Annotated in this window: 108 protein-coding genes and 10 tRNA genes (1 of these 118 cut by a window edge); 47 read left to right on the plus strand and 71 right to left on the minus strand. The window is 69.0% G+C overall.

Annotated elements, in window-relative coordinates:
• Positions 1-54: 54 nt before the first annotated feature.
• The 22 genes from LXT21_RS29505 to LXT21_RS29610 form a co-directional block, all read right to left on the minus strand.
• On the minus strand, positions 55-597 hold the full coding sequence (locus LXT21_RS29505) for a hypothetical protein (RefSeq protein WP_254041543.1): 543 nt from the start codon (positions 595-597) through the stop codon (positions 55-57).
• Positions 594-899, minus strand: a complete 306-nt coding sequence (locus LXT21_RS29510) for a hypothetical protein (RefSeq protein ID WP_254041544.1) — start codon at positions 897-899, stop codon at positions 594-596. Before LXT21_RS29510 ends, LXT21_RS29505 begins: the two co-directional genes overlap by 4 nt.
• Positions 883-1,731: a hypothetical protein gene (locus LXT21_RS29515; RefSeq protein ID WP_254041545.1), complete on the minus strand. Its 849-nt coding sequence runs from the start codon at positions 1,729-1,731 to the stop codon at positions 883-885. Before LXT21_RS29515 ends, LXT21_RS29510 begins: the two co-directional genes overlap by 17 nt.
• Positions 1,715-2,047: a hypothetical protein gene (locus LXT21_RS29520; protein WP_254041546.1), complete on the minus strand. Its 333-nt coding sequence runs from the start codon at positions 2,045-2,047 to the stop codon at positions 1,715-1,717. Before LXT21_RS29520 ends, LXT21_RS29515 begins: the two co-directional genes overlap by 17 nt.
• Complete coding sequence (locus LXT21_RS29525; protein ID WP_254041547.1) at positions 2,044-2,523, minus strand: hypothetical protein; 480 nt, start codon at positions 2,521-2,523, stop codon at positions 2,044-2,046. The genes LXT21_RS29520 and LXT21_RS29525 overlap by 4 nt, the downstream gene beginning before the upstream one ends.
• A complete protein-coding gene (locus LXT21_RS29530) occupies positions 2,520-2,711 on the minus strand; it encodes a hypothetical protein (RefSeq protein ID WP_254041548.1) in 192 nt (63 codons plus the stop codon). The genes LXT21_RS29525 and LXT21_RS29530 overlap by 4 nt, the downstream gene beginning before the upstream one ends.
• Positions 2,708-3,520: a hypothetical protein gene (locus tag LXT21_RS29535; RefSeq protein ID WP_254041549.1), complete on the minus strand. Its 813-nt coding sequence runs from the start codon at positions 3,518-3,520 to the stop codon at positions 2,708-2,710. The genes LXT21_RS29530 and LXT21_RS29535 overlap by 4 nt, the downstream gene beginning before the upstream one ends.
• A complete protein-coding gene (locus tag LXT21_RS29540; protein WP_254041550.1) occupies positions 3,517-5,247 on the minus strand; it encodes a hypothetical protein in 1,731 nt (576 codons plus the stop codon). Before LXT21_RS29540 ends, LXT21_RS29535 begins: the two co-directional genes overlap by 4 nt.
• A 2-nt stretch (positions 5,248-5,249) precedes the next feature.
• On the minus strand, positions 5,250-5,510 hold the full coding sequence (locus LXT21_RS29545) for a hypothetical protein (protein WP_254041551.1): 261 nt from the start codon (positions 5,508-5,510) through the stop codon (positions 5,250-5,252).
• Complete coding sequence (locus LXT21_RS29550; protein WP_254041552.1) at positions 5,507-6,403, minus strand: phosphoadenosine phosphosulfate reductase family protein; 897 nt, start codon at positions 6,401-6,403, stop codon at positions 5,507-5,509. The genes LXT21_RS29545 and LXT21_RS29550 overlap by 4 nt, the downstream gene beginning before the upstream one ends.
• 160 nt (positions 6,404-6,563) lie before the next feature.
• Entirely contained in the window at positions 6,564-8,288 is a 1,725-nt protein-coding gene (locus tag LXT21_RS29555) for a DEAD/DEAH box helicase (RefSeq protein ID WP_254041553.1), read from the minus strand.
• Positions 8,285-8,656, minus strand: a complete 372-nt coding sequence (locus LXT21_RS29560; RefSeq protein ID WP_254041554.1) for a hypothetical protein — start codon at positions 8,654-8,656, stop codon at positions 8,285-8,287. The genes LXT21_RS29555 and LXT21_RS29560 overlap by 4 nt, the downstream gene beginning before the upstream one ends.
• A complete protein-coding gene (locus LXT21_RS29565; RefSeq protein ID WP_254041555.1) occupies positions 8,653-10,191 on the minus strand; it encodes a DNA cytosine methyltransferase in 1,539 nt (512 codons plus the stop codon). The genes LXT21_RS29560 and LXT21_RS29565 overlap by 4 nt, the downstream gene beginning before the upstream one ends.
• Before the next feature lie 178 nt (positions 10,192-10,369).
• Positions 10,370-11,122: an ASCH domain-containing protein gene (locus LXT21_RS29570; protein ID WP_254041556.1), complete on the minus strand. Its 753-nt coding sequence runs from the start codon at positions 11,120-11,122 to the stop codon at positions 10,370-10,372.
• Positions 11,115-11,477 (minus strand): helix-turn-helix domain-containing protein, encoded by a 363-nt coding sequence (locus LXT21_RS29575; protein ID WP_254041557.1) that lies wholly within the window; start codon positions 11,475-11,477, stop codon positions 11,115-11,117. The genes LXT21_RS29570 and LXT21_RS29575 overlap by 8 nt, the downstream gene beginning before the upstream one ends.
• The gene (locus LXT21_RS29580; RefSeq protein ID WP_254041558.1) at positions 11,474-11,728 is read right to left on the minus strand and encodes a hypothetical protein; all 255 of its coding nucleotides are present in this window, start codon (positions 11,726-11,728) and stop codon (positions 11,474-11,476) included. The genes LXT21_RS29575 and LXT21_RS29580 overlap by 4 nt, the downstream gene beginning before the upstream one ends.
• On the minus strand, positions 11,725-12,066 hold the full coding sequence (locus tag LXT21_RS29585; protein WP_254041559.1) for a LexA family protein: 342 nt from the start codon (positions 12,064-12,066) through the stop codon (positions 11,725-11,727). The genes LXT21_RS29580 and LXT21_RS29585 overlap by 4 nt, the downstream gene beginning before the upstream one ends.
• On the minus strand, positions 12,063-12,692 hold the full coding sequence (locus LXT21_RS29590) for a hypothetical protein (protein ID WP_254041560.1): 630 nt from the start codon (positions 12,690-12,692) through the stop codon (positions 12,063-12,065). Before LXT21_RS29590 ends, LXT21_RS29585 begins: the two co-directional genes overlap by 4 nt.
• Positions 12,689-12,904, minus strand: coding sequence for a hypothetical protein (locus tag LXT21_RS29595; RefSeq protein ID WP_254041561.1), 216 nt, complete (start codon positions 12,902-12,904; stop codon positions 12,689-12,691). Before LXT21_RS29595 ends, LXT21_RS29590 begins: the two co-directional genes overlap by 4 nt.
• Positions 12,901-13,224, minus strand: coding sequence for a DsbA family protein (locus LXT21_RS29600; RefSeq protein WP_254041562.1), 324 nt, complete (start codon positions 13,222-13,224; stop codon positions 12,901-12,903). The genes LXT21_RS29595 and LXT21_RS29600 overlap by 4 nt, the downstream gene beginning before the upstream one ends.
• Positions 13,221-13,904: a PP2C family protein-serine/threonine phosphatase gene (locus LXT21_RS29605; protein WP_254041563.1), complete on the minus strand. Its 684-nt coding sequence runs from the start codon at positions 13,902-13,904 to the stop codon at positions 13,221-13,223. Before LXT21_RS29605 ends, LXT21_RS29600 begins: the two co-directional genes overlap by 4 nt.
• Entirely contained in the window at positions 13,897-14,295 is a 399-nt protein-coding gene (locus tag LXT21_RS29610) for a hypothetical protein (RefSeq protein ID WP_254041564.1), read from the minus strand. The genes LXT21_RS29605 and LXT21_RS29610 overlap by 8 nt, the downstream gene beginning before the upstream one ends.
• 674 nt (positions 14,296-14,969) lie before the next feature.
• On the opposite strand from LXT21_RS29610, the gene LXT21_RS29615 reads away from it, so the two are divergent.
• From LXT21_RS29615 to LXT21_RS29625, 3 genes are all read left to right on the plus strand, one after another.
• Complete coding sequence (locus LXT21_RS29615) at positions 14,970-16,094, plus strand: slipin family protein (protein WP_254041565.1); 1,125 nt, start codon at positions 14,970-14,972, stop codon at positions 16,092-16,094.
• Between the two features lie 177 nt (positions 16,095-16,271).
• On the plus strand, positions 16,272-18,089 hold the full coding sequence (locus tag LXT21_RS29620) for an acyl-CoA dehydrogenase (protein WP_254041566.1): 1,818 nt from the start codon (positions 16,272-16,274) through the stop codon (positions 18,087-18,089).
• A 139-nt stretch (positions 18,090-18,228) separates the two neighbouring features.
• Positions 18,229-19,419 (plus strand): Dickkopf N-terminal cysteine-rich domain-containing protein, encoded by a 1,191-nt coding sequence (locus LXT21_RS29625; protein ID WP_254041567.1) that lies wholly within the window; start codon positions 18,229-18,231, stop codon positions 19,417-19,419.
• Positions 19,420-19,467: 48 nt separating this feature from the next.
• Here LXT21_RS29625 and LXT21_RS29630 read toward each other — a convergent pair whose 3' ends face one another.
• Positions 19,468-20,559, minus strand: a complete 1,092-nt coding sequence (locus LXT21_RS29630; protein WP_254041568.1) for a putative NPN-dependent ornithine cyclodeaminase — start codon at positions 20,557-20,559, stop codon at positions 19,468-19,470.
• 291 nt (positions 20,560-20,850) lie between these two features.
• Here LXT21_RS29630 and LXT21_RS29635 point away from each other — a divergent pair, with 291 nt between their 5' ends.
• Positions 20,851-21,537: a LysM peptidoglycan-binding domain-containing protein gene (locus LXT21_RS29635; RefSeq protein WP_254041569.1), complete on the plus strand. Its 687-nt coding sequence runs from the start codon at positions 20,851-20,853 to the stop codon at positions 21,535-21,537.
• A 94-nt stretch (positions 21,538-21,631) separates the two neighbouring features.
• On the opposite strand, the gene LXT21_RS29640 is transcribed toward LXT21_RS29635, so the two are convergent.
• Positions 21,632-22,507, minus strand: a complete 876-nt coding sequence (locus LXT21_RS29640; protein ID WP_254041570.1) for a LysR family transcriptional regulator — start codon at positions 22,505-22,507, stop codon at positions 21,632-21,634.
• A gap of 107 nt (positions 22,508-22,614) precedes the next feature.
• Here LXT21_RS29640 and LXT21_RS29645 point away from each other — a divergent pair, with 107 nt between their 5' ends.
• Together LXT21_RS29645 and LXT21_RS29650 are read left to right on the plus strand one after the other, a co-directional pair.
• On the plus strand, positions 22,615-22,914 hold the full coding sequence (locus LXT21_RS29645) for a YiaA/YiaB family inner membrane protein (RefSeq protein WP_254041571.1): 300 nt from the start codon (positions 22,615-22,617) through the stop codon (positions 22,912-22,914).
• 51 nt (positions 22,915-22,965) lie between these two features.
• The gene (locus tag LXT21_RS29650) at positions 22,966-23,670 is read left to right on the plus strand and encodes an ATP-grasp domain-containing protein (protein ID WP_254041572.1); all 705 of its coding nucleotides are present in this window, start codon (positions 22,966-22,968) and stop codon (positions 23,668-23,670) included.
• 177 nt (positions 23,671-23,847) lie between these two features.
• On the opposite strand, the gene LXT21_RS29655 is transcribed toward LXT21_RS29650, so the two are convergent.
• The 5 genes from LXT21_RS29655 to LXT21_RS29675 form a co-directional block, all read right to left on the minus strand.
• Positions 23,848-24,624, minus strand: a complete 777-nt coding sequence (locus tag LXT21_RS29655; protein ID WP_254041573.1) for an eCIS core domain-containing protein — start codon at positions 24,622-24,624, stop codon at positions 23,848-23,850.
• 10 nt (positions 24,625-24,634) lie between these two features.
• Positions 24,635-25,147 (minus strand): hypothetical protein, encoded by a 513-nt coding sequence (locus LXT21_RS29660; protein WP_254041881.1) that lies wholly within the window; start codon positions 25,145-25,147, stop codon positions 24,635-24,637.
• Between the two features lie 172 nt (positions 25,148-25,319).
• Complete coding sequence (locus tag LXT21_RS29665; protein WP_254041574.1) at positions 25,320-26,930, minus strand: DUF4419 domain-containing protein; 1,611 nt, start codon at positions 26,928-26,930, stop codon at positions 25,320-25,322.
• 156 nt (positions 26,931-27,086) lie between these two features.
• On the minus strand, positions 27,087-27,899 hold the full coding sequence (locus tag LXT21_RS29670; protein ID WP_254041575.1) for an SIR2 family NAD-dependent protein deacylase: 813 nt from the start codon (positions 27,897-27,899) through the stop codon (positions 27,087-27,089).
• A 67-nt stretch (positions 27,900-27,966) separates the two neighbouring features.
• On the minus strand, positions 27,967-29,184 hold the full coding sequence (locus LXT21_RS29675) for a metallophosphoesterase (RefSeq protein WP_254041576.1): 1,218 nt from the start codon (positions 29,182-29,184) through the stop codon (positions 27,967-27,969).
• Positions 29,185-29,287: 103 nt separating this feature from the next.
• On the opposite strand from LXT21_RS29675, the gene LXT21_RS29680 reads away from it, so the two are divergent.
• The 5 genes from LXT21_RS29680 (at position 29,288) to LXT21_RS29700 (ending at position 32,792) form a co-directional block, all read left to right on the plus strand.
• On the plus strand, positions 29,288-29,734 hold the full coding sequence (locus LXT21_RS29680; protein ID WP_254041577.1) for a cytochrome c oxidase assembly factor Coa1 family protein: 447 nt from the start codon (positions 29,288-29,290) through the stop codon (positions 29,732-29,734).
• Positions 29,735-29,770: 36 nt separating this feature from the next.
• Positions 29,771-30,304, plus strand: a complete 534-nt coding sequence (locus tag LXT21_RS29685; RefSeq protein WP_254041578.1) for a hypothetical protein — start codon at positions 29,771-29,773, stop codon at positions 30,302-30,304.
• Positions 30,305-30,368: 64 nt separating this feature from the next.
• The gene (locus LXT21_RS29690) at positions 30,369-31,163 is read left to right on the plus strand and encodes a TIGR00266 family protein (protein ID WP_254041579.1); all 795 of its coding nucleotides are present in this window, start codon (positions 30,369-30,371) and stop codon (positions 31,161-31,163) included.
• 102 nt (positions 31,164-31,265) lie between these two features.
• Entirely contained in the window at positions 31,266-32,687 is a 1,422-nt protein-coding gene (locus LXT21_RS29695) for a hypothetical protein (protein ID WP_254041580.1), read from the plus strand.
• Between the two features lie 33 nt (positions 32,688-32,720).
• Positions 32,721-32,792 (plus strand) — tRNA-Gln (locus LXT21_RS29700).
• 35 nt (positions 32,793-32,827) lie between these two features.
• Here LXT21_RS29700 and agmC read toward each other — a convergent pair.
• From agmC to LXT21_RS29720, 4 genes are all read right to left on the minus strand, one after another.
• A complete protein-coding gene (gene agmC / locus LXT21_RS29705; protein WP_254041581.1) occupies positions 32,828-35,245 on the minus strand; it encodes an adventurous gliding motility protein AgmC in 2,418 nt (805 codons plus the stop codon).
• 62 nt (positions 35,246-35,307) lie between these two features.
• Positions 35,308-35,805: a hypothetical protein gene (locus LXT21_RS29710; protein ID WP_254041582.1), complete on the minus strand. Its 498-nt coding sequence runs from the start codon at positions 35,803-35,805 to the stop codon at positions 35,308-35,310.
• Positions 35,806-35,818: 13 nt separating this feature from the next.
• Entirely contained in the window at positions 35,819-36,322 is a 504-nt protein-coding gene (locus tag LXT21_RS29715; RefSeq protein ID WP_254041583.1) for a cupin domain-containing protein, read from the minus strand.
• Positions 36,323-36,365: 43 nt separating this feature from the next.
• Positions 36,366-37,148 carry a class I SAM-dependent methyltransferase gene (locus LXT21_RS29720; protein WP_254041584.1) on the minus strand — a complete coding sequence of 261 codons (783 nt, stop codon included), beginning with the start codon at positions 37,146-37,148 and terminating at the stop codon, positions 36,366-36,368.
• A gap of 108 nt (positions 37,149-37,256) precedes the next feature.
• On the opposite strand from LXT21_RS29720, the gene LXT21_RS29725 reads away from it, so the two are divergent.
• The 3 genes from LXT21_RS29725 to LXT21_RS29735 all read left to right on the plus strand — a co-directional run bounded on the left by LXT21_RS29725 (position 37,257) and on the right by LXT21_RS29735 (position 46,448).
• Complete coding sequence (locus LXT21_RS29725) at positions 37,257-38,567, plus strand: citrate/2-methylcitrate synthase (protein ID WP_254041585.1); 1,311 nt, start codon at positions 37,257-37,259, stop codon at positions 38,565-38,567.
• Between the two features lie 754 nt (positions 38,568-39,321).
• Positions 39,322-45,468, plus strand: a complete 6,147-nt coding sequence (locus LXT21_RS29730; RefSeq protein ID WP_254041586.1) for an RHS repeat-associated core domain-containing protein — start codon at positions 39,322-39,324, stop codon at positions 45,466-45,468.
• A 683-nt stretch (positions 45,469-46,151) separates the two neighbouring features.
• Positions 46,152-46,448, plus strand: a complete 297-nt coding sequence (locus LXT21_RS29735) for a hypothetical protein (RefSeq protein ID WP_254041587.1) — start codon at positions 46,152-46,154, stop codon at positions 46,446-46,448.
• 100 nt (positions 46,449-46,548) lie between these two features.
• On the opposite strand, the gene ychF is transcribed toward LXT21_RS29735, so the two are convergent.
• From ychF to LXT21_RS29765, 6 genes are all read right to left on the minus strand, one after another.
• A complete protein-coding gene (ychF, locus tag LXT21_RS29740; protein ID WP_254041588.1) occupies positions 46,549-47,658 on the minus strand; it encodes a redox-regulated ATPase YchF in 1,110 nt (369 codons plus the stop codon).
• A 45-nt stretch (positions 47,659-47,703) separates the two neighbouring features.
• Positions 47,704-48,255, minus strand: a complete 552-nt coding sequence (gene atpF / locus LXT21_RS29745) for a F0F1 ATP synthase subunit B (RefSeq protein WP_254041589.1) — start codon at positions 48,253-48,255, stop codon at positions 47,704-47,706.
• Positions 48,256-48,379: 124 nt separating this feature from the next.
• Entirely contained in the window at positions 48,380-48,610 is a 231-nt protein-coding gene (locus LXT21_RS29750; RefSeq protein WP_141324688.1) for an ATP synthase F0 subunit C, read from the minus strand.
• Between the two features lie 136 nt (positions 48,611-48,746).
• Entirely contained in the window at positions 48,747-49,793 is a 1,047-nt protein-coding gene (gene atpB / locus LXT21_RS29755; protein WP_254041590.1) for a F0F1 ATP synthase subunit A, read from the minus strand.
• On the minus strand, positions 49,793-50,200 hold the full coding sequence (locus LXT21_RS29760; RefSeq protein ID WP_254041591.1) for a hypothetical protein: 408 nt from the start codon (positions 50,198-50,200) through the stop codon (positions 49,793-49,795). Before LXT21_RS29760 ends, atpB begins: the two co-directional genes overlap by 1 nt.
• Entirely contained in the window at positions 50,197-50,457 is a 261-nt protein-coding gene (locus tag LXT21_RS29765) for an AtpZ/AtpI family protein (protein ID WP_223749732.1), read from the minus strand. The genes LXT21_RS29760 and LXT21_RS29765 overlap by 4 nt, the downstream gene beginning before the upstream one ends.
• A 325-nt stretch (positions 50,458-50,782) precedes the next feature.
• Between LXT21_RS29765 and LXT21_RS29770 the strand changes: the two genes are divergently transcribed.
• The 3 genes from LXT21_RS29770 (at position 50,783) to LXT21_RS29780 (ending at position 55,048) form a co-directional block, all read left to right on the plus strand.
• On the plus strand, positions 50,783-51,301 hold the full coding sequence (locus tag LXT21_RS29770) for a YbhB/YbcL family Raf kinase inhibitor-like protein (protein WP_254041592.1): 519 nt from the start codon (positions 50,783-50,785) through the stop codon (positions 51,299-51,301).
• A gap of 253 nt (positions 51,302-51,554) precedes the next feature.
• The gene (locus LXT21_RS29775) at positions 51,555-54,191 is read left to right on the plus strand and encodes an ATP-binding protein (RefSeq protein ID WP_323395130.1); all 2,637 of its coding nucleotides are present in this window, start codon (positions 51,555-51,557) and stop codon (positions 54,189-54,191) included.
• Positions 54,192-54,211: 20 nt separating this feature from the next.
• Entirely contained in the window at positions 54,212-55,048 is an 837-nt protein-coding gene (locus tag LXT21_RS29780; RefSeq protein ID WP_254041593.1) for a hypothetical protein, read from the plus strand.
• 7 nt (positions 55,049-55,055) lie between these two features.
• On the opposite strand, the gene LXT21_RS29785 is transcribed toward LXT21_RS29780, so the two are convergent.
• Together LXT21_RS29785 and hemL are read right to left on the minus strand one after the other, a co-directional pair.
• On the minus strand, positions 55,056-57,680 hold the full coding sequence (locus LXT21_RS29785) for a serine/threonine protein kinase (RefSeq protein ID WP_254041594.1): 2,625 nt from the start codon (positions 57,678-57,680) through the stop codon (positions 55,056-55,058).
• The gene (gene hemL / locus LXT21_RS29790; protein ID WP_254041595.1) at positions 57,664-58,959 is read right to left on the minus strand and encodes a glutamate-1-semialdehyde 2,1-aminomutase; all 1,296 of its coding nucleotides are present in this window, start codon (positions 58,957-58,959) and stop codon (positions 57,664-57,666) included. The genes LXT21_RS29785 and hemL overlap by 17 nt, the downstream gene beginning before the upstream one ends.
• A 251-nt stretch (positions 58,960-59,210) precedes the next feature.
• Between hemL and rraA the strand changes: the two genes are divergently transcribed.
• From rraA to LXT21_RS29835, 9 genes are all read left to right on the plus strand, one after another.
• Positions 59,211-59,711, plus strand: a complete 501-nt coding sequence (rraA, locus tag LXT21_RS29795; protein ID WP_254041596.1) for a ribonuclease E activity regulator RraA — start codon at positions 59,211-59,213, stop codon at positions 59,709-59,711.
• Between the two features lie 372 nt (positions 59,712-60,083).
• Positions 60,084-61,331, plus strand: coding sequence for an ABC transporter substrate-binding protein (locus LXT21_RS29800; RefSeq protein ID WP_254041597.1), 1,248 nt, complete (start codon positions 60,084-60,086; stop codon positions 61,329-61,331).
• Complete coding sequence (locus LXT21_RS29805; protein ID WP_074948513.1) at positions 61,318-62,124, plus strand: ABC transporter ATP-binding protein; 807 nt, start codon at positions 61,318-61,320, stop codon at positions 62,122-62,124. The genes LXT21_RS29800 and LXT21_RS29805 overlap by 14 nt, the downstream gene beginning before the upstream one ends.
• Positions 62,125-62,142: 18 nt before the next feature.
• Positions 62,143-62,913 carry an ABC transporter ATP-binding protein gene (locus tag LXT21_RS29810; protein WP_254041598.1) on the plus strand — a complete coding sequence of 257 codons (771 nt, stop codon included), beginning with the start codon at positions 62,143-62,145 and terminating at the stop codon, positions 62,911-62,913.
• Entirely contained in the window at positions 62,910-64,730 is a 1,821-nt protein-coding gene (locus LXT21_RS29815; RefSeq protein WP_254041599.1) for an AMP-dependent synthetase/ligase, read from the plus strand. The genes LXT21_RS29810 and LXT21_RS29815 overlap by 4 nt, the downstream gene beginning before the upstream one ends.
• Positions 64,727-65,620 (plus strand): branched-chain amino acid ABC transporter permease, encoded by an 894-nt coding sequence (locus tag LXT21_RS29820; protein WP_254041600.1) that lies wholly within the window; start codon positions 64,727-64,729, stop codon positions 65,618-65,620. Before LXT21_RS29815 ends, LXT21_RS29820 begins: the two co-directional genes overlap by 4 nt.
• Positions 65,621-65,641: 21 nt before the next feature.
• On the plus strand, positions 65,642-66,730 hold the full coding sequence (locus tag LXT21_RS29825; RefSeq protein ID WP_254041601.1) for a branched-chain amino acid ABC transporter permease: 1,089 nt from the start codon (positions 65,642-65,644) through the stop codon (positions 66,728-66,730).
• Positions 66,731-66,772: 42 nt separating this feature from the next.
• Positions 66,773-67,690 (plus strand): transporter, encoded by a 918-nt coding sequence (locus LXT21_RS29830; RefSeq protein WP_254041602.1) that lies wholly within the window; start codon positions 66,773-66,775, stop codon positions 67,688-67,690.
• 92 nt (positions 67,691-67,782) lie between these two features.
• Positions 67,783-68,145, plus strand: a complete 363-nt coding sequence (locus tag LXT21_RS29835) for a hypothetical protein (protein WP_254041603.1) — start codon at positions 67,783-67,785, stop codon at positions 68,143-68,145.
• A gap of 8 nt (positions 68,146-68,153) precedes the next feature.
• Here the strand turns inward: LXT21_RS29835 and LXT21_RS29840 are convergent, their stop codons facing one another.
• From LXT21_RS29840 to LXT21_RS29860, 5 genes are read right to left on the minus strand one after another with little or no spacing between them, the layout of a single operon-like run.
• Complete coding sequence (locus LXT21_RS29840; protein ID WP_254041604.1) at positions 68,154-69,248, minus strand: Zn-dependent alcohol dehydrogenase; 1,095 nt, start codon at positions 69,246-69,248, stop codon at positions 68,154-68,156.
• A gap of 33 nt (positions 69,249-69,281) precedes the next feature.
• A complete protein-coding gene (locus LXT21_RS29845; RefSeq protein WP_254041605.1) occupies positions 69,282-70,700 on the minus strand; it encodes an aldehyde dehydrogenase family protein in 1,419 nt (472 codons plus the stop codon).
• Positions 70,701-70,732: 32 nt separating this feature from the next.
• The gene (locus LXT21_RS29850; RefSeq protein ID WP_254041606.1) at positions 70,733-71,929 is read right to left on the minus strand and encodes a 3-oxoadipyl-CoA thiolase; all 1,197 of its coding nucleotides are present in this window, start codon (positions 71,927-71,929) and stop codon (positions 70,733-70,735) included.
• A gap of 5 nt (positions 71,930-71,934) precedes the next feature.
• Positions 71,935-73,458 (minus strand): 3-hydroxyacyl-CoA dehydrogenase, encoded by a 1,524-nt coding sequence (locus LXT21_RS29855; RefSeq protein ID WP_254041607.1) that lies wholly within the window; start codon positions 73,456-73,458, stop codon positions 71,935-71,937.
• Position 73,459: 1 nt separating this feature from the next.
• On the minus strand, positions 73,460-74,230 hold the full coding sequence (locus tag LXT21_RS29860; protein WP_254041608.1) for an enoyl-CoA hydratase: 771 nt from the start codon (positions 74,228-74,230) through the stop codon (positions 73,460-73,462).
• 178 nt (positions 74,231-74,408) lie between these two features.
• On the opposite strand from LXT21_RS29860, the gene LXT21_RS29865 reads away from it, so the two are divergent.
• From LXT21_RS29865 to LXT21_RS29875, 3 genes are read left to right on the plus strand one after another with little or no spacing between them, the layout of a single operon-like run.
• On the plus strand, positions 74,409-75,188 hold the full coding sequence (locus LXT21_RS29865) for an IclR family transcriptional regulator (RefSeq protein WP_254041609.1): 780 nt from the start codon (positions 74,409-74,411) through the stop codon (positions 75,186-75,188).
• Positions 75,189-75,199: 11 nt separating this feature from the next.
• Positions 75,200-76,357, plus strand: a complete 1,158-nt coding sequence (locus tag LXT21_RS29870) for an acyl-CoA dehydrogenase family protein (protein WP_254041610.1) — start codon at positions 75,200-75,202, stop codon at positions 76,355-76,357.
• A gap of 36 nt (positions 76,358-76,393) precedes the next feature.
• The gene (locus tag LXT21_RS29875; protein WP_254041611.1) at positions 76,394-77,353 is read left to right on the plus strand and encodes an alpha/beta hydrolase; all 960 of its coding nucleotides are present in this window, start codon (positions 76,394-76,396) and stop codon (positions 77,351-77,353) included.
• A 102-nt stretch (positions 77,354-77,455) separates the two neighbouring features.
• On the opposite strand, the gene LXT21_RS29880 is transcribed toward LXT21_RS29875, so the two are convergent.
• From LXT21_RS29880 to LXT21_RS29890, 3 genes are all read right to left on the minus strand, one after another.
• Positions 77,456-77,530 (minus strand) — tRNA-Arg (locus tag LXT21_RS29880).
• An 18-nt stretch (positions 77,531-77,548) separates the two neighbouring features.
• A tRNA-Glu gene (locus LXT21_RS29885) sits at positions 77,549-77,621 on the minus strand.
• A 55-nt stretch (positions 77,622-77,676) separates the two neighbouring features.
• Positions 77,677-77,820, minus strand: a complete 144-nt coding sequence (locus LXT21_RS29890) for a hypothetical protein (protein WP_254041612.1) — start codon at positions 77,818-77,820, stop codon at positions 77,677-77,679.
• A 207-nt stretch (positions 77,821-78,027) separates the two neighbouring features.
• On the opposite strand from LXT21_RS29890, the gene LXT21_RS29895 reads away from it, so the two are divergent.
• Complete coding sequence (locus LXT21_RS29895; RefSeq protein ID WP_254041613.1) at positions 78,028-78,795, plus strand: helix-turn-helix domain-containing protein; 768 nt, start codon at positions 78,028-78,030, stop codon at positions 78,793-78,795.
• Between the two features lie 87 nt (positions 78,796-78,882).
• Positions 78,883-79,272 carry a VOC family protein gene (locus LXT21_RS29900; RefSeq protein WP_254041614.1) on the plus strand — a complete coding sequence of 130 codons (390 nt, stop codon included), beginning with the start codon at positions 78,883-78,885 and terminating at the stop codon, positions 79,270-79,272.
• 6 nt (positions 79,273-79,278) lie between these two features.
• Here the strand turns inward: LXT21_RS29900 and LXT21_RS29905 are convergent.
• From LXT21_RS29905 to LXT21_RS29940, 8 genes are all read right to left on the minus strand, one after another.
• Positions 79,279-79,349 (minus strand) — tRNA-Ala (locus tag LXT21_RS29905).
• Between the two features lie 103 nt (positions 79,350-79,452).
• Positions 79,453-79,527, minus strand: a tRNA-Pro gene (locus LXT21_RS29910).
• A gap of 24 nt (positions 79,528-79,551) precedes the next feature.
• Positions 79,552-79,627: transfer RNA gene (locus tag LXT21_RS29915), tRNA-Pro, on the minus strand.
• Positions 79,628-79,637: 10 nt separating this feature from the next.
• Positions 79,638-79,711: transfer RNA gene (locus LXT21_RS29920), tRNA-Leu, on the minus strand.
• A 32-nt stretch (positions 79,712-79,743) separates the two neighbouring features.
• A tRNA-Ala gene (locus LXT21_RS29925) sits at positions 79,744-79,815 on the minus strand.
• Between the two features lie 14 nt (positions 79,816-79,829).
• Positions 79,830-79,901, minus strand: a tRNA-Gly gene (locus LXT21_RS29930).
• Between the two features lie 25 nt (positions 79,902-79,926).
• Positions 79,927-79,998: transfer RNA gene (locus tag LXT21_RS29935), tRNA-Gly, on the minus strand.
• Positions 79,999-80,106: 108 nt separating this feature from the next.
• On the minus strand, positions 80,107-80,259 hold the full coding sequence (locus tag LXT21_RS29940) for a hypothetical protein (RefSeq protein ID WP_170300441.1): 153 nt from the start codon (positions 80,257-80,259) through the stop codon (positions 80,107-80,109).
• Positions 80,260-80,484: 225 nt separating this feature from the next.
• Between LXT21_RS29940 and LXT21_RS29945 the strand changes: the two genes are divergently transcribed.
• From LXT21_RS29945 to LXT21_RS29955, 3 genes are all read left to right on the plus strand, one after another.
• Positions 80,485-81,855 carry a hypothetical protein gene (locus LXT21_RS29945; protein ID WP_254041615.1) on the plus strand — a complete coding sequence of 457 codons (1,371 nt, stop codon included), beginning with the start codon at positions 80,485-80,487 and terminating at the stop codon, positions 81,853-81,855.
• Between the two features lie 179 nt (positions 81,856-82,034).
• Positions 82,035-83,366 (plus strand): magnesium transporter, encoded by a 1,332-nt coding sequence (mgtE, locus tag LXT21_RS29950; protein ID WP_254041616.1) that lies wholly within the window; start codon positions 82,035-82,037, stop codon positions 83,364-83,366.
• Positions 83,367-83,394: 28 nt separating this feature from the next.
• Complete coding sequence (locus tag LXT21_RS29955) at positions 83,395-84,318, plus strand: DUF6929 family protein (RefSeq protein WP_254041617.1); 924 nt, start codon at positions 83,395-83,397, stop codon at positions 84,316-84,318.
• Positions 84,319-84,327: 9 nt separating this feature from the next.
• On the opposite strand, the gene LXT21_RS29960 is transcribed toward LXT21_RS29955, so the two are convergent.
• Both LXT21_RS29960 and LXT21_RS29965 read right to left on the minus strand, forming a co-directional pair.
• The gene (locus LXT21_RS29960; RefSeq protein ID WP_254041618.1) at positions 84,328-85,236 is read right to left on the minus strand and encodes a tetratricopeptide repeat protein; all 909 of its coding nucleotides are present in this window, start codon (positions 85,234-85,236) and stop codon (positions 84,328-84,330) included.
• A complete protein-coding gene (locus LXT21_RS29965; RefSeq protein ID WP_254041619.1) occupies positions 85,236-85,487 on the minus strand; it encodes a hypothetical protein in 252 nt (83 codons plus the stop codon). Before LXT21_RS29965 ends, LXT21_RS29960 begins: the two co-directional genes overlap by 1 nt.
• Positions 85,488-85,693: 206 nt before the next feature.
• On the opposite strand from LXT21_RS29965, the gene LXT21_RS29970 reads away from it, so the two are divergent.
• The 5 genes from LXT21_RS29970 to LXT21_RS29990 all read left to right on the plus strand — a co-directional run bounded on the left by LXT21_RS29970 (position 85,694) and on the right by LXT21_RS29990 (position 89,684).
• A complete protein-coding gene (locus LXT21_RS29970) occupies positions 85,694-86,311 on the plus strand; it encodes a PP2C family protein-serine/threonine phosphatase (protein ID WP_323395139.1) in 618 nt (205 codons plus the stop codon).
• Positions 86,312-86,335: 24 nt separating this feature from the next.
• Positions 86,336-86,779, plus strand: coding sequence for an NADAR family protein (locus LXT21_RS29975; RefSeq protein ID WP_254041621.1), 444 nt, complete (start codon positions 86,336-86,338; stop codon positions 86,777-86,779).
• 136 nt (positions 86,780-86,915) lie between these two features.
• A complete protein-coding gene (locus tag LXT21_RS29980) occupies positions 86,916-87,830 on the plus strand; it encodes an alpha/beta fold hydrolase (RefSeq protein WP_254041622.1) in 915 nt (304 codons plus the stop codon).
• Between the two features lie 64 nt (positions 87,831-87,894).
• Positions 87,895-88,965 (plus strand): sensor histidine kinase, encoded by a 1,071-nt coding sequence (locus tag LXT21_RS29985; RefSeq protein ID WP_254041623.1) that lies wholly within the window; start codon positions 87,895-87,897, stop codon positions 88,963-88,965.
• Positions 88,962-89,684 carry a LytR/AlgR family response regulator transcription factor gene (locus tag LXT21_RS29990; protein ID WP_254041624.1) on the plus strand — a complete coding sequence of 241 codons (723 nt, stop codon included), beginning with the start codon at positions 88,962-88,964 and terminating at the stop codon, positions 89,682-89,684. Before LXT21_RS29985 ends, LXT21_RS29990 begins: the two co-directional genes overlap by 4 nt.
• Before the next feature lie 7 nt (positions 89,685-89,691).
• On the opposite strand, the gene LXT21_RS29995 is transcribed toward LXT21_RS29990, so the two are convergent.
• From LXT21_RS29995 to lspA (LXT21_RS30020), 6 genes are all read right to left on the minus strand, one after another.
• Positions 89,692-90,072, minus strand: coding sequence for a hypothetical protein (locus LXT21_RS29995; RefSeq protein WP_256572110.1), 381 nt, complete (start codon positions 90,070-90,072; stop codon positions 89,692-89,694).
• Between the two features lie 178 nt (positions 90,073-90,250).
• Entirely contained in the window at positions 90,251-90,754 is a 504-nt protein-coding gene (locus LXT21_RS30000; RefSeq protein ID WP_141324151.1) for a KdsC family phosphatase, read from the minus strand.
• A gap of 10 nt (positions 90,755-90,764) precedes the next feature.
• Positions 90,765-91,949, minus strand: coding sequence for an MXAN_5187 C-terminal domain-containing protein (locus LXT21_RS30005; protein WP_254041626.1), 1,185 nt, complete (start codon positions 91,947-91,949; stop codon positions 90,765-90,767).
• 41 nt (positions 91,950-91,990) lie between these two features.
• Entirely contained in the window at positions 91,991-93,298 is a 1,308-nt protein-coding gene (locus tag LXT21_RS30010) for a prolipoprotein diacylglyceryl transferase (RefSeq protein WP_254041627.1), read from the minus strand.
• Between the two features lie 116 nt (positions 93,299-93,414).
• A complete protein-coding gene (lspA, locus tag LXT21_RS30015; protein ID WP_254041628.1) occupies positions 93,415-94,026 on the minus strand; it encodes a signal peptidase II in 612 nt (203 codons plus the stop codon).
• 33 nt (positions 94,027-94,059) lie between these two features.
• A complete protein-coding gene (lspA, locus tag LXT21_RS30020) occupies positions 94,060-94,686 on the minus strand; it encodes a signal peptidase II (RefSeq protein ID WP_254041629.1) in 627 nt (208 codons plus the stop codon).
• A gap of 213 nt (positions 94,687-94,899) precedes the next feature.
• On the opposite strand from lspA (LXT21_RS30020), the gene LXT21_RS30025 reads away from it, so the two are divergent.
• Positions 94,900-95,184: a hypothetical protein gene (locus LXT21_RS30025; RefSeq protein ID WP_223751423.1), complete on the plus strand. Its 285-nt coding sequence runs from the start codon at positions 94,900-94,902 to the stop codon at positions 95,182-95,184.
• A gap of 52 nt (positions 95,185-95,236) precedes the next feature.
• On the opposite strand, the gene LXT21_RS30030 is transcribed toward LXT21_RS30025, so the two are convergent.
• The gene (locus LXT21_RS30030) at positions 95,237-96,835 is read right to left on the minus strand and encodes an endonuclease/exonuclease/phosphatase family protein (RefSeq protein WP_254041630.1); all 1,599 of its coding nucleotides are present in this window, start codon (positions 96,833-96,835) and stop codon (positions 95,237-95,239) included.
• 211 nt (positions 96,836-97,046) lie between these two features.
• On the opposite strand from LXT21_RS30030, the gene LXT21_RS30035 reads away from it, so the two are divergent.
• From LXT21_RS30035 to LXT21_RS30065, 7 genes are all read left to right on the plus strand, one after another.
• Positions 97,047-97,757 carry a Mut7-C ubiquitin/RNAse domain-containing protein gene (locus tag LXT21_RS30035; RefSeq protein WP_254041631.1) on the plus strand — a complete coding sequence of 237 codons (711 nt, stop codon included), beginning with the start codon at positions 97,047-97,049 and terminating at the stop codon, positions 97,755-97,757.
• Between the two features lie 191 nt (positions 97,758-97,948).
• A complete protein-coding gene (locus LXT21_RS30040) occupies positions 97,949-98,692 on the plus strand; it encodes a hypothetical protein (RefSeq protein WP_254041632.1) in 744 nt (247 codons plus the stop codon).
• Positions 98,693-98,721: 29 nt separating this feature from the next.
• A complete protein-coding gene (locus LXT21_RS30045; protein ID WP_254041633.1) occupies positions 98,722-99,198 on the plus strand; it encodes a c-type cytochrome in 477 nt (158 codons plus the stop codon).
• Positions 99,195-103,445, plus strand: a complete 4,251-nt coding sequence (locus LXT21_RS30050) for a DUF4114 domain-containing protein (RefSeq protein ID WP_254041634.1) — start codon at positions 99,195-99,197, stop codon at positions 103,443-103,445. Before LXT21_RS30045 ends, LXT21_RS30050 begins: the two co-directional genes overlap by 4 nt.
• On the plus strand, positions 103,442-103,969 hold the full coding sequence (locus tag LXT21_RS30055) for a type IV pilus modification PilV family protein (RefSeq protein WP_254041635.1): 528 nt from the start codon (positions 103,442-103,444) through the stop codon (positions 103,967-103,969). Before LXT21_RS30050 ends, LXT21_RS30055 begins: the two co-directional genes overlap by 4 nt.
• On the plus strand, positions 103,966-105,177 hold the full coding sequence (locus LXT21_RS30060; RefSeq protein ID WP_254041636.1) for a PilW family protein: 1,212 nt from the start codon (positions 103,966-103,968) through the stop codon (positions 105,175-105,177). Before LXT21_RS30055 ends, LXT21_RS30060 begins: the two co-directional genes overlap by 4 nt.
• A gap of 2 nt (positions 105,178-105,179) precedes the next feature.
• Positions 105,180-105,842, plus strand: coding sequence for a pilus assembly FimT family protein (locus LXT21_RS30065; RefSeq protein ID WP_254041637.1), 663 nt, complete (start codon positions 105,180-105,182; stop codon positions 105,840-105,842).
• 124 nt (positions 105,843-105,966) lie between these two features.
• Here LXT21_RS30065 and ileS read toward each other — a convergent pair whose 3' ends face one another.
• The 5 genes in view from ileS to LXT21_RS30090 are tightly spaced (at most 35 nt apart) and all read right to left on the minus strand, a layout consistent with a single transcriptional unit that may run on beyond the window.
• Positions 105,967-108,867, minus strand: coding sequence for an isoleucine--tRNA ligase (gene ileS / locus LXT21_RS30070; protein ID WP_254041638.1), 2,901 nt, complete (start codon positions 108,865-108,867; stop codon positions 105,967-105,969).
• Between the two features lie 35 nt (positions 108,868-108,902).
• Positions 108,903-109,598 (minus strand): hypothetical protein, encoded by a 696-nt coding sequence (locus tag LXT21_RS30075; RefSeq protein ID WP_254041639.1) that lies wholly within the window; start codon positions 109,596-109,598, stop codon positions 108,903-108,905.
• 17 nt (positions 109,599-109,615) lie between these two features.
• A complete protein-coding gene (locus LXT21_RS30080; protein WP_254041640.1) occupies positions 109,616-109,927 on the minus strand; it encodes a hypothetical protein in 312 nt (103 codons plus the stop codon).
• A 1-nt stretch (position 109,928) separates the two neighbouring features.
• Entirely contained in the window at positions 109,929-110,960 is a 1,032-nt protein-coding gene (locus tag LXT21_RS30085) for a pilus assembly protein (protein ID WP_254041641.1), read from the minus strand.
• Positions 110,957-110,965 carry the 3' end of a Tad domain-containing protein gene (locus tag LXT21_RS30090; RefSeq protein WP_254041642.1) on the minus strand. The gene runs 1,647 nt beyond the window's last position, so only the last 9 of its 1,656 coding nucleotides appear in the window; its start codon lies off the right edge, out of view; the stop codon is at positions 110,957-110,959. The genes LXT21_RS30085 and LXT21_RS30090 overlap by 4 nt, the downstream gene beginning before the upstream one ends.

Raw genomic sequence — 110,965 nt, forward strand, 5'->3', positions numbered from 1 at the left:
TGGCACAGCGCTCGTCAGCGCAGACTCGCGGGCGCGGCACCTCCGCACACGGCGTCACGGCGCGCCTCCCCTCCGGTACGCGGGCGTCACGAGGTCCGCCCAGGAGCGGGCCTTCCCCTCTGCCTTCATCGTCTTCACGGTAGACGCCCTCTCCTTCCTGGGCGCGCGCGTGGGACGCGCCCGAGGCGCCAGTGCCACAGGTGGCGGCGGGGGCGCCACAGCCTCCTGTGCGCGGACGGCGGCGATGAGCTCGTCCTCGCCCCAGGACAGCTCCACCAGCACGGACGGCTCTCCAATCGCTTGTGCGTACAACCACCGCACCAGGGGTGAGGCATCGTCCAGCCGGAGCTGCCGGGCCACCTCGTCGCGCACGCTCTTCATCGCGGCGGGGAGGTTGTCTCCCCCGTCCAGGAGCTGCGACGCGACACGCGTGAGGCGCACCACCAGCAGCACAGGCCCTGTCCACCCGGGCCACAGCAGCTCGAGCGCCTGGCGCTGCCCCTTCGCCCGCCGCGCGCGGGCCATGTGGTGCTCCCGGGTGTTGGTGGGGTTCTTCGTGCCCACCGGCAGCGTGAAGACGATGCGCGAGCAGCTCACGCGTCCCCACCCTTCGGCGCCCACTGGCGCTCCACCGCGGCGAACGTCTCGCCCACGCGCGCGTAGACGTCGTCCCACACCTCCTGGGTGATGACGGTGCCCTCCGGGAGGGCGCCGGACGACGCCTCGAGCCCGGCCACGGCCTTCGACATGGCCTGCGCGTTGGGATTGCCCAGGCGCTGCTGCTCGGTGACGTAGGCACGGGCGACGTGGGCGACGACGGCGCCGTTGCCCGCGTTGTACGGCCCGGCGGCAAGTCGCGGCGGGTGCCGCTGCGTCCTGGCTCTACTGCATCTGTCCATGGGTGCCTGCCTTCCCCGCGCACCGCGGCACGACTCCGGACTCGAATGCCCGCCAGTGCTCTCCGAGCTTCTTCTCGCCCGGCACCAGGGCGTGGCCGCGCCGGTACAAGTACAGACTCTTCGTGAGCGAGTCGCGCACGCGCTCCGTCTCGCAGTGCTCGCAGCGCTGCACCGGCAGACCGCCCCACATGGACTCGCTCGCCTTCCACCGGTGGCGTGTCTTCACCACGCGCCTCCCGTGTCCACCTGCTCCGTCAGCACCCGGCTCCTCTTCGTCACGACGTGCCTCCCCCCTTCGTTGGACTGCTTTCGCTCTGTGATGCGGACACACCAGCTCATTGTGAAAGGACCTCCAGCACGACGAGCACAGCCCACTTCCCGGATGCCCCGCGGTGCCGCGCCAGCAGCTCGGCCAGCACCTGGCCCTTCCACTCCTCCGCCGCAGCCACCCGCCCGCGGCCCCCGCGTTGCAGTCGTAGACGGACAGCGCCCCGCCGCCCCGGTGCAGGCCCACCCAGTGCGTGTGCCGGTACTGGGCGCGCTCCGGCGCGCTGTCCCATGAGCCCCGGAGCTGGAGGAAGGCCACCCCGTGGACGTCTCCGCGCGGCATGCCCTGCTGGACGCGGTGGTGCAGCCCCTGGGCGGCGAGCGCGGCAGCCATGCTGGTGGGCATCGTCCAGGGTTTCGCGGGGAAGCTGGGGAAGGCCGCGCGCACCTGGCGCAGGGGCACGCCCAGCACCGCGGCGAGGGCGGACGGCCCGCAGTTGGCATTCCACGCGCCGTTGGCCTCGAGGAGGTCCGGCGGCGTGTACAACTCACGGCAGGGCGTCATGCGGCGCCTCCTGGTGGAGCAACTCGACGGTGGGGATGCCCTGCGTGCGCAGCTTCGCGAGCGCGTCCTCCAGCCGGAGGAAGGTGTGGATGGCCCGGGTGGTGACGTCGTAGACGGCGACGGCGTCCTGGGCGCCCAGGCGGACGAGGTGCCAGCTCCTGGACTCGGACTGGCTCCACAAGCGCCGTGCGCGCCCGCCCTCGATGTCGTCCACCAGCCGGGCCAGGGCCCGCGAGGTGAGGGCTACCCGGAAGCGGATGGAGGCGTGCCGCTTCGCGCAGCGGGCCGCGCCCCGGGCATGCGCGTCTGTCGTCATGGGAAGCACTCCTCGGAGAGCAGCTTGCCGTCGGGAGAGAGGAGCAGCACGCGCCCCTGCCAGCCCTCGGCACGGCAGAGGCTAACCATGTGCCGCGTACCCCTTCCGAGTCCCGGGTCGGTGTGCGCGGCCACCCAACCCACGGTGAATCCGCGCCGCGCGTACCCGCGGAGGGCCTCCCGCATCAGCTCGTTCCGCGCGCGCCCCGCGCGCTTCTCCATGCCCTTCCAGTCCGCTCGAAAGCGGTCCACGCCCTCGCGGCGGAAGCGGGGCCACTCGACGGAAGCCGCCACCTCCCACAGCCAGTCCGCGCCGAAGGCGTCGGGCGCGTCGTCGCGGCGCGGCTCCCCTGCCCCGTGCACGAGCTGCACCTCCGACGCGCGGGCGAAGCGCCGGACGTACGCGCGCAGCGCCGGCAGGTGCGCCAGCGTCAGGCCCGAGGCACCGCAGGCGAGGAGTGCGCGGCGGCAAGTCATGCCCAGCCTCCCACGGGCCACAACGAGCACCACCACCCGAAGGACGCCGTGCGCGCCCGGAAGTAGGCCACGCCGTCACGCCGCTCAGCACGGTCGACGCTGTCGAGAGCCATCGCGCGGTTGCAGCGCGCCCAGCGGTAATCCCGGGCCTGCAGCCCCACCAGCACGAGGAACAGGGCCGGGCTCACGACTGCCCCCGGCGCAAGTCACGCGTGCCGCAGTCGTGCAGCAGGTAGGTGCCCTGGCGGCACATGCGCGAGACGACGCGGGCGCCCACGTGCGCGGAGAAGTCGCTGCCGCCGCGCTCGGCGTCGCGTCGGACGGAGAGGTTGGTGGTGTACGCCGTCACCATGCCCGGCCTGTCCCGCCGGTCCACGAGCTCTTCCAGCAGCTCGCGGTGGCGCGGCCCCACCACCTCCCCCGGCAGTCCGCCCAAGTCATCCAACACCAGCACGCGCGCGCGGTGGGCACGCTGGAGGAGGAGCCTGTCCTCGGACTCGTAGTCGCTGACGCGCTTGAGCTGCGCCCAGCGAAGGAAGAGCCCCGCGGACGCGTCCCACTCGTGCAGTCGCTGGCCCGTGCGCGTCTCGGCGCGGACGGCCGCGTGGAAGAGGTGACACGCACCCGTCGTCTTCCCCACGCCTGTGCCCCCGGACAGCAGAAGGGTGCGCAACCCCTGCTGGAGGAGCTGGCGCGCGGCGCGGACAGCGGGCGTCTCCAGCACCTTGCCCCCAGCGAGGGCCGCCACAGCTTCAGCCGGCGCGCCGCACAGCTTCAGGTGCAGGGGCCACGCGTCCACCTGGGCGGCCTGGTGTCGTGCCCTCTCCGCCGCCTCGAGCTGCTGGAGCTCCAGCTCCCGTTGTTTCCAGCCCGCCTCGAGCTGGCCCAGCCCAGGGGCGGAGTGCTGCCGGGCCTGCGCCATGCCCCGGCGCAGCAGGTCCGCCAGTCGATGGGGCCCCTGGCGCTGCACCGTGGGCGACTCGTTGTCTCGGCTCATAGGCTTTCCACCCGCCCTTCCTCGTAGTCGTTGTTGTTGAGCGGGCGCCCGGGCGCGCGCGCGGGTGAAGCCCTCTCCTCCGGCGCGGCGTTGTCGTTCCACTTCCGCGCCAAGTCAGTCAGGTGGTCGCAGCGCTGCTTGAAGCGCGCGCGCAGCCCGTTGCTCAGTCGGCGGAGAATCTCCGGGACGCCCCCGGCGCCGGCCAGGGAGAGCAGCGCCCGGGACGCGTCGTCGTCCGCGCGGCCGCGCCAGCGGTAGCCGCAGCCCTTCACCTCTCGGAAGACGCGCTCCACCCCGTCCGGCAGGGACTCCGCGGGCGGCTCCTGCTGGGGCGGCAGCTCGAATGGCAGGGTGTCTCCGGGCTCGGACACCAGGGCCGGGGGCGCGGACGGCACCTCCTCCGCGTCCTCTTCCCCCGGGACGACGAAGCGCAACCCGGCCAGCCCCTGCTCCACCAGGAGCGCCTGCAGCACGGCGCGGTAGTGCTCCTCTGCCCACCCGCGGGCGAACCTGTCCCGCACCTCGACGACGAGGTGCCCGTCCTCCACCGTCACCGGGCGCGCGGACTGGAGCTGCTTCAGCGCCTCCACCATCCTCCGGGCCTTCAGCACACCCAGGACGCGGCTCCACGCACGCACCGCCTCGGTGCCCTCGGGCACGTCCTTGAGGCACACGGAGACACCGGGCTCCTCCTCGGGCGCGGGCGCCGTCGGCAGCGGGTCCAGACTCCAGGCGCCGCTGAGGAGTTGCTCGGCCACCTCCGCGCCGGCGCGCGTCCGCCCCAGCACCCAGACGACGGTGGCGCGCATGCGGCTGTCCAGCTCGCCTCGGCACACCGGGGAGCGCGGGACGCGGGCGAACACGTCCTGCCACACCGCGAGGGGGTGGCGCGCGAGGGCAGACAGCGCGTCCTCCAGCATCTGCACGGAGGTGCGCTCGCCCCAGCCGTAGAAGCCATGTGGCGCCACCAGCGTGTTCCAGGACTCGCGCAGCGCGCGGACGTCCGGCGGGAGGCTCTCCGGCTTGCGGTGCTCGCGCAGCTCCAGCCCCATGTCACGCTGCGCCTGCGTGACACCGCGCCGCGCGCCCCTCCGCTTCCCGGCAGAGGGAGGGGGAGGAGGGGGTGAATTGTCGGCTGTCACGCTGTCACGCTGACTGTCACGCTGGGCGTCACGCTGCCGTTGGAGCCGCTTCCTAAGCGTCGCAGGCTTCGGAAGTTCTTCAGCTTTCCCCTCCCCCCCTCCCCCCTCCACCAGCTGCGTCACGCTGACTGTCACGCTGCCGGAGGGGGTGTCACGCTGACTGTCACGCTGCGCCAGCGTGACGGGGTTGGAGCGCTGCGTGACAGGCGAGACGTCGGGCGTGGCGAGCGGCGCGGCAGCCAGGGGCTGTGCAGGGCGCGCGCCAGCCCACGGGGCCAGCAGCGCGATGGCCTGGCGCCAGCCGTGGTCGACGCCGGCCGCGTAGCTCTCCGCGCGCAACCGGGACTCTCGCTCCACCAGCAGCTGCGCGCGCAGCTCCGCCACCTGCTGCTGGGCGCAGGGGCAGGACTCGGCGAAGAAGTCGGGCGGCACGCCCGGGTCCTCGCCGCGCGCGCGGGTGCCACTCCCTGGCGGGGGAATCACCTGCTGGGCCTGCGCCTCGGCGACAAGCTGGCCGCTCAACAGGCGCACCATGCCCGGCGGCACCTCGGACTCCGGCGGCGTGAGGGGGTTGCAGGCGGGCATGACTACGGCACCTCGAGGTGGACAGGCACAGAAGGAAGAAGGGGCGACGGCGCGCAGCAGCACGCGGGGAGGACGGGCTGGTTGCGGCACCCGGCGCGGTACAGGGCGCCATGCGGGCACGTGGGCCACTCGTCCAGGTGGGCGGCGCGGACGCGCTCGGTGGGCGCGTGCGGTGCCAGGGCGCCGAGCTCGGTGACGTCCTCGCCCAGGCGGGGCGCGCCGCAGATGCTGCAGGTGGTGGCGCGGAGGAGGCAGCGGCTCATTTCGAGGCCTCGCCGTCCGGATCTGCGGTCTCGCAGAGCCCCCAGCGCATGCAGCCCTGGTCGCGCCCAGCCGCCGCGAACATCTCGTACTGGCGTCCGCCGTGACTGGTCCGGCTCCACTCAACGACCTTGTCGATGGACCAGCACTCCCCCGCGCGGCCAAGAGGGGCCTGGAACCACGCCGACGAGCCCGGGATAGGCTTCCCGGAGCGTTCGGCGCGGACTCGCTGCGCCGTGGTGACGTCGGCTTCCAGTTTTCGCAGGGCCTCGACGCGCGCAGGGTCGACGTCCGCCAGGAGCCTCACCTCGGACTTCCGCGCGTAGATGCAGGGCCAGCAGCCCACGCGCTCCGCGCCGAGCAGGTACAAGGGGTTGGGCCCGAGCCCGTGGCGGCGGTGAATGGCGATGACATCCTCCTCGGACCACGCCACCAGCGGGCGCCAGACTTCGCACTCGAACCCCTCGCTCCACTCCCACTCTTCGAGCTGAGCGCGGGCAGCGCTCTCCGCGTGCCGGATGCCGACCGCGTTGACGACGTCCTGGCCCGACGCAACGAGGGCGTTGAGGTGCACCTGCATCGGCCGCACCTTCAATTCCTGGGTGCAGTAGCGCCGCTGCTTGGAGGGGAACATCCCCTTGTGGAGGATGAGGTCCACCATCTGTCGGGGAGCGCTGAGCCAAGTGATGGCGCCGATGACGCGCGCCAGCTCGCCGCGGAGGTAGTCGTAGGTGGCCGGGTGCTCCCAGCCCGTGTCGAGGAAGACGCGGTCGTGCTCGATGCCCAGCTCGCTCAGGTGCAGCGAGAGGGCAGCGGAGTCCTTCCCGCCCGACACGCTGGCGACGACGCGCCGGTCGTTGAGCTTGGCGAGCAACTCCGGAGGTGCGCAGCTCATGGACGCGCCTCCGCGGGGCACACGTGCGGCAAGCAGTTGCAGCGCCAGCCCTGGCACTGGCGGCACGGGGCCATGGCCTTGCGGCACGCCGGGCACTTCGCCAACACCCGCTCCTTGAGCCCGGGGGCGTACAGCGGAGCACGAGAGGGAGGGCACGGCGTCATGCCGCCCTCCGATTCTTGAGGAAGGCCTCGGCCAGACGCCGCACACGGTGCGCGTCCGTCTCCAGCTTCTCCATGAGGCTGGCCTGCGGGTCGCGGATGCCCTCCATCTGGTCCCGCTTGATGCCCAGCACGTCGGCCACCACAGGGTCCGAGCCGCTGTCGGAGACGAGGAAGTAGGCCATGACGGGGTCCACCTGCCCGTCGCGGTGGACGCGCCCACACGCCTGCTCGTGGACGCCCGGACTCCAATCCAGCTCGCCGAACACCACCGTCCGGCAGGACTGCTGCAGCCCATCCAGGCCCGCGCCCGCGCGCAGGGACATGATGAGAATGGGCGTCTGCCCGGACTTGAAGCGCTGGGCCTCCGCCTCCTTCTGGGCCGGGGACTCCTGGCCCGTGAAAATGGCCGGGGAGAATTCGCGGAGTCGCTCCTGCCACAGCCGGTACACCTCGTGGTGCCAGCCATAGAGCAGCACGCGCTCTCCGTTCTCCACCAGCATCCGGACGAAGTCCGCGACGAAGGGGGCCTTCGCGATGCCCGTAGCCTGCCGAAGGCGCCAGGAGAGTTCTCCGGAGGCATGCAGCCTGTCCTCGGGCTTCACCCCACCCTGCGCAACGATGATGCGCGCCAGCTCCGCCGCCTTGTCCTCCACGGCGTCGAGCACCTTGGTGTCCGAGTCCACGGTGTGGAGGACACGCGTGAGGGCGGGCAACTCCCGGCCCACGTCCGCGCGCGTCCGGCGCAACATGAGTCCCGTGTCCCGGAGGTACGTGCCGAAGGCCCGCGGGTCCTTGAAGGACAGCTTGTCCTCCACGCCCGTGCACCACTCGCGGCTGAACTCCTCGCGCGTGCCCAGCACACCGGGCTTGAGCGCGTCGAGGACGTGAAACATCTCCCCGCCGTAGTTGTAGATGGGGGTGGCCGACAGGCCGATGACGAAGCTCGCGCGCTCAGCGAGGTAGTGCGCGGCGCGGTACTTCTCCGAGTCAGGCCCCCGGCGCAACTCCTGGCACTCGTCGAAGACGATGGTGCGCACGCCCGCGCTGACCAGCGTCTCCGCCCAGCCGGACAGCTTGTGGTAGTTGAGGACGAGGACGTCTGGCCACGGCAGCTTCCGCCCTCCCCGCCCCTGCGTGACTTCATCGGGCGTCGCCTTCTTCGCGACGTGGACGCGCAGCCGGGGCAGGAAGCGCGCCAGCTCCCGCTGCCACTGGCGCGGCAGGTGCGTCAGCGTCACCACCACCGCGGGCAAGGTCCGCGTGTCCGTGAAGGCCGTCAGCGCGCTGGCTGTCTTCCCCAGGCCCACGTCGTCCGCCAGCAGCAGGTGCTGCATGCGCAGGAACATGTCCGCCGCGCGCCGCTGGTACTCGCGCGGGGGGACATTCATCTGGAAGTCCGGCACCTGGTACTCCGAGGCGAGCAACTCGGCGACGGCAGCCTCACGCCGCGCATGCTCCCGCGCCCCGTGCTTGAGGAAGGCCTGCGCGTCCTTGCCCACCACCTCCAGCGGGTAGCGCTGGATGAACCACTCCAGCTCCCGCGCCGTCTCCTCCGTCGCCGCGAGCAGCACCTCGCCCACGTCGCCCTTGTTGGCCCTGTCGAAGACGCGCTTCAGCCGCAGCGACACGTGCGGCTCGCACTGGATGACCCAGGCTGGCCTCTCGCCGCCACGCGCGCCCAGCTTCCGACCCTCCAGACGCACAGTCCCGAAGCACTTCACAGAAGACCTCCTCGCAGCACAGCGACACGGACGGGCTTGCCGCGCAGGTGCGCCGGCAGGCCGTCATGGTGAGAACGGGTGGTGACGAGCAGGAGGCCGTGGACTTCCTCCCGCTCCGCGTAGTCGAGGAGCTGCCGGGTGACGGCGGAGATGCTTCCCTCCACCTTCACCTCGAGCCCCAGGTGGCCCAGCAGGAAGTCGATGCGGCCTGCCTCGCCCAGCGTCACTTCGCGGTGGAACGACACCCCAGCGCCGGCGAGGACCTGCGCCAGCGCGGACTGCAGCTGCGCCTCTCCGGTGCAGCGGTAGCGGTGGGCCAGGACGAGCGAGCGCAGCTGGCCCAACTCTTCGAGAAGGGGCGTGCTCATGCCGCCCTCCTGCGCACAGCAGCGCCGCCGACATTCGCCAGGACGACAGCTGCCGCCGCGTCCGGGCACACGCTGTTGCCGATGAGGCGGACCTTGTCTGCCTTCGATGTGGCCGCACTCAAGTCGTAGCCCTCGGCGTGGTCCCCGAACTGGGCACGGAGGAGCTCGCTCGGCTCCAGCATCCGGAGTCCGATGTCGACGAGCTGGTAGTCGACGGAGGCGACCGTCACCAGGCCGAGGCGGGCCTTGGTGGTGATGGTCCGAAGGGGCTCCGTCAGGCGCTGCCCTTCGCTGCCCTCCCCGTAGTACGCGGAGAGGAAGGCGCGGACCTCGTTCACGTGGCTCGACGCGGCGGACTCGGGGCGCTCGAATGCGACAGCCGCGAGGTGGTGGTGGTCCTGGGTGGTGATGGTGTCCAAGGGCCCGTCGGCGCGGATGCCCGGCGACGCGTGTCCCCCGTAGCCCTTCGCGATGAAGGAAGCCGCGAGACTATGCTCACGAAGGAAGGCACTCACCAGGGCGTGCTTGCGCCCCTGGGCCATGATGGTGCCCAGCGGCGCGTGCAGGTCCAGCGTCCGCGCGGCCTGCCCCTTCCGTTCTCCGTAGCCGACCTGGATGAGCGTGGGTGCAACCAGCGCATGGCGGGCCTTCGTCACGATGGTGGAGAGCGGCTCGTCCACAGGGCGCGCGGTGTCCCGCGTGCCCTGTTGGTCGATGGTGAGGACGAACGGCGCGGGATTCTCGAACACGTACTTGCGAATGCCCTGCGCGACGCGCCGGAGCGTGTTCGGCACGAGCGGCTTCCGGCGTCCGAAGATGCTCTGGACGGGAATGCTCCAGTCGATGCACTCCGCCGCCGTCCGCACCGGCAGAAGTCCAGGCCCGTGGGTCGGCGCAGGCCAGGAGACGGGGAGTCCGTCCCTGCGCGCCACGAGGAAGAGCCGCTTTCGCTTCGTCGGCGCCCCGTGCTCACTCGCAGTGATGAGTCGCCAGTCGACGCTGTACCCGAGCAGGCGCAACTCACCGACGAACCGATGGAAGTCCTCGCCCGCGCGCTCGGGGATGGGCATGTCGATGAGCTGGTCCCCTTCGTCGAGGACGCGCCCGTCGGGCATGACGTGGCCCACCGTGTACAACGGGCCCCAGTCGACGAACTCCTCGACGTTCTCCAGGAAGATGAACTGCGGCGACACGTCGCGCGCGTAGTGCGTCACGACGAAGGCCAGCGAGCGGATGTCCTTGCGTCTGGGCTTGGCGCCCTTCGCCTTCGAGAAGTGGGTGCAGTCCGGGGATGCCCACAGAATCCACACACGCTTCCCGCGACGCTGCGCGAGCGCGACCACCTGCCGTGGCGGCGTCTGCCATACGTTCTCGGGCCTGCAGATGGTGGTGGTGTGGTTGGCCTTGTAGACGGCCATCGCCACCGGGTCGTGGTTGAGGGCGATGTCCGGCTCCCGTCCGACGGCAGCGGCGATGCCGGTGCCCGCGCCACCGCCACCGGCGAACAGGTCGATGATGAGCCCCTGGTCCATCATGGGGCGCTCCGGCGGAACGCGGCGACCACCAGGTAGGCGCCGCCGAGGAAGAGGACGAGAGCCACCAGCCCCCACCCTCCAGCTCCGACGTACGCGCAGGCGCGCCACTCGGAGTGGGCATGCGCAGCGGCAACGCCACACAGGGCCGCGGCAAGAATGGCGAGGAGGAGACGGCGGCTCACCACCGGCCCTCCTTGAGGCGCTCCACCTTCGCGCGCTCGTCTCGGAGGCGAGCCCGCCAGAAGGAGCGAATCGCGTCATCGAAGGCGAAGGCGTGCTCAACGAAGCGGGCGCCGCGCACCGTGGCTTTGCCGCCGCAGTACGCGCACTCCATTGCGCACTCGGGGACTCCAGCTTGGCCCTGCTGGAGAGCCTCATTCAGCGTAGCCGAGGACACCGGCACCATGGCGGCGTTGCCGCACGCCTTGCACTTCGCGATGAGAGTCGAGTCGTCGGACAACCCTCCGAGCGCTACGAGCCTCCGGTCATCAACTGCACCAGGAACTCGCCGAGCGCGCCGCATCTCGTCCCGCACGCGCACCAGGACGTCTTCGCGCAGCGTCCACAGCCCCTGGGACCCGCGACACGGCACCGGGGTAATGGGCGTCGCATCCGCGAGCCACAGGCCCGTGTCGCCCATGTACCAGCGGCTCTCCCTGTGCTTGGTGCCACGTGTCACGGCCTCCACGCGCGCCACGCCGATGATGGCGCCCGCCGGGTGCTCGCACTCCGGAGGCACGACGAGGCCGAACTCCTCAGCCATCGCCTCGGCGTTGTCCTCGTCCCACTTCAGGCCGTTGTGGATGGCCAGCCAGGAGTCCACTGGCGGCGCGGGGAACTTCGCACCACGGTTCTCCACGTCCTTGCCGGCGTGGAAGATGGCCCATCCCCAGGGCCGCCATAGCGTGAGTCCGCAGATGCGCTCAGCCATGCTCGCCCCCCTCCCGCGCGGGGAACAGCACCCTGGCCACGGACTCGAGCTGGCCCACCTGCGAGACGGAGAGCCCGCGGAACGCGATGAAGGAGCGCAGTCCAGCACTCACGTCCCCCTCCTGCGGCGCGTCTTCTGGAGACAGTAGGGCCACCAGCGGCACGGCCAGTGCTTCGGACAGGGCCACCAGCGTCTGGAGGTGCGGCGCACGCTCGCCGCGTTCAAGCATGGACAGGTACGAGACGCTGATGTCCGCCCTCTCCGCGAGCGCCTCCTGAGTCAGCCCCCGCTCGGTGCGCTGCTTCTGGAGGTACTTCCCCACCTGCTTGACCAACGACTTCGTGTTCTCGTTCACGGAGACCTCGGGGTAGTGCTGGCGCGCGCGCGGTTGCTGGCGCGGCGCACCGGAGGGAGGGACAGCGCTTCGACAGAGGCGGCGCTCACCAGTCCGATGCCGGCGAGCGCCAGGAAGTCGACGGCGGCGAGGAGCCAGCAGGCGCCGGCCTCGCGCGGGTGGTACTGCTGGAGACTCACGCCCAGCCACACCAGGACACCGTCGGACGCCGCGAGCGCAACACAGAGGGAGACGACGAGGACGGGCTTCACGGTGCGTCCTCGCTGATGTGGTTGTACTCGCCGAAGAGCCCCGCCTGCTCTCCCAGGCACCGGGCCCGTGCGGCGCGGCCGTCCTCCGTCACCCGGAGGCTCCGGTGCCGACGCTTCCGCAGCACGACGAGTCCCCGCGCGGCCAGGCGCCGCAGGACGTCCGCTGCGCCGTTGGGCGACTTCCAGCCGAAGCGCTCGGCCAGCTCGTGGACACTGGGCGGCTCCCCGCGCGCGGCGATGAAGGCGCAGGTGTAGACGAGGACGGCGAGCTGGAGGCTCGTCGGCTGACCGCGCGCGGAGCCGTGCTCCGGCAGCGGCCGAGGGTTGCACGCCGTCATGCCACCCTCCTCTCCCACGCGGGCGTCATGGACGCGGCCCAGCGGACGGCGGCCTTCTCCGCGATGTTGAGGAGCTGGTGTGCGCTCTGCCTCGACGCCCCCAGTTCCGCGCCGATTTCTTCGAGCGTGTCTCCCTTCAGGCGCAGCAGGTACGCCCGCAGCGCCTTGACGCGCGTTGGCTCGCGCAGCCCGGGCCGGAAGTGCGGACACATCCGCTCGCCGAGGGTGGCGCCCAGGCGGTGAGCTTCGGCCAGTCGCTCCTGCGACGGCGCAACGGCAACGTCGAGCACGTCGTCGAGCGGCACGTACTTCCCAGCCACGGGCTTGCCGTCCTCGTCACGGACGGCGCCAATGAGGGACAGCCAGCCTCGCGCCACGTCCCGGCGGATGTACCGCTTCGCGAAGGTCCGGTAGGTGGCACCACCCTCCGGGCGCCAACGCTGGGCCGCCGCCATCGCCCCCATCCACGCGTAGGTGGAGAGGTCATCCTCGAAGCCGCGCGCGGCCTCGTGGCGACGGACAAAGGAGTGGACGCACCACCAGACGACCTTCTCGGCCGTCAGCACCAGCTTCTGCTCCACCGCGGTGAGCGGGCGCTGGGTGTACTTCGCGGAAGGCTTGCTCACGGACGCCTCCTCACCGGGCGCCGGCCCACGCTGAAGCTGCGGGGCGTCCGCGCGCGGCTCAGCTCGTCCACCAGGGCGGCCCTGGCGTCGTCCATGGCCTCCCCGCGGGTGGCCGCGTGCGCCTCCACCTCGGCACTGGTGGCGCGTAGGATGACGACGTGGCCCAGGGGGCCGCGCGCGGAGATGCTGGCGAAGTGGGCGGAGCAGCTCATCGCGCACCGCCATTCAGGGCCGCGAGCAGCCCTTCGGCGAGGGTACGGACAGCCTCCTCAGCCATGCCCTGGGCCTGAAGCAGCGTCCCCGCCTCGGCCATGAAGCCGCTCGTGACGAGCCAGCCACGCCCACCCTGGGACGGCACTCCGTCGTGCAGCCCCCAGCGCCACAAGTCACTGCGCCTGGCTGGCGGGTCGACGTAGAGGGTGTGGCGAGGCCCGCACTCTGCGCACCGAGAGGCGCCTTCCGGGTCCCAGTCGAGCGGCCGCCACTCCAGCCGCAAGTCCTTGCGGGTGTAGCGCTTCGTCCGCGGACTCACGTCGCACCTCCCACGCGCACCACCAGGGCCGTGCAGTTATCGCGGCTGCCCGCGTCCAGCGCGCGGCGCACCAACTCCTCGGCAGCCCAGCGCGCGTCGAAGGCGGGCAGTTCGTCCAGCACCTCGCGGAGGGCGTCGTGCTCGAGCGTGTCACCCACCCCGTCCGTGACGAGAAGCCACACGTCTCCGGGCCGGGACTTCAACACCTGGGCGTCGGGCTCCGCCGAGCAGTCGGGGGACGTCGCCCCCAGGCAGCGATTGAGGACGTGCCGCTCTTCCCGGTGGTCCTCGGTGAGCTGCACCAGGGCGCCACCACGCAGCCGGTACACCCGAGAGTCCCCCACGTGGGCGACCACGGCCTGCGGGCCCGACAGCAGCAGCAGGGCCAGCGTCGTGCAGCCTCCGGTGCTCAGCACCACACGGTTGGCGGCAGACACCGCGTTGCGCGCGAGGGCGTCCAGCGAGGGCGCCGCCTCGGCCGTCGGCAGCTGGGCGAGCCCCACCACTGAGTCCACAGCGGCCTGGCTGGCCACGTCCCCGTTGGGGTGCCCGCCCAGGCCATCCGCTACCGCGAAGACGGACACCACCGGGCCCACCTCGTGCCCCAGGGCGTCTTCCTGGCTGGTGCGCAGCCCGCGCTCCGTGCATCCGGCCGCACCGAAAGAGAGGCGCTCAGCCATGGCTGGCCTCCATGTCGGCCACGCCGCGCGCCTGGGCGTCCTCGATGCGCCGCTGCCCCTCGTTCCGGCAGGCCCCGACGAAGGCCGCGCAGTAGGAGGTGCTGGCGTCGGGGTTGTCCTTCCGCGCGCAGGCCAACTCGTCCGCGCCGGCCAGGACGTTGCTCATGTCCCGCCAGCACACGACGCACCCACTGCGGGGTCGCTCGCGCACCAGCTCCACCAGCACCATCAGCGTCCGAGGGCGCGCGAAGACGTCCCGCTGGCGCGGTGTGAGGTGGGGCCACGCCACCGCGCCGAACGCACCAACCAACGGTGCAGCCACGATGCGGCGCGGGGGCTTCGTGGCGCGAGGCGCGCGCACGCCCCGCTTCAGGTCGACGGCGGCGCTCATTTCGCACCGCCGTTCTTGGACTCGGGGTCCGCAGGATTGGACGGCGCAGGGATGGCCACCAGGGCGTTGGTGAATGCCCAAATGGCGGAGCTGCCAGAAGTGGTCGCCTCGTAGGCGACTGCCTGGGTATCGACGGCCCACCCGTCAGACGACCTGCGGAAGGTCATCGTGAACGTGTCGGGCAAACCGACTCCGCTCGCAGGGACTGCTACGTTGCTACGCTGAGGCGCCGCATCGAGCAGTTCTGGGGTGCGCTCTGCATCCGCACCCCCACTTTTCCCAGAGGGGGACGTGCCCTTGGCAGCGTGAGCACCACCCCTAGGGCAAAATCCTTCGTTCTGACCCGATCTGAAAAATCGGTTCCGCCAGAAGGCTCCATCCCGAGCCGGTAGAAGCGCTGGCCCACCCCACCCAACCTTCCCCCACCGCGAAGCCACGCCGTCCGCCAGGGCGACAGTCCCCTTTTCGCGCCGTCAGCGGAATGCCTGTCGTCGTCCGCGCCCGGTCCGGCCCGCGAGCGCGGGCTGCGTCGATGGGACCCGGGCACGCAGTCGGCGCTCTCCACCCGCGAAGGCTGGAGCCTTCACTTTTCTCGCAGTCCCCGGGACGCGCGCTTCTCGCGCCACCTCGCGTCCCGGTCTCAACACTCCCCCTCGGGGGAAAGGAGGTGCGCGATGAGCTTCTTCATGCGTGTGGATGTCGTGCAGCACGAGCGGGCGTTCGTCCTCGTCGACGAGGTGCCGACGCGCTACCTCGTGCCGGGCCGCTACCGGCTCACCTACCCCTTCCGCAACGTGCGCATCGTCCGCGTCGCCACGGGCCTGCCCGTGGCCAACCTGGACGCGGAGCTGCTCGCGCTGGTGCCGCCCTCGGACCTGCAGGTCGTCGACCTGGGCGCCGACGAGCGCGCCATCCTCTACCACCGGGGCCGCCCCCTGAAGTGGCTCGGCCGCGGCCAGCACCAGGTGTGGACCGTGGAGCACGTCCCCGCCCGCGCCCTGACGCCGCCCACCCCCACCGTGCGCGTGGAGCGCGTGGACACCGCCGGCGTCTCCACGACGCCCCTGCGTGACGACGTGCGCGCCATCGTCCCCGCGAGCGACTACACGGAGGCCACGGCCACGGAGGGCTCGGTGACGCTGCGCTACGTGGACGGCACGCTCGACGCCGTGCTGCCCGCCGGCCGCCACGCCGCGTGGACCGTCGCCCACAAGGTGCAGCTCGCCGTCATCGACCTGCGCGAGCGGCTGCTCCACGTCACCGGCCAGGAGGTCATGACGCAGGACCGCGTCACGCTGCGCCTCAACCTCTCCACCGCCTTCCGCGTCGCGGACGCACGCCGGCTCGCCGTCGTCGCCCGCGCGCCGGATGACATCCTCTACCTCGCCATGCAGCTGGCCGCCCGCGAGGCCGTGGCCACCCGCACGCTCGACGAGCTGCTCGCCTCCCGCGAGGCCCTGGCCGACGGCCTCTTCGCCCAGGTGAAGGAGCGCGCCGAGTCGGTGGGCCTGGAGCTGTTGCGCTTCGGCATCAAGGACGTCGTGCTGCCCGGTGAGATGAAGGAGCTGCTCAACCGCGTCATCCAGGCCCAGAAGGAGGCCGAGGCCAACGTCATCACCCGCCGCGAGGAGACCGCCGCCACGCGCTCGCTCGCCCAGACGGCCAAGGTGCTCGCCGAGAACCCGCTGCTCGTGCGCCTCAAGGAGCTCGAGGCCTACAAGGACCTCGCCGCCAAGGTCGGCCAGGTCCACCTGGTCCTCGGCGAGGGCGCCGTGCCGTCGCTCCAGCTCAAGGGCTGAGCCCGCGCACGTGGAATTGTCGTGACGAAGGGCCTCTGGGGCCGGTTCCCCGGGGGCCCTTCGTGCATCACGGCACCGTGCGTCATGCACACCCCGTGCGGTGCGGGCGCCTTCGGCTGACTCGAAAATCAATCTCGGCTACCCTCGCGAGCCTTTCGTCCTCGTGAGGAGCTTGAGATGTCGTCGTCCGCCAATCACTACATCCCCAACCTGCGCGATATCGAGTTCAACCTCTTCGAGTTCCTCGACATCGGCCGAACCTCGCTGGGGCGCGCGCCCTTCGGTGATCTGGACGAGACGTCCGCCCGGCAGATGCTCCAGACGTTCGCGGTGCTGTGCGCGAACGAGCTGGCGCCGTCCTTCGACGAGGCGGAGCACAACCCGCCCAAGCTGGAGAACGGCGTGGTGACGCTGCCCCCCGGACTGAAGAAGTCCATGGGCGCGTTCTTCGACGCGGGGATGCACCTGTTGGAGCAGCCGCCGCACCTGGGGGGCCTGGGCGCGCCGCCGTCCCTGGGCTGGGCCGCGTTCGAGCTGATGGTGGGCGCCAACTCCTCGCTCGCCTTCTACACGCTGGGCAACCTGCTCGCGCGCATCGTCGACCGGCTGGGCACGGACGCGCAGAAGCAGCGCTTCCTGCCGCACATGCTGGACAAGCGCTGGAGCGGCACCATGGTGCTCACCGAGCCCGACGCCGGCAGCGACGTGGGCGCCGCGCGCACCAAGGCGCGTCCGGTGGGCGGCGACGTCTGGGAGATTGAAGGCGTCAAGCGCTTCATCACCAACGGCGACTCGGACATGTCCGAGAACGTCATCCACATGGTGCTGGCGCGTCCGGAAGGTGGCCCGCCGGGCACCAAGGGCCTGTCGCTGTTCGTCGTCCCCAAGTACTGGGTGAACGAGGACGGCAGCCTGGGTGAGCACAACGGCGTCGTGTGCACCAAGCTCGAGAAGAAGATGGGCCTGAAGGGCTCCGTCACGTGCGAGCTGACGTTCGGCGATGGCAAGCCCTCGCGCGGCCTGCTGCTGGGCGAGGTCCACGACGGCATGCGCCAGATGTTCTACATCATCGAGCAGGCGCGCATGGCGGTGGGCGTGAAGTCCATGGCCACGCTGTCCGCGGGCTACCAGCGCGCTCTGACGTTCTCCAAGGACCGGCTCCAGGGCGCGGACCTGCTGCAGGCGCGCGACAAGACGGCGCCGCGCGTGCCCATCTTCCGCCACCCGGACGTGCGGCGCATGCTGATGACACAGAAGGCGTTCGCCGAAGGCATGCGCGCGCTGTGTCTCTACACCGCCTCCGTGCAGGACGGCGTGGAGCTCAAGGGCGGTCACCGCGCCACCGAGGCCGGTGAGATGGACTCGCTCAACGACATGCTGCTGCCGCTGGTGAAGGGCTACTGCTCGGAGAAGGCGTACGAGCTGCTCGCGCTGTCGCTCCAGGTGCACGGCGGCTCCGGCTACCTGACGGACTACCCGGTGGAGCAGTACATCCGGGACCAGAAGATCGACACGCTCTACGAGGGCACCACGCACATCCAGGCGTTGGATTTGCTCATGCGCAAGGTGGCGCGCGACGGTGGCGCGACGCTGCAGACGCTGCTCGGGCAGGTGCGCGAGACGGCCGAGGGCGAGCTGGGCGGCGCGGAGCTCCAGGCGGAGCGCGCCGCGCTGGGCAAGGCGCTGGGCGACTTGGAGCTGATGCTCGGCACGCTGATGGGCAAGCTGGGCGAGTCCGTCTACCACGTGGGCCTGCAGGGCAACCGCGTGCTGGCGGGCGTGGCGGAGGTGGTCATCGGCTGGCTGCTGGTGCGTCACGCGGGCGTCGCGCTGGAGCGGATGAAGTCCAACCCCGGCGACCGCGCCTTCTACGTGGGCAAGCTCGCCAGCGCGCGCTGGTACTGCGCGGAGGTGCTCCCGGGTCTCGCCCACGCCGCGCGCATGGTGGAGGCTGGCACGCTGGACCTCATGGAGGTCCCCGAGGAGTCGTACTGAGCGGCGAGCTGTCGCGCCCCCGCCGCACCTCGTCGTCGAGGGGGTGCGGCACGGGCCTGGCCTGAAGTATGGATTGAGTCCGTATGTCGAAGGTGGGGCCGCCTGGGCAGGGCCCCCATCACGGATGGGCAGGCGAGCGATGCGCGACGGACGAGCGGTACTCTTGGTGATGCTGGCGGGGCTGTGGGCGTGTGGCGGCGACGAGGACGTGTCGATGGAGGACTTCGGCACCCAGGTCGTCCAGGCGCTCTGCGCGCGGGCCCAGCGGTGCGGCGAATACGCCCGGGCGAGCGCGTGCGAGGACGACATGCGCCAGTGGAACCGGCCCGCGTCCCTGGGACTGGGGACGCGGTACGAGGACTCGCTGGAGTCGGGTCGGCTGCGCTTCGACGGGGCCGCGGCCCGGCGCTGTCTGGACGCGCTCCGAGGCAGGAGCTGTTCCGAGCCCACCCTGTCCGACGCCGCGTGGCAGTACGGCATCGAGTACGAGCCGGCCTGTCAGTTGTTCGCGCGGCAAGGCTCCTCGAACGAGTGCGGGATGGACCTGGAATGTGGCTCGGAGGGTTACTGCGGCCACACCTCGCAGAACGCCTGTGAGGGGACGTGCACGCCGCGAGGTGCGGAAGGGCAGACCGTCACCCACTTCGGGAAGTGCGCGCCCGGGCTCGTGTTCGAGGGCGCGACCCGGACCTGCATCAAGCCCTTGGAGGAGAATGTCTCGTGCGTGGGCCGGCACCCCAGCGGTACGACCTTCTCGCTGCCCTGCGCCCAGGGGCTCTGGTGCGACTGGAATGGCTACCGGACCTGTCGGCCCGTGGGCGCGGAGGGGGACGTCTGCGAGGACGTGGGCTACTACCCCTGCGGCCCTTCGCTGGTGTGCAATGGCAACCGCTGTGCGCCGCACGTGAAGGAGGGCCATCTGTGCAACGCGCCCCCTCATGACGTGAGCGTCGGGTTGCTGGTGACCGTGTGCCAGCGCGAGCTCTTCTGCGACGCGGACCCGTCCACCCCCGGGCTGTGCCGTCCACGCCGCACCGAGCGGCAGGAGTGCCGGGTCGACACCGAGTGCGCGGAGGGACTGGGGTGCAAGGACGCCCGTCCCGAGGCGGGCGTCTGGGGTGTCTGCGTGAAGGCCCCGGGCCCCGAGGACACGTGCGACAACGTGAGCCGCTTCTGCCCCAGGGGGTACGCGTGCCTCACCAGCATGTCACGCTGCCTGCCCGTCGTCCGTGAGGGGGAGCGTTGTGGGCCCACGCTGGGGCTCTGCGATACCGATGCCAGCTGCGTGAGCGGCCGCTGCGTCGGCGCCGAGGCCTCGTCCTGTCAGTGAGGCCCCGGCGCGCGGGCCCCGGCATTCCGGCCAGGGCCCACGTGCGACTCAGGTCTTCCGGGCGGACAGCTCGCGCTCCACGTACAACCGCAGGATGTGCATGAAGTCCTGGGCGTTGGTCACCACGCCGAAGGCCTGGTGCGTGCCCCGGTCCTTCAGCTTGCTGACCACGAACTCGGACGAGTCCACGCAGATGGTGGCCAGCTCGCGCAGCGAGCCGTCCTTCTCCGTGACGAACGCGGGGAGCATGTTGCCGGTGGCGATGGCGTGCAGCGCCGTGGCCACCAGCACCGCCATGGTCGCCTTCTTCGCATGCTGGCGCATGGCGTCCTGCCCACCCACGTTGTCCGTCACCACGTCCGGCAGCGGGCCGTCATCCCGGATGGAGCCGGTGAGGACGAAGGGGACCTTGTGCACCACGCACGCGTGCATGATGCCGTTGGTGATGACGCCCGCCTCCACCGCCTTGGCGATGGAGCCCGCCGCGCGCACCTTGTTGATGGCGCGCATGTGCAGGCCGTGGCCTCCGCTGGTGGCCTCGCCCGTGCCGCTCATGCCCAGGGTGGTGCCGAAGATGGACGCCTCGATGTCGTGCACCGCCACCGCGTTGCCCGCGAGCAGCGCGCCCACGAAGCCGTTGGCGATGAACCACGTCATGTCCGCGCGCGCCCGCGAGTGCACCAGCGCCGGCCCCGTCACCCAGATGGGATAGCCACCGCGCTCGCGCTCCTCCACCAGCACCCGCGCCATCTGCGCGTAGTCGATGGGCTTCTCGCGAGACACCTCGCTCGTCATGAACTTGAACTCGCCCTCCCCGCCGCCACCGAGGTACGCCATGTTCACGTACACGCCCTCGGAGCCGTCCTCCGCGTGGCCCACCACCACGCGCTCGCCCGCCCTCACGCGGCGTCCCTCGCGAATCCACAACTCGCCCTGTGCATCCAGCACCAGCGCGCCGTCCATGCGCGGCTCGCGCGGCATGCGCCACGCGCCGTCGACTCGCACGTAGGTGGGCAGGTTGGTGGTGGTGAAGAAACCCTCCGGCAGCACGCCGTCCGCGGGCGCGGGTTCGAAGCGAGCGTCCGGGCAACGGGTGAACCGCTCGGCCGCGAAATCGGGATGGGGGATGGAGGTGCTCACGCGGGCCACCATGCGCGGACCCACCCACCCTGTTCAAGGACCTTGGTGCCGCGCCCGACTCAATGGCCGCTGTGTGACAGCACGAAGTGCCACATGGATGACGCAGGACGCCGAGGTCACACCCTCGGTGAGCCGCGCTCGCGCAGCCGCGCGAGATGCATCGGGGTGATCGACAGATCAGTGGAATTGAGGCCGCGTCCACGCAACTCGGGCTCTTGGCTTCCGAGAATAGGGGCAAGTTGTACGCGACCTTCCTCGCGCGTCACCGCCCCCATCCGGAGCCCTTCGCTCATGAGCTACCGCATCCAGTCCGGCGACACCCTGTCCGCGCTCGCGCTTCGCTACGGCACCACCGTGGACGCCCTGCAGCAGGCGAACCCCCAAATCAAGAACGTGGACCTCATCTACACGGGGGACACGCTCAACATCCCCGGCGCCAAGGACGGCTTCGACGCGTCCCCGTCGCGCTCGGGCCCGAACCTCACGGGCGGCACGACGAACTACCCCGCGAACATGACGACGGGCGAGGGCACCCAGGGTCCCGGTGGCAGCCCGTTCGACATCGCGCGCTCGCACCTGAACAAGAACGCGGGCTCGCTGAAGCTCGAGCGCAGCGGAGTTGGCGCGGACATGGAGGACTGGGTCCCCAACAACGTCAACTGCGCCAACTTCGTCTCCGCGTGTCTGGAGCAGGCGGGCCAGATTTCCGACGCGCAGCATGACAACAGCGTGATGGGCCTGCAGGCCAAGCTGGACCGGGACCCGAACTTCAAGCGCGTGTCGCTCCAGGACGCCAAGCCCGGCGACGTGGTCTCCATGAAGGTGGGCAGCGGCCAGCACGTGGTGATGTTCGCCGGCTGGGAGAACGGCAAGCCGATGTTCATCGGCTCCAACAACGTCAACTCCGACGGCTCGCAGCGCATCACCATCAGCAGCATGAACTACCCCATCATGTCGGTGCACCAGTACCAGGGCTGAGCCGACACCGAAGCCTGCGCTGTCCTCACGGGGCTTCGCCTCCGCCGCGCGCGGAAGCGAGGCCCCGTCGCACGTCATCGGCGGGAGCAAAGCCTCAAGGCTTCGGCGCGAGCGAGAGCGCGGCCTGGATGAGCGGGCTGCGCGCGGAGGACCGCCGCCACGCGGCATGAATCGCGCCCGACGGCGCACCCGGCAACGGCCGCGCCACCACGCCCGCTTCGCGAGGCCCTCCCGGCAACAGCGAGGCGAGCAGCGAATAGCCCAGCCCCGCCGAGACGAAGCCGAGGATGGTCTCCGACGAGTCCGCCGCGTGCAGCCGTCGGGGCCGCACTCCCGCGCGCGCCAGCTCCCCCAACTGGAGCTCCCGCAGGTACTTGTCCGTGCTGTACGCGATGAAGGCGTCGTCCCGGAGCAGGTCCAGCCGTACGCGTCGGCTCTTCGCCTGCGGATGATTCGAGGGCAGCACCAGGAAGGGCGCGGTGTGGCCCACGACGCGGGTCTCCACGTCCTCGGGCACCTCCGGGAGGTGGTCCACCACCAGGTCCGTGTCGCCCGCGGAGAGGATGTCCACGGCGGGCACCTTGGACTCGTGCAGGACGACCTCGATGTCCGGGCGTCGGGCCTGCAGCCGCCGCAGCCACGCGGGCAGCAGGTGACGCAGGACGTGGCCGGAGGCGTGGATGCGCAGCGTGCCGCCCACCTCGCCCTTGCGCAGCGACTGCACCACGGCGTCGAGCCCCTCCAGGAACGGCGCGACGTGCGAGTAGAGCGCGCGGCCCTCGGGGGTGAGCACCACGCGGTCCTTGCCCACGCGCTCGAAGAGCGCCACGCCCACCTCGGACTCCAGCCGCTTGACCTGCTGATGGATGCCGGGTTGGGTGATGGGGTACGGGAATGAGCGGACGGCTCGCGCGTAGCCTTCGGCGCGGGCCACGCGGTAGAAGCCCTCGAGGCGCTGGAGCTGAATCATGCACTCCAGGTTATCAATCGCTCATCGATTAGTTCCATGCGCTTTGCGATGGGACGCGGCATGTTTTCCCCCATCAGCGAGCCAAGGCTCGCTTCCGAGGAGACACCATGTCCCGTTCCACGCCCAAGGTCGTCGTCGCGCACAGCTCCGCCTGGGTCATCCAGGTCTGGCTGTCCTTCGCCCTCTCCGTGGGTGTCACCGCCATCGGCATCTGGCACCTGCCGGTGGACACGTGGGTGAAGTCCTTCATGGCCATGGGGTTGTTGTTCAGCGTGGGCTCCGCGTTCAGCCTGTCGAAGACGGTTCGCGACCAGCATGAGATGGAGCAGCTCGGCGCCCGCCTGGATGAGGCGCGCGTGGCGAAGATGCTCTCCGAGCACGACCCCATGGCGCCTCCGAAGCTGTAGCCGGCTTTCGTGTCACCTTGGGTCCGCGCGGGATGCGTTAACGTCGAGGCGATGATGTTCCAGGGGCTCCAGTTGTTGATTCCAGCCAAGGTCGACCCGGAGCGCGACGCCGTCGCGCGCGCCTGGGAAGATGGGGGAGGCTCGGTGCTGCGACTCGACCGCTTCTGGAGCCCGCCCGACGTCGAGCCCGCGCGGACCCGGCTGTATGGCAACGACACGTTCTGCCTCGTGGTCGCCCAGAAGCTGGGCCTCACCCTCGTCTCGCCGCCCGATGACCTGTTGCTTCAGGCGGATGTGGACCAGGTGGGGCGCGAGGTACAAGGCTCCACGCTGGAGCGTGTCGTCACGGGCCCTTTCCCACGGTTCATCAAGCCGCGGGTTCCCAAGGTGTTCCGCGCGGCCGTGTGGCCGGGGCCCGAACCACTGCTCGAAGAGTGTCGGGGCTTGCCGCCCGAGACACCCGTGCTCTCGTCCGAGGTCGTCGACGTGCGAGCCGAGGCCCGTGCGTGGATGCTCGAGGGCCGCGCGCTCACGTGCGCGCTGTACGAAGGCGAAGGCAGTATCGAGGACGCGCGGGCCTTCCTGGGCACCGTGGCCAGTGGGGAGAAGCTCCCGCGCACCTGTGTCCTCGACGCGGCCCTCGTCGAGGGAAGAGGCTGGGTCCTCCTCGAAGCCAACGCCGCGTGGGGCGCGGGGCTCAACGGTTGCGTGGCGAGCGAAGCTGCTCGGTGCATCGCCTGCGCCACCCAGGTCTGAGCAACCTACGGTACGAAGATGACCACCCAGGCGGACCACGCCGTGGTGCGAGTCCGAGCATCTCCACGACGTCGCGGGCCTCTCGCCACCGCCCCTCGAACTCGTGTGCTCCCACGAACCCCTCGCCCGGTTCAGAGGGACTCGCCAAGACCGCATCCCGGCGCGCACGTCCAGCCGCTACGGCGCGCCACGTCCCGCGCGCAGGCTCGCCAGGGCCTCGTCGAGCACCGGAAGCGAGGCCTCGGTCCACCCCTTCAGTCGGACCCGCTGGGACAGCTCCGCGTGGTCTGGATGGACCAGGCCCGCCACGGTGGCGTCCTCGATGAGCTGCGCCTGCTGCTCGGGATTGAGCTCCTCCCAGCGCAGCCCGTCACGCACGCCCTTGCGCCAGTCGTACCCATCTCCCCAGAACTGCGCGGCGAGCGCGGCGCTCAAGTACGCCGTGCCTCCGTGCTGGTGTTGCCACACGTGCGTCAGCTCGTGCGTCAGCAGCGCCACGTCCGTGGGTCCACTCCTCGGCGGGATGAACACGGTGTCGCCATGCGCGAAGGCGCGCCCGGGAATCCCCAGCACACCCACCGGGCCCTCCTTCACCCGCACCGCCGCGTAGTCCAGGCTCGTGCCGAACACGGGCCGCAGCAGCGCCACCTCGAAGCCCGTGAGTCGACGCCCCACGGGCTCCAGGCCCAGCAGCACCTGCACCGCGCTGACCATCCGCCCGGCCAGCATCAGCACCGCGTCCAGCGGGAGCTGCGCCACGCGCACCAGTCCTCGCCGCAGCAGGAACCCGCCCTCGCGCCGACGCCCCAGGACGAGCGCCACGAGCCCTCGCGACACGCCCGAGAGCACCACCACCCAACCGAGCACCAGGCCGCGCACGACGCTCAACGCGCCGGTGAGCAGACCCCACCCCGCGTCCGCCAGACGGGCGGGAACCCCAGACACCCGACTCACGACGAAACCCTCAGCGCCCCGCGGCGGCGCGAAGCGGTGCGCGCTGGCCCAGCACCGACTCCACCAGCGAGCGCAGCATCCCCGGACGCCAGGGCCGCGCGAGCGCGAAGTGCGTCAGGCACGAGCCACTGAACGCCTCCGCGAGCTCCGGGCAGAAGCGTGACGACACCAGCACCCGAGGCCCCTGGAAGTCCTTCTCCACCAGCCGCGCCAGGAACGCGTGCGACACGGCGCGAGGCTCCGAGTCCAGATCCACCACCACCGCCGCCGGCACCGTCCCCATCTCCAGCCTGCGCCCCGCCGACGCCACGCCCTGCGCGTGGATCAACCCGAAGGCCGGCGCCAGCTCGCGCCCCATCATCAGCCGCGAGAAGGGCGACTCGGAGACCACCATCACCGTCGGCCCGCCCGAGCCCTTCAGGGAACGTCGCGACCCGGACACGCCCAGCCCCCCCACCTCTCTCAGGCGAGGCGCGGGAACGGACTCGAGCAGACGGGGCTGGGCAATCGTGGAGGGGGGCACGCATCGGACTGTAGCCAGCAATAGCGGAAATATCAAATTTCACTTCAATTATCCGATTAGTCCGCTCTTGCTCCAGGGAGCCATGCCACATCCCACGTGTCCCGTCACAGGCTCGTGGGATGCAACACCCGTTCAGTGGGTCTCCTTCAACCCAACCCTCCTCGACACAGTGTCAGGAGGACGACAGTCGCCTTCGGGCCCCAGGGTTCTCCCAGGCCTCCAACTGCTCGGCGAGCGTGCCCGACGCGGGCAGCTCGGTGGAGCCGCCCTGCTCCATCGCCCGGAGGAGCAGCGCCGTGAGAGAGGTCCCCACGACGGGGATGTCCGTGACCCGCTGGAGGGAGCGCAGTGGGGTGCGCAGCGTCTCGCAGTCCAGCATCACCATCTCGGCGGCCGTCACGTCGGTCGGCAGCTCCATCGGTTCGAGCGCGTCCGCGCGCAACCGCACGAAGCAGGAGGGACGCCGACCACTGCAGGAGCGCAACGCGAGCACCGTCCCATCCGGCAGGTCCACCACGCAGCGCACCGGCGTGGAGTGGCCGCCGTCGAGAGGGATGTGGACCTCGACGTGCTCGGAGGTGGGCCGTACGCGCCAGGGCCGTGTCCCCGGGAAGAGCGTGGCGCTGGCCAGGTGGTCATAGAGCGCGTTGAGCTCCGCGAGGCCCCAGTACGTGCTCGGCTGGGTGGCTCGGACGACGGAGTGCTCCGAGACGAGCCGCTCGATGAGCTCATCCACCGAGGCGCCCCCCGCGCGGACCATGACGCCCGCGCGCGGCACGAGGGCCCCGTCGGCATCCACCGCCACCGCGAGCACGCCCGCCTCCAGGGACCACGTCTCCCGCCAGGTCATCGGCTCGTCGTGAACGCGCAATGGCACACACGACAAGCCCGCGGGGACCCAGTGCAGCGCGACGCCCGGCACATCGAAGTGGTCCAGGGCCGCGTCCCGCGACTTCAAGAACTCCGCGTGGGACTGCTCGAGCAGGGGGTTGCGCTGGTCGAAGCGTCCGGACTGGCCGATGTACGGGAACAGCCGCATCACCCAGCCCGCCATGCGGTCCCAGCCATACGCGGCCGCGGGCTTGTAGAGCTCCGTCCACAGCTGACGGTCCGGCTTCCCCTCCGAGGCGCGCACCAGCTCGTCCGCGATGGGGATGAGCGAGGACGTCCACCAGGACAGGTCCAGCTCGGCGATGACGTCGATGCGGCGGCGGATGGCCCGCCAGTCCTCGGGTGTGCCCAGCAGGGTGACCCGGGGGATGCCGCACCGGATGCCCAGCGTGAAGTCGAAGTACGGCGACATCGCGTCCATCAGGACCACGTCGCCAGCCATGCGCTCGATGTCGGTGCTGGTGGAGAAGTCACACGACAGCAGGCGGGGGATGCCCGGCCCCAGCGCCTCACGGAGCAGCCCTCGGAAGGCCGCGAGGATGGCGCGGAAGTCCTCGTCCGTGTGAGGCACCGCGCCCACCACGACCTCGAGATTCCGGCGCCCCTCGTGGCGGACGAGTCGCTCCCGAAGCCGCTCGGCATTCAGCCGGATGTGCTGGGCCACGCCCTGCGCCAGCGTGAGCCACACCACGTCCGGAGAGAGCACCAGGGGCCGGTGCTCGGCGAAGGCCTGATGCACGGCGGCGAGCAGCGGGTGGATGCCCTGGGGGTCCACCACCGGGGTGTCCGCGCCGGGCGCCATCCAGTGCGTCTTCCCCACCAGCGTCCCGAGCGGAACGGTGTCCAGCGGAGTCCTTGCTTCCTCGACAGCGTCCACTGCGAAGGTCGTCACGGTTACGCTCCCTCGTCATGTCGTGTGAACAGAATCCGCCCGACGGCGGCCGGCACCCGACGAGGGTTTTCTCAGCGACCTGACAGGTGCGTCGGCGTGCCTCCGTCCGACCTACAACAGCACCTCCAGGCCGCAAGGGCGCCCGGAGGTGGCAACTCAGGACTGGAGCGCGCGAACCAGCTCCGGCAGGGCATCGTCGGCGCGGGCCGTCACCGGCTCGATGCCCAGGTCCAGCGACACGTTCGACGGGTCGATGCTGAACATCCGCGCATCCAGCTTCCGGCCCCGTCGGTAGACCATGTCCGTCACACCCACGGAGAAGGACGTCCCGACGAAGACAATCACGCGGCTCTGTCGCGCCAGGATGAGCGTCCGCTCGATTTCGTAGCTGTCGTGCTCCGTGTAGTTCTCATCGAACCAGAGCACGTGGGGCCGCAGGCGGCTGTTGCAGCGAGGGCAGCGCGGCACCGTCTCCGGGCTCGGGTTCGCGTGGAACGCCGAGAAGTCCACCGACGCCAGCGGCACCGTGCCGCGAGGCGCCCCCAGCGCGCAGCCCTGGGCGGAGCAGCGCGCCAATCGCAGACTCCCATGCACCTTCACCAGCTCCCGACTCCCGGCGTCCTCGTGCAGCGAGTCCACGTTCTGGGTGACGATGGCGAAGCCGCGTCCCTTCGCCTCCTGCCACGCCTCCCACGCCACGAGCGCCTGGTGCGCCGCGTTCGGCTTCGCGGCCCGCGCCAGCTCGAAGCGCTGGAGGTACATCTTCCAGGACTCGTGCGGCGCGCGTCGGAAGAACGCGTGGGTCCCCTTCTCCATCACCTCGTTGGACCAGACCGCGCCCGGGTCCGTGCCCCGGAACGTCGGAATGCCACTGGCCAGACTGATGCCCGCGCCCGTGATGACGAGGACGTGCGCCGAAGCCGGTCCGCGCACGGCCTCGAGGAGCGCGTCGAATCCCGAAGACGTCATGTGAACACCTCCCCACGGCTCGACGATGGCATGGCGCGGAGCATGACACGCCCGTGAGGAGCCCCGCTCAAGCTGTCGCCGGCACCAGCGTCAGCTCCGCGATTTCAGGAGACGGCCCCAGGCGCAGCGGCGGGCCCCAGTACCCCGTGCCCCGGTGCGTGTACACGCGCACGCCGGCGATGGTCGCGAGCCCTTGCACCACGGGCTGCTGCAGCTTGATGAAGAACATGAACGGGAACACCTGCCCGCCATGCGTGTGTCCGGACAGCTGCAGGTCCACGCGCACGCCGTCGCGCGCCACGTGCAGCGCAGAGCGGGGCTGATGCGCCAGCAGCACCACCGGCACACCCTCGGGCGCGTTCGCGAGCGCGACCGAGGGACGGCTCGCATGCTCCGGGATGATGTGTCCCGCGTCGTGGTCCGTCACGCCCGCGACCACCAACCGCGCGCCATCGCGCTCCACCACGCGGTGCGAGTTGCGCAGCACGGTGAGCCCCAGCCGCGCCACCTCCGCCTCCCAGGCGGGACCGCCGTGGTAGTACTCGTGATTGCCCGTCACGTAGAACACGCCGAGCGACGCGCGCAGCTCCGCCAGGGGATGCACCTCCTCACGCAGCGCCTCCACGTGCCCGTCGACCAGGTCGCCCGTCACCGCGATGATGTCGGGCTTCAGCGCGTTCACCTGCTCCACCACGCGCCGCAGCCACCGGCCATCCAGCGTGGGGCCCACGTGGACATCCGAAATCTGCACCACCCGCAGGCCCGCGAGTCCCGGCCCGAGCCCCGTCATGGGCACCGTCACGTGCTCCACCGTCGCGCGCCCTCGCGCCGTCACGAACGCGTAGAGCACCGCGGGCACCGTCACCGCGCCCACCACGAGCGCCTTGCCGCGCGCGAGCAGCAGCGCGTCCGGCACCACGCCCGTCCACCCCAGCACCGCGCCCACCACGTCCGCCACCACCACGGCGCTGAGCAGGATGCCGAAGCTCCCCAGCCACAGGAACGACGTCCACTGCAGCACGCGCTGGGCCGTCGAGGGCTCGCCCCGTCCCGCGAACAGTCCGGCCGGAATCGACACGAAGAGCAGCACCATCAGCACCACGCCCAGAGCGCCCCAGGGCGAGGGCCACGCCGGGCTCACGAACAGGCGCACCGCCAGGTACGCGTGCAGCCCGCCCATCAGCGCGAGGATGCCGCCCAGGGACATCAGCCAGCGCAGCACCCGTCCCGGGCCCGCGCGGCGCTGTCGTGACTCCTGCTCCACCCCTTGAGACGACTCCGCCACGTCCAGCACCTCCGGTGCGAGCGCGGAGCATAATGGCCGTCCGCGTCGCCTGCCCGGCAACCCGCGCGCCCGCCCGTTAGTGTGGGGCTCTCGGGAGACCCGGATGCCTTCGCGACGCGTGGACAGCCCCTGGCAGAGCTGGATGGTGGCGGCCGCGCTCGTCCTCGGTGGGCTCGGCTGCTTCGCCACGGGGGTGGCCTGGGTGTCGCGCGCGCTCTTCCAGGACATCGAGCAAGCGCTGCGCCGTGACGACGTGCACCGCCTCGCGCTGCGCACCGCGGAGGCCACCCCGCTCGCCACCGAGCGGCTGGGCACGCCCCTGACGAGCAGCTTCATCACCCTGCGCGCCCATGACGCCACCGAGCGGCGGGGAGGCCAGGTGGACTTCGACCTCACCGTGCAAGGCCCCAAGGGGCGCGGCGTGCTGGAGGCCCAGGTGACCTACACGTCGGAGGCGTGGACGCTGCGCAGGCTGGTGCTGCGTCCGGAGGGAGGAGATTCCGTGGAGCTCCCCGCGGGAGGCAGCACGCCCGCCCTGCCTGCGGACTGAGCACACCCACGGCACGGGCTGCCTAGGTTCATGGGCATGAAGACCTCGCGCCTCCTCGTTCTCGGCCTGCTCGCCAGCGCTCCCGCCCTGGCGGCGAAATCCCCGGACCAGTACCTCGACCTGCGGACGCGGGAGCGCGCCGTGAACATCCGCGTCACGGAGGACAACCTCTCGGGGCCTCAGCTCCAGCTCTACTTCGGCGATGACGTCGTGCGCGGCCGGGCCTTCGGCCGACCGGTGAACCTCCAGGTGGAGGGCGACAACGTCAAGGGCATCTATGGACAGGCGCCGGTGGACCTGAAGGTGACGGAGGACGGGGACATGCTCGAGGCCGTGGGAACGTTCGGCGGCCAGCTCTCCAATTTCCGCGTGAGCCCCGACCAGATCGCCGGGAACATCGGTCGCTGCAGCTACGAGCTCGTCACCAAGAGCAAGAGCAACGACCTCTACACCGGCTGGCGCACCTGCGGCGGCAGGTTGGACAACGCGGTGACGCTGTCCATTCCACCCGCGCTGGCCCAGGACGACGCCGGACTGGTCACCGCGCTCTCCATCGTGCTCGCGCAGTAGACATCGGTTGAGCCTCGCGAGCGGGCGGCTATGGTGCGCCGACATTTTTCGGCGGAGCAATCCCATGGCGCAGATGCACGAGGTCGACTTCCACATCTACGGCGATGACCTGCAGTTCGTCGAGGTGGAGCTGGACCCGCAGGAGGCGGCGGTGGCCGAGGCCGGCACCCTCATGTACATGGAGGACGGCATCGAGATGGAGACCATCTTCGGTGACGGCTCGGAGAAGAAGAGCGGCCTCCTGGGCTCGCTGCTCGGCGCGGGCAAGCGCCTGCTGACGGGCGAGTCGCTCTTCACCACCGTCTTCCTCAACCGGGGCGGCGGCAAGCGCAAGGTGGCCTTCGCGGCGCCCTACCCCGGGAAGATCATCCCGGTGAACCTGGGCGAGCTCGGCGGCGAGCTGATTGCCCAGAAGGACAGCTTCCTCGCGGCGGCGAAGGGCGTGTCGCTGGGCATCGCGTTCCAGAAGAAGCTGGGCACGGGCCTGTTCGGCGGCGAGGGCTTCATCATGCAGCGGCTGCAGGGAGACGGGCTCGCGTTCATCCACGCGGGTGGCACGCTGCGCGAGCGCACGCTGGGCCCGGGCGAGCTCTTGCGCGTGGACACCGGCTGTATCGTCGCGTTCCAACCGACGGTGGACTACGACATCCAGATGGTGAGCGGCATCAAGACGGCCTTCTTCGGCGGCGAGGGTCTGTTCTTCGCCACACTGCGAGGCCCGGGCAAGGTGTGGCTCCAGTCGCTGCCCTTCAGCCGGCTCGCGGGTCGCATCCTCTCCGCCGCGCGCCCAGGTGGCTCGCGGGATGAGGGCAGCGTGCTCGGCAACGTCGGACTCGGTTCGCTGCTCGGCGACGACTGAGGGACGGAAGTCGCCTCGTGGCAGCGGAGGTCCCCGTGAGGCCTCCGCCGCCGTGTTGTCATGAGTCGGGACAGGGATGCGTCGCTGCGGTCCGTGGACGCCATGTCATCGACCCTGCACACCCTCTTCGAGTCCCTCCAGCGGCGCATGCGCCCGGAGGACGTCGCTGAGCTCGTCCTCACCGAGCTCGGCCCGGAGCTGACGCGGTCCCAGACGAATCTGTTGACGAAGGCGGCCTGCGGCTCGCTGAAGCGCGGCGTGCATCAGCTCTCCTCCATGGCGCAGGACTTCGAGCGCCCCACTCCGCCCCTCCGCAAGACGCGTAAGGCGTCCGAGCTGTTCACGCGTGCCCCGGTGCTCTCGGACGAGGACGCCGCGGACGTGGAGAAGGTGAGCGCCTTCGTCAGTCAGCTGGGCACGGAGATTCGCAAGCAGTTCCAGAAGAGCGACTTCGCGGGGGACCGGCTCAACAAGGAGGCGCGCCTGAGCGCGGGGCTGGAGATTTCCCGTCGGCGCTACAACAAGCTCTTCCGCTTCCTGGCGCGCTTCGAGGAGAAACTGGAGACGTACCGGCTCGAGCAGCGCAAGTACGAGGCCACGCGCATCGCGAAGTCGAGCCTGGCGACGCGACTGTCCTGGGCGGACTTCTCGAAGTCACGGGACGCGGCGTGCTTCATCGCCTACTTCACCGCGCGGCGGAACCGGCGGAGCGTCTTCACCAACAGCAGCCAGGACCGCGCGCTCGACGAGATTGCCGACATGCTGCTCACGCGATTCAAGGAGCATCCGTGCACGGAGGGCTGGCGAGCCATCGCACATGTGCTGCCCGATGTGGACGTCGTCAGCCATCTGCCCGACGCGGACAAGATGAACCTCTTCGTCACCTGGCTCGCGGTCCTCCACGACATCGCGGACCTGTTGCGGCGCACGTGGGAGCGGAGTCGCTTCGACCGCTCGACGATGGTCGTTCAGCGCGGTGACGACTCGAGCACCTGGAACACGACGGCGGGAGCGTGGAACGCGGCCCGGCAGGGCTGGCTGGGGCTCGCGCATACCCTGGGGATGCACGACGCCGTGGACATGATGTGCCTGGGCAAGGTCATGCGGCTCATGGCCTCGGATGTCGTGCGTTGGCACGCGCGGTCGGGAGGAGGGCTCGAGCCCGACACGCTCATCTGGGCCGAGCTACCGCCCCCGTGGGAGGTGCTCACCGGCCGTCAGCGTTGCACGCGCTCCTACGTCGAGCGGGTCTGTCGGAAACATGGTGTGGACCCGGAGCTGAAGGGCTGGACGTCGCATCCGGGTCAGCGGCGAGCAGTGCCGTTCTCGCCCACGCCGGAGCTGGTACACGGCGTGGTCGTCTCGCATCCCCAGCTGGCCTCCGCGCTCAAGAAGGCGGGGTGGTTCTCGGGCAAGTCGGGCAAGGAGTTCGACGACGACGTGGGCCCGTTCGTGGTGCGAAGAGATGAGCAGGGCGCGGTTCTGGATGTGACAGCGGTTGAAGTGGAGGAGACGCGGCATTGAGTGCGCTTGCCGCGTGATTCCTCCAGAGAATGCTCCGGAATAGTTCAGCGGTAGAACGGCCGGCTCTGACCCGGCTCGACGCAGGTTCGAGCCCTGCTTCCGGAATGTCGCGCAGGAGCCCCTTGCTCGTTGCGTCGAGGCTAGCTGCGCCGACGACGCATGAGCGTCAACCCGCCCACGAGCAGCACCCACGCTCCCGCCGCACCCACGGGCGATGCGCCACAACCACCACAGCCCACGTCCAGCGCCGTGGGTCCGCGCACCTGGAACCCCGTGTCGGCGGACCGAGGCCCTGACGTGCCCGACTCTCCATTGAGCATGTACGCGGACACGGCGTGCTCCCCTGAAGCCAGTGCGCCGTCGGAGGGGACTGTGTGTCGGAACGTGCCCGTCGAGTCGGCGGTGACGGTGGCCACGCGAGTCCCATCCACATCCAGCGACACGGAGGCACCAGGCCGGGCCACTCCCGCGAACAAGGGCGTCGGGTCGACGACCTCGCCCTCCGCGGGAACCACGAGCACCGGCGTGTCGCCCGAGAACACCGAGCCGCCATCTCCCGGCGAGCCCGCGTCGGGCCCCGGCGTTCCCGAGTCGGGCTGCGAGCCAGCGTCGGGCTGCGAACCCGAGTCGGGGGATGTCGTCCCGCCGTCCGCGCCCTCCACCACCTCGAAGACGGTGTTGGGCGAGTCCGGGCCGTAGTCCTGGTTGTTCACGCCGTGCCCATGCGCATTGACGCGGTGGGGACCGACGCCCAGCGGCTCGTCGTCGGGAATCTGGTAGCGGAAGCGACCCAAGGCGTCCGCGGGGACGATGACCTCCGCGCGGCCATCCACATACAGACCCACCGTGCTCGCGTTGAGCGCCACACCCGCGATGTACGGCGTGGGCCCCACCACCTCGCCCTCCTCGGGCACGACGATGATGGGTTGGGAAATGGCGCCCGCATCCGCGGACTGAGCACCCGAGACATTGAAGGCCACCAGGTCCGCGGGCTTGCTGTACGCGCCCAGCGAGTCAGCGATGGCCGTGACGGAGTGGCCTCCCGAGGACAGGGGTGGACGCGGCTCGTTCAACGCGGCGGAGAAGTCGCCGCCGGCGCCCGCGGTCACCTGGGCCACCTCCACGCCATCCACGGAGATGACGACGCGCATGCCCGGGTCCGCGATGCCCACGATGCGAGGACGCTCGGGTACGTTCGTCTGATTCTGGGTCGGCGCGGTGATGACCGGCTTGGTCGGCGTGGCATACGCATACGTGTACAGCTTCACGTCACCTCCGCCGCCGGCCCCCGCGCCGTGCGTGGGACCATGCGCCCCCGCCGTGGACGTCACCCCCGCGGCGCCTCCCGAACTCCCCATGTCGCACGAGACCGACGAGCCATTGAGCAGCACGGAGCCGCCCGCGCCGCCACCGCCCGGTCCGAACTGGGAGGTCGTGCCGCGCACATCGCCCCCGCGCCCGCCGAGCACTCCGACCTTGCACGTCAACGTGCCCGAGGTCCTCACGATGACCGAGCCACCCGCGCCGCCGCCACCCGCACCGTCCTCGCCATTCACCGGAAGCACGGCCTGACCGTTGGCGGTGATGTTCCCACCTCCAGAGAGGGAGGCGCTCCGGAAGAACACCGCGCCGCCGCCCACGCCACCTCCGGTCGCCACGTTGTTGTCGCCCTCGCCCGCGCCGCCACCGCCTCCGAAGAGGAAGGCGTCGACGATGGAGTACTCCATCAACGTGCCGCCCAGGCCGCCCACGTCGCGCGCGGTATCGAGCGTGGAGGAGGAGCGTCCGCCCGTTCCACCGAAGCCCCTGTGTCCACCACCGCCACCGCCCGAGTTGTGGCAGATACCGCCGCCCCCCGCGTTCACCAGGTTGCCGCGTCCGGAGGCCGTGCCGTAGCGCTGCACCACCAAGCCCTCGCCCTTGAAGGCGCCGCCCTGGGACGGCGCGAGGTCGTTTCCAGCGCAGCCGGACCTCGCGATGTTGTTGATGGCGGCGCCGCCACGGAAGCCCGCGCCGCTGGCGGAGATGTCGCCCTCGAGGCTCACCGCGCCCGTGGCGAGGAAGGCCACGATGCCCCCGGAGCTGCCGTCCCAGGGCCGCGCGACGAGCGAGCCGGAGGAGGACACGGTGACGCGGGTGTACTCGGGCACCGTGACGACCTGTGTGCCGGGCGCGGTGTAGGGATTCACCAGCGGCGCGGACAGCGAGAGCACCGTGGGGCTGCCCACCCTCACCTGGGACACGCGTGCGAACTCCCAGCGCCCCACGCCGCCGGGGCTCGTCTGGCCTGTGCTGCCCGAAGGGGTGCTCGCGGGGAAGCCCATCGTCTGGTGCACCATCACCAGGCCGCCCACCGGAGGCGCCGCGGAGGAGGTCACCGCGAGCGACGTGTCCCCACGCGCCGAGCCGAGCGCCAGGGGCATCGCGGTGTTGATGACGGTGTTCGCGGTGGTGACGGTGAGCGCGCCGTTGAGCGCGTCACCCAGACCGAACGAGTCAGGCTCGGCCAGGACGGCCGAGGACCACAGCAGCAGCAGGAGACAGGACGCGAGACGCATGTCCCCCCATGCTGCCCCAGAACCTGGGATTATCGCGAGAGCGTGAAAGGTCTTCCCGCACCTCAGTCACCCGTGCGGGAGCGCAAATCCCGGGCGTTCCGGGGGGCGAAGAAGGGCTGCCGCGCGAAGCGTTGCAGGGTGCGCTTGTCGACACACCAGAGCTGGAGCGCGTCCTCCCACTCGCCCAGCTCGGCGATGGCGCGGGCGTCGGGGGCGTCCCGGTAGAGGTCGTTGAGGTTGTGGACGAGGACGGAGAGGTCCTCCACCTCCCACTTCTCGGTGACGTCGCCGACCTGGACGTGCAGCTCGAGGACGGGGCGCTCGCGGACGTCGACGACCTTGAGGTTGCGAGCGGGGCCGCCCATGGCGGTGGTGAGAGGGCCCATGAGCTCGTCGGGGCGGACGCCATAGGCGACGGAGAGGCCGCCCAGGAGGAGGCCCGCGTCGCACAGGCGCAGCAGGGAGACGTGGGGTGGCTCGCCGCGGCGCACGAGCTCGGTGGCGGCATCGCGGTCCTTGAGGAGGCGCTCCTTGGCGAGGGTGTCGAGCAGGGAGGACATGAGGGCGAGGAGCCTATCGCTCCTCGCCGCTCCAGTAGTCCACTTCGGCGGAGAGGGGCAGGACGGTGAACAGCGTTCGAGAGGCCTTGTCGCCCCCGGGCGCGGAGCCCGCGGTGACACAGAGCTTCTTCGAGTCCGGATACACCATGACGTCCGGCTCCACCATGGTGGAGAACGCGAGGTAGCGGAGTGTCTCGGTGCCATCGTTGAGGAGCTGGTGCGCGGACTGTGCGCCCGGGGGCAGGGCCACGTAGTCACCGGCCTTCACTGGAAGCGTCGAGTCACCGAGGCGAAGGAGTCCGGTGCCAGAGAGGATGAAGTAGGCCTCCTCGTTGGCCAGGTGGAAGTGGAGCGGGAAGGCGTGCTTGCCCGGAGCGAGCTCCATGAGGCTGCAGCCGAGCTTCTGTCCCTTCGCGGCGGCACCGAGCTGCTTGCGACGGTAGGCCACGCGGGGGCCCTGTGTGACTTCGGTCCACGGAAGGTCCGGCTCGTAGATGACGTGGGGATGGGAGGACATGGGGTGTGCTCCGTGGGTTCAGTGAGAGGACGGTCTGGGGGGCTCAGGGACGCGTGGCGAGGAGTGCGAAGACGCGGTGAGAGATGTCGAGCGCGTCCTGGGGGAAGCGCTCGGCGAGGAGTCGGGCGTGGGCAGCGTCAAAGCGCTCCACTTCATCGGGAGGAAGGGTGGCGGCGACCAGGGCACTGGCGCGGCAGCGACCGCGCCAGGACTCGTGGGTGTAGGGAATGAGCACGTCGAAGGAGAAGGTCTCCAAGGGCATGAAGCCGGCGTCTGTGACGTCGCGGAGCCACTGCGGATAGAGCCCCACGCCACAGCCGAAGCGCGCGTGGTCGGGAGGGTCGGGGTTGAAGGCGCTCATGAGCGCTTCGGTGGCTTCGACGACGTTGCCAGGCAGCAGCAGCCAGTCGAGATGGGCGATGACGAGCCGCCCACCAGGGACGAGTAGACGCAGCGCCTCGCGAGCCGCGGCGGGCCGGTCGAACCAGTGCCAGCACTGTCCGGCGGTCACGAGATCGAAGGCATTGGCGGGGAGCCCCGTGGACTCAGCGGGGGCCTCACGGAAGTCCATGGAGAGCGCGGCATCCGAGGCGAGCTGACGGGCCGCCGAGAGCATGTTCGTCGAGATATCGGTCGCGGTGACGGCGCACCCCTGTCGGACGAGTCCCCGGGCGACAGTGCCGGTGCCCGTGCCGACGTCGACGGCGCGCAAGCCAGGGCGCAAAACGCCTTCACGCGCGAGCCGGGCGAAGAAGGCCTCCGGGAAGCCCTGGCGATGCTTCAAGTAGTCGGAGGACGTGCGGCCGAAGTCGACGACAGAAGGCATGACGGTGCTCCTCTCGGCGCAATCACGAGTGGGGATGCGAGCGAAAGGCTCACATCGACAAGTGAATCGAGTCGAGTCGAGAATGGGGAGTCAGGAGGTTGCGAGAGAATGAGTAGACGCAAGGGTGGACGCTCTCAATCTCGATTCGTCCATCGACCTGAGGACGAGCTGGTGACGGCGGTTGAGGCCGCGGCGCTCCTGGGGGTGAAGCGGGCGACGCTCTACACCTACGTGAGCCGAGGGCTCGTGCGCTGCGTGCCGGAGCCGGGCTCGAAGGAGAATCGTTATGTGCGCTCGGACCTGGAGAGACTAAAGGTCCGGCACGACGCGCGGGCGGGGCACGCGGCGGTGGCGTCGGGGGCACTGAGGTGGGGAGAGCCGGTCATTGACTCATCCGTGTCCCAGGTGGGAGCGGAGGGGCTCGCATACCGGGGGCACTCCGCAGTGGAGTTGGCGACGAGTGGAAGGAGCCTCGAGTCCGTGGCGGAGTTGCTGTGGTCAGGGACGCTGCCCGAGGAAGACCCTCGTTGGGCAAGCGAGGAGCCCGCTCTACCGCCCTCCGAGTTGGCGCGACTGCTACCGCGAGGAACAACGCCGGTGGCGGCGCTATCGGCACTGGTGCCATTGCTGGCGGTTAGGGACGCGGGGCGTTTCGCAGCGCCGCCGGAGCAGGAGAAGGCGCGGGCGCGAAGACTGCTGCGACAGTTGGCGGGCTGGGTGTGCGTGGCGCAAGCGCCGGGACGAGTCGCCCGAGCCCTACGAGCGCCGACAGTGGCCGAGTCACTGGCAATCGCGTGGGACACCAAGGCGAAGCGAGCGCCGGATTTGCTCAATCGGGCCCTGGTGTTGTGCGCGGACCACGAACTCAACGTGTCCACGTTCACGGCCCGGGTGACTGCCTCCTCGGGAGCTGACCTGTATGCCTGCGTGAGTGCAGCGCTGGCGGCATTGTCGGGGCCAAGGCACGGAGGGGCCTGCGACAGGGTGGAGGCGCTTTTGGCGGAGGTGGGGAAGCCGGAGCGAGCGACCGCGGTGGTGCACGAGCGCCTGCGTCGAGGCGACGCGGTACCGGGCTTCGGGCACCAGTTGTATCCCGACGGTGACCCGAGGTCTCCACCCATCATGGACGCGGCGCGAGAGGTGAAACCCGAAGTGCAAAGTGTGCGCGTGGCGAGGGCGGTCCTCGATGCGATGCGCAAGGCCGGACATCCAGGGCCGACAGTGGACCTGGGGTTGGTCATGCTCGCGGAAGCACTGGGCCTCCCCCCGGGAGCAGCAGCGACCCTCTTCGCCGTGGGCCGCATGACAGGCTGGGTCGCGCACATCCTGGAGCAGCGTGAGCAGGGACACCTGCTGCGCCCCAGGGCCCGTTACGTGGCAAGCAGAGCGACAGCCAGGGACTCCATCCCAAATCCCTGAACAACTGCGTCGTACATCCTTATCAAAACAAGGCGCATGAGAGCGGACCGACAGGTTCACTCCGAGGCGCGTCTCGCTACGCGGACTCGTGTCCAGCCATCTGGACGGTCGCTTTCACCAGGGCGTCAACAACCCCTGGCACGAATCCTGCCTATCCAGAAAAACACCAGAACCAGTCGACGCGCTGTTCAGCCAATCCCCACCGAAGCCAATGACAAACAGCGCATCCCCAACTCACTGCCTCACTTGTCAGCCCAAGAGAGCAACATCGTCGGCCCGCTCTGGAGTAGCTGTCAGCCAATTCCCCGACCCAAAGGAGCCCATCCCACCCAATGACCAATCGACACCAATCGCTCAAAGCTGCACTGGCTTCACTGACAATCCTACTCACCAACTGCGCCGAGGACACGGAGGAGCTCACCCCAATCCCACCCAAACCCACCGCGTCGACAGCAACCGTACTCAGTGAGCATCGATTCAAGCCGGCCGACAAAGCGACGCTCAAGGCCCTCGGCGACTCCTGCTCCTCAGCCGGTCCCGCCGAATGCATTTCTGGTGTCTGCATTCATCTCGGCGCTTCTCGCGAGAGCGGCTACATCTGCAGTCAACGCTGCGACCAGGGCAGCCCGTGTCCACAAGGCTGGCGGTGTGGGCATCTCCATCCATCTGACCCGACCGCAACAGCGTGTCTTCCGAGCAACCTCTCACCTGACGCAGGTCGTCAATGAAGCCGACGACCTCTGACGAGACCTCCATGAAAACACAACCCAGCCTCTTCATTCAGGACGGCTGCTCCGCGACTCATCCCTATCCATGGATGGCGACACTCCTGCTGTTGCTCCTGATGCCTTCTTGGGCTTCCGCAGCAGGACAGTTCAGGGTCTGCCGTCCGGCCGACCAAAACGAAGTCGACCAGAGATCCTTCATCTGGGTGTGCGCCTGCGGACAGGACGAAACAGGCCAAGATGCACAGATGTACTGCGACGGTCTGCACCAACCGTCTTGCAGCGGCGGAAACTGCCTCTACCCCCCCACGGGAAACCTCGAAGACATCGGCCACTACCCCTGCTGCGCAACAGGTTTGCTTTGCAATGCTGGCCCTGGGAATCCCGACATCATCGACGGAACAGAGTCGTGCGACGAACCGTGGGCGCAATGCGGCGCCATCAACAGCTACTGCGAAAATCCGCAGAACGTCTGCGAGGCGGGCTGGTGCAAAGGCAATGTTGCCAGGATCCAAAAAGGCTCTGGCGACTACATCGCCCCCGAAACCCATTGCGAGTACGCACCCGAACTCGACTGCTCGGACGAGAACGATGGCGAGGACGAAATGTGCGCGCCTGACTCCCCCTTGGGCGGAGCCACGCACATTGGAAATCCTGTCGCCCTGGGCTCTCGTTCGACGAGACATGAATCAACGGATGTGGTGATTCCTGGCGCACTGAAAGCGCTGGAGTTCAAGCGCAGCTACGTCACCACCGAGAGGAAATGGGCACAGGGCCGAAGCCTGCTCAACGACTCCAACGACTCCATCCCTACCCCTTTCGGTAACTCTCCTGCCTATCCCAAGTCTCTCCACTGGTGGCACAACTTCTACAGCTTCATCTATCCCCATCCCACGCTCCCGTCCTCAACCAGTGAGGTCTGGCAGGTTCGGGAGGGCAGCGGCAAGTTGCTGGAGTTCATCGGCTGCCAGCGCTCCCCCTCCACGTGCCTCTCCCATCCAGCACCGATGTCCGGCGAAACCGATGGGCGACTTCTTTGGGTGAGCACAGGCTCCAGCAGTGGCTACTTCGTCCTGCATAAACCCGGCATCGGCCGGTTCATCTACGCGAGCATCTGGCAATCGAACGGAAGCGCCACCGACACGCGCTATTTCCTGACGCGTATCGAGGATGAAAAGCAACTGGCTCCGTCCGGGCAGGCTCGAGTTCTCGCGACCCTGAGCTACGCTGCGCCTGCAGGGCTCATGTGCCCGGGACTCAGCGCTGGCCCCGACAACGGCGTGCCCTATCTGGCCTCCATTGAAAGCACCGAAGGCACCCGGCTGCGCTTCGCATACAAATCGGTCCTGAGTGGCTCCTCCGGCCAACCTGCACAGTGCGTCCTCGCTCAGGTTCTCGTTGATTCATCCACCAGTGCATCACCTGCAATGCCTGCTGTCTCATACAACTACATCAAGAATGGCGCAGGGGTTGAGGTCGCAGGGCTCATCGAGAGTGCGCCCATCCACCAGGAGGGAAAGGGAACGGATAGCTATACCTATCCGAACTTCCTGACTGGGAACGGCCAATGGACCCGCCGTATCGACGGGACCCTCATCACAACCCATGTGACCCAGGATCGCAGAGTGAACCAAAGCTCTTCGGTGCGCAGGGGGAAACGCGGGAGTGGGAATGTCACCTTCTTGGCTCCGATGGGGTCCACCGCATCTTGTGACATCTTTTCCTCTGCTGCTTGTGTGAAGCGGAAATCCGAGTCCGCCTACCTCCATGGCTACTCGGGGGCGGGGAACCTCTTCAGTCCGCTCGGAGAATACCCTCACTCCTTCAACATGGAGAAGACGACCTTCGCTGACTCCTGGCGCGTTCGAACCGTTGCCAGGTCTTGTCTCGAAGCATCATCCTCCTGCACCCAGACCCAGGAGTTCACCTGGCACCAGTTCGGGACAGGTCCCGCGGTGGTTCGCGCGGAGAAGGACTTCGAGGACAACTGGACTGTCCGCGAGTGGGAGGGCCCTGGAGATGGCGGAGTCGGCGGGTATGCCGAGCTCAAGCGCATCCACATCGGTGCCGAAGACCGCGACGGAGGAAGTGCCCTGGAGACGGTCAGCTTCGGATACACCGACGCCCTGGCAGGTACGGGAAGTATTGTTGGCGAACGGATGCGCACCGAGGAGCGTCAAGACTCGGTGCTCTTCCTCTCGGGGGAGGTCGTCGCCCGGTACACGCATGACCCCGCCACGAATCGACTGAAGTCGGTGATTCGAAGTGGCTACAGCCAGGGTCTGCAGGGCTCGACCTGGGATGCATCTCCGGTGCTCAAGCACATGGGTACCTTCTATCTGACCAGGCACACGTGCACCGGTTCGACGGTGGACGATCCTCTGGGCCGCGTTCTCGAGATTCAGGGCCCCTGCTGGGTTGATGGACCCACCGCAACATCTTGCTCCACGAGCTTGAACAGTCAGGTTCCTGTCACCCAGTACCATTACTGGTCGGCCAGCGCTTCTGGCTACAACGCACAGCGATTGCAGAAGGTCGTACGCTTTGCGTCGACGACTGGCAGCACCCTCTGTACAGGGCACGCAGGTCTTGAGACCACCTACGACAACTACAATCTCTGGGGGCAACCCCAGCTCGTGGTGGACCCCAATGGAGTCCAGACCAGCTACACCTATGAGCAGGAGCGGGTTACTTCTATCACGACCCAAGGAGCCACGTGGAATTACACCTATGACAACGGTGAACTGACGCTCGTCCAGTCTCCTCGGGGAGACTACGAGCTCTTTTGCTATCGCGAGAACTCGGGTGTGACCAACGTCTGCACAGGGAACTGGTATGACGGCTTGCGCAGCCGAAGCAAGATCCCGTTCCTCGGGGGAATCCCATACGAATCCATCCGTTACAACAAGGGAGGAGACGGGCTTCCCAGAGATACGACCTATGCTGTCAGGTACGGAGGACAGAGCCTCGAAAGGCGAGCACACTACTCGCAGGCAAACCTCGATGGGATGCCGAGCTATACGCGCATCGGTGGTTCCATTGATTCCCAGCAGAGCTACTATGTGAAGCCTCAGCTCTTTGACGGCGCTCAACGTCTTGTCGGTGCCGGGGCTCCCTATGCGGCGCCACCTGTCCTGTGCGGCAAACTGGGTATGGATGGTCGGCCCGTCTCGCCGCTTTGCATGGCGTTCAGCTATGATCGAGCCAACCGACTGACTGGGACCGAACAATATCCCAACATCGGCTCTCGCACCGCTGGCGTGCGTGCTTGCTTCGCCTACGACAACCAAGGCAATGTACGTTCCGTGCGCACAGGATGCCCTGCAGCCAGTGGAGCTGTGGATGACTGCTCAGCCTGCACGCAACCGGAGTCTCTTTATCAGTACGACGACTTCGGTAACATCATTGAGGTGGCCCTGCCCTGGCAGGGTGGTAGCGGCAAGACACGTTTCAGCTACGACGCCATGGGGCAGCTTCGCGCCAAGCAGACTCCGCAGATGGCCCTCGGCATGGAACACCTCTCCTATGCCTATGACTCCATGGGGAGACTGCTTTCCTCCGCTCGTACCGTCACCGGAACGAATGCCACGACCGAGGTGCTCTACACCCTGGGCTATGACGCAAACGAAGCACCCGACGCAAGCTGCCCTCAGCCCCAGAACACCCAGGGACGGTTGCGCTTCCGGAACGACTCCTTCGGGCAGACCTGGTACTCGTACGATGCCCACGGACGTGTGACGCGCGAAATTCGCGCCCGCAGGAGTTCCTCGAATACGTTCGCCTGTCCGGTCGACAATCCGGGCAACACGCTTCACACGACCTATGGCTACTCGACGGCTGGCGACCTGACCTCCATCGAGTACCCCTATGGGCACAGGGCCATCTACCAATACCGGCTACACGAGGGCTCTTCCATTGCGTCGGATCGCGTGAGTGGCATTCGATTGGAACGATGGTCCGGCTCAGCCTGGACGCTGCTGGCGTCCATCTCGAACATCGAATGGGAGCCCTATGGAGATGTGCGTGGATATCAAATCAACGCGCCGTCTTCAGTGCAGCCAGTGTCTGTCGACTACTCCTACAGTTCCAGCACGGAGACAGCTCCAGCATCTTGCGCGGTTACCGCGGGAGGATGGCCAGGCACCTTCGACTTCAGTGGTCGGGTTCGGAGTCTCTTTGTCTCCACAGGTCCCTTGGCGCTAAACCAAGGGTCGGGAAACCTCTACAAGAGATTCTACACGTGGAAGGCCGACCAGATCGTGCGGACGGATACGTGCCTCCTGGGAGCTACGACGCCCGTGACGGAGCAGTTCACCTACGATGGGCTCCTGCGGCTCACCAGCGCGACGCGACCAACCGGGAACTTCGCGGCGACAGGTGGGGCGTTCAGCTCACGCGGCTACACCTATGACGGACGCGGGAACCGCCTGACAGAGGAGGTGGACGGACAGACGCTCTCGCTGACGCACGGGACGGGGGCATTCGTGGACAGGCTGAACACCCGGACCAGTACGGGCACCTCTTCGGCCTTGAATCTTGGCTACACCCACGATGCGGACGGCCGCGTGACGGTGAAGCGCTGGGGGCCATCGAGCGGGACACCCACCCATCAGGTGGAGTTCAGCTCGGGACCTTCCGCCAATGGCGGCAACGAGACGGTCTTCCGCTCCGTTCAGGTCAACGGAAGTACTTATGAGTACTTCTACGACGCACTGAACCGGCGCCGTCTCAAGCGGTATCCGACCACGGCGGAAGATGAGTTCTTCCACGACATCTCGACCCGGCTCCTCATCGACCGTGGAAATCCCAGCGCGATTCCTCCCAGCGGAGGCTACGACCACTACGTAGACGACACCTATGTCTGGCTCGGACAACGGCCTGTCATGGTCGTTCGAGGAAGACTGTCCCCGCAGATGAACCGGGAGACAGGCTCCTCCGTCGACTGCGCGCGCAATGGAGAGGCAGCGACTTGCGGAGTCTACTTCCCCGTCACCGACATGATGGGCAAAACACTGGTGATGCTGGACGCCTCTGGCAAGATCTCTGGCGCAGCGGACTACGACCCTTTCGGGTACGTCAACCGTGTCACCCAACCCGCCGAGACATCACATCCGTACCTTCCGAGTACAAACTCCACGCTTGCAACGTTCTCACAAGCAACTACGAGTTCTCTGGTCAGCACGCGGTTTCGCGCCCTCTTCGGGGAAACCGACATAAAGGACAGTGCGGACACGGTCACCCTCGTAGACGTTGGTACTGGATTGCCTCAGGGCCCTGCCATTTCCCAGCCTGCGAGCGGACGGGTCTGGAGCCATTGGGTGCAGCCGTCCGCACCACAGCTTGGCGTACGGTTCGTCTCAGATGAACATCCATCCATCTGCGGGACATGTGACCTGAACCAAGCCCCCTGCAACATCAAGTGCGGCTCGGCCAATGGTGTCACGCTGGAGAGCTACGAGTATCAGCGATTCCAGTCAGGAGCGCTGCCATTCTGGATCCCACTGCGATTTCCTGGGCAGTACCACGACACAGAGACCGATCTCTTCGAGAACTGGAACCGCTACTACGATCCAAGCACGGGCCGGTATCTACACGCAGAACCAATGCTCGCTTGGCCAGAGTTCGCCTTGCTGATGTCAAGGAGAGAACTAAGTGCACCCACATACTCATATGCAGTCAACAATCCAGTAAGCTTTGCCGACCCTGATGGATTGCAGGTTATACTGATGGATGAGGACGCAAGAAGGATTGCAGCCATAATGCTGCAAAATCCGCTCGGGCGCCAACTGTACCAGTGGCTAGATGCCTCACCCGACATCTACGAAGTATGGGGGCGACAGGATCTAGGGCCCAATACATACGGACGATTCAGCGCAGGAGAATCCTCATGGGCAAACAGGACGCTACCACGGGGGGGCACCATCCGCGTAAACGAATCTCTCTGTCAACAAGGCAGGATAAAACCTGCCGGTACCATGGCCCACGAGTTCACTCACGCAGCACTATTTGACGCCATAAACAATCCGCTCTCCTTGACCTCAAGAGGAATGCCTCTCCCATTCGTCGTCGAAGAATTCCTCCCCGACGCCGACGCAGGTGGTGGTCTGTGGGGTTTTATTATGAGCGGAGCCCCCCACGGCAGGATGAACTACTACTGGCTAGGACAATACCAATGACATCACTTTGTACTGGACTCTCAATCCTGGGGCTTTGTCTGCCTGTGCCTGGACATTCCGTGGAGAGCGTGAGGGCTGCGGGGTGGCTGAATCAATCGGAGCAGAAGGATTTATGGTCGTCTGCACACGTCTTCGCCTCGAATGAGTACCGACTCGGGGCCATCGTCGAGGGCGACCTGGACCTAGTGAGGAGCGTATGGCTACATGAGGTCCGGTCGGAGGACCGCTTGGCGCCTGATTCTCCTCTGCGTCGGACGGTTGAGCGGGCTTGTAGTAGCGCAAAGCACGGGAAGCCATGCCGTATTCAAGGACACTCATTCTGGCAATTTGAGTGCGGAGGCGGTTTTATGTTGTATTCGACAAAACTGAGTTCAGCTCAGAAGCCACAAAAGGAGAGCTGCGACAGTTTCGGTAGACTCTTAAAGTGAACAAGCACTCGCTGAATCGGCAACGGAGCCCCTGACTCCTCCGAGAGAGTCAGGAACTCCCGTGCATAAATCGGCCGTCGCAAATGACTTGGCACAAGCTACGATAGGGTGCCACATGACGCTCTGATTGTGTGGGTCATCTTCGTTCAAGCTACGAGCAAACCAAGATCGCTATTCCCAGCACGGCTGTCACCTTCCGGCCAACCCGCCCACTCTCGGGTTGGCCGGAAGGCCTCCACCAGGGACACTGCTCCCGTGGACCCTCGACGCACCTACCCGCGCTTCGCCGTCGCCGCCCTGCTGGGCAACATCGCCTTCCTCGCCTCCTGGGGCGTGCTCCTGTCCCGGCCCACGGGCTGGCTCGTGGTCGGCGGCATCCTCATCACCCTCTTCTTCATCCTCCGCGTGGGCGGCATGTGGCTCTACGCCTCTCGCCAGACGGAGACCGCCCCCCAGGCCCGGCGCGCCGCCATCTTCACCACCCTCATCGCTCTCGTCGGCCTGGGCCTCTGGGTCTTCACCGCCGTGCGCGGCCCCCGCATCACCCTCTGACCCCACAAACGCCTCGCGGGCGCTCCCAGACGGCCTCAAGGCCCTCCAGAACGCGCCCGCGCGGTACACCAAGGCTCGCGGCCCCACAGGGCCGCCACCGTCACACGTTGAAGCGGAAGTGCATGCAGTCGCCGTCCTGCACCAGGTACTCCTTGCCTTCCATCCGCAGGAGCCCCTTCTCCTTCACCGCGGACTCACTGCCCAGCTTCACCAGGTCCTCCCAGCGCATCACCTCGGCCTTGATGAAGCCGCGCTCGAAGTCCGAGTGGATGACGCCCGCCGCCTGCGGCGCCTTGTAGCCCTGGTGAATCGTCCAGGCGCGGCACTCCTGCTCGCCCACCGTGAAGTACGTCCACAGGCCCAAGAGCTTGTAGCCCGCCCGCACCACCTTGTGCAGACCCGGCTCCGACAGCCCCGCGCTCTCCAGGAAGCCCGGACGCTCGGTCTCGGGCAGCTGCTGAATCTCCGACTCCAGCGCCGCCGCCAACACCACCACCTCGAAGCCCTCCTTCGCGGCCATCTCCTTCACCGCCGCGACGTGCTTGTTGGCGTCCTCCTTCCCAATCTCCCCTTCCCCGATGTTCGCCACGTACAGCACCGGCTTGTCCGTCAGGAGGAACAAGTCATGGATGACCGCCTTCTCCTCCTCCGTCAGCTTCTGCGCGCGAACCGTGACGCCGTTGTCCAGCCCCGCCTTCACGCGGTCCAGGAGCGCCATCTCCGCCTTGGCCTCGTCGCCCGCCTTGCCACCCATCTTCGTGTTCTTCTGGGTGCGCTCGCGGCGCTTGTCCACCGTCTCCAGGTCCTTCAGGCACAGCTCCGTGTCGACCACGTCCCGGTCCCTCACCGGATTCACCCCGCCCTCGACGTGGGTGACGTTGTCGTCCTCGAAGCAGCGCAGCACATGCAGCACCGCGTCCACCTGCCGGATGTTGCCCAGGAACTGGTTGCCCAGGCCCTCGCCCTTGGAGGCGCCGCGCACCAGGCCCGCGATGTCCACGAACTCCAGCGACGTGGGGATCTTCTTCAGCGGCTTGATGAGCTCGGACAGCTTGTCCAGGCGCTCATCCGGCACCGGCACCACACCCACGTTGGGCTCGATGGTGCAGAACGGGTAGTTGGCCGCCTGCGCGCCCGCGGCCGACAACGCGTTGAACAGGGTGGACTTGCCCACGTTGGGCAGCCCGACGATGCCGATGGATAGCGCCATGGTGATTCCCTGGAACAAGCGCGCCCACGGGCGCGCTTCCCCGAACTAGGCCGACCGGCGAACGCCGGCGTTGCCGGTGCCGCTCAGGGGGAGGCCCTGCACGAACTGCTCGGCCAGCGCGCGGTGCTTGCTGTCGTCCATGCGCTCGTTGATGAGCTTGCCGGCCACTTCCATCGCCAGGTCCACGGCCATGGAGCGCACCTCGGCGATGGCCTTGGTCTTCTGCTCGTCGATCTCCCGACGCGCGGACAGCTTCAGCTCCTCCGCCTCCTTGCGGCTCTTGGCCATCAGCTCCTCGCGGAACTTCTCCATCTCCTGCTGGTTGCGGCGCGTCTCGTCGGCGGCCTGACGGCGGGCCTCCGCGATGGCCGTCTTCTGGTCGGCCAGCAGCTTCTCCGCCTCGGCGCGCTCACGCTTGGCGCTCTCCACGGCGGCGGAGATCTGCTTCTCACGCTCCTCGACCAACTGCAGGATGGGTCCCCACGCCTTCGACTTCAGGACGAAGAAGACGATGACGAAGGTGATGAGGGTCCAGAAGATGAGGCCCGGCTGGACGCTCACGAGGTTGCTGGCGGCGAGGACGGAGGGCAGGAACATGGCGGCGTGTCCGGCGTGAGGGAGTCAGTCAGACGGCGAAAGTCTCGAGGGTTCTACCACCGGGAAGCACCGGCTCCCGCGAAGTCGCGAGCGCCGGCGCGTTCCAGGCTTCCTGCGAACAGCCTTAGGCCTTGGTGGCCAGAAGCACGCAAACGACCAGCGCGAACAGCGTGGCGCCTTCGATGAGGGCCGCGGCGATGATCATCGTGGTGCGGATGTCGCCACCGGCGGCGGGCTGACGGCCCGTCGCGTCCATGGCGGCGGCGGCGAGCTTACCGATGCCGAGGGCGGCGCCGATGATGGAGAGACCGGCACCGAGGCCGGCGGCGAGGAAGGCAAGAGCGAGGTTGGTCATGGCGTGCTTCTCTTTTCGTAGCGAAGGACCCGCTTGTGGGGGGGTCGTGATGCCCTTCAGGACTACCTCTGGCGACCTTTCGAATCGCCAGGTCTCCGACCGGAGCGCCCGACTACCAGCGCCCCGCTGACTTGTCTCAGGCGTGCGCCTTGCCGTGGTCGTGGCTGGGGCCCAGCTCCGAGTGCCCGTGGCCGTGGTCATCCGCGTGGCCGTGCTCGTCGTGGTGGTGGCCCGTCGCCACCGCCATGCCGATGAACAGCGCCGACAGCAGCGTGAACACGTACGCCTGCACGAAGGCCACGAACAGCTCCAGCAGGTAGATGGCGAACGCGAACGGCACGCTCACCACCGCGACCGCGGGGTGGCCCAGGATGAAGATGAGGCCGATGAGGAAGAAGAGGACGATGTGGCCCGCCAGCATGTTGGCGAACAGACGCATCGTGAGGGCGAAGGGCTTGGTGAACAGGCCCAGGATTTCCACCGGAATCATGATGGGCCACAAGAGCCAGTGCACGCCGCCCGTCAGGTGCTTCAGGTAGCCGCCCAGGCCCGCCGCACGGATGCCCGCCGCCTGAGTCACGATGAACGTGCAGATGGCCAGGCCCGCCGTCACGGCCAGGTTGCCCGTCGCCGTCGCCATCCAGGGCACCAGGCCCAAGAGGTTCATGAAGAGGATGAAGAAGAACGCGGTCAGCAGATACGGCACGTAGCGCGGGCCGTCCTCCTTGCCGATGTTCTTGATGGCCATCTCGTCCCGGACGAAGAGGACCAGCATCTCGATGAGGTTGGCGCCCGCGCCGCGCGGCACCAGCTTGGTCTTGTCGCGGTTGCTCCACACCAGCATGGAGCCCAAGAGCAGCAGCGCCGCCAGCCACATCATCACCGTGTGCTTGGTGATGGAGAGGTCCAGGCAGCCCTTGGCCAGCCCGTCCCAACCGGAGGGGGCCACCAGCCCGTGGTCCGTCATCACCGGCTCGCAACTGCCGATGCGCAGGGGCGGAATCGCGCCCAGGTGGATGGGCTTGCCGAGCGGGACCTCGAGCTCGAAGTCGTTCGTGTCCGAGACGTGGTGGAGGATGTACTCCGGCACACTCGGCTCGTGCCCCTCGCCGTGGCCTTCCGACCCGGCGGCCCACGCGGTGGCCACGAACAGACTGGCGAACAGCACCATTGCCTTGCGCATCACTCGTCTCCGCCCGCCGCGCTTTTGGACGCGGCCATCACGTAGCTGACTTCAATCCATTGCAGCGCGAAGTAGACCCCGAAGAAGCCGGCGATGAACGGCACCGGCTGCATTCCTCGCGACACCATCCCCAAGAGCCCCGTCACCACCGCCACCATCCTCAGGCCGAACACCACCCCCACCACCTTCAACGCCGCCTTGAGGTCCTGCTTCATCGCCCGCCGCTTGAGCAGCAGCGCCACCACGCCCGTCACCGACGCCAGCCCCACGCCCCACAACGCCGACACCCGGTCCTCCACCACCGTCGGGAGCAGCCCGCCCACCGCCACGCCCACCACCATCACCCCGGCCGCCAGCCCCGCGTGCGACTTGAACGGGTCCTTCTCCTCGCCGTCCTGCCCCGTCACTTGCGCTTCCCCAGTCGAGCCATCTCCCGGAGGAATCCGTAGAAGCCCACGCAGATACCCAGGAAGCTCAACCCCACCAGCAACCACGGCCCCGACCCCAGCTTCCGGTCCAGCCAGTAGCCTCCCAACACCCCCACCACCGCCCCGCCCACCAGCTTCCACACCGCGTTGATGTAGGGCTGCGCCGCCCTCATCTGGCGAGCCGTGGTCCCCAGCTCGCTGCCATCCGACTGCTCCCGGGGTTCCTTCGCCGCCATTCGGACGCCTCCCCAAACCCTGGGAAACCCTCGGATTTCCATGCCACCCGATCCAACCCCTTCACACGCGGGCGCCGCTTAACACCGAATGCGCGACAGGCGCAACCGGTACAAGCTCACTGGAGGGGCCACCCCCAGCGGGGGTTGAGGGAGCCGCAAGCGCAGCTATCACCTCCAGCGCGGGCAGGCAGGACTCCCCGGGGCACACCGAGGGCCCGGCCGCCAGGTCTCCCTGGTGCCCGACGTTCCAGCGGCTGGGGTGCCGCTCATCCGCGCCGGGGTGGGCGCGTCGCCAGCTTGCCCCTATCCCACTTCGGAGGACTCCATGCCCAAGCCCCTCGTGCTGACCTCCCCCCGCTTCAATGACGGGGACCTCATCCCCATCGCCTTCACCGGCGAGGGCGAGGACATCGCCCCACCCCTGCGCTGGGAGAACCCGCCCGCCGGGACCAAGAGCCTGGCGCTCATCGTCGAGGACCCGGACGCGCCGGACCCGCAGCGGCCCCAGCGCATCTTCTGCCACCAGGTGCTCTACAACATCCCACCCGGCGCCCGGGAGCTGCCCGAGGGCGCCCAGCTGGACACGATGCCCCCGGGGATTCGGGTGGGGCTGAACGACTTCGGCCACCAGTCCTACGGCGGCCCCATGCCCCCGGTCGGCCGGCACCGCTACTACTTCAAGCTGTACGCGCTGGACCTGGTGCTGCCGAACCTGGGGCGGCCCACCCGCCGGGACCTGCTCAAGGCCATGGAGGGGCACATCCTGGGGCAGGCGGAGCTCATCGGCCTGTACGAGAAGGTCCACCACCGCGCCGCCGAGGCGATACCGGGCGCGTCGGCCTGAGTCCCTCCAGGGCCTGCTCGCCAGGAGCACTGGCGGGCCCGCGCATCAATGACTTGCGGGCGTGGCAGCGGGATGGGCCCGCCCGCATTCCCTTGCATCCACTCGAGGACCCTCCAGGCGCTTGGAGAGGCCCTGACAGGATTTGGATGTAAGGGGAAACCGCGAGTCGTTGGCCGCGTCTGTGGTCTGGTCATCGAAGCGCGGACGGGTGCACTTCTCGACGCTTGCACGTGGTGGAAGAGTCGTGGGTGCCGTGAATCCATCCCTCCGGGGCGGGGCCCCCTATGGCTCCTTCGACGAGATGTCCGTGGGCGTTTGCGTCATCCGCGAGCGCTGCTTCGTGTATGTGAATGACGCGCTGGGCATGTTGGTGGGCCACCCGCGAGAGACGCTGGTGGGCCGCCCGGCGACGCTCCTCCTGACGGAGTCGAGCGTGATGGAGGTCACCGAACGCCAGTCCCGTCGACTCCGCGGTGAGTCGGTCCCCAGCACCTATGAGGCCGCGCTGCGCACGGCCACCGGAGAGCGACAGGTGGAGATGACCCTCATCCCGAGCGGCCCGGACTGGGTGGCGCTGGTGCGCGACGTCACGTCCCGCAGTCAGCGCCGGGGCGTGCTGCAACGGCTGGCGGAGCTGGGCGCGGGGCTGCCCTCGCTGCGCACCGAGGGCGAGGTGCTGCGGCGAATGTTCGCCGGGCTGGAGGAGCTGGGGTTCGCCTTCGCGTGGCTGTCCCCCGAGGGCGAGGGAATCCGGCTGGGACAGACGTATGTCCCCGTCTCGCTGGTGCCGCCGGACGCGCGGAAGCTGAGCGGCCGGTGGGTACGGGACGTGGTGGGCCGCTGGCCGGCCATGCTGGCCCGGGCGTGGAAGGAGGGCTCGGCGTACTCCGAGGACTTGTCGGGGGAGGTCGGCCACTTCCTGGAGGGCGCGCTGGCGGAGGAGGCTCGCGGTGTCCTGTCGCGGGCGGGTCCGTCCCACACCGTCGCGGTGCGCATCGACGTGGAGGGTCGTCCCCGGGCGATGCTGGCCCTGGCGGGGGACTGGCTGCGCGAGGAGGAGCTCGCGCCGGTGCGGCTGTTCGGCGCGCAGGTGTCCGCGGCGCTCGACGCGGCGCTCACCATCTCCCGGCTGTCCGCGCAGAACAACGCGCTGGCGGCGCTCAACCGGCTGGCCTCGGAGGCGGCGTCGGCGCCCCACCCTCGCGCGTTCTTCGGTCCGGGCACGGAGGAGATCGTCGGGCTGGTCGCCTGTGACGCGGTGACCATCCTGCTGCCGCAGGACCACGGGATGGAGGTGACGTACGCGCGCGGGATGGACCTGGAGGAGGCGGACACGGAGCGCTTCGCGCGGCTGTGGCTCGCGGGCGGGCTGTGCACGCAGGCGCAGCAGGAGGGCGCGCCCCGGGTGCTGGAGACGCGCGAGTGCCCGGACGGCCTGCGCGAGGACCTGCAGCAGCGTGGCTTCCACACGGTGGTCATCATCGCCCTGCGCGTGCGCTCGCGCGGCGTGGGCACGCTGAGTGTCTTGTTCCGGGAGCCTCGGACGCTCACGCCGCTGGAGCTGGAGACGCTCCAGGCCATGGGCACGCACTTCGCCGCGGCCATCGAGACGCATCGCCTGTTGCAGGAGCTGCGCGGGCGCGCGGAGGACATGGCGCTGCTGCACGAGGTGGCGCGCGCGCTGGCCACCACGCTGGAGCTCGACAAGCTGCTCGCCACGGGCGTCACCAGCCTGGCGCGCATCATCGACACGCCGGATGCGTACGTGCTGATGCCGGACCCCTCGGGTGAGTGGCTGGAGGTGCGCGCGGTGAGCGGCAGCCACCCGGAGCTGCTCGGGCGGTGTCTGCCCGCGCGCGCGCCGGACAGCTCCGCGACGGGGCTGGCCTATCTGACGCGCGAGCTGCTCATGGTGGAGGAGGCCATCACCGATGTCCGGGTGGACCAGGACCTGCGCGAGAGCGCCTCCGCGCAGGCCTTCCTGATACTGCCGCTGGTGGTGCGCGAGCGGCCCGTGGGAGTGATGGTCGCGTCGGAGACCCGGCGCGCCCGGCGCTTCACGCCCGCGGAGGTGGAGCGGGCGAGCGCCATCGCCAACCAGCTCGCGCTGGCACTCGAGGGTGCCCGGCTGGTGGAGGACTTGAAGGACAGCTACGTGGAGCTGGCGCGGACGCAGGAGCAGCTGGTGCGCCGTGAGCGCCTGGCGGCCCTGGGTGAGCTGTCCGCGGTGGTGGCCCACGAGGTGCGAAACCCGCTGGGCGCCATCTTCAACTCGGTGGCCTCCATCCGGCGGATCCTCGGGCCGGACAGCCCCGCCGAGCCGCTGGTGGACATCGTCGCGGAGGAGGCGGACCGGCTCAATCGCATCGTCGCGGACCTGCTCACCTTCGCGCGGCCTCCCGCGCCACATCCGCACCCGGTGCCGCTGGCGCCGCTGGTGGAGGACGCGGTGCGCGGGGCGCTCGCGGAGTCTCCGGGCGCCGTGCGTGTGGAGCTGGACCTGGAGGAGGACGTGCCTCCGGTGACGGTGGACGAGCGGATGATGCGACAGGCCTTCCTCAACCTGGCCATCAACGCCATGCAGGCCATGCCCCAGGGAGGACGCCTGCGGGCCGCGGTGCGCAGGGCGGCCGGCGCGCCCGAGGTGATGGTGGAGTTCAGCGACACCGGCCCGGGCATCACCGCCGAGGTGCGCGCGCGCATCTTCGAGCCCTTCTTCACCACGAAGGCGAAGGGCACGGGGCTGGGGCTCGCGGTGGTGAAGCGCATCATCGAGTCACACCAGGGCCACCTCACCCTGGACTCGCAGCCCGGAAACGGCACGTGCTTCCGGCTCTACCTCCCGCTGGAGACACCCGCGTCCGCACGCCCGCTGCTCGCCGTTCCGTGACTCCTCGAGAAGGAAGGTCCATGCTCCGTCCTGTCGGCGTCCTGGTCGTGTTGCTGTGTCTCGGGAGCAACCCCGCTCGTGCGGAGCCACGCACGTCCTTGCGGTTCGTGAGTGAGTTGGGGTTCCTCGATGTGCTCTCGCACAGCCTGCGTCAGGGCAGGGATGGGACGCTGTTCCGCTACACGGAGGACGGAGGCCAGGACAACCTCTACACCTTCGTGCGGGTGTCGGCGGAGCTGACGCTCGGCAAGCGGCACACGGTGGGGTTCCTGGTGCAGCCGCTGCTGTTCGACACGGACGTGGTGCTGCGCCGCGACGTGCGCATCGACGCGCTCACCTTCCCCGAGGGGACCCCGCTGAACGTCCGCTACAGCTTCCCGTTCTATCGGGCCAGCTACCTGTTCGACCTGCTCGGGGTCTCCGAGGACGAGCTGGCCGTGGGTGTCTCGTTGCAGCTTCGCAACGCGAACTTCGTCTTCACGTCGGCGGATGGGACGCTGCGACGGGCGACTCGAGACGTGGGGCCGGTGCCGCTGCTCAAGGTGCGTGGGAAGTGGGCGCTGAGCGAGCGGTGGTGGCTGGGATTGGAGGCCGATGGGAGCTATGCGCCCACGGCCATCATCAACGGGGATGACAACTCGGACACCACGGGCGCGCTGCTGGATGCGTCGGTGCGCGGGGGGATTCGGGTGACGCCACAGGTGGAGGCCTTCCTCAACCTGCGCTACCTGGGTGGCGGCGCGCGCGGCGTGTCCGATGACAATGACGATGAGTTCGGAGACGGGTTCACCAGCAATTGGATCTCCACGGCCACGGTGAGCCTGGGCTTCAGCTACCGGATGGCGGTGACGGACTGACGCGGGCCTATCGCCACACCGTCATCCAGACCACGAGCAGGCCCACCAGGGCCGCGCCCACGAACAGCGCCAGGGCGAGCCCGAGTCGAGGCGCCTGGAGCCAACCTCCGGATGAGCGCTCGGGTTCGACGGTGGGCGCCTCGTCTTCTCCGGTGATGGCTCGGACCAGCTCCAGCCTGCGAGCCTCGATGGCCTGGGTGGCCACCGTCTGCGAGATGTCGATGCCGAAGCCCACCTGCGTCTCCCGTGGCGCGCGCCTGGGGTGCGTGCTCGGCATGGCGGGAGTCACGGTGTCCTCGGACCTGGGGGGACTGGCCCGCGCGGCGTGGGCTTGCTGCTCGATGGCCACCAGGACCTTCGCTGCATCGAGCGCCTCGGTGGCCTCGATGGAGGGTTTGGCCTTCGGGGGCTGAGGCGCGGCTCGCGGTGCCCCGGTGTCGACGCCGTATTGAGCGGTCCGCGACTCGATGGCTTCGGCATCGAACGGGAGGGTGATGGAGGGGTCGGCCGTCACCACACGCGGAGGCACGGCGACCGCGGTGGGCTCGTCCTCGTCGGCGAGTCGCCAGCCTTCTCCCTGCGCGGAGTCCGAACGGCTCGGAGTGGGGGGGATGGGGCCTCGCATCGCGAGGGTCGGCTCGTCGTCCCCGGGCCCTCCTGTGCGCCCCATACCGCGCATGGGTTCGGTGTCCGGCCCCGCGTGCCCCAAGCGGCGCCCATCGGTTTCCGTGCGCGTCGGTTCCTCGTCGCCAGGGCCTCGAGTTCCCTGCGTGGGAGTCGGCTCGTCAGCTCCGCGACCGGGTCTGCCAACAGCATGCGTCGGCTCATCATCGCCCGGCCCCGTGCTCCCTCGCCGAAGCGTCGGGACTTCGTCTCCGAGCCGAGGGTTCCCGCGCGCATGCATCAACTCGGCATCACTCGGCGACGCGCTCCCACCGCGAAGCGTGGGGATGTCGTCTACGAGCTCGGGCTTTCTGCTCGCGTGCGTCGGCTCATCGTCACCCGAGCCCACGCCTCCTCTGCGGAGTGTGGGGACGTCGTCGCCGAGCGCGGGCCGACCACTCGCGTGCGTCGCTTCATCATCACCAGGGCCCGCACCTCCTTCACGAAGCGTGGGGAGGTCATCTCCGCGCCCGGGCTTGCCACTCGCATGCGTCGGCTCGTCATCGCCGAGACTCGCTGAGCCTCCGACACGCACCGGCGCGATATCGAGGGTGCCCGTTCGCCCGCCCCGAAGCGTGGGCGCTTCATCCGCGCGCCCGGGCCTACCCCTCGCACGCGTCGGCTCGTCGTCGCCCGGACCTGCTGAACCACCGAGACGCGACGGCTCGATGCCACTCACGCCCGTGCGACCGCCCCGGAGCGTGGGCACCTCATCGCCGCGCCCAGGTCTGCCCATCGCGTGCGTCGGCTCGTCATCGCCGATGCCCGTCCGCTCACGAATCGTCGCGTCGCCGCCCGACCTCGCGACCCCACCGCGCTCACGAATCGTCTCGTCGTCGTCGGCCGTCGGCGCGGGGCCCACCTGGACCCGCTCGGACGGGACGAAGTCATCCGGCGTGTAGATGGCGTTGTGCTCGAACGCGAGCGCCGTCGGCGGCGCCAGGGTGGCCACGAGCTGCGGCTCGGTGTTCGTGCGCTTCGCCTCCTCGCGAAGCAACTCCTCGAGCAGCGCCTCCTCCGCCTTCTTCTCTCGTGGGAAGACCAGCGCCAACAGCTTCCCGAGCGCCGCGTCCCCAACCCCAGGCGCGAGCTTCGCCTTCAAGCGCGCCAGCTCCGCGCCCATCGCCGCCGCGTCCGGGAAGCGCTGCGCCGGCTCGGACGTCAGCGCCTTCGCCAGGAACGCCTCGATGCTCGACGGCAACCCCTGTCGATGCTTCCCCGCGGGCTCCCACTGCGGATACGCCGCGCGCCGCCACCGCTCCACCGGGTCTCCCCGCTGTGACAACGGCTTCCACGCGAACAACTCCCACAACAACACGCCCACCGCGTACACGTCCGCGCGCCGGTCCACGAAGCGCTTCCGCGCCTGCTCCGGCGACATGTACGTCAGGTTCCCAATCACCACCCGGGGCGCCGTCTGCTGCTCCTTCAGCGTGGACTGCGCCGCGCCGAAGTCGATGATCTTCACCTCGCCCGCGTAGCTGATGCACACGTTCGCCGGAGACAAGTCCCGGTGCACCAGATGCAACGGGTGCCCCTCCGCGTCCGTCGCGTCGTGCGCGTACGCCAATCCCTCACACAGCCGCTCGCCCAGGTGCAGCACGATGCCCAACGGCATCATCCGCGCGAGCTGCCGCAGCCGATACGACAGGCGGCTGAGCGTCTTGCCGCGCACGTACTCCATCGACAGGTAGAGCTGCCCCTCGACCTCGCCCATCGCATACACCCGGGCGATGTTCGGGTGCGCCAGCCGCACCACCACCCGGGCCTCGTCGCGGAAGCGCCCCACGAACTGGGGGCTCTCCATCAACTGAGGCAGGACCTTCTTCACCACACAGGCGCGCCGAGGCCCCTCCTCGCGCGCGAGGAAAACCTCCCCCATCCCCCCGGCGCCGATGCGGCGCACCAGGGTGTAGGGACCGAAACGAACGGGCCCCTCCAGGGGCGGAGGCTCAACCGGTCTGGCCAAGCGAGCGGAAGGCCTTTCTCGCGGCTCCCAGCACGTGCGCCACCTCCGCCTCGCCCATCGCCAACGAGACGAAGGCCGCTTCGAACTGGCTCGGCGGCAGATACACGCCCGCATCCAACATGGCGTGGAAGAAGCGTCCGAAGCGCCCCGTGTCCGACGTCTTCGCGCTCGTGTAGTCAAACACCGGCTGCTCGGTGAAGAACACCGTCAGCATGCTGCCCACGCGGTTGACGGTGACGGGCACCCCCGCCTCCTTCGCCTCCGCGATGAAGCCCTCCTCCAACATCCGGCTCACCTGCTCCAGCCGCGCGTACGTCCCCGGCGCCGCCAGCGCCTTGAGGCACGCGAGCCCCGCCGCCACCGCCACCGGGTTCCCCGACAGCGTGCCCGACTGGTACACCGGCCCGGCCGGCGCCACCTTGCGCATGATGTCCGCGCGACCACCGTAGGCGCCCAGCGGCATGCCGCCGCCAACCACCTTGGCCATCGTCGTCAGGTCCGGCTTCAGCCCGTACAGCTCCTGCGCCCCGCCGCGCGCCAGCCGGAAGCCCGTCATCACCTCGTCGAGCACCAGCAGCACGCCGTGCTTCTGACACAGCGCCTGCAGGCCCTGCAGGTACCCCTGCTTGGGCACCAGCACGCCCATGTTGCCCACCACCGGCTCGATGATGGCGCAGGCGATGTCCTGGCCCTTCTCCTCGAAGATGCGCTCCACCGCGGCCAGGTCGTTGAAGGGCGCGGTGAGCGTGAGCTTCGCCAGCGCCGCCGGCACGCCCGGCGAGTCCGGCAGGCCCAGCGTCTCCACGCCGCTGCCCGCCTTCACCAGGAACGGGTCTCCGGCGCCGTGGAAGCAGCCCTCGAACTTGAGGATGTGCTCGCGGCCGGTGAAGCCACGCGCCACGCGGATGGCGGCCACGGTGGCCTCGGTGCCGCTGGACACCAGCCGCACCATCTCCACCGCCGGCATCGTCGCGCAGATGAGCTCCGCGAACTCCACCTCGCCCGCGTGCGGCGCGCCGAACGACGAGCCGCGACGGGCCGACTCGATGATGGCCTCGACGATGGGCGGGTAGGCGTGGCCGAGGATGAGCGGCCCCCAGCTCCCCACCAGGTCGACGTAGCGGTTGCCGTCCACGTCGGTGAGCCAGGCGCCCGAGCCCTCGCGGAAGAAGACGGGGTCTCCTCCGACGCCACGGAAGGCGCGCACCGGGGAGTTCACTCCGCCCGGGATGCGCGCCTGCGCGCGGGCGAACAGGGACTGGCTGTGAGCGTGATTCATGGAGGTTCCATAGCACGCGGCGCGAGGCGAGCCTCCCTCCGAGTGGCGCGCCTCCATGCCCGCCCCTTCTGCGGCCCATCGACCGCCAGCCCCAGGGCCGCCCGCGTTGACCCGTCGTCAACGTATCCCCGGGGAATCACACCAGAACGCACATCGGCGTGACGCCGATGTCCCGGGGACTGGACATGGTGGTGATACAGCGCTGTGACGACGACGGCCCCCGAGGCCACCCTTCCCAGGAGAGCAGACCCATGGACTTCAAGACGGCGGACCTGTGTGACACGCACGCGGGCACGGCCCACTTCCAGGTCGCCGAGCCCGGCTTCATCGACTTCGGCGGGCGCACCATGTTCACCGGCCCCATCAGCACGGTGCGCGCCCCCGAGGACAACTCCCTGGTGCGCAAGGCCCTGGAGGAGAAGGGCAACGGCCGGGTGCTCGTGGTGGATGGCGGTGGCAGTCGTCGCTGCGCGCTGGTGGGGGACCAGCTGGCGCTGCTCGCGCAGCAGAACGGCTGGGCGGGCGTGGTGGTGAACGGCTGCATCCGTGATTCGGAGGAAGTGGGCCGCATGGCGCTCGGCGTGAAGGCGCTGGGCACGCATCCGCTCAAGAGCTTCAAGCGCAACGAGGGCCAACGCGACGTCGAGGTGCGCTTCGCGGGTGTCACCTTCCGCCCCGGCCACCACCTCTACGCGGACGCGGATGGCATCGTCACGTCGGAGACCGCGCTGCCGGAGTCGTCGCTGGACTGAAGCGCTCCGCCGCGCGCGAGACACGTGGCTTTCCACCTCGTGGGAACCCGCCACGCCCGGAGGGGCCACGTGTTCGATGGACTGGGAGGACCGCCATCGACGCGTGTCCCCGTCCGCCCCTCCTGACAAAGCACATCCAGACTGCGCGCCGCGGCCTTGCGCGTTGCAGCATCCGCCCGAGACATTTCGCCGTGCGAAACACAGTCAAAACACCCCATCGAGAAGTTCCGCCCTGCGAAATCCAGCCATCGAATTACCGGTGACTGTCTTTTCTCTTCCGAGCGAGTGTGGTTACTGTGCCGCCACGAATCTGACGGGGAGGTTGCGATGCAACGGCTCGTGGTCGGACTCCTGGCGACAGCTTTCTGTTTGATGGCTTGCAAGAAGGACGAAGCGCCGACGCCGGAGGGCACGCAGACGCGTCCCGCCGCCGCGTCGGACATCAAGACAGACAAGGGTGTCGACCTGGAGAAGAAGGTCGTCTACATCGGCGCGCTCAACGACGAGAGCGGTCCTGGCGCCGCCATCGGCAAGCCCTTCGCCGCGGGCAAGCGGCTGCTCGCGAGGCAGGTGAACGCGGGTGACTCGGGGCTGTTGCCGCCAGGCTGGCGCGTGGAGCTGGTGGAGCGCGACCACGCCTACAACCCGCAGAACGCGGTGCAGGCGTACAGCGACATCCACGAGCAGGTGTTGTTCCTGGGCACCAGCTTCGGCACGCCCAACACCCTGCCCCTGCGCGACAAGCTCACCGCGGACAACCTGGTCGCGTTCCCCGCGTCGCAGTCCTCGGAGATGGCGCGGCACCAGTACACACCGCCCATCGGCGCGTCCTACAAGCTGGAGGCGATGCGCGCGCTCGACTGGGCGGTGGAGCACGCGGGCGGCGCGGACAAGGTGAAGGCCGCCATCGTCGCCCAGGGCGACGACTACGGGAAGGACGGACTGGAGGGGTGGACGGAGGCCGCGAAGCACCACGGCGTCACCGTCGTCTCGCAGCAGAGCGTGGCGCCGGGCCAGAAGGACTTCGCCGCCGTCGTCACCGCGCTCCAGCAGTCCGGCGCCAACTACGTGCTGCTCACGGTGCTGCCCGGGGCCTCCGGTCCCATCCTCGGCACCGCCGCGCAGCTCAAGTATCAGCCCACTTGGATTGGACAGACGCCCGCGTGGGTGGACCGCTTCTTCGACCCGAAGGTCATCCCCGCGCCCGTCTTCGCGAACTTCTACTGGGCCACCGGGCTCACCTTCTGGGGTGATGACGTGCCAGGCATGAAGGACTTCGTCGCGCTGCACGCGAAGTACCCGGACACGCCGAAGGACTTCTACACGCTGGCGTCCTACGTCCAGGGCCGCGTGCAGTTGGAGGCGCTGAAGGCCGCCATCGAGGCGAAGGACGTCACGCGCGCCGGCTACCTCAAGGCGCTCAAGAACATCCAGCGCACCACCGCGGGCGGCATGACGGCGGAGCCGGTGGACCTGTCCCGCTTCCCCTACGCGACGGCCCTGGAGGTGCGGGTGCTCAAGCCCGTGTTGGACCAGGGCAGTTGGAGCGTCATCGCGGGCTACGCGCCGCCCAAGGCGCTGGGCACGCCCGCCGCGAAGGCCGCCGATGACAGCAAGTAGTCCTCCCCTGCTGCGCGTGCAGAACCTCCAGGTCGTCTACCACTCGGCGGTGCGTGCCTTGCGAGGCATCACCCTGGAGGTCCCCCACCAGGGCGTGGTGGCCCTCCTCGGCCCCAACGGCGCGGGCAAGTCCACCGCGCTGCGCGCCATCAGTGGCCTGTTGGATTTGCACGACGGCGCCATCACCCAGGGCCGCGTGGAGTTGTCCGGGAGGGATTTGCTGGCCCTGTCCACCGATGGCCGTGTGCACGCGGGCGTGGTGCAGGTGCTCGAGGGCCGGCGCATCCTCGGCGAGCTGTCCGTGGAGGAGAACCTGCTCGCGGGCGGCTTCGGCATGGGCGCACAGGCGCGCAAGGAGCTGGTCGAGTCCGCCTACTCGCGCTTCCCCGTGCTGCGCGAGCGGCGGCGACAGAAGGCGGGCTACCTCTCCGGCGGTGAGCAGCAGCTGCTCGCCATCTGTCGAGGGTTGATGCGCAGGCCCCGGGTGCTGTTGTTGGACGAGCCGTTCCTGGGCCTGTCGCCGAAGGCGGTGGGCGAGGTGTCGGAGCTGATTCAGCGCATCGCCGCCGAGGGGGTGTCGGTGCTGCTCGTCGAGCAGAACGCGCGCGTGGCGTTGGGCATGGCCAGCCACGGGTACGTGCTGGAGACGGGCAAGGTGGTGTTGGACGGTCCCGCCGAGAAGCTGCGCGAGGACCCGGACGTGCAGGAGTTCTACCTGGGCTTCGGCCGCGAGGGGCAGCGCGGCTACCACGAGCTGAAGCGCTACCGCCGCAAGCGTCGCTGGCTGTCGTGAAACCGTGAAGGGTGAAGCATGGCATTGCTGGAGCTCGACGACGTGGGCCTGTCCTTCTCCGGGGTGCGAGCCCTGGATGGAGTCTCGTTCTGCATCGAGGCCGGCGCGCTGCACGCCGTGATTGGTCCCAACGGCGCGGGCAAGAGCAGCCTCTTCAACTGCGTCAGCGGCATCCACCGCCACATGGAGGGGCACGTGCGATTGGAGGGACAGGCGCTCACGGGCCTGGAGCCACCGGAGATTGCCCGTCGCGGCGTGTCGCGGATGTTCCAGAACCTGGCGCTCTTCGAGCACCTCACGGTGCTGGAGAACCTGCTGCTCGGCCGACATCCGAAGTACCGCACGGGGCTCTTGCGTCACCTGTTCTGGACGCGCGGCGCGAGGCAGGAGGAAGTCCGTCATCGCGAGAAGGCCGAGGAGGTCATCAACTTCCTCTCGCTGGAGCACTACCGGTGGATGCCCGTGTCGGTGCTGCCCTACGGCATCCGCAAGCGCGTGGAGCTGGGCCGCGCGCTGTGCATGGAGCCGAAGCTGCTGCTCCTGGACGAGCCCACCGCCGGGCTCAACCAGGAGGAGACCGAGGACATGGCCAACCACCTGCTCGACATCCGTCACGAGCTGGGGGTGACACAGGTGCTCATCGGCCACGAGCTGCGCTTCGTGATGGACCTGGCCACGCAGGTGACGGTGCTGGACCGCGGTCGCGTCATCGCGAACGGGCCGCCCTCGGCGCTGCGTGAGGACTCGCGCGTGCTCAGCGCCTATGTCGGCGGGGCGGTGGCGGCATGAGCACGGCGTTGCCGCTGAGCCTGCCGGGCCAGCTCTACCTGCGCGCGGAGCAACACCCGAACGCGGTGGCCATCCGAGAGAAGCGCCTGGGCCTCTGGCGGGAGCTGTCCTTCCAGGGCTACCTGGAGCGCGTCGGGTGGACGGCGAGGATGTTGTGGGAGCTGGGCGTGCGCGCCGGGGACTCGGTGGCCATCCTCAGCGACAACCGGCCCGAGTGGCTGTTCACGGACCTGGGCGCGCAGGTGGTCGGCGCGCGCGGCGTGGGCATCTACCAGACGAACCCCGCCGCGGACGTGGCGTACATCCTCAACGACGCGCGCTGTCGCGTCGTGCTCTGCGAGGACCAGGAGCAGTACGACAAGGTGGCCGCCGTCGCCGGCGAGACGCCCTCCGTCGAGCACGTGCTCGTCGTCGAGCCGAGGGGCCTGCGCGGCGTGGAGGACTCGCGGCTGCGCCTCTGGGAGCGCTTCCTGGAGGAAGGCCGCGCGCTGCTGGAGCGGGAGCCCGAGTGGCTGAAGGCCCAGCTCGCGGCGCGCAGTCCGGATGAGCCGGCGATGGTCATCTACACCTCGGGCACCACGGGTTCACCGAAGGGCGCGCTCGTCTCCAGCCGCAACATGCTCGAGGGCTCGGCGACGTTCACCTCCCAGCTCGGGTTGGGACAGGAGGACAGCGTCGTCTCGTACCTGCCGCTGTGTCACGTCGCGGAGAAGCTGTTCAGCCTGCTGTTGCCCCTGGTCGTCGGGGGACAGGTCCACTTCGGTGAGGCGCTGGAGACGGTGCAGCAGGACGTGGCCGAGGTGTCCCCGACGGTGTTCCTGGGTGTGCCGCGCATCTGGGAGAAGATGCACGCGGTGGTGATGGTGAAGATGCGCGACGCCTCGTGGCTCAAGCGCACCTTGTTCGAGACCTTCACTCGCCTGGGCGCTGGGATTCGCGAGCGCGAGCGGACAGGACAGCGGCGCTGGTGGGACGCGCTCGTGTGGCGCGTGGGCGACTTGCTCGTCTACCGCCCGCTCCAGGAGCGACTGGGGCTGAGGCGTTGCCGCTTCCCCATCTCCGGCGCGGCGCCCATCTCCCCGGAGCTGCTCGCCTGGTACGACAGCGTGGGCGTCCGCATCTACGAGGGCTACGGGCAGACGGAGAGCGCGGGCACCAGCCACCTCAACATCCCGGGCGCGACGCGGCTGGGCACCGTGGGACGTCCGGTGCCCGGCGTGGAGTGCCGGCTGGACGAGGACGGCGAGGTGCTGGTGCGCGGCAGCAACGTGTTCCTCGGCTACCTCAACAAGCCGGAGGCCACCGCGGAGGTGCGTGACGCGCAGGGCTGGCTGCGCACCGGAGACTTGGGCGAAATCGACGCGGACGGGTATCTGCGCATCACCGGCCGCAAGCGCGAAATCCTCATCACCTCCGGCGGGAAGAACCTGTCGCCCGAGCGCATCCAGAACGCGCTGAAGAACAGCCCGTACATCAAGGAAGCGGTGGCCATCGGGGACAGGCGGCCGTTCGTCACCGCGCTGGTGCAGGTGGACCCGGAGACGGTGGCGGACTGGGCGCTGCGCCGCAAGCTGGCCTTCACCTCATACACGGACCTCACGCAGCGGCCCGAGGTGCGCAAGCTCGTCGAGGAGGAGGTCACGCGCGCGAACGAGACGCTGGCGCGCGTGGAGCAGGTGCGGACGTTCCGACTGCTCGAGCGCGAGATGACGCAGGACGCGGGCGAGGTGACGGCGTCCCTCAAGGTGCGCCGCAAGGCGGTGCTCGAGCTGCACGCCAAGCTGGTGGACGAGATGTACGCGAGGACACGCGAATGACGCAGCTTCTGCAGCTCGGCATCTCCGGACTGGCGCTCGGGGCGAGCTACGCGCTCATCGCCCTGGGCTTCTCCGTGGTGTATCGGGCCTCCCGACTCTTCAACTTCGCGCACGGCGAGCTGCTCGCGCTGGGTGCGTTCCTGATGACGGCGCTCGTGGAGGTGCTGCCCTGGTGGCTGGCGCTCACCGCGTCCGCGTGCCTCACCGGCGGACTGGCCGCGCTCCTGGAGCGCACGGTGCTGCGCCGCATGGTGGGGCGCCCTGTGTTCACCACCATCATCCTGACGCTGTTCCTGGGGCTGCTGCTGCGCGCGGGCATCGTCATCGCGTTCGGCACGGACACGCGCGGCATGCCCACGCCGTGGGACGCGATGGCGGAGGTGCAGGTGGGCAACGCCACCGTGCTGCTGTCCTCACTCGTGTCACTGGGCGCGACGACGGTGGTGCTGGTGGGGATGCACGCGCTGGTGCAGCGAACCCCGCTGGGCGTGGCGATGCGCGCGGCGAGCGAGAACCAGGAGGTGGCGCTGGTGCTGGGGATTCCGGTGGGCCGGGTGCTCGGCTTCACGTGGTTCCTGGCGGGAGCGACGGCGGCGGTGGCGGGTGTGTTCCTGGGGATGTTCCCGCGCTCGGTGGATTCGAACCTGGGCTACGTGGCGTTGAGAGCGTTCCCCGCCATCATCGTCGGCGGGCTGGAGTCGGTGGTGGGCGCGGTGGTGGCCGCGTTCATGCTGGGGCTCTTGGAGGTGCTGTCCCAGGCGTATGTGAATCCGCACCTGGGCGCCTTCGGGCACAACCTCCACGCCGTCTTCCCCTACGCCGCGATGATTCTGTTCCTGGTCTTGCGTCCGCGCGGGCTGTGGGGCGAGCACGAGGTGCGCCGCGTCTGACGACGCGCGCGAGACGACATCATGCCAACGCGCCCCTTGGTGATTCGGTACGAGGACGACCTGAAGCTCTTTCCCGGCCTGTGGCAGCGGGCGGGGCTGCTGCTGACATGGGCCGTGGGGTTGAGCTACCCGTGGCTGGTGAGCACGCGGTGGCTCACGGTGGGCAACCTGGGATTGGTGGCCATCGTGGGCGCCGCGTCGCTGATGGTGCTCACGGGCTTCGCGGGACAGGTGAGCCTGGGGCACGCGGCGTTCCTGGCGCTGGGCGCGTACACGGCGGCGGTGCTCGGCACGAAGCTGGGGTGGCCGTTCTGGTTGGCGTTGCCGCTGGCGGGCTGCGTGTCCGCGCTCGTGGGCGTGGTGATTGGCGCGTTCGCGTTGCGGCTCAAGGGGCTGTACCTGGCCATCGTCACGCTGGGCCTGGTGTTCCTGACGCAGCACGTGTTGCTGGCGTATCCGGAGGTGACGAGCGGGCTGAGCGGGACGGCGGTGCCGATGTACTGGTGGTTCCGCGACGAGACAGGCGCGGCGGCGTCGATGAGCACCGCGTGGAGCGTGGGCGGCGTGCGCTTCGGCTTCGAGCGCAAGCTGTACTTCCTCTTCGCGGGGCTCGCCGCGTTCACGGTGTGGCTGACGAAGAACCTCCAGCGCTCGGACAGTGGCAGGGCGATGATGGCGGTGCGGGACCAGGACCTGGCGGCGGAGGTGCTGGGGGTGGGGACGACGCGGGCGAAGCTGCAGGCGTTCGGCGTGTCGTCGTTCCTGGCGGGCATCGCGGGGGCGATGTTCGCGTTCCAGCAGCAATACATCACGGTGGAGCCGCCGTTCGATTTGAACCTCTCCATTCAGTACATCGCGATGATTGTGCTGGGCGGGGTGGGCACGGTGTTCGGCGCCGTCAGCGGCGCGCTCGCGTTCACGTTCCTGAGCCCGTTGGCGGAGACGGTGGGCGGCGCGATTCCCTTCGTGAACCAGCTCACGTCCGCGCAGCAGTCGACGGTGCTGCTGTCGCTGGTGGTGGTGTTGGTGCTGGTGCTCGAGCCCCTGGGGCTCTTCGGCGTGTGGCTGCGGGTCCGCCGGTACTTCCAGGCGTGGCCGTTCCGTTACTGACGCAAATCGTATCGAAGACGTTCCTCGAGGGAGGGAATCACCATGAAGCGCATGCTGCTCAGTGTCCTGTTCGCAGTGCTGTTCTCGGCCACCGGGGCCCAGGCCCAGCAGGCGGACCTGCGTGACTACGAGGCGGGATTTTTCGTCCCGCACCGGGGCATCATCACCAACATGTATCTGCGTCACGTCTCCGCGTCCGGCGAGCGTGACTTCTCACAACTCCAAGCGGCCTTCCGCGCCACGTACGTGCTCAAGTTCGGTGACCTGGTGGTGGTGCCGTTGGATTTGAGCCTGCCGGTAGTGGACGTGACGGTGTTCCAGGGAAACCCGGCGGCGCCCTCGGGGCCGAAGACGGCGCTGCGCGCCTCGGGCGTGGGGGATGTGACGTACATCCCGACCATTGGATATGGGTTGGTGCAGAACGCGGAGGACAACACGCACACGTGGTTCGCGCTCACGCCGTACGTCACCGTGCCGGTGGGCAGCTATGACAGCAACCGGCTGGTGAACATCGGCGCGAACCGGTGGGTGGTGCGTCCGCAGCTGGTCGCGGGACAGCGCTTCAAGAAGATCTTCACGGCGGAGCTGATGGGCAGCGTGGCGTTCCAGGGTGACAACGACGAGTTCCTGATTCCGAGCGCGGAGGGTGGCTCGAAGGTGGTGATGAGCCAGGCGCCATCGTTCGGCGGCATCTTCCATCTGGGCATGGACCTGTCCTCCACGTTCTTCACGGGCGCGGGCTACATCGTCGAGGCGTCGGGGAAGCGCACCATCGACACGCCGGCGGGAGAGCTGGAGATCGCCAAGAGCACCACGGTGCAGTCGCTGCGGCTGACGATGGGCATCCGGCTGGAGAAGGCCTCCACGCTGATGCTCCAGTTCCAGCCGGACGTCGCCGCGTCCGAGGGCGTGACGAAGAGCCAGTTCATCGGCGCTCGGTTCACGCACGTGTTCTTCTAGGGCGGGTGGGAATCAGTGTGGCACCAGTGGGCTCGATGCCTTGCCCCTGGTGCCCATACCGCCGGGCGGCATAGCGTCGGTCGTGGGACCCCATGACGACCCAGTACCAGGAACTCCTCGACGAGCTCGGACGACGTCTCGAAGCCAGGGGCTTCCGCATCCTGAGACGAACCTATTTCGTTCCCTCAGGCATTCTCGTCACCACGCAGCCCAAACGTGCGGCATTCGAGACGGCATCAAGTGATAGCGAGTCCAATCCAGCCGACTTCTGGTACTTCGACAGGGCAGTCTATCTGCACCACCACAAGGGCCAGTGGGAGGCGCGGACTGGAAAACATGGCGGCCCCGATTGGGTGCGTCGCACGGAAACCCTTGATGCATTGGAGTCATGCGCGCTCGAGGCCCTGGGAGCCTCCAAGGTCCCCCCAGGGCCGGAATGGCACGTAGCCGACTGAGTGCCCCGTCAGAACAGGACCACGCCCCGGGCATTCACTCCGTTCTTCATGTCCGTGAAGGCCCGGTCGAGCTGGTCCAGCGTGTACGTCGTCGTCACCAACTCATCCAGCTTGAGCCTCTTCTGCTTGTAGAGGTCCAGCAGCCGAGGCATGTCGCGGTGCACGTCCGCCGTGCCGAACCAGGAGCCGAGCAGCCGCTTCTCGAACAGCGGTAGCACGAAGACGTTGAGGGAGATCTGCTCCTTCACGCTCCCCACGCCGACGACGACGCACGTGCCCGCCTTGCGCGTGCACTGGTAGGCCTGCTCGATGGTCTCCTTGCGGCCCACCGCTTCGTACGCATAGTCCGCGCCTCGCCCTCGCGTCAGCTCGCGGATGCCCACCACCGGGTCCACGCTCGTCGCGTCGATGACGTCCGTCGCGCCGAACACCTTGGCGAACTCCAGCTTCTTCGGGTGCACGTCCACCGCGATGATTCGCTCGGCGCCGGCAATCACCGCACCCTGGATGATGTTCAACCCCACGCCGCCCGTGCCGAACACCGCCACCGTGGCCCCTGGCGGCATCTGCGCCGTGTTGAACACCGCCCCCACGCCCGTCGTCACCGCGCAGCCCACCAGCGCCGCCTTGTCGAGCGGCGCATCCTCGGGGAGCTTCACCGCCGCCCTCGCCGGCACCACCGCGTACTCCGACAGCGCTCCCAGCGCGGAGAACACGTTCAGCTCCCGCGAGTCCTTGCGCAGCCGCGTGCTCCCGTCCGGCATCCGGTTGCCCGCGTTGATGCGCTCGCCGAGCTCGCACAGGTTCGGCCGTTGGATGCGACAGAAGTAGCACTCGCCACACTGCGCCACCCACGAGAGGACGACCTTGTCCCCCTTCCGCAGATGGGTGACCTCCTCCCCCACTTCCTCGACGATGCCCGCGCCCTCGTGCCCCAACACACAGGGCAGCTTCATCTTCACCGTGCCGTTCACCACCGACAGGTCCGTGTGACAGACGCCACAGGCGACCATGCGGACGAGCACCTCGCGCGCCTGCGGCGGCTCGAAGCTCACGTCGGTGACGGTCAGCACGTCCTTCTCGAAACACACCGCGGCCTTCATGGGGACTCCTGACTCGGAAGAGAGGGGACTGCGTCAGAGCTGCATCGCCTTGAGTTCCTGGAACTCCTCCAGCCCGTAGCGGCCGAGCTCTCGACCGTTCCCGGACTGTCGGTAACCACCGAACGGCGCCAGCGGGTTGAAGCGCCCGCCATTGATGTCCACCTGTCCGGTGCGCATCCGGCGCGCGATTCGCTTCGCGTGCTCCACGTCCTCCGACCAGACGCCGCCAGCCAGACCGTAGAGGGTGCTGTTCGCGATGCGGATCGCGTCGTCCTCGTCGTCGTACGGCAGGATGGCGAGCACGGGGCCGAAGATCTCCTCCTGCGCGATGGTCATCTGCGTGGTCACGCCCGCGAAGACCGTGGGCTTCACGTAGTAACCCTTCGGCAGGCCCTCGGGCTGCTCGGGGCCACCGGCGACGAGCTTCGCGCCCTCACGAATGCCCTGCTGGATGTACTCACGCACGCGCGCACGCTGCGCCTCGGAGATGACGGGACCGAGCTTCGCCTCCCCCTTGAACGGGTCGCCCACGGTGAAGCTCGCGGCCACTTCCGCGGCGAGACGCGCCGCCTCCTCATGCAACGCCCGAGGCACCAACATGCGCGTGTGCGCCGTGCACGTCTGCCCCGAGTTGAGGAAGCAGTTGCCCACCGTCCGCTTCACCGCGTTCTTGAGGTTCGCGTCCGCGAGGATGATTGACGCGGACTTGCCCCCCAGCTCCAGCGACACGCGCTTCACCGTGGCCGCCGCCAGCTCCGACACCCGGCGCCCCGCTCTCGTCGAGCCCGTGAAGGACACCATGTCCACCTCGGGGTGGCGCACGAGCGCCTCGCCCACCACCGACCCCGTTCCGGACACGAGGTTGAAGACCCCAGGCGGCAACCCCGCCTCGTGGAGGATCTCCGCGAGCATGAACGCGTTGAGCGGCGCCACCTCGCTGGGCTTGAGGACCACGGTGCAGCCCGCCGCCAGCGCCGGCGCCACCTTCGCGACAATCTGATGCAGCGGATAGTTCCACGGCGTGATGCAGGCGACGACGCCCACCGGCTCGCGCACCACCAGCGAGTTGCCCACCTGCTCCTCGAAGGCGTGTTCCTGGAGGAGCTGCACGTAGGTCCCTGTCACCGTGATGGGCGTGCCCACCTGGATGGCCTTCGACAACGCCAGGGGCATGCCCACCTCGCCCGTCATCGTCCTCGCGAGCGCATCCTGTCGCTCCGTCAGTCCCGCCTGGAGCCTCCGCAAGAACGCCGCCCGCTCCGGGACAGGCAGGGATGCCCATGCCTCGAAAGCCGCACGCGCCGCGCGCACCGCGCGGTCCACGTCTTCCGCCGTGCCCTCGGGAACACGCCCCATCACCTCTTCGGTGGAGGCGCTGAGCACGTCGATGTGCCCACCGCCTCGCGACGCCACCCACTCACCCTGGATGTAGAGCTTGTCGTAGACCTGCATTCGATTCTCCCAACGTCAGAAGAGGAAGCCACTCACACGCGCTCGAGGATCGCAGCGATGCCCTGCCCCACCCCGATGCACATGCTGACGAGCGCGTAGCGCCCACCGGAGACCTGGAGCTGCCGCGCCGCCGTCAGGGCCAGTCTCGCCCCCGACGCTCCCAGTGGATGCCCGACGGCGATGGCTCCACCGTTCGGGTTCACCCGACTGTCGTCATCGCCCAGCTCCAACAGCTTGAGGCAGCCGAGCACCTGCACGGCGAAGGCCTCGTTGATTTCGATGACATCCATGTCCGACAGCGCAAGCTGCGCGCGCTCCAGCGCCTTGCGCGCGGCCGGAACAGGCCCCAATCCCATGGTGCGCGGTGGAACCCCCGCGATGGCGGCCGAGACGATGCGCGCCAGCGGCTTGCACCCCACGGACTCGCCCACACAAATCGAGCCGACGAGCAGCGCCGCCGCGCCATCATTGATGCCCGAGGCGTTGCCCGCCGTGACGACACCGTCCGCGGCCAGCGGCTTGAGTGTGGATAACTTGTCGAGTGTCGTGTCCGGACGGGGATGCTCGTCGACCGTCACCGTGGTGATGACCCCCTTGCGCCCCGGCAGCTCCACGGGGACCAGCTCTCCCGTGAAGAAACCCCGAGCCCGAGCCGTCGCGAACTTCTGCTGCGAAGCCAGCGCGAACCGGTCGGAGGCCACGCGACCGATGCCCAGGTCGCGCGCGATGTGGTCCGCCGTCTCCGGCATCGTGTCACCGCCGAAGCGAGCAACCACCCGGGGATTCGGGAACCTCGCGCCCATCGTCGTGTCGAACACCTGGGCGTCGCGGCTGAACGCCGATTCGGCCTTGGGCAACACGAAGGGCGCGCGGCTCATGCTCTCCACGCCTCCGGCGACGAAGAGCTCACCCTGCCCCGTCATGACCGCGCGCGCCGCATCCAGCACCGCCGCGAGACCGCTGCCGCACAGCCGGTTCACCGTCACACCGCCCACCTCGATGGGCAGCCCCGCGAGCAGCGCGGCGTGGCGCGCCACGTTGCGGCTGTCCTCCCCCGCCTGGTTGGTGCAGCCGATGACGACGTCTTCGATGTCCCCCAGCTCGAAGGGCCCCCTCGTGAGCAGCGCGCGGATGACTCCCGAGAGCAGGTCATCGGGGCGAACAGGAGCCAGCGCCCCCGCGTGACGGCCGAACGGCGTGCGCAACCCATCGTAGATATAGGCGCTCATGCGAATCACCTCTCCGGCGTGAGGAGGGAGACACCGAGTCGGGCTCGGCGGGACAACCACGGGCTCGCGCGATAGCGCGGGTCTCCAGAGGCCGAGTGGATGGCCTCCAGCACCTTCAACACGCGTCGCGGACCGAGCGCATCACCCCAGGCCAACGGTCCGCGCGGATACCCCAGCCCGAGCGTCACCGCGGCATCGATGTCCTCCGGGCTCGCGATGCGCTGCTGCGCGATGTCGCACGCGATGTTCACCACCGTGGCGAGCACCCGCTGCGCGATGAAGCCCGTGCTGTCATGGATGCGCGCCACCGGCGTTCCGTCCGCCCCGAGCAGCGCGAGCGCCGAGTCCAGGAACGCGGGCCGCGTCACCGGCGTCGTCATCACCGTGCGCCGGCGCTCCGGACCGAACAACAGGTCCACCGCCACCGTGCGCTCGGGGTCCACTTCCAGAGCCAGTGCCGTGGTGGTGGCGTCCCGGCCCAACGGCGCGACGAGGCACAGCGACTCCGGCGCGGGATGCTCACCGTCGTCCGGGAACCAACCCGCCGCGCGCACCAGGGCCAGCAGCGCATCGCGCCATGCGGGCTCATCGGCGGCCACCCACACCGGCCGCTGTTCTCCCTTCGGAAGCGCGGGCTCCGGCACGGCTCGAGGCCGTCCCCCCTCGTGGGAGTAGAAGCCCTGCCCGCTCTTGCGCCCGAGCAGTCCCGCGACGAGCCGCTGACGCAGCAGGTATGACGGACGGAAGCGCGGCTCCTGGTAGAACTGCTCGTACACGGACTCCATCACCGGGTGCGAGACATCCAGCCCCGTGAGGTCCAGCAGCTCGAACGGCCCCATCCGGAAACCCGCGGCGTCACGCAGCACGCGGTCAATCACCTCGAACGAGGCCACGCCTTCCTGGAGGATGCGCAGCGCCTCCGTGCCGAAGCCACGCCCCGCGTGGTTCACGATGAAGCCTGGAGTGTCCGCCGCGCGCACCGGCCGGTGGCCCAGCCGCCGCGCGAGCAGCACGAGCGCCTCGCCCACCCAGGGCTCCGTGCGCGCGCCCTCGATGACCTCCACCACCTTCATCAACGGCACCGGGTTGAAGAAGTGGAAGCCACCGACGCGGCCCGGTCGCTCGCACGCCGAGGCGATGGCCGTCACCGAGAGCGACGAGGTGTTCGTGGCCAGCAGGCAGTCCGGCCCGACGATGCCCTCCAGGCGGATGAACAGTGCCTGCTTCGCACCGAGGTCCTCGACGATGGCCTCCACCACCACGTCACAGCCCGCGAGCGACGCTTCGTAGGCAACAGGTTCGAGCCGGGCTGTCGCCGCGCGCGCCTCCTCGGGCGACAGGCGGCCCTTCGTCACCAGCATCTCGAGCGTCGATGCAACCGATGCGCGGGCCTCCTCCGCGGCCTGGTGACGTGCATCGAACAGGCGGACGGTGATTCCCGCCTGCGCGGCGAGCTGAGCGATGCCTCGGCCCATGACGCCCGTTCCGACCAGTCCCAGCGTGAGCAAGGGTGATTGGACGTCGACCATGTCAGCGTCCCTCGAAGGCGGGCTTGCGCTTGTCCAGGAAGGCCCGCATGCCCTCCTTCTGGTCCCGCGTGGCGAAGAGAAGCTGGAAGGCCTTGCGCTCCAGGAGCAGCGCCTCCGCGAGGGACGCGTCCTGCCCCGCGAGGACCACCTCCTTTATCTGGCGCACGGCCAGGGGCGGCATGTACGCCACCTTCCGCGCGAGCGTGAGCGCCCGCTCCAACACCTCCGGGTCGGGGACCACCTCGGTGACCAGGCCCATGGCCTCCGCTTCCCGCGCCGTCATCGGCTCACCGGTGAGCAGCAGCCTCATCGCCTTGAACTTCCCCACCGCGCGCGTCAGCCGCTGCGTGCCTCCCGCCCCCGGCATGATGCCCACCCGAATCTCCGGCTGACCGAAGCTGGCGCTCTCACCCGCGACAATCATGTCCGCGTGCATCGCCAGCTCGCAGCCGCCTCCGAGCGCAAAGCCATTCACCGCGGCGACGACCGGCGCGGGGCACTCCGCCAGGGACTGCCAGAGCCGCTGGGTGTCTCGCAGCAACAGGTCCACCGGCGTCGCGTCCACCAGGGCCCGCAGGTCCGCGCCCGCCGCGAAGAACTCCGGCCCACCCGTCAGCACGATGCAGCGCACCGCCGCGTCCGCGCCCAGCTCCCGGAAGGCCGCCGCCAATTCCTGGCGCAGCTCCAATCCCAATGCATTGCGAACCTCGGGACGATGCAGTCGCACCAAGGCGACGCCTTCCTCGGGCCTCTCGACGAGCACGTGGGACATGGTTGGATATTCCTTGTTTCGCTATGCGAAACTGAATTTCGCAGACCTTGACCCATTTGTACTGTCTGTTTATCGTGATGGCAATCCCGCTCTTGTCAGGACTGTCATGAGACGCTTCGCAGCCCCCTCATCTCCGCCCAGTGACGCCGGTGCCCCTTTCGTGGAGTCGCTGGAGCAGGTGAGCGAAGAGGAAGTGAAGGACCGTCAATTCGTGACGGCGCTCGCGCGTGGGTTGGAGATTTTGCGGGCCTTCACCCCGCAGCGCCCCATGCTCGGCAACCAGGAGCTCGCGGCGAGCACGGGGCTGCCCAAGCCCACCATCTCGCGGTTGACGCATACGCTGACGCGGCTGGGGTACCTCACGTACTCGGAGCGGCTGGGCAAGTACCAGCTCGGCACGCGGGTGCTCGCGCTCGGCTTCGCGGCGCTCTCCAACATGGGCGTGCGCGACGTGGCCCGGCCACTGATGCAGGACCTGGCGGACTACGCGAACGTCCCGGTGTCGCTGGGCAGTCGGGACCGGCTCAACGTGGTGTACGTGGAGCACTGCCGCTCCACCGCGGCGGTGACGCTGCGGCTGGACATCGGCTCTCGGCTCCCCCTGGCCACCACGGCGATGGGCCGGGCGCTGCTCGCCGCGCTCCCCGAGGGCGAGCGTCGCTACCTCATGGGCCACATCGCCAAGCGCGAGCCGGAGAAGTGGCCGCGCCTCCAGGCGAGCATCGAGCAAGCGCTGGAGGAGTACCGCACGCACGGCTTCACGCTCTCCGTCGGGGACTGGGACCGGGACGTCAACGCGGTGGGCGTGCCGTTCGTCGCGCCGGATGGCAGCGGGCTTCTGGCCTTCAACTGCGGCGGGCCGTCGTTCCTGCTGCCGCGTCAACGACTGCTGTTGGACATCGGTCCCCGACTGGTGAACCTGGTGCGCAACGTCGAGGCGGCGCTGCAGCGCCGCTGACAAGGACCGCCATGCGCACCGCCCGCGAGGACGAGACCCTGGAGCAGCTGCTCTCCATGCTGGAGCGCTTCGTGAAGGAGCGCCTGATTCCCAACGAGCACCGCGTGGCGGACGAGGACGCCATCCCCCGGGACATCATCGAGGAGATGCGAGCCCTGGGCCTGTTCGGCCTGTCCACGCCGGTGGAGTTCGGCGGCGTCGGGTTGAACATGAGCCAGGAGGTGCAGGTGGCCTTCGTGCTCGGACAGACGTCGCCCGCCTTCCGCTCGCTCATCGGCACCAACAACGGCATCGGCTCGCAGGGCATCATCCTGGACGGCACCGAGGAACAGCGGAGCAAGTACCTCCCCCGGCTCGCTTCCGGCGAGATTGTCGGCGCGTTCGCCCTGACGGAGCCCAACGCGGGCTCGGATGCATCCTCATTGAGGACCACGGCCCGGCGTGAGGGCGACGTGTACGTGCTCAACGGCACCAAGCGCTTCATCACCAACGCGCCCGAGGCGGGGCTGTTCACGGTGATGGCGCGCACCAACCCGGACGAGAAGGGGGCCGCGGGCATCTCCGCGTTCCTGGTCGAGGCGGGCACCCCAGGGCTCGTCATCGGTCCGTCGGACCGGAAGATGGGCCAGAAGGGGACGCACACCGCGGACGTGCTCTTCGAGGACTGTCGTGTCCCCGTGACGCAGTTGTTGGGCGGCGTGGAGGGGCAGGGCTTCAAGACGGCGATGAAGGTGCTGGACCGGGGCCGGCTCCACATCGCGGCGGTGTGCGTGGGAGTGGCCGAGAGGCTCATCCGCGAGAGCCTGCGCTACGCCATGGAGCGCGAGCAGTTCGGCAAGCCCATCGCGGAGTTCCAGCTCATCCAGGCCATGCTGGCGGACAGTCGCATGGAGGCCTACGCGGCGCGCTGCATGGTGCTGGACGCGGCCCGGCGTCGGGACGAGGGCCAGAACATCAGCACCGAGGCGTCCTGCTGCAAACTGTTCGCGAGCGAGATGGTGGGGCGCGTCGCGGACCGCGCGGTGCAGATTTTCGGAGGGGCGGGGTACATCGCGGACTACGGCATCGAGCGCTTCTACCGCGACGTGCGCCTGTTCCGCCTGTATGAGGGCACCAGCCAGATTCAGCAGCTGGTCATCGCGCGAAATATGATGCGCGAGGCGAGCTGAGCCGTCCGTCGAGTGGCCTGGCCCCTGGGAGTTTGCATGTCCGTGGCCATCGCAGTCCTCGTCGGCATCGTCGTCCTCGTGCTCGCCCTGCGGCAGTGGCTGCTCGTCCGCGAGTGCACGCCCTGCCCGAGCGAGGCCTTCGACGGGCACATCCACCGGGTGGGCAAGGCGGTCATCGCGGAGCGGCGCTGTGAGAACCCGCGCGCCACCGTGCTGTGCATGCACGGCTTCGTGGCGGACATGCGCTACTTCACGCGCCACTACGAGGACCCGGGGCTGCAGCTCATCCTGGTGACGAGCTGCGACTACCACCTGCCCATCACGGGCCCTCGCGAAGTGTCCGCGTCCTGGGCCAAGGTGCCGAGCGCGCCGGAGGGTACGATTGCCCACGATGCCGCCGTGCTGGTGCAGGCACTGGAGCATCTGCCGAGGACGGACCACGTGCGCGTCCATGGGCACTCGCGTGGAGGCGCGGTGGTGCTGGAGGCGGCGAAGCTGCGGCCGGACCTGTTCGAGAAGGTGGAGGTGGTGCTGGAGGCGCCCGTGCTTCCGCGCGCCCGCGCGTACACGAGCTTGACGCGGGCGCAGCTCTGGCTGCTGCCGTTCTTCATCCCGCTGTGGCGCATGGCACCCATCGCGCGCCACAACCGGGGGGCGTGGGGGCCGCTGGAGGATGCGCGTAAGCGCGAGCTCATCATGGCGTTCCCGTTCAATCCGAAGCGGGTGTCGACCATGCTGACCAACCTGGTGGACCTGGCCCACTGGTTCCAGGAGCGCGATGAGTCGCTGTTCCGCAACGTGCGGCGCGGCACCGTGCTCGTCCCAGGGAAGGACCGGGTGCTGGACTCCAGGTCGATGTTGGAGAGCGCGCAGAAGGGCCGCCCGGAGCTCGACGTGGTGACGCTCGACGGGTGCAGCCACTTCGTGTTGTGGGATCGGCCTGATGCGCTGCCCGCGCTGGAGCGGCTGCCGGAGCGCCCATCCGCGACGGCGTAAGACTTCGGGAGTGCACGCCCCGGGAGTCGAACCCGGCCAAGTCGGTATGTCGAACCGATGCCGTCGCCCGCTGGCTCGGCGTGCATGAAACAGATGAAACAGTGGCCCTGGCAGGAATCGAACCTGCGGCCTCTCGGTTCGCACCCGAGCGCTCTGAATCCGCTGAGCTACAGGACCTGAAGGTGTCGCGAAGAGTGCCCCGTACGGGAGTCGAACCCGTCTTCCCGCATAGAGAGTGCGGTGTCCTGCGCCAATAGACGAACGGGGCGGGAGCCCGGCCTCTGAAACCACCCGGCCACGTCATCGAGACGTAGCCAGGAAGCTCAACGGCCGGGTGGAGTGCTGCGGAAGGAAGCGATTCCCTCCAGCAGCTCGTCCTCGGAGTCGGTGTCCTGCTCGGTGTTCGCGAACAGCACGGCGATGCCGCGGACAGTGTCGTTCTTGCGCTTGAGATTCATCGGGCTCATCGGATTCACCATCGGCAGACTCACCGCTCCTTTCGCCAATGACAGACGCCGTCACCATTTCCGCCTGACAAAGGCTCGTGTCACAGGTGCGAGCACGCGATGCGCGGCGGCCTGCGAGCTCTCTGGCGCCATCCCCTTCGCCCGGCTCCAAAGCCCGCGCGGAATGTGCCGCCCGGCACTATCCTCCCTCCAGGAGGAGACCGAGAGATGCTCGAGGGTGGATACACGGAGCTGGCACCGCCGGACTTCATGGCCGACCGGGTGGACGCCCTCTGGCGCTACGTCACTCCGTCCATCGCCACTCCGGGCCTCCACCGCATCCTCCCTGATGGCTGCACGGACCTCATCGTGCGCTTCCCGGACGCGCACGCCCTGGGCCGTGGCGACGAGCCCCGCGTGACGGTGGTCGGCCCCATGGAGTCCTTCGCGCTGGTGAAGGAGACACCCGGCTCGGTGAGCCTCGGAATCCGGCTCAAGCCCGGCTGGGCGCTCGCGCTGCTCGGCGTGAGCCCTCGCGAGTTGTGCAACCTCAACGTCTCCGTGAAGGACTGCGCGCCGGCCCTCGTCGCCCTCCAGCAACGCCTGTCCGCCTGCCGCTCCCTCGAGCACGCCCAGGCCCTGCTCCAACAGGAACTCCTGCGCCGCAATGCCTCGCCGCGGCACCTGCCGAAGGCCCGGACCGCCCATGCGCTCCAGTGTCTCCAGGCCTCGGCGGGACAGGTGCGCATGTCCGCGCTGGCGCGCGAGCTGGGCATCAGCGAAAGAACCCTGCACCGCGACATCCTGGAGGAAGCAGGCACGGCGCCCAAGCTGCTCGCCCGCGTGCTGCGCTTCCAACGTGCGCTGGGGCAGCTTCGCGCGGGACATGCATCACTGAGCACCGTGGCGCTCGACTGCGGCTACTCGGACCAGGCCCACTTCACCCGGGAGGTGCGAGAGCTGGCGGGAGTGTCTCCCACCGGCCTGCTGGAATGAGCCGCGTCCGATTTCTTCAAGACACCCCCGCGGGGCCATGAGAGACCGCCTCCATCGGCGTCCTCACTCCCACCTCGGAGCCCCCCCATGAAGCTCGGTTATGTCATCCTCTACGTCCCGGACGTCCCCGCCACCCTCGATTTCTACGAGAAGGCCTTCGGCCTGAAGCGGCGCTTCCTCCACGAGAGCAACTCGTATGGCGAGATGGAGACGGGCACCACCGCCCTGGCCTTCGCGTCGGAGGAGATGGCCAGCCTCAACGGGCTCACCGTGCGCTTCCACCGGCCGAAGGAGACTCCCGCCGCAGTGGAGGTGGCGCTCGTCACGCCCGATGTCGCGGGCGCCTACGAGCAGTCGGTGAAGGCAGGCGCAAGCCCCGTCCAGCCGCCCAAGCAGAAGCCCTGGGGACAATCGGTGGCCTACGTGCAGGACCTCAACGGCGTGCTGGTGGAGATCTGCTCCCCCATCTCCGCCTGAGGTGAATGGAACCGCCGGGAATCGAACCCGGACCGCTCGGATGCCGTCCGAGCATTCTCCCGTTGAACCACGGTCCCTGAAGGGGTGCTGCCAGCGCTCCGACAGGGAATCGAACCCTGTTCACACGGTAGACGGCCGTGCTGCGATCCAATCGCATCCCGGAGCATGAAACACTGCACATCTGGATGACAGGATTTGAACCTGCGGCCTCACGGATCCGAACCGTGCGCTCTGGCCAGACTGAGCTACATCCAGAAAACCACCACTGCCTGCTGCGAGTCGGGACGACTGGATTCGAACCAGCGACCTCGCGCACCCCAAGCGCGCGCTCTATTCCAAGCTGAGCTACGTCCCGTGAAACACCATGCCGCGAGCGGGAGTCGAACCCGCAACCTCTGCGTTCTGAGCGCAGCACCTCTACCAATTGGGCTACCGCGGCGTTTAAAACAGACAACAACAACAGTGATTGAATGGAGCCGCCGGGGATTGAACCCGGGACCTCTCGGATGCGAACCGAGCGCTCTCCCGCTGAGCTACGACCCCAATGTGTTTCAAGAAGCAGCCTGCGGGAATCGAACCCGCGGGGTCCTGAGTGGCTCTCAGGTGCCTTTCCCCTCGGCCAAGGCTGCGATGCGTCCCTGCGGTGTGTCGTGAAGCAGCCTGCGGGAGTCGAACCCGCGTGGTCCTGAGTGGCGCTCAGGTGCCTCGCCTCTCGGCCAAGGCTGCGTGTGCTGGGGGCGGGAAGCCCGAAACGTGAGAAGGGCCGGGTTCCCTCTGGAGGGAGCCCGGCCCTGGTACCTTCAGCCACGTCCTCGAGGGAACGGGCCTGGGGTCTCAGGTTCCGGGCGGTCGACCGCCGGCGGCATCGCCCAGCAGGGCGGGAAGAGGAGCGGGACGTAGCGCGGCGGGCGCGAGCGCATCGATGCCGCTGACAGTGTCGTTCAGAATCTCGGGGTTCATCGGGCTCGTCAGGTTCGCCGTCGTCATGGTCACCGCTCCTTTCAGCGAAAAGAGACGCGGGGATATTTCATCCCTGACATGCGAGTGATTTCAGTCCCGTCACGAGGGCGCCCCCATGCATCCACGAGGTGACACCCACCCCGGCACCAGGGCTGACCGCGCCCCCCGTTCGCGCTATGAGGCGGGTGGAAGCCCGCGTCGCAGCGCTCCCTGGCCGGGGGAGGCTCGGACGTCAGGCGAGATGGCCGCCGGATGAAGACCACCCTCCCCCTCACCCTGGCCGCGGTGCTCGCCAGCGTCGGTTGCTCGGCGGACGACCAGGCGCCTCTGTGCACCGTGTCCCCCGCGACGGGGCTGTTCACCCGCGACCCGGTGGTGGTCTCCCTGGGCACCGCCGTCTCACTGCGGATGGACGTCGCCACCCTGATGCTGGTCTGCGACGACGGCAGGCCCGCCCAGGCTCCCGACACCGCCACCGTCGAGGTCCTCGACCCGGAGAACCATCGTGTCCCCGCCGAGGTCTCCCTGGGGGACCTGGGCGGCGAGGCCACGGTGAGCTTCGCTCCCACCACCGTGGGACGACACCATGTCCTGCTCTCATTCGCGCCCGTGGGTGGCGTGCGCCAGCTCGGCGTCCATGTGGCGAGCGCGTGGAGCGGAAGCCCCACGCCCATCACCCTGCCACTGCCCAGGTGCGGTCAGCTGGACCGCACCACGCGGGGCCTGTGGCTGTGCGATGGCGTGGCGATGCGCGGCACCGAGGACCGCCCGCTGCGCCTGGGCACCGCCACCACCCCCGCCGACGTCTCCATCTCCGGCAACGTCGTCTGGGTGGTGGGAGACGGGCGCGTGCGTCGCTACGTGGACACCGGCACCGAGTTGGAGCTCACGGACTCGCTGCTCACGGACGTGCCTGGCACCCAGCCCCTCCAGGGACGACTGGCGTCGGAGGACGAACTGGTGGTGCTCGACAGCGAACGACTCCATCGCTTCGTGCTCACCGACGCCGGGGTGCTCACCATGCCACCGTCCACACCTTGGAGGAAGCCAGGGGTGCAGGGGCGCTTCGGCAGGGCGCAGTCGACGGGGCTGCTCGTGCGTGCGTCGGCGCAGCGCGTCCTCGTCGTGTCGCTGACGGGCCCTGGTTCGCCCGACAGTCAGGCCTGCCCCTTCGAGCCCTCCGAGGAAGGAGTCCTCCTCCCGGTGACGGGCGAGCCCTGCGCGCCGCTGCGAGGCATCCCCGTGGGCCTGGAGGACGGCGCGCTGTGGACCCTGGTGGGCTCCGCCCAGCCCCTGTTCCCCGAACGGACGCTCTACCGATGGACGCTCGTGGGAGACCGGCTGACCCAGGACGGCGCGCTCGGCCTGGAGATGTCGCTGGGGGTCGTCGAAGGGTCCCTCCATCTGGGCCCCACCGTGCCCACCCTCTACTCCACCACCGGGGAAGCCCGCCTGTCCCAGCCCCGGCGCCTGAGCGGACAGCCCGTGCTCGGACTGGAGCTGTTGCCCACCCACTTCCCCCTCTCCGAGGGCTCTCGCGACACCTCCCCCCGCTTCCACTGGAGTGGCGATTCGCGTCCCCTCGGGGGTTTCACCACGCTCTACGAGCAGGCTCGACCCTGAGAGGCCCTGACGAGCCCCCTTGGAGCCCACACGGGCGAGCTCCCCGCTCGGGGCCGGTGACGTCCGTGGAAAAAGCGCGCGGGGATGGTTGCCTGCCTCTCGCCGCGCTCGCCGTGCGGGTGTAGAGAGGCCGGCGCGTCGCGACTGGCCGCGCGCGAACACCAGCCGAGGCGAGCCCCATGATGGACAGCCCTCAGAGCGCTTCCCTCTCCGTGGAGGAGCTCCATGAGGTGTGGCCGGTGCTCTCCATCGACGAGCGCCTGGAGGGCTTCCGGCTCCTGCCGACATCGGTGGCGGACGACTTCTTCCTCGACCTGTCCGCGCGCGAACAAGGGGAGCTCATCACCCACCTGCCCGCCAGCGAGCGGCGCACCTGGGTGCGGCTGCTGCCGCCGGACGACCTGGCGGACCTGGTGCAGGCGGTGGCGGTGGAGCCGGGGCAGGCGGACACCATCCTCGCGCAGTTGGACGACGCCAGCCGTCGCGAGGTCAACGTCCTGCTCGCCTACGCGGAGGACGACGCCGGTGGTCTGATGAACCCGCGCTTCGCGCGCGTGCGGCCGGAGATGACCATCGACGAGGCCATCGGATACCTGCGCAAGCAGGCGCGCGAGAAGGTGGAGACCGTCTACTACGCGTACGCGCTGGACGCCGAGCAGCGCCTGCAGGGCGTGCTGTCGCTGCGCCAGCTCTTCCAGGCCGCCAGCGACAAGAAGGTGGCGGACGTCATGCAGCACGACGTCGTCACGGTGTCGGAGAACACGGACCAGGAAGTGGTGAGCCAGCTGTTCACCGAGCACGGCTTCATGGCGCTGCCCGTGCTCGACGAGCAGAACCGGATGAAGGGCATCGTCACGGTGGACGACATCGTCGACGTCGTCCAGGAAGAGGCCACCGAGGACATCCAGAAGGTCGGCGGCATGGAGGCCCTGGAGGCCCCCTACTTCGAGGTGGGCTTCTTCGGGATGCTCAAGAAGCGCATCGGCTGGCTGCTGGTGCTCTTCCTCGGACAGATGCTCACCGCCACCGCCATGAGCAGCTTCGAGGGTGCCATCGAGCGCGCGGTGGTGCTCAGCCTCTTCGTGCCGCTCATCATCTCCTCCGGCGGCAACTCCGGCAGCCAGGCCTCCACGCTCATCATCCGCGCGCTCGCCCTGGGCGAGATGCGATTGAAGGACTGGTGGCGCGTGGCGCGGCGCGAGGTGCTGTCCGGGCTGGTGCTGGGGCTGGTGCTGGGCGCGGTGGGCCTGGGGCGCATCATCGTGTGGCAGGAGGTGTCCGGGGCGTATGGCGAGCACGCGTTCCTGCTGGGCTGCGCGGTGGCGCTGTCCGTGCTGGGCGTGGTGACCTTCGGCACGCTCGCGGGCTCCATGCTGCCGCTGGTGCTGCGCCGCTTCGGCTTCGACCCCGCGAGCGCCTCGGCGCCCTTCGTCGCCACGCTGGTGGACGTCAGCGGCGTCATCATCTACTTCACCGTCGCCAGCACCCTCCTGCGCGGTACGCTGCTCTGAACGAGCCTGTTGCGACGGGAGCCTGGCCATGATTCGCACCACCCCTCGGCGCACCCTCACCCTGGAGGCCCCCGAGTCCCCGGGCCTCCCCGCGCACGTCAGCGCCGCCAGCGGGCTGGTGCGCGTCGGAGACTGGCTGCACGTCGTCGCGGATGACTCGCTGCACCTGGCCACCTTCCCCGTGCACGGGGATGCACCGGGGCGGCTGTCGCGGCTGTTCGAGGGCGAGCTCCCGCTGGAGCCCGCGGCGCGCAAGGCGGCGAAGCCGGACCTGGAGGCGCTCTGTCTGCTGGGTCCACTCGCGGGCGCGCCTCAGGGGGCCCTGCTGGCGTTGCCCTCGGGCTCCACCTCGGCGCGCATGCGCGGGGTGCTGGTGATGCTGGGCGCGGATGGCTCGCTGACGGGCGAGGTCCGGACGGTGGACTGCTCGACGATGTATCAGCAGCTCTCGCGCGAGCTCGGCTCGCTCAACATCGAGGGCGCGGCGGTGGTGGGTGGACGGGTGCGGTTGCTCCAGCGGGGCAACGGCGACGCGGGCGTGGATGCGCTGGTGGACCTGGACCGGGAGCGCGCGATGCGCGCCATCGAGGTGGGCGCGCTGGGTCCGGAAGTGGTGCGCACCACGCTGCGCTGGGAGCTGGGACGCGCGGGCGGCGTGCGACTGTCCTTCACGGACGCCTCGCCCCTGCCGGATGGGCGGATGGTCTTCACCGCGACGGCGGAGGCCTCGCGGGATACCTATTCGGACGGCGCGGTGGCGGGCTCGGCGGTGGGACTGCTGGCGCCGGATGGGACGCCGCTGTTCCTGGACGTCGTCGACGCGAAGGTGAAGCTGGAGGGTGTGGACGCGCGCGTGGAGGGTGGACGCGTGCACCTGCTGCTGGTGGCGGACGCGGATGACCCGTCCGTGGCGGCGCCCCTGTTGGAAGCGGTGCTGGACGTCCCGGCGTAGCAGCGCCGGTCAGTCGTGCTCGTGCGCGGCCTCTTCGGGCCTGCCACCCACGGCCTCGAGCGAGGAGCGCGGCGCGGGACGGGCGCGGTCGAACGCCACCTCACGCTGGCCCACGCCCTCGGCGGTGGTGTTGGCGATGCGCTTGCGGGCCCGCGCGATGTAGTCCTGCACCAGCGTGGGGTCCGGATGCGTCTTCAGCGTCTCCACCCACGTCTCGATGGCCTTCTCGTGCTCGCCGGCGTCCGAGCGCAGCTTGCCCATCTCGAACAGCGCGTGCGGGGACAGCTCCGAGTCCGGGAAGCGCGTGCGCAGGTCCGCGAAGGCGCGCGAGGCCTCCTGTCGACGGCCCTCCATCATCGCGATGGCCTGGGCCTGGAGGAACAGCGTGTCGTCCACGAAGGCGCTGGTGGCGAAGCGCTCGACGAGGCGGCGCGTCTCCAGTTCGCACTGCTGATAGTCACCCAGCTCGAAGTAGAGCTTGGCCACCTGGTAGTGCAGCTCGGCACCCTGCGGCGGGTTGCGCTGCAGCGCCGCGGTGAGCTGGTCGATGGCGCCGCGCAGGTCGCGGTAGTGCACGCGCAACAGCTCCGCCAGGATGATGCGGGACTCGAGCGCCTCGGGGGATTCGGGGCACTGCTGGATGAGCTCGCGGTAGACGCCCACGGCCTCCTTCACCTTGCGCTGCTCCAGCCAGTAGACGTCCGCGGCGCCCTTCAGGGCGCGAGCGCGCAGGACGAGCGCCTCGGGGGTGCTGTCGTGGCGCAACATGTCGAAGGCCTTGCGGTACTCGACGAGGGCCTCGTCCGGTCGCTTCTCGAAGGTGGCGTCACGAGCGCGCTGCAGGTGGTCCACTGGCTTGTCGCGACACCCCACCCCCGCCAGGGCCAACACCACGAGCGACAGTCGCAGCCTCCGCACTAGCACTTCTCCGGGATGACGGTGACGCAGCGCGACTCATCGCAGCTCACGCACTCGGCGATGGGCGAGACGTCGGTGATGCACACATCGACACGGGAGGTCCGCGGACAGTCCTCGGAGGTGACACAGCGATAGACGCTCCCGTCATCACGGGTGACGTCCTGGGACGTCGAGCCACAGACCTCCAGGTCGTTGCATCCCAACAACCCCGCCCCAAGGGCGGCGAGGACCGTTTGCGCGGTGCGTGTCACGGCGGCGGTTCTACCTGGATTCGACCACGTCGTCACGGACCGGTGTGCCCGCCCGCCTGCCCAGCGGAAACCCTTGCGTCCGGAGGCACAGGGGGTGAAGTCTGGAAAGCGAGCGTGTCATGAAGTACCCGCCATGACGCCAGTCCTGACGCCTGTTGGCACTCCCGAAAGCGCGACACTTGGGCGAATTCGAGACGGCTTTGCATGTGGAACCGGCGAGCAAAGGCAAACCGGGTGCGGACCGGGCGTGGGTGCTGACGCACGGTGCCGCGACGGTGCTGGTGGTCGCGGATGGCGCGGGTAACTCACATCGTGGCGCGGAGGCCGCGGAGGCGGTGCTCCGTGGCGTTCAGGAGGCCGTGGCGTCCGGGTCCGGACTCGAGGGCGCGGAGACATGGCGCGCTGTGCTGGAGCGGTGCGACGCGCGGCTCGTGTCCTCGGGGCAGGGAGGAGAGACCACCGCCGTGGTCGCCTGTGTCACCTCACGACGCGTGGTGGGCGCCAGCGTGGGGGACTCGGAGTTGTGGCTGTTCCAGGGCGAGCGCTGTCACGCGCTCACGGCGCATCAACACCGCAAGCCCCTGCTCGGGAGCGGCGGCGCACGGCCCATCATCTTCGAACACCTGTGGCGAGGCGGCACGCTCCTCGGCGCGTCAGATGGGTTGTTCAAGTACGTCGACCTGCGTCGCATCCAGGAGCACGTGGGCCTCGCCGACGTGCAGGCCGCGGCGCGCACGCTGGCCACGCTGCCTCGACTCGCGAGCGGCGTGCTCCCGGATGACGTGGGCCTCGTCCTGTGCCGACCGAGCGCCTCGCGTCCTTGAGGCGCTGGCACCCGAGGGACTCACATGAGCGACGTCATCCGTTTCTACAGCGTCACCGACGCGCATGGCTGGTGCTCGAACTTCGCGCCCTATCCCATCAAGTTGGGCGGAAGGACGTGGCCCACCAGCGAGCACTACTTCCAGGCACGGAAGTTCGAGTTCCCCGAGGACCAGGAGGCCCTCCGTCAGGCGCGCACGCCCATGCTCGCCGCGCGCATGGGTCGAGACCGCAAGCGAAAGCTCCGTCGGGACTGGGAGTCCATCAAGGTCTCCGTCATGCGCGAGGCCGTGCGCGCCAAGTTCACCCAGCACGAGGACCTGACCCGACTGCTCTTGGAGACAGGCGACGCACGGCTCGTCGAGCACACGGACCAGGATGACTTCTGGGGTGACGGCGGAGACGGTCGCGGGAAGAACATGCTCGGCCGCATCCTCATGGAGATTCGACAGGAGCTCCGCGCGCGGTAGCCCATCCCCGTCCCGCGCCGCTCATCCCCGGGACGAACCGCTCATGGAGTCTCCGGAGCGAGCACGATTCCTGGGCGTACCTTCCTCCTCGTCCGACACCGCGCGTCCCGCGGCGTCCTTCACCCGAGGAAGGTCCATGCGTCCCACGCCACTCTTGACCGCGCTCTGCACCCTCTGCCTGCTCGTCGGCTGCGCCACCACCTCCAGCCCCACCACCACCGCCGCGGCCACCAGCGCGCCCGCCGCCCCGGCCGCCTTCCAGGTGAAGCGCTCCGGCAAGGGACGCCCCGTCCTGTTCATCCCCGGCCTCGCCTCGTCCGGCGCGGTGTGGGACGAGACGGTGGCCCACCTGAAGGGCGGCTACGACAGCCACGTCTTCACGCTCGCCGGGTTCGCCGGTCAGCCCGCTGTCCCCGCGCCCTTCTTCGCCACCATGCGCACGGCGCTCATCGAGTACATCCGCGAGCATAAGCTCGAGAAGCCCATCATCGTCGGACACAGCCTGGGCGGCGTGCTGGCGCTCTCGCTGGCCGCGGAGGCACCCGAGCTGGTGGGCGGCCTCTTCATCGTGGACAGCGTGCCCTTCCTGCCCGCGCTCATGTACCCGGGCGCCACCGTCGAGACCGCCCGTCCGTTCGCCGAGCAGGGCCGCGCCCACGTGCGTCAGCAGAATCTGGAGCAGCGCACCCAGGCGTCGCGACAGGCGATGCGCATCTACGCCACCGACGAGGCCCGGCGTGAGGTCGGCGTCCGCTGGGGCATCGACTCCGACCCGGAGACCATCGCGCAGGCCATGTACGAGATGTCCACCACCGACCTGCGCCCGGAGCTGCCTCGCATCACCGCGCCCACCTTCGTGTTCGGCTCGTGGGCCGCGCTCAAGGGCAGCGTCCCTCGCGAGAACATCGAGGCGCTCTATCGCGGCCAGTATCAGGGCCTGTCCACCGCGCGTCTCGTCATGCACGACACGGCCCGGCACTTCATCATGTGGGATGACCCCGAGGGCTTCTTCACCACACTCGACGGCTTCCTGAACGAGCACGCCCGCTGACGGGCATGGAATCCCAGCGCTGAAGCGTGATGGACTCGAGGTCTTCATGACGGCAGGAGCACGCATGTCATCCCGACGCGCCCGGGTGTACGCCGCCTGCCAGGTGGGCGGCTGGGGACTGTATGGCCTCATCAATGCCGTGCTGTCCGTGCTGTCCGTCGTGATGATGCAGCAGCCCGACGAGCAGTTCGCGCGAAGGATGTTCTGGCTCGTCGCGATGAGCCTCTCGGGCATGGTCATCACGCACGTCGCCCGCGGTCGGCTCGGCTTCCGGGAGTGGGCCCGGCTGTCCCTGTCACGCCTCGCGCCCCGCGTGCTGCTCGTCTGTCTGGCGATGGGGGCCACCCAGTCCGTGGTGGCCCACGTCCTGTCCCGCTTCGTGTTCCGCATCCAGGGGTTCGAGGACTTCTCGCTCACCCGCATCATCTTCGGCGGCGCCTTCTGGTCCGTGGTCATGATGATGTGGCTGCTGACGTACTTCGCGGTCCACTTCGTGGAACGGGCGCGCACCGCGGAGCACGAGCGACTGCAGCAACAAATCGCCTCGCAGACCTCCGAGCTGCGCTTCCTCAAGGCCCAGCTCCAGCCGCACTTCCTCTTCAACTGTCTCAACAGCGTCCGGGCCCTCATCGTCGAGGACCCCACCCGCGCCCAGCAGGCGGTGACCCACCTGTCCTCGCTGCTGCGCTACGCGCTCGCCTCGAAGGACGCGGAGACGGTGCCGCTCGGGCGGGAGCTCCAGGTGGTGCGTGACTACCTGAGCCTGGAGGCCATCCGCCTGGAAGAGCGGCTCCGCGTGCGCGAGGACGTGTCACCCGAGGCGCTCGCCGTGCCCGTCCCCGCGATGCTGGTGCAGACGCTGGTGGAGAACGCCATCAAGCATGGCATCGCTCCCTCTCCCGAGGGCGGCGCGGTGACGGTGCAGGCCCACGTGCGCGAGGGCTCGCTCCTCCTGGAAGTCGCCAACACCCCCGCGCCCGTCGGCACGCCTCCCGCGCCCCACTCCGGCGGCGTGGGACTCCACAACGCGAGCGAGCGGCTGCGGCTGCTGTGTGGCACCACCGCGTCGCTCCAGCTGGACCAGACCGGGTCCACCCTCACCACCGCGCGCGTCCGCATCCCCCTGCCCTCATGAGAGTCCTCATCGTCGATGACGAACGCCTGGCCCGCGCGGAGCTGCGCCGACTGCTCGCCGCGTTCCCCGATGTCGAAGTGGTGGGCGAGGCCACCCATGTCGACGACGCCTGCCGTCAGGTGGAGGCACAGGAGCCGGACCTGCTCCTGCTCGACATCCAGATGCCGGGAGGCAGCGGCTTCGATGTGCTCGCCCGGCTCGACGAGCCTCCGGACGTCATCTTCACCACCGCGTTCGACGCGCACGCCGTGCGCGCCTTCTCCGTCAACGCGCTCGACTATCTGCTCAAGCCCATCGAAGCAGAGCGGCTCGCCGAGGCGCTGGAGCGGGTCCGTCAGCGCCGTGGACCGACGGAGCGCGCGTCAGAGCCGACGCGGGCCTCGGGTGCGCCGCTGGAGCGCGTCTTCGTGAAGGAGGGCGAGCGCTGCTGGCTGGTGCAGCTCGCGCAGGTGCCGCTCATCACGTCCGAGGGCAACTATTCACGACTGCACCTGGCGGGACATCAGCCGCTGCTGCTGCGCTCGCTGAGCTACCTGGAGGAGAAGCTGGACCCCTCGCGTTTCTTCCGCGCGAGTCGACAGCACCTCATCAACCTGGACTTCGTCGAGACCTTGGAGCCGGGCCCCGGCGGCACGCTGGTGGCGCGCCTGCGCCAAGGCCCGGAGGTGGAGATGTCACGCCGTCAGTCCCAGCGCTTCCGCGAGCGCATGAGCCTGTGAGCGGGCGTCAGTTGGCGCCATGCTGGGACTTGGATGACTTGCCGGAGGTGAGCACCGGGTCCACCGCCGCCACGCTGCTGCGTCGGTGCGTCTGGCGCACGCGCTCCTCCATCTTCTCGTAGTGCTTCATGCGCGCCAGGATGTGCGGTTCCGACGTCTGGCAGTGCAGCTGCGTCACCTCCTGGTGACGGCGTCCCAGCTCCTGCCACGTCTGGAGCATGGCCTGGTTGCCGAGCAGTCGCTCCTCGACACTGTCCAGCACCGCGTCCAGCTCCTCGGCCTCCGCCTCCAGCACCGCGAGCCGCTCCCGAGATTCTTCAGACGGCGTCGAGCACCCCGTCGTCATCACGAGGCCCACCACCACCGACAGCCCGAGCCACCTCTGCATCCCCACATCGCCTCCCACGTGTCTCGCGCCGGCCAGCGGCCTCATGTGCGAAGCCCAAGGTAGGGAGGGCCCCATGACGCGACAACCCGTGCGGGCAAGCGGCCCCCGCGACTTTTCAGGAGCCGACGATTCGCCGCACCCAGGCGCGGATTGGTGGAATTCGCGGGACGGACAGGTGCTACGAGCGGTGGCGGAGGATGAACTCGCACACCTCGCGCGCGGCCCCGAAGCCCGCGGGCTTCTGCGCGACGTAGTGCACCTGCGCGCGGACCTCGTCGGGGGCCTCGGGCGGCGCGGAGGAGAAGCCCACCGCCTTGAGCAGCGGCAGGTCCACCACCTCGTCCCCCATGTAGCCACACCGGTCCGCGGAGACGTTCAGCAGGGCGAGCAGCTTCTCGAAGTGCGCCACCTTGTCCTGACTGCCGAAGTGCACGTGCTTGAGGCCCAGCGACTGCATCCGCATCTGCGCGGACAGGCTGTCGCCGCCGGAGATGGCGGCCACCTCGATGCCCACCTCCTGCAGGCGCTTGATGCCCATGCCGTCACGCACGCTGTACATCTGCGTCCAGCCGGAGTTCGGCACCCAGAAGATGCGCCCGTCCGTGAGCGTCCCGTCGATGTCGAAAATCATCACCGACAGACGCGACACGCGCGCCTTGAGCGATTCCAGGTCCTGATTCATCCGCGGCGCCCTACTTCGGCACGGCCTTGAGCGAGGCCTTGCCGTCCTTGATGACGACCTTGAACTCCACCGCCTTGGCGTTGTGCTGCTTGAGCAGCTCCGGCACCTGCTTGCGCAGTGTGGCGGCCACCGACTCGTAGGACATCTTCGAGGTGTCCTCCTGGCAGCGCCGCTTCGCGGTGACGTACGCGTCGTACACGGCGCGCAGCTTGTCGTCCGACATGCCGCCGCCTCCCGCCGCCGCCGGAGGCTTGGGCGCCGCCGAGGCCACGGGAGCCGCGGGCCTGGGCGCCGCGACGGGCGCCGCCGTGGGACGAGCCACGGGCGCGGGTGTCGCCGCGGGCTTCGCGGCCATGCCTGGAGGAACCGCGGCCGTGCCTCGCGCCGGCGTGCCTCCGAGCGGTGAGGTCACCGTGGCCGTGCCTCGCGCCGGCGTGCCCCCGAGCGGTGACGTCACCGTGGGCAGGCCTCTCGCGGGCGTCCCCGTCAGCGGCGCCACGGCGGGCGTCAGCGGCGCCACGGCGGGCGTCAGCGGCGCGATGCCGGGGATTCCTCCGCGCGACACGGCGGGAGCCGCCACCGGCGCCACGCTCGGCGCCGTCGAGGCGCTGGCCACCGCGGGCGTGCCTCGGAAGGGCGTGCCTCCGGAGGCGGGCGTGGAGGCGGCCGCGGCCGCGGCGGCGATGGCCGCGGCCAGGGGCGGCTCGTTGACGGGACGGGGGCGGAGCACCTCCTCCACCTCCTCGAAGTCCATGTCGGAGATGTCCTCCGTCAACTCGACGACGCCCTTCTTCGGGTCCTTGTTCGTCGAGTTTCCACGAACCTCCGCGCGACGCCGCGCCTTGAACAAGTCTCGCTTGTACGTGCCCGCTTCGATTTCCTGCAGCGTGCGCATCCACAGCCGCTCGTACGTGAGGAACTTGCTGTGGATGCTGGCCACGCGGAACTTGGCCGCGGTGCTGCGGATGAACGACGTCTTCAGCTTGTTCACCCGCTTCTTGTAGTCCTCGTGGGCGCGCGTGGGCGGGTTGCGCTCGGCGCCCAGGAAGTACTGCTCGAAGAGGTTGCGCAGCGCGGCCAGCTCCGCCTCCAGCGCCTCGCACTCATGAAGGACGGCCTCGCTGGAGCTGGTGTCCGCCGGGGCCTTCGCGGCGGGGGACTTTGCGGCGGACTGTCGGGCGTCGGGGGGCGGCATGACGCCTCAGAGTGTCCCCAACCCGCGTCCGGGGATCAACCTCACGCCGCCGACGGTGTCGGCCCGGCCTCGCCCGCCACCTCGCCCGCCCCTCGCCGACCCCTCTGGTAGAGCAGCGTCGCCCCGAGGGCGAACATGCACAGGGAGATGGACTGGCTGGTCGAAATGTTGAACCAGGCCTCCAGCGGCACCGCGTCCGCCAGCCCATACGCCCCCAAGGACTGGAGCAGGCCGTGCAGCGTCCCGCGCTCCACGTCCCCTCGGAACAGCTCCACCGTGGTGCGCAGCACCGCGTAGGCCATCAGCCACAGCGCGAAGATGTGCCCATGGAAGCGGCGGAAGCGGCGGGCGTACAGCAGCACCACGAAGAGCCCGAGCTGCCCCAGGGACTCGAAGAGCTGGGTGGGGTAGACGCCCAGGGTGTGTCCGTGCTGGGCCACCCAGTCGGAGATGCGCACGGCGTCCGGCGCGGCCTGGTGCAGAACCTGACCTGTCGCCTCCACGACGAAGCGCGTGTCGTCGAGCTGGGAGGTGTATGCGAGGCTGGAGGCATTGCCCACCTGGCCGAACAGGTCCTGCGCCAGGCCCGAGCCAGGGAAGTGCACCGCCGTCGCGGACTGGGCCGGCGCCACGTCGCCCCAGCAGCAGCCCGCGCTGAAGCAGCCCAGCCGCCCCAGGCACTGCCCCAGTGACACCGTGGGGATGCACACGTCCGCCAGCCGCAGGAAGTCCATGCCGTGGGCACGCGCGAAGAACCACGCCGCCACCGCCGCGCCGATGAGCCCCCCGTAGAAGACGAGCCCGCCGCCCAGCGACAACGCCTGCGTCCAGTCGCGCGAGTAGTCCTTCCAGTTGACGAGCACGAAGAGCAGCCGGCTGCCGCCAATGCCGCCGATGAGCACCCAGAAGGCCAGGTCCATCACCTGCTCGCGCTTCTTCGGCCCCTCCACGTCCACCCACTGGCCATCGACGAGCTCGACCTTGCGCCACTCGTCCCGCGCCAGCCGGCCGGCCACCATCACCGCCGTCATGAAGCCCGTGGCGAGCAGCACGCCGTAGGTGTGCAGGGGGATGCCCTCGCCCTTGCCGCCGGGGAAGGCGCCCTCGGGCAGCGCGTACTTGAGGCCGAACCACGCCAGCCCCGCACCCGCGAGGCCGAAGCCCGCCGCGCGCAGGAGCCGGTCCCCGAGCACCACCGCCTTGCGCGTGCGCGTCTTCGGGTCCAGTTCCCCCACCGCGCCGCGCCACCCGTTGAAGGCGATGTAGCCCACCGTGCCCACGGCGAGGGCGTACAGCAGCAACTGCGCCCACAGGCTGGAGAAGGTGAAGCGCAAGAGGACGGGGAGCATGGAGACCTGCCGACGGACGAGAGGGGCGGCGCGCGCGGGAGGCTCTCCGCGCCACGCGTCGGAGCAAGGCGGGGAGCACGCCAGCCCGCTCGGGCGGCCCTCCGGCGAGGTGTCGCTCAGGCGGCCTTGGTGGGCGCCGGTGCGGGCTTCTCCTTGCGCACGAACGCGTCCACCAGCAGCAGGCCCACGCCCACGCAGATGGCCGCGTCCGCGATGTTGAAGGACGGCCACGCCGCCTTGTCGAACCAGTGGGCCTCCAGGAAGTCGATGACGAAGCCCCGGGCCAACCGGTCGATGTAGTTGCCCAGCGCGCCGCCCAGCACGAGCGGCAGGCCCCACAGCGCCCACTTCTCCTCCGGGTCCGTGCCGGACAGCTTGCGGAAGTAGAAGACGATGAGGACCACCGCGCCCAGGCTCACCACGTGGAAGAGCGGGCCGCGCTGCTCGGGCGGGAGGTTGCGGAACAAGCCCCACGCCGCGCCCGGATTCTCCGCGTAGCGCAGGCGGAAGAAGGACTCCGCCACCTCGATGCTGCGGCGGGAGCGGTAGTGCAGCCCGTCGAAGCCCCGCTCGGGCGGCTCGCTGAACATGGCGCCCAGGCGTCCGCCCAGCGTCTCCTGCCCCTGCATCTGGGAGGTCAGCTCACGGACGACGAGATACTTCGTCCACTGGTCCAGGGCGATGACGCCCAGGGTGACGGCGAGGAGGATGACGTATTTGCGAGGCACGGGCCTGGGCTTACACCACCCAGCCCCCACCCGTCACGGATTGGGGCTCTGGGCGAGCGGCGCCGGAACGGCCTCCGGGCGGCGCACCTTCAGCGAGTCCAGCAGCATGAAGGCCACGCCCACACAGATGGCCGCGTCCGCGACGTTGAAGGTGGGCCAGCGCATGCCTGGCTGGTTGCGCCAATGCCAGTCGATGAAGTCGATGACGTAGCCGCGAATCAGCCGGTCCAGGAAGTTGCCCAGCGCGCCGCCGGTGATGAGCGCCAGCGCCAGACGCGCCAGCTGCTGCTCCACGGGGGTGCGGCGGTACATCAGGAAGATGAAGGCCAGCGCCGCCACGCTCACCACGTGGAAGAACGTGCGCCGCACGCTGTCGGGCAGGTTCGCGAACATGCCCCACGCCGCGCCCGGGTTCTCCACGTAGCGGAAGTGCCAGTAGTCCTCGATGAAGCGATGCGGCCGCAGCACGCTGCGCTCGCCGTCCTCACGGGGCGGGTCGTTGTCGAGGTTGTGGATGGTGAAGTAGCCCGTCACCCGGGCCATCCCCTCGCGCCCGTCCAGGGCATCCGTCAACCGGGACACAGCCAGATACTTGGTCACATGGTCCGCGACGAGGACCGTGGTGGCCACGAGAATGAGGAGGCGGAGGGAGGCTTTCATGACGCGTCCCAATCCCTTAACCCGCCCCCCGGAGCCCTGACAACCCAGAGGGCCGACCGCCCCCCGGCGGGCCGCATGCTCTGTTTCCCGGACATCGCTCGTTTGGGGCATGGTGTGGACATGCCGCCTGTTGAGCCCGACGTGAATCCTTCAGTCTCCGACACGCCCCCACCCACAACGACTTCCACGGCGAAGGCCGGGAAGCCCTCGTTGATGGCGCGCTTCAAGACGCTGATGCTGGAGTACGGCCCGCTGGCGCTGGTGACGAACTACGTCATCTTCGGCCTGGTGCTGGTGGGCTTCTATGCAGCCATCCGGCTGGGCTTCCAGCCATCCGGCGCGGGCGAGCAGGCGGGCACGTGGGCGGCGGCCTACGCGGCGTCGCAGGTGGTGAAGCCCCTGCGGCTGGCGGCGGTGTTCGTGCTCACGCCGCTCATCGCGCGAATCCCGCCGGTGGCGCGCTTCATCGAGCGCAACAAGCACAAGTGGAACTTCTGAGCGGAGCACGCGGCGCCCCCTCTCGGAGCCGCCGCGCGCCCGCCGCATCCGCCTAGAAGGCGGGGACGCGGAAGTCCTTGATGACGCCCATGTGCTGCATGCTGGGAGCGCCGCTGTCGTTGGCCTGCGCCGGGGCGATGTCCGACAGCGGGGTGTAGACGCGGCTGTCGAGCACGAGGCCGTTGGGGAACGAGTTGGAGCCGATGACCGTGGGCGTGCGGTACTGGTTCAGGTCCTGGTCGACCAGGACGTGGTCATAGGGCTTCGCGCGGCTGGCGTTGGTGCCGGTCTTGCCGTTCTTGTCGGCCGGGTACGGAGCCGCGGTGACGACCACGTTCCTGAAGGTGGTGAAGCAGCTCTCGGAGACGCTGTCCGTGTTGAGGTCACCACCGATGACCAGGTAGTCGCGCTCCGGGACCTTGTTGCGGATCTCCGCGACGAGCGCGTTCGCCTCGGCGTTGCGCGCGCCGGCGCTGCGGGTCAGCAGGTGCACGCTGACGACCCACAAGTCGGTGGGGCCGGGGATGTCGATGCGCGCCCACGCGAAGTCGCGGTTGCCGACCTCCGGGTCCTTCCACTCGCCCGACTCGATGATGGGCCAGCGGCTGATGACGCCGTTCGGAATCTGCGCGCCCGTCTCACGGTAGTAGTGGAAGCCCGGGCCCACCTGGTTCACCAGCGAGGTGATGTCCGCCACGGAGTCCGTGCGGTAGTTGAACTCCTGGATGAGCACGACGTCGGGGTCCACGCCCTGCATCAGGCGGATGCCGTGGCCCGGGTCGTAGTCCTGGCCGTTCCCGCTCGACAGGTTCGCCGCCATGATGCGGATGTTCGTGTAGGCGCCCGGCCCGGGACCACCGTCCGTCGGCGTTCCGGCGTCCGTCGACGAGCCCGCGTCCGGCGTGCCCGCGTCCACCGGGGAACCCGCGTCCGGCGTGCCCGCGTCGATGGGCGTGCCAGCATCGGTGCCTGCATCGATGGGTGAACCCGCGTCGATCGCCGTGCCCGCGTCAATCGCCGTGCCCGCGTCGTCCACGGTGCCAGGACCGGCGTCCACGGGCGTGCCCGCGTCAATCGTCGTGCCCGCGTCATCCACGATGACAGGCCCACCCGCGTCGACCGTCGTGCCCGCGTCAATCGTCGTGCCCGCGTCGACCGTCGTGCCCGCGTCCTCCACGGTGACAGGCCCGCCCGCGTCGACCGTCGTGCCCGCGTCGGTCTCGGTGTTCGACCCGGCGTCCTCGAGCGACCCGCCATCGTCGGCCTGCGAGCCACCATCCGCGTCCTCGCCCGCATCACCCGCATCGCCCGCGTCCGGAGTGGTGGCCTCGCACACCTCGGTCGGCAGACAGAAGGTGGCGTCACCGCCCTCACCCGCCTCGCCCGTGGGGCAGCACGCCGCCTCGGCCTGGCCACAGGCGCCCTGCGCGTCACACGGCCGGACACAGATGGAGCGGTCGTAGAACGGGACGTAGCGGCACGCCTCGCCGGTGCCACAGCCGCCGCCGTCCTGCTGGGGGTTGCACTCGGCCCACATCACGCCGCCGTCCGGCAACGGGAGCGGTGTCTTCGGATCCGAATCACCACACGCCAGAGCGAAAACCGTGAGCGAGACCACCGCGCACGCCAGATAGGAAAGGGTCTTCTTCATTCGCTCTGCCTGCTTCCGTGGAGACGATTCGAGAGGTGACTTCGTCGGCGACGACGGCCCGACGGGGCGGGGAGTATAGAAGCGCCTCAGGCCCGCAGTCCCGCTACGTACCGCCAAATCGTACATTTACAGCGGTGAAAATCGCGTGACGGAGGTCGTCTCACGGGCCTGGGTCCGTGTCCTCCTCGTCACGCAACCGGGAGCAACGACCATGGTGACGGTCCAACTGCATGGAAGGCTGAACGACTTCGTCGCGCCGGAGAAGCGGGGCACGCAGCTGCAGGTGACACCCCAGGGCTCGCCCTCGCTCAAGGACCTCATCGAGTCACTCGGTCCACCCCATCCCGAGCTGGACCGGGTGCTCGTCAACGGCGCGCCAGTGGCGCTCACGCGCCGGGTGACGGCCGGGGACCATATCGAGGCCTTCCCGGCGCTCGGGCACGTCGAGGGGATGCCGCGCTTCGTGCTCGATGTGGGGCTGGGGCGGCTGTCGGGCTTCCTGCGGATGCTCGGCTTCGACACCCTGTGGCGCAACGACTTCGACGACCCCGAGCTGGCGCGAATCTCGAGCACCGAGGAGCGCGTCCTGCTGACGCGGGACATCGGCGTGCTCAAGCGGGGTGAGGTGGTCCTCGGCTACTTCCCCCGCGCCACGGACCCCGCCGAGCAGCTGGTCGAGGTGGTGCGACGCTATGGGCTCGGCTCCCGGATGAAGCCGTTTTCCCGGTGCATCGCCTGCAACGCGCTCCTGAGTCCCGCCGAACCCCACGAGGTGACCAATCGCGTCCCCCCGGACGTAGCGCGGCGGCACACCCACTTCCAGCAGTGTGGGGACTGTCGCCGCGTGTTCTGGCCCGGCACACACCAGGAGCGCATGCGGTTGTTGATCGACCGGCTCCGCGCTCTGGAGTTCGAGGGCTGAAGCCCGCACCCCGCAAAGAGTCGCACCTCGCACTTTTTGCGAGGTCATCAATGACCCGCGACTCGAGGGTGAAAGCCCGCACCGGAACGATTTCAGTGGGTTGCGGGTATGCCCCTGCGGGCACGTGAGTTGCTGAGTTCGCGACACTTCCAGCCTTCCCCGCACCGGGGGAGCGCAGAGGAGCCGCGACGATGACGCACCGAGACCTGGCCCGAACCCGAGCGAATGGAGGCTTCACGCTGCTCGTCGCGCTGGGCGTCGTGCTCGTGGTGACGATGGCGGTGATGCTGAGCTACCGGGTGGTGGGCCGCGAGGCGGACACCCAGGCGGACGCGCGCCGGCAGAAGGAGGCGTTCTTCGCCGCGGAGGCGGGGCTGGCCGAGGGTCGCGAGGCCATCCGGCTGCGCACGGGAATCACCGAAGAGACCTATGCGAACACCCTGACGACGATCATCAACTCGGGCGCCGAGGTGACGGAGCTGGGTCTCGCGGGCGCCAATCCTCCCTGGTACGAGTTGCTGCCCGCGGGCCCCGGTGATCCGTGGAACTACCTGCGGCTGACGCCGGGCGACATGCCCGCCCACGAGAAGCAGGGCGCGGATGGCGTCGCCTACGAGGACTACCCGGAGCAGAACAACGTCCGCTACCGCGTGTTCGTTCGCGACGACGTGGACTCCGACCCCGGAGCCGTCCCCAACACCGACACCAACGGGCTCATCTGGGTGGCCGCGGTGGGCGAGGTGCTGAACCGCGACGGCCGGCCCACGCGCGCCGTCGTCCAGGCGCTCATCGCCAACCAGACGGGCGCGGTGGCCTACGGCCCCGGCTGCAACATGGCCGGCTGCGGGGCTGACAACAACTACAACAATTCACGGGAGCAGAACGCGCCCGACGTCTCGCAGATGGAATCGCTCCCCAACAACACGCCTCCCTGACGAACTCCTCGCCGTCCCGCGAGTCATCCATGAAACGCCATTTCCTCCTCGGGTTGTTGCTCCTGCCAGGATTCGCCACGGCGACTCCCGAAGGAGAGCGCACCTTCCAGAAGGCCTGTGTCAGCTGCCACACCCTCACGCCGCAGCCCTCGGCCGCGACCCTCAAGAAAGCGGGCGGCGAGCGCATGAAGCAGCAGCCGCGTCCCGCGGGTGAGAAGCGGGTGGAGCTCACCAGCAAGGTGCGCCAGACGCCCAGCGCGGAGCTGCGCACCTGGATTACCAACCCCCATCGCGTCAAGGACAACACCCGCTGCGACACGCGGGGGATGTCTCCGACGGAGCTGGACGCCCTGCTGGCCTACCTCAAGACCAGCTCCCGTCCACCCTCGCCGCCTCCCGAAGTGCGGCTGCGCGAGCAGCTCCAGAAGGACCTCGAGACGCGCCGCGCGCAGCAGCGGACCGACGGCATCCAGACCTACAAGCCGGCCCAAGGGAAGTCCCGATGAAAGCCCTCCACCGAGCACTCTCGACGCTCCTCCTGCTGGCCACGCCCGCCGCGCTCGCCGATGACGGCCTGGCCCAGCTCTGCAAGGACAGCCTGTCGCAGGACAAGCAGCCCGGCTTCGGCAACGCCGAAAACGACCTGGGCCAGATGACCTTCCCCAAGGAGCTGAAGCTCATCCCCTCCGGCCGCAGCGGCGACGCCGACATCCAGTTGCTGCCACCCGAGAAGCTCAATCCCGAGCGTATCATCTTCCCGTACGACCAGCGCGTCACCATCAGCTACGTGTTCGAGTCCGCAGGCGCCTCGCACGCGCTGGGCTACATGTATCTGGACCAGGCCGCCAAGTACGTGAACGCGGCGGGTGACCTGGTCGACACGAACGGCAACGGCGTCCTCGACCTGCACGAGGACCTCTTCAACATCGCGCCGCAGTCGGGCGCCAAGGCGCGTCCCTTCATCGGAGACCCGGCCGACCGCCGCTGCGCCAGCATGGTCTTCACCTCGGACGGAGAGACGTATACCGAGCCAGCCATCTCGATGAAGGCGAGCTGCGCGAAGACCTATCGGCGCGTCACCGGAAACAACGGCCTCGCGGATGCCCGTCCGGGTCTCGGCTCTACGCACATCGACACGGACATCGTCGGTACGTCCCAGAGCAGCGGCACCGCCGCCGCCAACGACTACTCCGACAACGGCTTGTTCCCGCGCATCCCCAACCTGCTGGAGCCCGCCGACGACAAGAACGGCCAGAAGGGCATCGGGCAGATGGTGTTCCTGCTCGCCGATGACGACAGCGACGGCACCACCTTCCTCAGCATGACCCCGGTGAAGGACGCCACCACCGATAACGATGCCGTCCCAGACTACAACGTCAGCCGGTATGACAACCGGGGCGTGCCGCTGCCCGCGCCGGACCCCGCGGACAAGATCGACCTCGGCGACCGCACGGTGGACCTGGGCACCATCCAGGGCAACCGGGAGATCGTCTTCTTCCTCATCGTCTACTACAACTCCAGCCACGGCCCGAACGAGGGCACCGTCTATCCGTGCTTGAAGCAGGACAGCGCCGGCAAGTGCCAGCTGCACCTGCAGACGCCCATCAACGTGTTCTTCTCCAAGTCCGCGTGGAACCTGGACCAGAACATGTCGGGCGGCCCCGTCGTGGCCGAGCGCAACATCGGCTGCCCCTACGAGGAAAGCTGCAGCGCCGACGACCCCCAGGGTTCGGCTTCCAACCAGTGCGTCGTGGCCGGCACCAACAACACCAGGCTGTGCGGCTGGCTCGACACCGACACGCTCTACCGGCTGAGGACCGAGGCGACGTACGGCAACCTGGTCATGCCCAAGGAGCGCGCGAAGATCGACCGGCCCGGCGGCATGCGCAACGCCATGCCACACGTCATCGTGGGCGCGCCGTCCACGGACCCCTTCCGCTGGATTCTCGGCTTCGAGGACATCCCGGGAGGTGGTGACCGCGACTTCAACGACGTGGTGTTCGTCATCAACAAGACCAACGGCGGCAGCTTCCGCTCCGCGAGCCTGTCGAACGACATCGACATGAGCGACGCGGAGGACTTCGTCATCACCAAGGTGCGCTTCACGCGCTTCGACGACGTCGCGCCCGCCCCCGCGCACATGTGCTCGACCCCGCCCTGCTGGACCGAGGAGACCCCCGGTGCCTGCTCGGTGCCGGGTCGCGCGCCGCCGACCATCACCTACTCGGTGGCGGTGGACTGCCACACCTACGAGTTCGAGGGCGGCGTGTACGTGAAGAAGCCCAACCCCAACCGCACCTGGATTCCAGTGCGCTTCGACACGGGCAACCCGAACGTGCGGGAGCTGGACCTCCTGGAGATGGGCTTCACCGGCTCGCAGCTGTGCTGGAAGGTGGAGATGACCAGCCCGGACGACCGCTGCGTCCCCGTGGTCGACAACGTCAACGTGGGCTACCAGGCCGTGCGCTCGGGCAGCTACTCCCGCTCGTCGCCCTCCACGGTGGGCAACGCCCTCCTCTGGGGTGTGAACGAGACCCCCGGCAGCGCCTGGGGCAAGAACTGGCCCGGCGTGGGCATGCCCGAGGCCTCCACCCGGCTGTACGACGGGCGCAAGGACTACGCGCTGCGAGGCCGGCTGTACTTCCGCTCGCTCTATGACCCCGAGAACACGAACCTGACCAATGTCGTCGAGCGCTGGGATGGTGGCCGGGTGATGGCCATGACCCTGCGCACCGAGGATCCGCTCAACCGCACCATCTACACGATGAAGCCGGACCAGAGCCGCATCACGCTCAACGACGACATGAACAACGCTGACAGCGTCGCGTTCCCGGACTCGCTCTGCAACCTGCTCGATTCCGGCAAGAAGATCTTCGACATGAACAGCGACGGCAAGTGCGGCACGCCCACCATGGGTCCCGGCGCGAGAATCACCGAGGGCTTCAACGACCGGAACGTCTTCCGGGAGTGGCTCTACGGCTGGGAGGACCACCAGCTGCCCGGGGCGACGAACGTGAAGCGCCCGTGGGCCATGGGCGGCATCAACATGTCCACCGTGGCCGTGGCGGTCCCGCCCTACCTCGACAACTGGGCGATGAACGCCCTGCCGGCCGAGCGCGACACCTACCGCCGCAACTTCATGTCCAAGCTCTCCAAGCGTCCGACGGTCGCCTACGTGGGCACGATGACGGGCGTGCTGCACGCCTTCGACTCGGGCGCCTTCCGGCTGGATGGCAAGGACGACTGCTCCGGCGACATCATGCTGCGCGGCTACTTCCTCCACTCGGGCTCCAGCTGCGTCACGCCCATCGCGCCGCGGCAGTACGGCACGGGCAACGAGCTGTTCGCGTACATGCCCGGCGGGCTGCTGAAGGACTACGTCTACCACTACGTGAAGTACGCGGGCTCGGGGACCAAGCCCAAGCCGACGATGGATGCCTCGCCCACGCTGGCCAACGTGGACTTCGGTGGGCTCGGCGAGGCGTGGACGCCCGCCACGGCCGTGACGGCGCTGCAGCGGCCGCTGAAGGGGGCCCGGACGACGCTCGTTTCGGCGACGGGCAAGGGCAGCCCCATCATCTTCGCGCTCGACGTCACCCACCCCAGCACGGACCTGGCTTCGACGCGGGCCGACTACCCGATGCCGCTGTGGGAGTACAACCTGAAGAACGACGCCCTGCTGGACGCGTTCACGGACGAGGCCGATGACGACGATGACGTGCTGCTGCCGGACCAGACCGGCTCGCGTCACCCGGCGTCCGTCACGCGCATCCAGTGGGGCGCCAGCGACACGACCGGCACCTGGGCGGCCGTCGTCGGCACGGACTTCAAGCCCACGACCGGGCGTGCCGGCACGCTCTACCTGCTGGACATGAAGACGGGCAAGCCGCTGCAGCGGGGCACCGGCAAGGGCGCCCACGCGGGCGTCATCACGCTCGACGAGGACGCCGGCATCGCCGGTGCGAGCGCCATGCTGGACCTCAACCGCGATGGTCACTACGACGTCATGTACGTGCCCACCACGGCCGGCAGCGTCTACCGCATCAACCTGGACTCGGTGGACTCGACCCGGACGTTCGGCCGGCAGGTGCGGACCTGCCGCGTGGCGAGCGCTCCGGTGGCCGCCTCGACGCATGTGGACGCGGCCTCGAACCCGGCGGGGACCGCCCACTACCAGCAGATCCACTCCAACATCGCGGTGAAGGTGCTGCGCGACACGTCCAAGCCCGTGGTGCGCATCTACTTCGGCACGGGTGACAACCCGGACGAGATTGGCGATGGCCCTCCGAACAAGGAGAACTACCGCTACCACCTGATGGCCTTCGAGGACCCGAACCCGGACGGCTCCAAGCCCTGCGCGCTGCTCGACCCCTTGTGGGTGCAGCCGCTCGACCCGGGCCAGGCGGTGTGGGGTGGCGTGTCGCTCAGCGGAGACAAGGTGTTCACGACCACCGCCGTGGGCGCGGCCGCGGACGTCTGCAACCTGAGCGAGACCACGAGCGGCCGGTTCTACACGGCGACCCAGTCGCCGGATGGGGGTGGCAAGACCACGATGACGAGTTCCGTCCTGGTGGGCCACGGCACCAGCGCGCCGGTGGTGCACGACGAGCACGTCTTCATCCTTCCCGCCACGGGGCAGCCCTTGCTGGTGGGTGAGAAGAACAAGTGGAACAATGGGGCGGCGAACTCGGGAGAGACCCGCTCGCGAGTGCTCATCTACGACCCGATTCCGGACGGGAGACTGCCTCGATGAAGTCGTCGCGGTTGCAGACCTCCAGGGGCGTCACGCTCCTGGAGGTGTTGGCCACCATGGCCGTGATGCTCGTGGGCATCGCGGCGGTGATGATGCTGGTGACGCAGATCAGCGCGTCCAACCGCCGCACCCTCACCGCCACGCAGGCCCAGCTCATCGCCGAGCGCACGCTCGAGAGCATCACGTCCGAGGGCTGCACGGCCTCGCCGCCCTGCTCCAACCTTGCCCCCTGGGACAATCGGCGCACCCAGGTGTGGCAGACCGCGGCCGGAGAGCTGCGGACTGTCGCGCCCCCCGCGGGCATGGTCGCGCGTGAGTATGAAGTGGCGGTGGACATCGACAGTCCCAGCGTGGGCCTCACGGGCTCCATCGAGAATGGCGCGGTGGGGCTGCCGGCCATCGACCGGCAGTTGGGCGGAGGACTGCCCGGGAACGTGGCCAACGTCCGCGTTTCGGTGAGTTGGACGGAGCGGGGCCGGCAGGGCCGCCAGGTGGTGGTGATGCAGACACGGATGGCGCCATGAGGAAGACCCTTCGTCACAGGGGCGGCTTCACGCTGCTGGAGGTGATGATCGCCAGCGCGCTGGGGATCGTCGTGCTCGGCATCGGGTTGGTGGCGGGCATGCAAGTGCAGCGTCGCGCCCTCACCGAGGAACAGACGATGGTGGCGCAGGTGACGGGGCGGGCGGTGAAGGACCTGCTCACCCTGGACGTGCAGCGCGCGGGAATCGGCATGGGCAACTCGCCCATCCAGTTCTCCGAGGGCGACCAGCGCTACGCCATCCAGAGCTGGACCGGACTGGACATGACGACGGCCACTGCGCCGTTCGTGGCGGACGCGACCTTCGCGCTGCCTCCCGCGGGCACGCCCTACGCGGATATGACGTCGGACGTGTTGCAGCTGTACTGGGGTGATCCTCGGACGATGGTGTCGCTGGAGCGATGCAACGCATTCGCAGCCCCCGGCAGACCCGTCATCGAGTCCGTCAAGTTGGGAAACATCCTGTGCGCCGCTCCCGCCCCCCACACACTCCTGCAGCCCGCCTCGGGGCAGCCGACCCCTGCGCTCGTCGCGAACCCGACCGCAGGCGCGCTCGCCTGCCACTTCCGGGTGACCAACGTCCGCGCCAGTGATGCCGTCATCGAGGGCACCCCAGGGCGTGGCTCTGTCGCAACCACCAGCGGGCCCTGCGCGAGTGATGTGGGAATGTTCACCAATCGTGGGTGGAACATCATGCGCACCGTCAGCGCGGCGTATCGCGTGAACTGGCGGGGCGGAAACCCGGCGCTGGAGTATCTGGCCCCCGGCGCGGCCAACTGGGCCGTGGTGAGCCGGGACGTGGAGCGGATGACGGTTCGCTTCGCCGTCATCGACCTGACCCAGCCAGCCCTCGCCTATCGTTGGTTCCCGGAGGGAGTGACTCGTCCAGCCATCGACCAGTGCACGACTGGCAATGCGGAATGCGCGGTGAACTTGGTGACGCCCACCGAGGCACCGCCCTCAAACGAAACCGACCTGCGCAACCTGCTGCGCCGACGGATTCGTGAGGTGGAGATCGAACTGGTCATCCGGACGCCGCGCTCGGACCGGCTGGTGGTGGACCCGGCGAAGATCAACATCCCAGACGAGGACGGCTTCCCCCAGGACGGCTTCAGGCGCCGGACCTATACCCTCCGGGTGTCTCCCCGGAACTTCGTGTCGGCGGGCCTGCAGCCCGCTCCGGGGCCTTGAGGATGATGCGCACGCGAGGAATGACGCTGTTGGAGTTGATGATCGCCATCGCCATCGTCGGGATGATGGTGACCCTGGCGGTGGTGGGCATCACCAAGCCGTTGGATGGTCAGCGCGAGGCGACCGCGACACGCGAGCTGTGGTCGTCGGCGCTGCGCGCGCGTCAGCGGGCCATCGCCACCAACCAGCCCGTCCGCATCGTTGTGGAGAACAACGTGGAGATGCTGGATGGGACGCGCAAGCGGGTGGCGCGGTGGGAGCGGCTGACGTGTGACAACGACTTCGACAACAACACCTGCCCCAGGGACACCTGCACCGGCACCACGTGCCGCGCCAGCCCGGAGTGCTGTTCCGAGACGGGCCCGGACGTCGTCATCCCGGACTCCATGAACGCCATGCCGGTCCATGGGCTCTGCTTCCTGCCGGGCTCGGGCCGTGCCGTCAGCAACCTGACCTGCATGCGCGGTCAGCTCGACAACATCGCGGCGCTCACCGCCGCGGCCCCGGGCAACCTCCAGCTCAACTTCTCGGAGAAGTCGGGCCGTCCGCGCAGCCTGCTGATGGTGGAGCCGCTCACGGGCCTGGCGTCCCTGCTGGACTGTGACTCGGTCCGGGCGACCCAGGCCCCTGTCGCCGAGTGCACGCCCACGCCTCCGCCTCCGTAGGCGCTCGGCACACCGAATCGAAACATCCGGGTCCGCGTCTCCTCATGGAACGCGGGCCCGTTTCATTCCAGCGCGCCCCGAGCCCGCGCCGTCGTCTCGAGGACGGACGCGGGCCCACGGGCACTCAAGCCGCCAGCGCCTCGCGGCACTTGAGGCACACGTCGCCGCCCTGCCCCACCGCCTCCGAGTACGTCCAGCAGCGCGGGCACTTGTGGCCCACGGCGGGCTTCACCTCGGCCAGCAGCTTCGCGCCGTCGCCGAACGCCCGCGTCACGTCCAGCACCGCCGCGTCGATGCCCTCCGCGTCCACCAGCTCCACCTGGCTGGTGATGAAGAGGCCGGGCAGCTCTTCCAGATGCTGCTTCAGGAAGTCACGCACGGACGCGGACGCCATGAGCAACACCCGCGCCTCCAGCGACGCGCCGATGCGCTTCTCGCGCCGCGCCGCCTCTAGCACGCCCTGCACCGCCTCGCGCACCGCGAACAGCTTCGCGTAGCGGTCCGCCAGCTCCGGCGAGAGCTTCGTCCCCGGCTCCGGGAAGCCCGCCAGGAACACGCTCTCCGTCGACTTGCCTGGCAGGAAGCCCCAGGCCTCCTCGGCCGTGAAGCTCATCACCGGCGCGAGCAGCCGCAGCAGCACGGACGCCACCTCGTGCAACACCGTCTGCGCGCCGCGACGGGGCGCCCCATCCTTGCGCCACGTGTACAGACGGTCCTTCAGGATGTCGAAGTACACCGCCGACAAGTCGCCCGCGCAGAAGTCCACCACCGTCGCGTAGACGAGGTGGAACTCGTAGTCCTCGTACGCCTGCTTCACCCGGGCCACGACCTCGGCCAGCCGCCCCAGTGCCCACTGGTCCAGCGACGACAGCTGCTCGTACGGCACCGCGTCCTTCGCCGGGTCGAAGTCGTACAGGTTGCTCAGCGTGTAGCGGACCGTGTTGCGAATCTTCCGGTAGCCCTCCGACAGGCCCTTGAGAATCTGGTCCGACAGGCGCACGTCGTTGCGGTAGTCGCTCGCCGCCACCCACAGGCGCAGCACCTCCGCGCCGTACTGGTTGATGATCTTCTCCGGGGCCACCACGTTGCCCAGGCTCTTCGACATCTTCTCGCCCTTGCCGTCCACCACGAAGCCGTGCGTGAGGCACGCCTTGTACGGTGAGCGATCTCTCGTCCCCACCGACACCAGCATGGACGAATGGAACCAGCCGCGATGCTGGTCGCTCCCCTCCAGGAACAGGTCCGCCGGCAGCCGCTGCCTGCGCTCCAGCACCGCGGAGAACATGCAGGCCGAGTCGAACCACACGTCGAGGATGTCCGTCTCGCGGCGGAACTCGCCCTTGCCGCAGCGCGGACACGCGAAGCCCTCCGGCAGGAAGTCCTTCACCGGCGTGCGGTACCACACGCCCGCGCCCTCCTTCTCCACCGCCTGGGCCACCTTCTCCATCAACTCCGGCGACACGAGCGCCTCGTCACAGCCCTCGCAGTACGCGATGCAGATGGGCACGCCCCACGTGCGCTGACGGCTGATGGTCCAGTCCGGCCGCGTCTCCAGCATGCCCCGGATGCGGCTGTGTCCCCACGAGGGCACCCACTGCACCTTGTCCACCTCCGCCAACACCTCCTGGCGGAACGTCTTCTCCCCGTGGAAGGGCACGTCCATGGGGATGAACCACTGGTACGTCGCGCTCAGGATGATGGGGTTGTGGCAGCGCCAGCAGTGCGGATAGCTGTGCGCCACCGTGTCCTTGGCGTCGTTGAGCAGCGCGCCCTTCTCCACCAGCACCGCGATGACCAGCGGGTTCGCCTCGAACACGCGCTTGCCCGCGAGCGCCGGGCCCACCGTGTCGTCGTAACGGCCGTCCGGACGCACCGGGTTGTAGATGTCCAGGCCGTAGCGCAGGCCGACCTCGTAGTCCTCCTGGCCGTGCCCCGGCGCCGTGTGCACCAGGCCCGTACCGGCGTCCAGCGTGACGTGCTCACCCAGCAGGATGCGGCCGCGCCGCTCGTAGAACGGGTGCTGGTACGTCAGGTGCTCCAGCTCCTCGCCGCGCGCGTACGCGAGGATGCGCGCGGGGTCCACCAGCGCCGCCGCGGAGACCTCGCCGCCCGGCAGCTCCACGTGCTTCACCGCCAGCTCGTCCGACTTCACCTCCGCCAGCACCTTGGGCAGCAGGTCCTTGGCCACGCAGACGACGCGCGCGCCCAGCTGGTAGAACACGTACTCCAGCTCCGGGTTGACGGCGATGGCCAGGTTGGCCGGCAGCGTCCACGGCGTCGTCGTCCAGATGGCGAAGTCGACGGCCTTGCCCTTCAGCGAGGGCACCCGCTCCGCGAGCTCGGGGCCCGCGGGGAAGGCCACGTACACGGACGGGGACTCGTGCTCCTCGTACTCCACCTCCGCCTCGGCCAGCGCCGTCTGGTCCTGGAGGCACCAGTACACCGGCTTCTTGCGGCGGTAGAGCATGCCCCGGCGCGCGAAGCCGGCCAGCTCCCTGATCTCCTGCGCCTCGTAGGAGAAGTCGAGCGTCTTGTACGGCGCCTCCCACGAGCCGAACACCCCCAGCCGCTGGAACTCCGTCTTCTGGATGTCGATGAACTCCAGCGCGTACGCGCGGCACAGCTCCAGGAAGGCGTCGCGCGACAGGGTGCGCTTGTCGACCTTCTTGTCCTTGAGCCGCTTCTCCACCGCCTGCTCGATGGGCAGACCGTGCGTGTCCCAACCCGGGATGAAGTCGCAGTGACGACCCATCAGGTTGCGGTACTTCACGATGATGTCCTTGAGGACCTTGTTGAGCGCGTGGCCCGCGTGCAGGTGGCCGTTGGCGTACGGCGGGCCGTCCGGGAGCACGAAGGGCTCACCGGCCGCGTTCTTCTCCAGAATCTTCCCCCAAATCCCCCGCTCCCCCCACCAGCCGAGCATCCTCGGCTCAAGCTGCGCCAGGTTCCCCTTCATCGGGAACTCCGTGCGCGGCAGGTTGACGGTGTCCTTGAAGTCCTTGTCCTGGGAGGGCGCGTCGCTCATGTCGACAGCGCCCGTAACACGCTCGGTGCAAGGCTTCAATCACCGGCCGGCTTCGGCGCCTCCTCGGGCGCGACACCCCGTCGCACGACGACGACGGACACCTTGCCCTCCTTGGCGGGATTGACCCGGACGTGCAGCTCGTCCTGCGACGAGCGGAAGAGCATCGGCTCCACCTCCTCGAAGCCCGCCTGCGCCAGCTCGTTGCGGTAGTAGACCTCCACGTCCAACGCCCTGGCGCTCACCGAGTAGACGAGCGTGCGCGCCCCCTCCATCTCCGACTGCATCAGCCCCGAGCCCCCCGGGTACACCGGGGCCACGTTGGACTGGACGCGCGGCGCCTTGGACAAGTCCGCCTGCCCCAGGAACACCGTCGTCGTGCCGTCCGGGTTGGGCTGCACGATGGCCGTGTATGAGATGAACTCGCGCGTATCGATGGCGGTGATCATCGGCTCGCGGAGCAGCTGCGGCTGACGCGAGGCCGGGGGCACGTGCAGCCCCCAGACGAGGAAGCGGTCCACGAGCGAGCGCAGGATGACCTCCGGCCGCTCCTTGCTGCGCACCGCCGTCATCTTCACGGGGATGCCGCTGGCGAGCACCGGCGCGGAGACGTCCACCACGCCCACCACGCCCGGCACCTCCCACTTGAAGGGCGTGCGCTGCGCGGCCGCGACACCGGACGCCAGCACCACTCCCAACACCGCGCATCGAAGCCAGCTCTTCGCGTGTGTCATCACTCGCTCCGCCGCGACTAGCGCACGCGCCCGCTCTTGCCCTTGCGCGGCGTCTCGATGCCCTCCGGGTCCACGCAGCGCTCCGAGCACTCGGAGAACTTCTTCTCCTGCTTCTCCTGACAGCGCGCCATGCAGGACTGGAAGGGCCCGGGCCGGGTCGGGTCGCTCGAGGGCGAGGGACACTTGTCGATGCACGAGCGCATCATCTCGTCCGCCTTGGTGGTGCAAGCGGAGCTGCACTGATTGCCATCCGCCCGCGCCGCGCCGGCCGTCAGCACGGCGACGAGGACGAAGGCACCACGGGTCCAAGAGAGGAGTCCTCGCGTCATCTCAATCACAATCCCTTCCGAGGAAGCAGGCGCCGTTGCCGAAGCGCTGCGCGTGCGCCAGGCTGTACGGGAACGTCGTGAGCCCGATGTAGGAGCCGGGCGAGGTGGGCCAGAGGCGGGAGATGGGGTCCATGGGCGGGGGCGTCTGGACGAAGTTGATGACGTCCTCACCCGCGGCGCTCATCCAGAAGGTGTGCTCCTTCATGCCCAGGCCCACCATGGCGAGCGCCGTCATCGGCAGCGGGTTCCAGAACAGCGTGGCCTCCGCCAGGTTGCTCGCCGACGCCTGGATGGGCAGCGTCGTGGGCGCGTAGGTGGACCACGCCGCCGCGTGGAAGGGCACGTTGGTGCAGGGGATGAGCTGGTCCTGCATGAGGATGTTGCACGTGGCGGACTCCAGCGCCCCGGCCAGCCCCCAGTCGTCCACGAGCATGGAGAAGCGGCCCTGGCACGCGCCGCCCACCGCGCGCCCCACCGCGCAGACCTGGAGATTGGCGAGCGAGTCGTCCATGTTCTGCTTCTGGTAGAGCGCGCCGTCATCGGGCCCATCCAGGAACGAGCGCGGGAAGCGCCACGCGCTCAACGTGGCCGAAGCACTGCACGAGGTGCCGCCGTTGTCCCGGTAGACCAGGCGCGTGGCGATGGCGCCCGCCCAGCCCACGCCCACGCCCATGTCGCAGCCCACCCGCATGTTGGTGCCCCGGGTGAAGGCCATGGTGACGCGGCCCCCGCCCGGCGTGTTGGACAGGCCCTTGAAGTCCGAGTAGCGCTCCTGCGCGCTCGCGGCGGCGTCCCGCATGGAGCTGCCGGCCTGGTTGTACGTGACGGGGATGTTGTGCATCTGCCCGTGCGTGCCATCCCACAGCGCGGAGACCGCGGCCTCCTGCACCTTCAGCGACAGGAAGCCCACCTCCGCGAAGTGGATGCCGAAGGCGACGATGGTGACGAACAACGTGACGCCGATGGCGGCCTCCAGCAGGGCCTGCCCCCGGGGCGCGCGGTTCCTCGTGCGACGTGCGAGACGAGCGTTCATCGCTG

This window comes from Myxococcus guangdongensis (genome assembly GCF_024198255.1).
Lineage (GTDB): Bacteria > Myxococcota > Myxococcia > Myxococcales > Myxococcaceae > Myxococcus > Myxococcus guangdongensis.

What these genes read in the sequence shown, in the direction of transcription:
- LXT21_RS29510 (WP_254041544.1), bottom strand. Translation starts at nt 899, where the DNA reads ATGGACAGATGCAGTAGAGCCAGGACGCAGCGGCACCCGCCGCGACTT.
- LXT21_RS29515 (WP_254041545.1), bottom strand. Translation starts at nt 1,731, where the DNA reads ATGACGCCCTGCCGTGAGTTGTACACGCCGCCGGACCTCCTCGAGGCC.
- LXT21_RS29520 (WP_254041546.1), bottom strand. Translation starts at nt 2,047, where the DNA reads ATGACGACAGACGCGCATGCCCGGGGCGCGGCCCGCTGCGCGAAGCGG.
- LXT21_RS29525 (WP_254041547.1), bottom strand. Translation starts at nt 2,523, where the DNA reads ATGACTTGCCGCCGCGCACTCCTCGCCTGCGGTGCCTCGGGCCTGACG.
- LXT21_RS29535 (WP_254041549.1), bottom strand. Translation starts at nt 3,520, where the DNA reads ATGAGCCGAGACAACGAGTCGCCCACGGTGCAGCGCCAGGGGCCCCAT.
- LXT21_RS29540 (WP_254041550.1), bottom strand. Translation starts at nt 5,247, where the DNA reads ATGCCCGCCTGCAACCCCCTCACGCCGCCGGAGTCCGAGGTGCCGCCG.
- LXT21_RS29545 (WP_254041551.1), bottom strand. Translation starts at nt 5,510, where the DNA reads ATGAGCCGCTGCCTCCTCCGCGCCACCACCTGCAGCATCTGCGGCGCG.
- LXT21_RS29550 (WP_254041552.1), bottom strand. Translation starts at nt 6,403, where the DNA reads ATGAGCTGCGCACCTCCGGAGTTGCTCGCCAAGCTCAACGACCGGCGC.
- LXT21_RS29560 (WP_254041554.1), bottom strand. Translation starts at nt 8,656, where the DNA reads ATGAGCACGCCCCTTCTCGAAGAGTTGGGCCAGCTGCGCTCGCTCGTC.
- LXT21_RS29565 (WP_254041555.1), bottom strand. Translation starts at nt 10,191, where the DNA reads ATGATGGACCAGGGGCTCATCATCGACCTGTTCGCCGGTGGCGGTGGC.
- LXT21_RS29570 (WP_254041556.1), bottom strand. Translation starts at nt 11,122, where the DNA reads ATGGCTGAGCGCATCTGCGGACTCACGCTATGGCGGCCCTGGGGATGG.
- LXT21_RS29585 (WP_254041559.1), bottom strand. Translation starts at nt 12,066, where the DNA reads ATGACGGCGTGCAACCCTCGGCCGCTGCCGGAGCACGGCTCCGCGCGC.
- LXT21_RS29595 (WP_254041561.1), bottom strand. Translation starts at nt 12,904, where the DNA reads ATGAGCTGCTCCGCCCACTTCGCCAGCATCTCCGCGCGCGGCCCCCTG.
- LXT21_RS29605 (WP_254041563.1), bottom strand. Translation starts at nt 13,904, where the DNA reads ATGGCTGAGCGCCTCTCTTTCGGTGCGGCCGGATGCACGGAGCGCGGG.
- LXT21_RS29610 (WP_254041564.1), bottom strand. Translation starts at nt 14,295, where the DNA reads ATGAGCGCCGCCGTCGACCTGAAGCGGGGCGTGCGCGCGCCTCGCGCC.
- LXT21_RS29615 (WP_254041565.1), top strand. Translation starts at nt 14,970, where the DNA reads ATGAGCTTCTTCATGCGTGTGGATGTCGTGCAGCACGAGCGGGCGTTC.
- LXT21_RS29620 (WP_254041566.1), top strand. Translation starts at nt 16,272, where the DNA reads ATGTCGTCGTCCGCCAATCACTACATCCCCAACCTGCGCGATATCGAG.
- LXT21_RS29625 (WP_254041567.1), top strand. Translation starts at nt 18,229, where the DNA reads ATGCGCGACGGACGAGCGGTACTCTTGGTGATGCTGGCGGGGCTGTGG.
- LXT21_RS29635 (WP_254041569.1), top strand. Translation starts at nt 20,851, where the DNA reads ATGAGCTACCGCATCCAGTCCGGCGACACCCTGTCCGCGCTCGCGCTT.
- LXT21_RS29640 (WP_254041570.1), bottom strand. Translation starts at nt 22,507, where the DNA reads ATGATTCAGCTCCAGCGCCTCGAGGGCTTCTACCGCGTGGCCCGCGCC.
- LXT21_RS29645 (WP_254041571.1), top strand. Translation starts at nt 22,615, where the DNA reads ATGTCCCGTTCCACGCCCAAGGTCGTCGTCGCGCACAGCTCCGCCTGG.
- LXT21_RS29650 (WP_254041572.1), top strand. Translation starts at nt 22,966, where the DNA reads ATGATGTTCCAGGGGCTCCAGTTGTTGATTCCAGCCAAGGTCGACCCG.
- LXT21_RS29670 (WP_254041575.1), bottom strand. Translation starts at nt 27,899, where the DNA reads ATGACGTCTTCGGGATTCGACGCGCTCCTCGAGGCCGTGCGCGGACCG.
- LXT21_RS29680 (WP_254041577.1), top strand. Translation starts at nt 29,288, where the DNA reads ATGCCTTCGCGACGCGTGGACAGCCCCTGGCAGAGCTGGATGGTGGCG.
- LXT21_RS29685 (WP_254041578.1), top strand. Translation starts at nt 29,771, where the DNA reads ATGAAGACCTCGCGCCTCCTCGTTCTCGGCCTGCTCGCCAGCGCTCCC.
- LXT21_RS29690 (WP_254041579.1), top strand. Translation starts at nt 30,369, where the DNA reads ATGGCGCAGATGCACGAGGTCGACTTCCACATCTACGGCGATGACCTG.
- LXT21_RS29695 (WP_254041580.1), top strand. Translation starts at nt 31,266, where the DNA reads ATGTCATCGACCCTGCACACCCTCTTCGAGTCCCTCCAGCGGCGCATG.
- agmC (WP_254041581.1), bottom strand. Translation starts at nt 35,245, where the DNA reads ATGCGTCTCGCGTCCTGTCTCCTGCTGCTGCTGTGGTCCTCGGCCGTC.
- LXT21_RS29710 (WP_254041582.1), bottom strand. Translation starts at nt 35,805, where the DNA reads ATGTCCTCCCTGCTCGACACCCTCGCCAAGGAGCGCCTCCTCAAGGAC.
- LXT21_RS29715 (WP_254041583.1), bottom strand. Translation starts at nt 36,322, where the DNA reads ATGTCCTCCCATCCCCACGTCATCTACGAGCCGGACCTTCCGTGGACC.
- LXT21_RS29720 (WP_254041584.1), bottom strand. Translation starts at nt 37,148, where the DNA reads ATGCCTTCTGTCGTCGACTTCGGCCGCACGTCCTCCGACTACTTGAAG.
- LXT21_RS29725 (WP_254041585.1), top strand. Translation starts at nt 37,257, where the DNA reads ATGAGTAGACGCAAGGGTGGACGCTCTCAATCTCGATTCGTCCATCGA.
- LXT21_RS29730 (WP_254041586.1), top strand. Translation starts at nt 39,322, where the DNA reads ATGAAAACACAACCCAGCCTCTTCATTCAGGACGGCTGCTCCGCGACT.
- ychF (WP_254041588.1), bottom strand. Translation starts at nt 47,658, where the DNA reads ATGGCGCTATCCATCGGCATCGTCGGGCTGCCCAACGTGGGCAAGTCC.
- atpF (WP_254041589.1), bottom strand. Translation starts at nt 48,255, where the DNA reads ATGTTCCTGCCCTCCGTCCTCGCCGCCAGCAACCTCGTGAGCGTCCAG.
- LXT21_RS29750 (WP_141324688.1), bottom strand. Translation starts at nt 48,610, where the DNA reads ATGACCAACCTCGCTCTTGCCTTCCTCGCCGCCGGCCTCGGTGCCGGT.
- atpB (WP_254041590.1), bottom strand. Translation starts at nt 49,793, where the DNA reads ATGCGCAAGGCAATGGTGCTGTTCGCCAGTCTGTTCGTGGCCACCGCG.
- LXT21_RS29765 (WP_223749732.1), bottom strand. Translation starts at nt 50,457, where the DNA reads ATGGCGGCGAAGGAACCCCGGGAGCAGTCGGATGGCAGCGAGCTGGGG.
- LXT21_RS29770 (WP_254041592.1), top strand. Translation starts at nt 50,783, where the DNA reads ATGCCCAAGCCCCTCGTGCTGACCTCCCCCCGCTTCAATGACGGGGAC.
- LXT21_RS29780 (WP_254041593.1), top strand. Translation starts at nt 54,212, where the DNA reads ATGCTCCGTCCTGTCGGCGTCCTGGTCGTGTTGCTGTGTCTCGGGAGC.
- hemL (WP_254041595.1), bottom strand. Translation starts at nt 58,959, where the DNA reads ATGAATCACGCTCACAGCCAGTCCCTGTTCGCCCGCGCGCAGGCGCGC.
- rraA (WP_254041596.1), top strand. Translation starts at nt 59,211, where the DNA reads ATGGACTTCAAGACGGCGGACCTGTGTGACACGCACGCGGGCACGGCC.
- LXT21_RS29800 (WP_254041597.1), top strand. Translation starts at nt 60,084, where the DNA reads ATGGCTTGCAAGAAGGACGAAGCGCCGACGCCGGAGGGCACGCAGACG.
- LXT21_RS29805 (WP_074948513.1), top strand. Translation starts at nt 61,318, where the DNA reads ATGACAGCAAGTAGTCCTCCCCTGCTGCGCGTGCAGAACCTCCAGGTC.
- LXT21_RS29810 (WP_254041598.1), top strand. Translation starts at nt 62,143, where the DNA reads ATGGCATTGCTGGAGCTCGACGACGTGGGCCTGTCCTTCTCCGGGGTG.
- LXT21_RS29815 (WP_254041599.1), top strand. Translation starts at nt 62,910, where the DNA reads ATGAGCACGGCGTTGCCGCTGAGCCTGCCGGGCCAGCTCTACCTGCGC.
- LXT21_RS29820 (WP_254041600.1), top strand. Translation starts at nt 64,727, where the DNA reads ATGACGCAGCTTCTGCAGCTCGGCATCTCCGGACTGGCGCTCGGGGCG.
- LXT21_RS29825 (WP_254041601.1), top strand. Translation starts at nt 65,642, where the DNA reads ATGCCAACGCGCCCCTTGGTGATTCGGTACGAGGACGACCTGAAGCTC.
- LXT21_RS29830 (WP_254041602.1), top strand. Translation starts at nt 66,773, where the DNA reads ATGAAGCGCATGCTGCTCAGTGTCCTGTTCGCAGTGCTGTTCTCGGCC.
- LXT21_RS29835 (WP_254041603.1), top strand. Translation starts at nt 67,783, where the DNA reads ATGACGACCCAGTACCAGGAACTCCTCGACGAGCTCGGACGACGTCTC.
- LXT21_RS29840 (WP_254041604.1), bottom strand. Translation starts at nt 69,248, where the DNA reads ATGAAGGCCGCGGTGTGTTTCGAGAAGGACGTGCTGACCGTCACCGAC.
- LXT21_RS29845 (WP_254041605.1), bottom strand. Translation starts at nt 70,700, where the DNA reads ATGCAGGTCTACGACAAGCTCTACATCCAGGGTGAGTGGGTGGCGTCG.
- LXT21_RS29850 (WP_254041606.1), bottom strand. Translation starts at nt 71,929, where the DNA reads ATGAGCGCCTATATCTACGATGGGTTGCGCACGCCGTTCGGCCGTCAC.
- LXT21_RS29855 (WP_254041607.1), bottom strand. Translation starts at nt 73,458, where the DNA reads ATGGTCGACGTCCAATCACCCTTGCTCACGCTGGGACTGGTCGGAACG.
- LXT21_RS29860 (WP_254041608.1), bottom strand. Translation starts at nt 74,230, where the DNA reads ATGTCCCACGTGCTCGTCGAGAGGCCCGAGGAAGGCGTCGCCTTGGTG.
- LXT21_RS29870 (WP_254041610.1), top strand. Translation starts at nt 75,200, where the DNA reads ATGCGCACCGCCCGCGAGGACGAGACCCTGGAGCAGCTGCTCTCCATG.
- LXT21_RS29875 (WP_254041611.1), top strand. Translation starts at nt 76,394, where the DNA reads ATGTCCGTGGCCATCGCAGTCCTCGTCGGCATCGTCGTCCTCGTGCTC.
- LXT21_RS29890 (WP_254041612.1), bottom strand. Translation starts at nt 77,820, where the DNA reads ATGAGCCCGATGAATCTCAAGCGCAAGAACGACACTGTCCGCGGCATC.
- LXT21_RS29895 (WP_254041613.1), top strand. Translation starts at nt 78,028, where the DNA reads ATGCTCGAGGGTGGATACACGGAGCTGGCACCGCCGGACTTCATGGCC.
- LXT21_RS29900 (WP_254041614.1), top strand. Translation starts at nt 78,883, where the DNA reads ATGAAGCTCGGTTATGTCATCCTCTACGTCCCGGACGTCCCCGCCACC.
- LXT21_RS29940 (WP_170300441.1), bottom strand. Translation starts at nt 80,259, where the DNA reads ATGACGACGGCGAACCTGACGAGCCCGATGAACCCCGAGATTCTGAAC.
- LXT21_RS29945 (WP_254041615.1), top strand. Translation starts at nt 80,485, where the DNA reads ATGAAGACCACCCTCCCCCTCACCCTGGCCGCGGTGCTCGCCAGCGTC.
- mgtE (WP_254041616.1), top strand. Translation starts at nt 82,035, where the DNA reads ATGATGGACAGCCCTCAGAGCGCTTCCCTCTCCGTGGAGGAGCTCCAT.
- LXT21_RS29955 (WP_254041617.1), top strand. Translation starts at nt 83,395, where the DNA reads ATGATTCGCACCACCCCTCGGCGCACCCTCACCCTGGAGGCCCCCGAG.
- LXT21_RS29975 (WP_254041621.1), top strand. Translation starts at nt 86,336, where the DNA reads ATGAGCGACGTCATCCGTTTCTACAGCGTCACCGACGCGCATGGCTGG.
- LXT21_RS29980 (WP_254041622.1), top strand. Translation starts at nt 86,916, where the DNA reads ATGCGTCCCACGCCACTCTTGACCGCGCTCTGCACCCTCTGCCTGCTC.
- LXT21_RS29985 (WP_254041623.1), top strand. Translation starts at nt 87,895, where the DNA reads ATGTCATCCCGACGCGCCCGGGTGTACGCCGCCTGCCAGGTGGGCGGC.
- LXT21_RS29990 (WP_254041624.1), top strand. Translation starts at nt 88,962, where the DNA reads ATGAGAGTCCTCATCGTCGATGACGAACGCCTGGCCCGCGCGGAGCTG.
- LXT21_RS29995 (WP_256572110.1), bottom strand. Translation starts at nt 90,072, where the DNA reads ATGCAGAGGTGGCTCGGGCTGTCGGTGGTGGTGGGCCTCGTGATGACG.
- LXT21_RS30000 (WP_141324151.1), bottom strand. Translation starts at nt 90,754, where the DNA reads ATGAATCAGGACCTGGAATCGCTCAAGGCGCGCGTGTCGCGTCTGTCG.
- LXT21_RS30005 (WP_254041626.1), bottom strand. Translation starts at nt 91,949, where the DNA reads ATGCCGCCCCCCGACGCCCGACAGTCCGCCGCAAAGTCCCCCGCCGCG.
- LXT21_RS30010 (WP_254041627.1), bottom strand. Translation starts at nt 93,298, where the DNA reads ATGCTCCCCGTCCTCTTGCGCTTCACCTTCTCCAGCCTGTGGGCGCAG.
- lspA (WP_254041629.1), bottom strand. Translation starts at nt 94,686, where the DNA reads ATGAAAGCCTCCCTCCGCCTCCTCATTCTCGTGGCCACCACGGTCCTC.
- LXT21_RS30025 (WP_223751423.1), top strand. Translation starts at nt 94,900, where the DNA reads ATGGCGCGCTTCAAGACGCTGATGCTGGAGTACGGCCCGCTGGCGCTG.
- LXT21_RS30030 (WP_254041630.1), bottom strand. Translation starts at nt 96,835, where the DNA reads ATGAAGAAGACCCTTTCCTATCTGGCGTGCGCGGTGGTCTCGCTCACG.
- LXT21_RS30035 (WP_254041631.1), top strand. Translation starts at nt 97,047, where the DNA reads ATGGTGACGGTCCAACTGCATGGAAGGCTGAACGACTTCGTCGCGCCG.
- LXT21_RS30040 (WP_254041632.1), top strand. Translation starts at nt 97,949, where the DNA reads ATGACGCACCGAGACCTGGCCCGAACCCGAGCGAATGGAGGCTTCACG.
- LXT21_RS30045 (WP_254041633.1), top strand. Translation starts at nt 98,722, where the DNA reads ATGAAACGCCATTTCCTCCTCGGGTTGTTGCTCCTGCCAGGATTCGCC.
- LXT21_RS30050 (WP_254041634.1), top strand. Translation starts at nt 99,195, where the DNA reads ATGAAAGCCCTCCACCGAGCACTCTCGACGCTCCTCCTGCTGGCCACG.
- LXT21_RS30055 (WP_254041635.1), top strand. Translation starts at nt 103,442, where the DNA reads ATGAAGTCGTCGCGGTTGCAGACCTCCAGGGGCGTCACGCTCCTGGAG.
- LXT21_RS30060 (WP_254041636.1), top strand. Translation starts at nt 103,966, where the DNA reads ATGAGGAAGACCCTTCGTCACAGGGGCGGCTTCACGCTGCTGGAGGTG.
- LXT21_RS30065 (WP_254041637.1), top strand. Translation starts at nt 105,180, where the DNA reads ATGATGCGCACGCGAGGAATGACGCTGTTGGAGTTGATGATCGCCATC.
- ileS (WP_254041638.1), bottom strand. Translation starts at nt 108,867, where the DNA reads ATGAGCGACGCGCCCTCCCAGGACAAGGACTTCAAGGACACCGTCAAC.
- LXT21_RS30075 (WP_254041639.1), bottom strand. Translation starts at nt 109,598, where the DNA reads ATGACACACGCGAAGAGCTGGCTTCGATGCGCGGTGTTGGGAGTGGTG.
- LXT21_RS30080 (WP_254041640.1), bottom strand. Translation starts at nt 109,927, where the DNA reads ATGACGCGAGGACTCCTCTCTTGGACCCGTGGTGCCTTCGTCCTCGTC.
- LXT21_RS30085 (WP_254041641.1), bottom strand. Translation starts at nt 110,960, where the DNA reads ATGAACGCTCGTCTCGCACGTCGCACGAGGAACCGCGCGCCCCGGGGG.